Below are 100,750 nucleotides of genomic sequence, written 5' to 3'. Positions count from 1 at the left end.
TTTCACCCACAGGAGTGCGCCCATGCTGGGCGCACCACGAAAAAAAAGCTCGCCGAAGCGAGCTCTATTCCAATGTATTACCAATGCTTTAATCGTATCCCAGGCGCCCATGCTATCTGCGTGGTGCCCTGACGTGTAAATCGACTACCGTATCCGGAATTACAAATCCATGCTGTTGCGACCATCTACCTTTGCGACATTACACATATTGCGCGGCGGTGCAGGCTCTGGATAGTGCTTCGGTTCGTTTGAACCTCACCACTGAACGTAGTGTAGCACACGTTTGTGCGCTGCAGCAAACTTTATCGGACAAGTTGTCGCATTACCGCGCCGGCCGCGTCGTCATCGGAATCGGCTCCTTGTGCTGCTCGTTGCGTCCGGCCCGCTCGTATTCCGAAATCACCTGCGCGCCGAACAGCAGCAAGGTCGCGCCGATCTCCAGGCTGAACATGACCACGATGGCGGTCGTCATCGAGCCGTACACCATGTTCACCTGCGACAGGGTCGAAAAATACCAGACCAGCACATGGCGCGCGATTTCCCACAACAGCGCCGCGGTCACCCCGCCGATGAGCGCATGCGACAGCGACAGCCGTCCCACCGGCATGACCAGGTAGATGGAACTGAGCACCAGGATTTCCCCGCTCAGCCCCAGGCAGTACAGCAGCACGCCGGAGACGCCGCCGAGCGACCACTCGTAGCCGAGAAAGTGCACGCTCTCCTCGCCCATGACCTGCAGGGTGCCCGCCACCAGCGTGACGATCATGATGCCCGCGCCGAGCGCCAGGATGTAACAGTAAGGCAGGATCGCCGAGATCAAAAAGCGCCGCCGCCGGATCGCCACCCGGTGGTGGAAGATCACGCTCATCGCGTTTTCCAGCGCGGTAAAGGCGAGCGAGCTAAAAAACAGCATGCTGGCGAACAGCACCCACGTCACCAGGTCGCGGTCGTCCATGAAGTGCGCCAGCTCCCCGACGATGGCCTTGGACTGCCCCGGCACCAGCCACTCCAGATAGCGCGCCAGGGTCGAGAGCAACTCGGCCTGGTCGATGAAGTGCGACAGCGCCACCACCACCAGCATCAGGAACGGCACGATCGACAGCAGCGCGTAATACGCCACCGCCCCGGCCAGCAGCAATCCCTGGTTGGCCTTGAAACCCTTGAGCGTCTGCCACGCAAACTCCAGCGGATGCGCCAGCACGTAGGCGTTCGCGCGCCGGTTCAGGATACGCAGGCGCAGTCCCTTCGATACTTTCATCGCGCGAGCCGGATGCCGGTGAACTGCCAGCGCGCCCCGGCAGGGAAGAAATTGCGGTAGCTGGCGCGCGCATGCCCAGGCGGCGTGGCGCACGACGAGCCGCGCAGCACGTACTGGTTCAGCATGAACTTGCCGTTGTACTCGCCCAGCGCACCGGGCGCGCAGGCGTAGCCCGGATACGGCGCATAACTGCTGCTGGTCCACTGCCAGCACTCGCCGAACATCTGCTGCAGGCCGTCGCCGTGCGAGGCCGCCGGATGCAGCCCGCCCGCGGCCGTCTGGACGCCGGCGCTGGCGACTTCCCATTCCGCCTCGGTCGGCAGGCGCGCGTCCATCCAGTGCGCAAAGGCGTCGGCTTCATACAGCGACAGGTGCGTCGCCGGCCGCGCCGCGTCGAGCGGCTGCAAGCCGTGCAGGGTGAATTCGTGCCACAGTCCGTCTCCGTCGCGCTGCCAGTACAAGGGGTGCGCCAGTTTCAGCTCGCACACCCGGTCCCAGCCTTCGGACAGCCACAGCGCCGGGTCGCGGTAGCCGCCCGCCTCGATGAAGGCCAGGTACTCGCCGTTGGTGACCAGGCGCGAGGCCAGCGCGAACGGGGCCACGTACTGGCGGTGGCGCGGCAGTTCGTTATCGAAGCAAAAGCCGGCATCCGCGTGGCCGATATCGGCCAGGCCGCCGTCGAAAGCGATCCATGCCAGCGGAGCGGCCGCCTGGGCGCGCGCCAGCGCGCTATCCATGTAAGCGGGCCACATGGCGTTCTGCGCCAGCATGTGCTTGACATCGGTAAGTATCAGTTCCTGGTGCTGCTGCTCGTGCTGCAATCCGAGGGTCAGGAGGTGCAGCAGTTCCTCGCCTGGCTGCGCCGCCAGCAAACGCGCCACGCGCGCGTCGACATCGGCGCGGTAGGCGCGCACCTCGCGCATGGCGGGACGCGTCAGCAGGGAGCGCTGGGCGCGCGGGTGGCGCTCGCCGATGCCGTTGTAATAGGAGTTGAACAGGACCCGGAAGGCCGGATGAAACGGCGCGAAGCCTTCTTCGAAGCGCTCCAGGATAAAGGTCTCGAAAAACCAGGTGGTATGCGCCAGGTGCCACTTGACCGGGCTGGCGTCGGGCATCGACTGCGCGCCGCAGTCCTCGTCCGACAGCGGTTCGGCCAGCATCAGCGAACGTTTGCGCACGGCCTCGTAACGATCGCGCATCGTCATCGGGGCAGCGCGCGCGCGTAGACAACGGCAAACCACTGGTCCGGATCGGTCCAGACATGTACGCTGCGAAACCCGGACTGCTCCAGCAGACCGATGGCCGCGCTCTGGCGGTACTTGTAGCTGTTCTCGGTGTGAATCCGCTCGCCCGCCTTAAATGCGCGCTCGCCGCCCGGCCAGCGCACGGTCAGCGCTTCGCGCGCTTCCAGGTGCATTTCGACCCGGCTTTCGCCGGGATTGAAAAAGCCGCGATGGCGCCACTGCGCCACATCGAAGTCGGCGCCCATCAACTGGTTCACGTGGCGCAGGATATTCAGGTTAAAGGCCGCCGTCACGCCGATGGCGTCGTCGTAGGCCGCGTTCAGGGTGGCGGCGTCCTTCACCAGGTCGATCCCGATCAGCAGCGCGCCATCGTCGTCGCACTGCGCGCGCAGGCGGCCGAGAAAGGCGCGCGCCTGCTCGGGCGTGTAGTTGCCGATCGAGGAACCCGGATAGAAAAACAGGCGCTTCTCGGCGCGCACCACGCCCGGCAGCGCGAGCCGCTCCGAAAAATCGAGCCCCAGCCCGGTCATCTCGATGTGCGGAAAGCGCTGCTGCAGCCGTTCGATCGACTCGCGCAGAAAATCGTGGGAGATATCGATGGCCACATACTGGGCCGGATGCAGCAGCGGGAACAGGCGCGCCGCCTTGGCGCAATTGCCGGCGCCCAGGTCGATCAGGGTCGCGCCCGGACCGATCGCACGCGCGATGTCGGCCCCGTGGCGCACCGCGATGGCAGCCTCGGTGCGGGTCGGATAGTACTCGGGCAGTTCGCAAATCGCCTCGAACAGCCGGGAGCCCAGCGCGTCGTACAGGAATTTGGGCGAAATCGCCGCCTCCCGGCCGAGCAGGCCGGCACGCAGTTCGGAAGCGATGGCGCCGCTGGGGCGCTCGTCGCGCGCGTCGGGCAGGCTGGAGGTCGGCATGGTTTTATTGGTCAATCGAGATCGCTGCGTGGGTGTTTTTGTTATCATAGCTGAATATCCCGTATTTCACGGTTCGCCCGGCGTTCAAGCGTGCTCGCTAGCCGGCTCCCCCATCGACCTTCCCAGGACAGGCAAACCATGACCAAATTTTCCACCCGGCGCACCCTTAACACCATGCTGGCTGCATCCATCGGGGCCACTCTCCTGCTGAGCGGCGCCAGCGCCCTGGCCCAGGTCACCCCGGGCGTACTGCGCGTATCGGCCATTCCGGACGAAGCGCCGACCGAATTGCAGCGCAAGTTCAAGCCGCTGGGCGAGTACCTGGCCAAGGCCACCGGCCTGAAGGTCGAATTCACCCCCGTCACCGATTACCCGGCCGCCGTCGAAGGCCTGGTCAACAAGCGCCTCGACCTGGTCTGGTTCGGCGGCTTCACCTTCGTGCAGGCCAATGTGCGCAGCAAGGGCCAGGTCACGCCGCTGGTGCAGCGCCAGGAAGATACCGCCTTCCGCTCGGTGTTCGTCACCACCAAGGCCGACATCAACAAGCTCGACGACCTCAAGGGCAAGACCCTGAGCTTCGGTTCCGAATCGTCGACCTCGGGCCACCTGATGCCGCGCTCTTATATGCTGGCCGCCAAGATCGATCCGGACGCCGACCTGAAACGCGTCGCCTACTCCGGCGCCCACGACGCGACCGTGGCCGCTGTCGCCGGCGGCAAGGTCGATGCGGGCGCGCTGAATATCTCGGTCTGGGAAAAACTGGTCGCCGAGAAGAAGGTCGACCCGGCCGCCGTGCGCGTGTTCTACACCACCCCGGGCTACTTCGACTACAACTGGAGCGTGCGTTCGGACATGCCGGCCGCGATGAAGAAGAAGCTGAGCGACGCCTTCCTCGCCCTCGACAAGTCCACCCCGGAAGGCAAGGAAATCCTGGAACTGCAAAAGGCCAGCAAGTTCGTGCCGACCACGCCGGACAACTACAAGGCCATCGAAGCGGCCGCGCGCAGCGCCAAGCTGCTCAAGTAAGCGCGGCATGACCAGCTACCGGCTCGACAAACTCACCGTGCATCACCAGGCCGGCACGCGCGCGCCGGCCCTGCACGCGATCGACCTGGTGGTGGAACAAGGCGAGCAGCTGGCCGTGATCGGCCCGTCGGGCGCCGGCAAGACCACGCTGCTGCACACCCTGGCCTGCGCCCACGCGCCGTCCGGCGGCCTGTTCGAAGCGCTCGGGCAGCAGCCGTGGACCCTGAGCGGCAAGGCGCGCCACAAGCTGCGCGCCAGCCTGTTCCTGGCGCCGCAAACGCCGCCCCTGCCGCCGCGCCAGCGCGTGGTCAGCGCGGTGCTGGCCGCGCGCCTGCCCCGCTGGAGCCTGGCCCAGGCCCTGTCTTCCCTCTTCAAACCGGCCGATCCGGATGCCGCCTACGATGCGCTGGCCCGCTTCGGCCTGGGCGAAAAGCTGTATGCGCGGGTCGACCGCCTGTCGGGCGGCGAACGCCAGCGCTGCGGCCTGGCGCGCCTGCTGCTGTCCTCTTCCAAGGTATTCCTGGTCGACGAGCCGCTGTCCGCGCTCGACCCGGCCCTGTCGCAACTGACCCTCTCGGCGCTGCAGCAGGAAGCGGCCAGCCGCAACGCCACCCTGGTCTGCAGCCTGCACCAGGTCGACATGGCGCGCGCCAATTTTGCCCGCATCGTCGGGCTGCGCGACGGCCGCATCGTCTTCGACGCCGCGCGCGAGGATGTCAGCGACGAGATGATCGCCGCGCTGTACCAGAACGAATCGGTCGCGCCGGCGCCGCTCGTGCCGCACGAGACGCCCGAACGCCTGGCCGTCGGCGCCTGCTTCTAGCCCGCCCCAGACGCATGTCCGCTTTCCTCCAACGGCATCCCGACCCGGCATGGCGCAAGCGCCTCGCCATGGTCGCCTTCGGCCTGGCGCTGCTGTGGCCCGCCATGGTCTTCAGCGAATTCAAGCCGTGGATCCTGTTCGACCTGCAAAGCCTGTCCGCCGCCGGCGAGTTCCTGGCCGGCTTCCTCAGGCCCGCGCACGCGCCCGACTTCCTGTGGATGGTGCTGCGCGAAACCTGGCAAACGGTGGCCATCGCCACTGCCGGCCTCACCCTGGCGCTGCTCGGCGCCATCCCCGCCACCCTGATCGTCAGCGAGCGCCTGTCGGTCTCGCGCCTGGGCACCGGGCGCATGTACTGGGCCGCCAGCCTGCTGCGCCAGGCGGTGCGCTGGGTGCTGGTCCTGCTGCGCAGCGTGCCCGAACTGGTGTGGGCCATCCTGTTCGTGCGCGTGGTCGGCCTGGGCCCGACCGCCGGCGTGCTGGCCATCGCCCTCACCTACTGCGGCATGCTGGGCAAGGTCTACGCCGAAATCCTCGAGTCGTCCGACGCCCACGCCACCGACGCGCTGCTGGCCAACGGCAGTTCGCGCCTGGCCGCGCTGCTGTACGGCGCGTTGCCGGAGTCCGCCGCCGAACTGGTCTCGTACACCGTCTACCGCTGGGAGTGCGCGATACGCGGTTCGGCGGTGATCGGCTTTGTCGGCGCCGGCGGGCTCGGTCAGCGCATGGATGAATCGACCCGCATGATGGCCGGCGGCGAAGTGTGCACCATGCTGATCATGTTCGTGCTGCTGGTCGCGCTGGCCGACTGGGTCTCCAGACTGCTGCGCCGGAGGCTCGGATGACGCGCCGCCTGCCCGCCGCGCCGCCGCGCCGCTTCTCCACCTGGCTGCTCGGCGCGGCCCTGCTGGCGCTGGTGGCGGCCAGCTTCGCCTCGCTGCCGCTGCAATGGTCGGCCTTTTTCTCGCCCGACGCCGCCGCCGTGACCATGGAATTTTTGGCCGGCTTCGCCCCGCCCGAGAGCGCGCCGGCCTTCTTGCGCAAGACCGCGCTGGCCGCGCTGGAGACCTTGTCGATGTCGGCCATCGGCACCCTGCTGGCGGTGGCCGGCGGCATGGCGCTGTCGATGTCGGCCGCCGGGCGCTTCGGCCGCGTCCAGCGCGCCGCCGCGCGGGTGCTGCTTAACGTGCTGCGCTCGATTCCGGAACTGGTGTGGGCCTCGCTGCTGCTGGTCGCCGCCGGCCTGGGTCCCTTCGCCGGCACCCTGGCGCTGGCCGCGCACACCAGCGGCGTGCTGGGTCGCCTGTTCGCCGACGCGCTGGAAAACTGCGACCCGCACCCGGAACGTTCGCTGGTCGTCAACGGCGCCTCGCCCGGCGCCGCGTTCTGCTACGCCACCCTGCCGCAGACGCTGCCCCAGATGCTCTCGTACACCCTGTACCGCTGGGAGAACAATATCCGCGCCGCCGCCGTGCTGGGCGTGGTGGGCGCCGGCGGCCTTGGCCAGATGCTCAAATTTCACCTGTCGCTGTTCCAGATGCAAAGCGCGGCCACCGTCATCATCGCCATGCTGCTGCTGGTGGCGCTGGTCGACGCGGCCAGCTTCGCGCTGCGCCGCGCCCTGACCCGTTAATCGTCTTACCAGGCCCTCCACCCATGCTCGAACTGCGCGATCTCGCCAAAACCTACAACGGCCGTCCGGTCCTGAACCGCCTGTCGCACCACTTCAAGGCCGGCGAATTCGTCGCCATCATGGGCGAGTCGGGGGTCGGAAAATCGACCCTGCTCAACCTCATCGCCGGCCTCGATTCGCCCGACGGCGGCGAGATCGTGATCGACGGCCAGCCGATGTCGGCGCTCGACGACAATGCCGCCACCGGCCTGCGGCGCACGCGCATGGGCTTCATCTTCCAGGCCTTCCACGTGCTGCCGCACCTGACCCTGGAACAGAATGTCGCCCTGCCGCTGCTCCTGAACGGCCAGCGCCAGGAACGCGCAAGCGCCATGCTGGACGCAGTGGGCCTGGGCGGACGCAACGGCGATTTTCCGCGCCAGCTGTCCGGCGGCGAAATGCAGCGCGTGGCGATCGCGCGCGCGCTGGTGCACCGGCCGGCGCTGGTACTGGCCGACGAACCCACCGGCAACCTCGATCCGGAAACGGCCGATAGCATTTTGGCACTACTTCGCGCGGAAGTGAAAGCCAGCGGCGCTTCCGCCATCATGGTCACACATTCTCACGCGGCGGCCGCGCAAGCCGACAAAACACTGATTTTGACGCGCCAAGGATTGCAAATTGTGCAAGATGTGCGTTAAAAGCCGCATTTCCGTCGTTTAATTTATTAACTTTGCTGCGAGTATATTCTTTCAGTAGTATTATCGAACCAAACCCGCGATGCATGAAATATATCCGAATGTAACAAACGGGTTGAAGTTGACCAACAGTCGATCAGTCCCCCATCAATGAAAAAATAATCTTTGGAGGAGTACGATGAACGTACGGCAAAAGAAACTGGAAATGATCGAGGCGATGAACCGCGCTCGAGCGCTCGAACCGTCGAGCTTTGTGCCGAACAAACTGCTCGACACCTTGATCGAAAAGATGAACCTCAAGAACGATGCGGAGTTGTGCCGCGTGCTGGAAGTGCAGCCGCCAATCATCAGCAAGATCCGCCATCGGAAACTGGCCGTGGGCGCGACGATTTTGCTGCGCATGCACGAAAAGTCGGATATGAGCATCCGCGACTTGAAGGATTTGTCCAACGCGTCAATGCACTAGGCAGTACGCATGCTGCCTGGCGCCGGCAGCGCATTGTCCGGCGCCCGTTGTAACGGCACATAGCAAGGCATCAGGAAGCACGCGCTTCACCCACGCAGTCCATGCTGCATCCACACCGAAACCCCGTGCGGACGCCAGCTTCTACACCCCGTAATGCCGCGCATACCGGCTGTCCAGGTTCTCCAGCGGCAGCAGCAAAAACACATCCGCACTCTCGAAATCAGGATCCCAGGCCGGTTCCCCGCACAGCCATGCCCCCGAACGCACATAGCCCTTGACCAGCGCCGGCACCTGCGCCCTGGCCGCCGGCGCCAGGGCGCGGATCGGAAACGGCAAATGCGGCGTGACCCGGTATTCGGCCGGCGCGGCATGCTTGTAGATCAGCGACTGGTACACCGCGACCGCATTGTGGCCGCCGTCGGCCACGCTCATGCTGGCGCAGCCGGCCAGGAAGTCGCAGCGCTCGCGCCGCATGTAATCGGCCAGGCCGGCCCACAGCAGCATGATAACGCTGCCGCCACGGTACTTGGGATGGATGCAGGCGCGCCCGGCTTCGATGATGCGGTTGCGCAGATGGTTCAGGCGCCCGAGGTCGAATTCGTTTTCGGCGTACAGGCGGCCGATCTTGCGCGCCTTGGCCGGGTTGAGCACGCGATAAGTCCCCACCACCTTCAGGGTCGAGGCGTCGCGCACGATCAGGTGGTCGCAGTGCTCGTCGAATTCGTCGCGGTCGAGCCGCTCGGGGTTGACCAGCGCGGCCAGGCCCATCGCCTCGATGAAGACCTTGTAGCGCAGGCGCTGCACTTCGCGCACTTCGGCGGCAGTCGATGCCAGGCTGAGGATGAGCCGGGGCGCTGCCGATTTTGTCTCTGGGGAGGGATGGAGGTTTTGCATGCTTCGTCCTTTTCAGTGGCAACGAAGCACAGACTAACTGCCTAATCTGTCAAGACAGTGACAGCCGCGTGTCAGCTTGATGACACGCGGCGTTCCGGCTTATTCGCTTTTCGGGCGCCCGGTCTTGAGCTGCGGAAGGCTCGACAGCACTTTCTGCAGGGTCGCGATGTCGCAATCGCTGATCAGGGCCACGCCGATGCGCAGCAGCTCGCTCTTCTTGATCTCGAAGCCGGCTTTCAGGCAGGCTTTCTTGACCTGGCCGAGCACCGCGTACTCCTGCTCCGGCATGGTGAAGCTGTCGCGTACCAGCTTGGCCTTGCGCGCCTTGTCGCGCGAACCGGCTTCCACCTCGGCCGCAGGCGCGGGCGCGGCGCGCTTCGGCGCCGGCTTGGCCGCCGCAGGCTTGACGGCCGCCGGCTTGACCGCTGCAGGCTTGGCCGCCGCGGGTTTGGCTGCTGCCGGCTTGGCTGCCGCCGGCTTGGCCGCTGCCGGCTTGGCCGCCGCAGGTTTGGCCGCAGCCGGCTTGGCCGCAGCCTTGGCCGGCGTCTTTACAGCCGCCTTGACCGGCGCCTTGGCACTGGCTTTTACGGGCGCTTTGGCGGCCGGCTTGGCCGCCGCCCTGGCGGCGCGTGGCGCCGGAGCGGCCTCTTTCAGGTCGGCGATGGTGTGTCCGTTGGTTTTTGAGCTTGCTGTCTTGGTCATTGAGCGACTCCGTTTCATATCGATTTAAACAGTATATACGATTTACTCAATTGCCGACACGCAGCACTTTTTCTTGAGATCATGCAACATTACGGCAAGTCGCCGCGAGATGCCGCAGCGCTTGCCCTGCCCTTCCTCGAATATTGACGTGGATCACCTTCCACACAGAAATATTTGCAGATTTACGTCACTGCTTATGCCATGCCGACAAGGCCGGATAGCGCCGCAACACGTCGCGCACCTTGGCCTGCGCGCCCCACCCGCTCCAGGCCATCAGCGCGCGCCGCGCATAGGCCAGGGCGCCGGCGGTGTCGCCAAGCTCGTCGCGGCAGGCTGCCGCCAGTTCGCAGGCCAGCGCCGCGTTCTGCACGAAGCCGCCCTGCATGGCCGAGGCGATCGCCGCTTCGTAGCCTTCCATCGCCGCGACCGGATTGCCGTCGATGCGCGCCAGCTCGGCGCCCACCAGCAGGTAGCGGTTGGCGAAATTGACCGGGCACGAGGCCGCCCACCCGGCCAGCAGCGCGTGCTTGTCGCACACCGCTTCGAGCAGGCGCCGCCGGCGCGCCGGCGCGGCAGAGCGGTACAGCGCCGTCATCGCCAGCGCATGGTAGAAGTGATGGGTGGTTTCGTTGAGCGAGGCGAGGAAGAAGTGCAGGTTGGCCGCCGCCGCTTCCGACGCCGCCAGCGCTTCCTCGTAGCGGCCGAAGCTGAACGCCGCCACCTGCTGCATCAGGAGATAGCGCGCGCGCGCCGCGCCGAAGCTGCCCTGGCCGAAATCGGCGATGCTGCCGGCGGCATCGCCGGCGCCGATGAAGGTCTCGGCCAGCTGTTCGTAGCCGCGCAGGAGGCGCAGCAGCGCGTGGTTGGCATGGCGCCGCGCGAAGCCCTGGTAATGCGCGGCCATGCGGCGCACCTCGGCCAGCGGCAGGCCGGCCTCGAATGCGTTCCAGGTTGCGACATGGGCCGCGTAGCCTGCGTGCGGCAGGTCGCCGGCGCGCTCGCAGCTGGCAAACGCCTCGCGCAGCGGCTCGACGCTGGTGGCGATCGGGTCGCGCCACGAGTGGATGTAAGCCGCATGCACGAAGCGCAGGCGTCCGCTGCGCTTGGACGGCGGCGCGTTGAACTGCACCTGCTCGATGGCCAGCGCCGAAAACGCGAACGCGTCCTCGATCGCACCCAGCGACACCAGCAGGATCGCGTAGCGCGAATAGATCATGCAGGACGACTCCGTGCGTCCGTGCGTGAGCGTGTAATTGAGCGCCTTGGCGGCCAGCAGGAAGTACAGTTCCGGGCGCGCCGAAAACACCGGAGAACCGACGTCGGACAACAGTTCGGCCACGATGGCCACTTCCGGGTCGGTGCTGACCGGCAGCGCGCCCAGGCTGTCGATGCTGCGCCCGTCCATCCGCAGCGCGATCGCGGCGCGCTCGTCGCGCAGGGCCCAGTCGATCTCGGCGCGCACCGACGGGAACGTCACGCCGAACAGGGCCAGCGCGTCGAACGCCACCGCCACCGCCTGGTCGAAGCGGCCGCGCAGCTGGTACACGGCCACCCGCAGCAGTGCCACCCGGGCCAGGTCGCTGCGCGAACGCGCCTGCTCGACCAGCAGGTCGAACAGGCGTCCGGCGCGCTCCAGGTGGCCGCACAGGTATTCGCATTCGGCCAGCGCGGCGTACATGGCGTAGGTGCCGTCGACATCGTCCTTCCAGGCGCGCGACGGGGTCAGGCCGGCCGCCAGGCTGAAGTAGTTGCGCGCCGAATCGTAGGCGATCGCGTTGCGCGCCTTGATCCCGGCCAGCGCGTTCAGCTGCGCCAGTTCGCGCAGCTCGCGCTGGGCGCTCATGGCGGTGCGCGCCCGGTTCAGGTGATGCACGATGTCGAACACGTACTGGTCGAGCGCTTCCGGCACCACGTTCGCGCGCAGCAGGCGCCCGATGTGCAGGTGCCGTTCGGGCAGCGTCGAGGGCTCGATCATCGAGTACGCGCCTTCCTGCACGCGGTCGTGGGCGAAGCGGTAGTTGCCCGGCTCGCGCACGATCAGGCCCAGGCGCGCCGCCGGCCACAGGGTTTCGTCGGTCTCCAGCAGCGACATGCCCGACACCAGCGCGATGGTGTCGAGTCCCGCGTCCGGACCGAGGCAGGCCAGCAGCTTGACCAGGTCCAGCGTGCAGCCGGGCAGCTGGCCCAGGCGCGCGACCATCAGGTCGATCACGTTGTCGGAGAACGCGCGCGCCTGGATCGCCTGCGCATCCCACTCCCAGCGCGCGGCGGCGTCGTCGAAACGCAGCAGGCGGTTTTCGCCCAAGCGGGTCAGGAACTGCAGGGTGAAGAAGGGATTGCCGGCGGTCTTGGGGTACACCAGCGCCGCCAGCGGGGCCGCCTCGGCGATATCGCAATCGAGCGCCGCCGCCATCAGTTCGCAGGCTTGCGCGCGGTCCAGCGCCTCGAGCACGATGTCATGCACATCGGCCTGCACTGCGATGCCCATGGTGGCGCCGTTGGCCAGCATGGCGTCGCGCGCCAGCGCCATCGGATGCGCGCCGCCCTCCTCGCGCGTGCGCCACGCACAGATCGCCAGCACATGGTCCATGCCGGGGTGGGTGAGCAGGTGCGACAGCAGCTTGAGGCTGGCCGGGTCGATCCACTGCACGTCGTCGAGGCACAGCAGCAGCGCCGTGCCGGGGCGCCGGCAGGCCTGCAGGAAGCGCCGGAAGACGCCGTCGAAGCGGCTCTGCGCTTCCGGCGGCGCCAGCGGCGGCGGTCCCGGATGGGCGCCGATCACCAGCGCCAGCTCGGGAATCAGGTCGAGCATCAGGCGCGCGTTCGGCCCCAGCGCAGCGAGCAGCGCGGCGCGCCACGGCGCCAGCGCGGCCTCGCCCTCGCGCAGGCGTTCGCGCACCAGCGCCTGGAAGGCCTGCGCCAGGGTGGCGTAGGGGATGTCGCGCTGGCGCTGGTCGAATTTGCCGGCGATGACGGTGGCCCCGAGCGCCGCCTCGGAATGGCGCAGGGCCGCCACCAGCGCCGACTTGCCGGTGCCGGCACTGCCCGACACCAGCACCAGCTGCGGCGCGCAGCCGGCCGCCGCGCGGGCCAGGGCCGCCTCCAGCAGCGCCAGCTGCGGCGCGCGTCCGACCAGCACCGCCGGAATGCGCACCCGCAGCGCGCCGTCGTGGCAGCCCAGGACGAACGGTTCGACCCGGCCCTGCGCCTCGAGCATCGAACGGCAGTGCTGCAGGTCGGCGTACAGCCCGGCCGCGCTCTGGTAGCGCTGCGCCGGATCGGGCGCCAGCAGGCGCGCCACGATCGAGGAACAGATGCGGTCCACGCCCGGACGGCCGCGGTGCGGCGCCAGCGCCTCGGCGTCGCCGTCGGCGGCGGGCGCCGGCGCGCCGGCCAGCAGGTGATACAGGAGCTGCCCGAGGCGGTACAGATCGGCCTGCGGATCGTCGGGCCCGTCCAGCGCCGTGGCCAGGCCGAAGCCGGTCAGGCGCACGCTGGCCGTGGCCGGGTCGAACAGGATATGCGCCGCCTCCAGGTCGCGGTGCACCAGGCGACTGTGGTGCGCATGCGACAGCGCCAGCGTGATGGCGGCCGCCAGCGACAGGAAATCGGGCAGGTCGAGGGGGGTGGACGAGAGCGCGAGCGGCGCGCCGCCGCTGTCGGCCAGGACCAGGGTGGTGGTGGCGCCTGCCTTTTCGGCGTCATGCAGCAGCGCCAGCGGGGTCGCGGCCCAGGCGCTGTCGAGCAGGTCGCGCAAAGCGTATTCGTGTTCCATGCGGCCCGCATGGGGGTGCGTGGCCGCCTGCACTGCCAGCAATACCGGCAGGCGGTCGGCGTCGCGCAGCGCGCGCAGCAGGACAGGCTGCGGGTCCGCGCGCAAGGCATCAATCACGGTGTATCCGTCCGGGGCCTGGATCAAGGTCACCTCTTGTTTTTGTAGTACAAACGCCGTTCTCCGTTCAGGCGATGGCAATTATGCCATCAGCGGCGGCGTTTGATACAAAAATCCCCTGTCAGCTATCTGTTATGCCACGCTGCGCACGCTGAAATCGATCCCGACTTCGTCCCACCATTCCTGCTCTTTTTCGATCCAGTACGACACCGTCGGATGGCTGCCGACCCACTCGCGCCGGATCTCCAGGTCGATCCGGTTCTTCATGCGCAGCCGCAGTTCCCCGGCGTCGGCGTCGATCCGCGCGTGCATCAGCAGGATCGCCACGCGCAGCGCCAGCACCGCCTTGGCGAAGTCGGTATCGGACAGCGCCTCGGCCACCTTGCGCAGGTTGCCCTTCTGCGCCAGGATCATCTTGCTCATGACGCGCTGTTCGCGCGTGGTGAACCCGGGCAGGTCGGCGTTCTCGATCATGTAGGCCGCATGTTTATGGTAGCCGGTCTGCGACACCACCATGCCCATCTCGTGCAGCAGCGCGCTCCAGCGCAGCAGCTTGGCGCAGCCGTCGCCGGCCGGCTTGAGCTGCAGGTACATGTCGGAGGCCAGCTGCGCCACGCGGCTGGCGCGTTCGTCGTCGACATGGAATTTGCGCGCCAGCGCCACCACCGATTCCTCGCGCCGGTCGCGCTGCATCGAGCGCAGGTACAGGTCCCACATCACACCCATGCGCAGGCCCGCTTCGACCGGCTGCATGACCTCGATATCGAGCTCGCGCATCAGTGCGATCAGGATCGCCAGCCCGCCGATGATGGTGCCGGCGCGGTCCGGGCGCAAGCCCGGCATGTCGATCAGCGCCACCTGCCCGAAGCCGATGAAGCGCAGCTTGAGCGCATCGAGTCCGGCCGGACTGAGCTTGCCGTCGCCCAGGTTGTTCTTGGCGATGATGTCGGCGATCGCCCGGATCGTGCCGGACGAACCGTAGGCCTGCTTCCAGAACTGCGGATGATACGGCGGCGCGGCGTCCTCGAAATGGCTGCGCGCCGACAGGATCGCGGCTTCGAACGAGACCGCGTCGACGCGCCCGCCGACAAAGAACGACAGGCTCTGCTTGACCGTGCCGACGCTGAACGACTCGACCCGCTCGATCTCGGCGCCGCGCCCGAGGATGATCTCGGTCGAGCCGCCGCCGATATCGATCACCAGGCGCCGTTCGGAGGCATCGGCCAGGGCGCTGGCCACGCCCATGTAGATCAGGCGCCCTTCTTCCTCGCCCGAGATGATCTCGATCGGATGGCCGATGGCCTGCTCGGCGGCCGGCAGGAAGGCCGGGCCGTTGCGCGCCACGCGCAGGGTCGAGGTGGCGACCACGCGCACCGCGTCCAGGCGGTAGCCGGCGAGGACCGCCTGGAAATTGCGCAGGCAGGCCAGCGCCGACTGCATGGCCGCCTCGGTCAGGTTGCCCCTGGCATCGAGGCCGGCGGCCAGCCGGATCGGCTCGCGCACGCTTTTCAATACCCGGATCGCATCGCCATCGTGCTTGCCGATATGCAGACGAAAACTGTTGGAACCTAAATCTACGGCAGCGTACATCGAAGCCTCTTTCTGTATTGTTGTCATCAAGGCTCTCCCACTGCAAAACCTATTACAGTAACGGGCTATTATGACGCCGTCATGACCGGCGCCCTCGCATTCCTGCCAGTTACGCCGGCGTCGCGCCGGCCGCCGCCACCACCTTGTTGCGCCCGCCCTGCTTGGCCGCGCGCAGGGCCTCGTCGGCGCGCTTGAACAGGCTCACCGTGCTGTCGTCCGGACGGATCACGGTCACGCCGAAGCTGGCCGTCATCGAAATCATGGCGCGCTCGGTCTTGACCGGGCTGGCCTCGACCGCCGCCCGGATGCGCTCGGCCACCAGCAGCGCCTCGTCGATGCCGGTGCGCGGCAGCAGCAGCGCGAACTCCACGCCCACCAGGCGCCCCAGCTGGTCGCTGTCGCGCAACTGGCGCTTGCAGACATCGGCCACGCTGCGCAGCACCGTGTCGCCGGCCGGATGGCCGTAACTGTCGTTGACGCGCTTGAACTGGTCGAAGTCGAGCATCACCAGGGCGCTCGGCTGGCCGGGCCGGCGCGCCAGCGCCATCCACGGCGCCAGCGCCGCGAAAAAGCTGCGCCGGTTGGGCAGGTCGGTCAGCGCATCGACCAGCGCCAGGCGATCGAGTTCCACGCGCTGCTGCTCGCGCGCCAGCAGCAGGTAGCCGAAGCCGTTGAGCAGCATCAGCAGGTACAGCGCTGCCGAGGTCAGCACCTGCAGCAAGCCCTTGCTCAGCCATCCCCAGCCTTCGGGCATGGTCAGCACCAGGATACCGCGCGCCGCCACCAGCAGGGCCAGCAGCGCGATCGAGATGACCAGGAAGCGCTGCAGCATGCTGGCGCCGCGCCAGCCGCGCGCCAGGGCCGCCGCGCTGAACAGATGCAGGGCGCCCAGGATCAGCGCGCCGGCCACCACCCGCATGCCGCCCTCGTCGATCGCGTAGCAGGCCAAAAACACCGCCACCGACACGCCCATGACCGGATAGGCGATGCGGCGCCAGGCCAGGCGTCCCACCGATTCCCACAGCGCGCCCGCTTCCAGGCCGACGCCGACGAACAGCACGGCGTAACCGGCCGGGATCGAGACCGCGTCCGGCACCACGCCGCTGCCGTTAAAATACAACAGCAGCCAGGCCACGGCCTGGCACTGCTTGGCGATGGCCCAGGTCGACCAGCTCAGCGACTTGCCGCGCTCGTACTCATAAAAGAACAGCGCCGCGGCCAGGCTCAGGTTGCCCAGCGCGAGCGCAAACAACATCGTCGTGATGTCCATGGCCGCGCTGTGGGGCGTCAGACTTCGTGTTCGACGTTGGTGCTGCCGTCACCGATCTTGCTGGCCCAGGCATCGACGAAAAACTGCTTTTCCGCCTCGTTCGGCGCATCGCTCCAGAACACGATCAGGGTGCCCTTGTGGTCGTGGATCTGGGTGAACTTCTCGATGAAGCCCGTCACGCCGGCGAGGTCGGCCAGCGCCACCACGTAACCGTAGACCCGGGTCAGGCGCTCGATGCGGTCAGGCTCGGTGAAACTGTTGGTGGCGGTGATGGTGGGGTGGTCTAAAAACATAATCTCTCCGGGTTGGCCGCGCCGCTGGCGCACCGCTGATGCCGGCCACACACAGCCGGGGCAGGATCAGCTTATCAGAAACCGATGTGGCGCAACAGGGGCGCGTGGGGCGCCCGCACGCCGAACCGCTATACCGGGATACTGGGATACTGGGATACTGGCATACTGGCGCCAGCCCTTCCCGCAACCGACCACGATGCCGCCACCGACCGAGCCCCTGCCGCCGCCGATCCCCGCCCCGCCCCTGGTGCGCACGCAGGGCGACCGCCGCACGCTCGAATTCATGCCCGGCGACGTGCAGTCCGAAATGCGCCTCTCGCGCCCCGCCGCGCTGGTGCTGGCCTACTGCCGCGCCATCATGAGTTTCGCCCTGTTCGTGCCGCGCCCGCGCGCCATCGTCATGGTGGGGCTGGGCGGCGGCTCGCTGGCCAAATTCTGCTACCGCCATTTTCCGCAGGCGCGCATCACCGTGATCGAACTGCGCGCCGACGTCATCGCCCTGCGCGAACAGTTCTGCGTGCCGCCCGACGACGCGCGTTTCAGCGTGGTCCACGCCGACGCGGCCGAGTGGCTGGCCGCCGCCCCGGCCTGCGCCGACGTGCTCGTGGTCGACGGCTTCGACAGCGCCGGCCTGCCGCCGGCGCTGGGCACGGCGCGCTTCTACGGCGACTGCCGCGCCGCCCTGCGCGACGGCGGCGTGCTGGTGGCGAATATCTTCAGCTACGACCCGCGCTACGCCGGCATGCTGGCGCGCCTGCGCCTGATGTTCAACGACCGCGTCTGCTGGTTCGAGCGCGTGGCAGGCAACAACCACATCCTGTTCGCGGTCAAGGCCCCGGCCCGGCTCGACCCGTCGCGGCCGCTCCCGCGCGCGCTGCGCGTGCAGCGCTGGGTGGCGCGCCGGCGCGGCCTGGGCAGCATCGTGCTGAACCGCCTGTTCGCGCGCGCCGTCGTGGCATGGCTGCAACACCGCTTCGAACGTCGCAAATGACAAGGCGCGCGTGGCTTTTTAGTTGCTACACGTCAATCGACTTACCGATTTTCATCATTTTGTGACAAACTAACGACGCATCCGGCTCGCCTCGCGCCGCGCCGGCATGTTTTCGCCCTTGTTTCGCCTCTTTATCTAGGAATCAGGAAATGTTGCGTCGTCGCTTGCCGTTCTCGCTTTCCGTCGCGGCGGCGCTCACGCTCGGTGCCGGCCTGACCGCCGCCACCGCGCTGGCGGTGGCCGTGGCCCGGCTCGAAGACGACAAACTCGCGCTCGCCTTCCAGCAGCGCGCCAGCGTGCGCGTGGCCGCCATCCGCCAGGGGCTCGACGAAGCGGTCGAAGTCCTCACCGTCACCAACCAGCTGTTCGCCACCGTGCACCCGGTGACGCGCCGCCAGTTCCACGACTTCACCCAGCCGCTGCTGCGGCGCTACCCCTTCATCCAGGCATTTAACTACCACCGGCTGGTCGGCGCCGGCCAGCGCGCCCAGGCCGAAGCCGAGCTGCAGCAGATCGTGCCGGGCACCCGCATCACCGAAATGGGCCCGCAGGGGCGCCGCCTGGCGCCGCCGCGCGCGCAGTACAGCGTGGTCGACTACCTCGAACCGATGCAGGGCAACGAAGCCGCCTTCGGCCTGAACGTCGGCATCAACACCCAGGTCATGAACGCGCTCGAACAAGCGACCGTCAGCGGGCGCGCCGCCGCCACCGGCTTGCTCAGCCTGGCGCAGGACCAGCGCCCGCAAGGCGGCTTCGAAGTCATCATGCCGGTGTACCGGCCCGGCGCCGCGCTGGGCAGCGCGGCCGAACGGCGCGCGGCCCTGATCGGCGACACCGCCGCCATCATCCGCGCGCGCGAACTGGTCGCCAAGATCCTGCACGGCGCCGGCCTGGCCGACGACCAGGGCGTGCAGCTGGCGGTGTATGCCAGCGCCGGCCCCGACCCGGCGCAGCTGGCCTACGCCAGCGCCGGACTGGCCGCCGCCGAAAGCCGGCGCGCCGCCTTCAGCCCCCTGCGCAAGTGGACCACCTCGTTCCACCGCGAACGCCACAGCGCCGCGCTCGACGTGGCCGGCCAGCGCTGGCATGTGGCGGTCAGCGGCGCCCCCACGCCCTTCCTGCACAACCATCCCGGCTCGGTCTCGACCCTGGCCGGCGGTTTCCTGTTCACGCTCCTGGTCACCGCCTTCGTGCAAACGCTGGTGCAGCGCTCGCGCCGCGTCCAGCTGCTGGTCGAGGAACGCACGGCCGACCTGAAACTGTCGAACCAGCGCCTGACCGATGACGTGCTGGCGCGGCGCCGCACCGAAGCGGCCCTGCAGGAAAGCGAACAGCGCTTCCGCCAGCTGGTCAGCATGTCGTCCGACTGGTACTGGGAACAGGACGCCGAACTGCGCTTTGTCGACATCACCGGCGGGGTCGGCGAAAAAGGCGGGGTCGCGGCCGAACGCCTGATCGGCCGCACGCGCTGGGACACGGTGGCCGGCATGCAGGACAGCGACTGGGGCAAGGCCCACATGGCGCAACTGCTGGCGCGCGAACCGTTCGCCGACCTCGAATACGAAACCGTGGACGAACAGGGCGAAGCGCGCTGGTTCAGCATCAACGGCGAGCCGGTGTTCGACGCCGGCGGCGTATTCCGCGGCTATCGCGGCACCGGCACCGACATCACCGCCCGCAAACACACCGAACAGCGGATCCACCACATCGCCCAGCACGACGTGCTCACCGGCCTGCCCAACCGCAGCCTGCTGCAGGACCGCCTGGGTCAGGCCGTGGCCTACTCGCAGCGCTGCGAGCGTCCCGTGTGGGTGCTGCTGATCGACCTCGATCGCTTCAAGTTCGTCAACGACAGCATGGGCCACAAGGCCGGCGACGTGGTCCTGATGACGGTCGCGGCGCGCCTGCGCATGGCCCTGCGCGAGACCGACACCGTGGCGCGCCTGTCGGGCGACGAATTCGTCGTCATCCTCACCGAGCACGCCGAAGAACGGCTGCAGGCCGACGTGGTGCAGCGCCTGATGGACGCGGTGGCGCAGCCGGTGCCGCTGGGGAGCAAGGAGTTTTTCGTCACCTGCAGCATCGGCGTGGCCGTGTACCCGACCGACGGCACGCCCGCCGACAGCCTGATCGAGCACGCCGACATCGCCATGTACCGCGCCAAGAAACTGGGCCGCAACAACTTCCAGTTCTACACGCCCGCGATGAACGACGAAGCGCAGGAACGGGTGCGCATCGAAAGCGCCCTGCGCAGCGCGCTCGAACGCGACGAATTCGTGCTGCACTACCAGCCGCAGGTCAACCTCGCGAGCGGCCAGGTGGTCGGCATGGAAGCGCTGATCCGCTGGCAGCATCCCGAGCTGGGCGTGGTGGCGCCGGACCGTTTCATTTCGGTGGCCGAAGAGACCGGCCTGATCGTGCCGATCGGCGCCTGGGTCATGCGCACCGCCTGCGCCCAGGCCAAGGCATGGCAGGATGCCGGGCTGGGCATGCTGCGCATCGCCGTCAACCTGTCGGCGCGCCAGTTCGGATCGCCCACCCTGCTGGCCGACATCAGCGAGGTGCTGGCCCGCACCGGCCTGGCGCCCTCGCTGCTGGAGATCGAACTGACCGAAAGCCTGTTCATGAGCGATGTCACGCTGGCAGTCGAACTGCTGCACAACATGAAGTCGCTCGGCGTGAACCTGNGCAGTCGAACTGCTGCACAACATGAAGTCGCTCGGCGTGAACCTGTCGATCGACGACTTCGGGACCGGCTATTCGAGCCTGTCCTACCTGTCGCGCTTTCCGATCGACGTGCTCAAGATCGACCGTTCCTTCGTCTCCGACATCACGCGCGACGCCAACGATGCCGCGATCGTGGCCTCGATCATCGCGCTGGCGCACAACCTGAAGCTGTCGGTGATTGCCGAAGGGGTGGAGACGGCCGAGCAGCTCGACTACCTGCGCCGCCATGGCTGCGACGACATGCAGGGCTACTACTTCAGCCGGCCGCTGGCCGCCGGGGCGTTCGAAGAACTGCTACGCCAGCGCAAAAGCCTGCCGCTGGGGCTGGCGGCTGAGCAGAACGAGCGGGTGGAAGCGTGAAAAACGGCAGAATACGTAGTCAGATCGACATCTTTGTTCAAAAATAGACTATCATCGTCGACTGACAGCCATTTCGAGCCAAGCGACAGCAATGAGTGAAGAATTCCAGCGCCAGCGGGCCGATCCGCAAGGCGGCGAAACGCCGAGCCAGCGCACCGACTTCCGCACACGGGACGTGGTCAACCAGGCGATTGCGGCGATCCCGAGCGTGGGTGTGCAGCAGGCGGCGGAATTCCTGGCTTCAATGAACGTCCCCTCCGAAATCGCGATCCGCACCCTGATCTACAAAGGCACGCGCCGCGACGAGCTGTAGCGCCTGCTTCCCCTGCAAACCCCGCCACCGCCTACCCTCCCGGTAAAAACACCTACAACCGGGGTCAGAGCTTTAATTCGAAATATTGTTACATCCCTCCACCGATTTCTTGCACCAGCGCACACCGGGGCAGACCGCCGGCTCGAAACATTGTTAAGTGTTCCGCCACTTTTGTCGCACACAGCCGCATAAAATGCCAGGCGGGCTTCGCTATCCCTGTTTTGCCTTCGAGGTCTGTCCCTAATGGCGCTACGGTCCAGCAAGAATGTGAAATGTTGCGAATTAAAGCTCTGACCCTGGTTGATGGGGACGGTTAAGCAAGAATGTAAAATGTTGCGAATTAAAGCTCTGACCCCGGTTGGGGGGGAAGGAAACAAGCGGGGGGCTTATTTGTCCTGGGCGTCGATGTCGGCCAGCGATTCGCGGCCTTTGTCGGTGACGCTGTGGCCGCCCGCTTCGAGTGCGACGATGTGGGATTTTTTGCCGAGGAAGACCACGACGTCGGCGTCGACCACCGCCATCGGGTCGCCCGCCAGCGCGCGCAAACCGGCGATGCAGCGGCGCAGGAACAGGACTTGCTGCCCTTTTTCTGTCAGCGCAAGTTTGCCGTCCTTGCTGTACTGGATCATCTTCAGCCCCGCCAGACGCTTGGCGTTGCGCCCGACGCAGGCGTTGAAGCGGTCATGCTTCGCCCCGCCCAGGATATGCCCGAGCGCGTCGTATTCGTCTGTCGTTAATTTCTCGTTCTTCATTGCAGAGTTCCATGTGGCCAATTTTCGGCCCCCATGGTAACCGCGCAGGCTGCCAGGGGCAACCTGCATTCGCCGCCAATATCACTTTAATGTGCGGAACAGGTACCAGACAACGCCAATGCTGAGCATCGCACCGAGCACGAACGCCAGCTGGACCCCGCGCGAACGCAGCACCGAGCTGCGGCCAAGGTAGATCTTGTTGTGTAAGGAATTGCCCATCATGTTCTCCCGGAACAAAAAAATCGCTGGATGCGTTGATTATAGAAAGCGAACCACTTTGCGGGTGTGATGACGAGCACAAAATATAACAAATGTAGATGGATAGCAACACCCGCCGGCGTCGCTTGCGGCGTTCGCGCGACGGCGAACTGGCCTACTGCGCGCCAGCGAATTCCTTGCACTGTTAGCATCATTGCCAGAGCGCCGCGCCAGTGCGGCACTCCCACCGTCAAGGAGATTTCCATGCATGCCAGCCCCCCCTTCCCCGATCCGGCCCAGGCCAAGCCTCTCATCGACGAGGCCGACATCGGCAGCGGCGAAAAGCCCGCGTCCCAGGTTGAAACCGAGGAAATGATCCGCCAGATCCCCACCCTGCCGCCCTCCGAGGACAACGACAGCGAGGCCTCCGCGGCAGGACAGTTCGACGATGGCGAGATCCGCGAAAGACGCGAACACGACGCCTCGCTCGAACGCGACGAGCCGAGCGAGCAGCTCGATCGGCTCGATCCGGTGCCGCCCAAGGGCCAGTAAGCCTCCTCCCTCACCCGGCGCCCGGCGCTGCGCGCCAGCAGCTCGCGCGCAGCGGCCCCCACCCAGCGGCGCGGCCGGCGCATAACATGCCAGCATGCCAGCATGCCAGCCGTCATCGACAGCGCAGCCGGCACCCGTCAGGCGCGCCACCGGCCGGCAGACACTCCCTCAAGCCTTGATCGGCGGCACCGGCATCACCGGTTCCTCCACCGGCGCATTGACCGGTGGCGGTACGTCGTCCGGCACCGGGGACGGTTTCGGATCGGTCGGCGGCGCGCCATCCGGATCGGGGGTGGAATGCGCGCGCCGCGGCGCTGTCTGCGAATTGTCGTTGTGGGACATGGATTGCCTCTCCTCGTTATGAATCATGGTGTTTCGTACGGCGCACGGCTGGCGCGCGCGCGGCTTGTGCGCCTTTTGCGGTATCGTTCTTCCCTCCGGGTGCGCCCGGCCCCACGACAACCGGTAAAGGCCATCACGCATGTGCGGACGTCTCGATCAACACCATACCGCCATTGACTATGTCGCGGCGCTGCATTGGCGCGGCGGCGCGCCGCGCTACGCCAGCCAGGCCGCGCCCAGCTACAACGCGCCGCCGGGCACCTGGCGCCCGCTGATGCGCGTGGTCGACGACCAGCTCGTCGTCGAAGATGCCTTCTGGGGCTACCGCGCCTCCTGGGCCGCCGCCAGGCTGCCGATTTCCATCAACGCGCGCCTGGAAAAAATCGACAACAGTTACTGGTCCCGCCTGCTGAAAAACGGCCGCGCCATCGTGCCCGCCGACGGCTGGTACGAATGGACCGGCGACAAGGGCAGGAAGCAGCCCTGGCACATCCACCTCAAGACGCGCGAACCGCTGTTCATCGCGGCCATCGGCGCCTGCGGCAAGGAAGGCGAGCAGCCGGCCGAGTCGGGCTTCGCGATCGTCACCGCCGATGCCGAGGGCGGCATGGTCGATGTGCACGACCGCCGTCCCGTCGTCTTCAGCGCCGCCGACGCCGCCCTGTGGCTCGATCCGGGCCTGTCCGCGCAGCAAGCCGGGCAGCTGGCCCGCTCGGTCGCGCTCGGGCCCGATGCCTTCGAGTGGCATCCGGTCGACAAGCAGGTCGGCCGCGCCGGCAACGAGGGCGCCCATCTGGCCGCCCAGCTCGACCTGCTGGGCTGAGCCGGGTTCAGCCTGCCGCTGTCTGCGCCAGCGCCAGCAGGTTATCGATCTCGGTGCGCGCCACCTGCACGCCGGCCACGCAGGCGATCTCCGCCGTGGCGTGGCCGCCGGCGGTCTGGCTGCGCGTGATCGCCGGCGCCGGATCGGTATCCTGCCCGCCCTGCCCGGTCTTGGTGATGCGGTAGTCGAAGTCCCACAGGTCGCCCTTGTCCTTGACCGGCGTGACCACGATGGTAAAACCTTTGTATTCTTCCGTTGTCATTTGCATATCGTCCTCGCTGTTGTTCGCAGCCTAGCATGGATGACCCGAACCCTGCCCGGCGCGCCCCAATCGTGCGCGCGCCGGCCCGCCTGGCGGGCCCGGGCCGGACTCGGTATAGTGGCGCTTCTCTCCGCTTGCGCCTGCCCGCCATGAAAACTGCCCTGCCCGCCCTGCTGGTCCCCGCCCTGCTGGTGCCCGCCCTGCTCGCCCCAAGCGCCGCCGTGGCCGCGCCGATGACCCTGGCCGATTACCTGGCCTTGTCCGGACCGCCGCCGAGCGCGAAGATCGCCTACGGCAGCGCGCCGTCGCAATTCGCCGAACTGTTCCGCCCGGCCGGCCCAGGACCGTTCCCGGTCGTCGTGCTGGTGCACGGCGGGTGCTGGACGGTGGAGTACGGCGGAATCCGCCAGATGCACAACGTGGCCGGCGCCCTGGCCGCGCGCGGCATCGCCGTGTGGAATGTGGAATACCGCCGGGTCGACGAGGAAGGCGGCGGCTATCCGGGCACCTACCTGGACATGAATGCCGCGCTCGACAAGCTGGCGGCCGAAGCGCCGGCGCACCAGCTCGACACTACCCGCATCGTGGCGATGGGCCATTCGGCCGGCGGCCAGCTGGTGCAATGGATCGCCGGACGCAGCAAGATTGCGGCCAGCAGTCCGCTGTTCCAGCCGGCGCCCCTGCCGGTGCCGACCGTCATCAGCCTGGGCGGCCTGGCCGACCTGCGGCGCGAACAGGCGCTGATCAAATCCAGTTGCGAGCGCGACATGGTGCAGCTGGCCGGCACGCCCAGCGCCAGCCGCCCCGACATCTTCGCCGACACCAACGCCGCCGACCTGATGCCCAACGGCAGCCGCACGGTGCTGATCACGGGCGAGCGCGATACCATTTCGCCGCCGCGCGTGGCCCACGACTACGCGGCGCGCGCCGTGGCCGCCGGCGACCGGGCCGAAGTGCTGATCCTGCCGGGCGCCAGCCATTACGATGAAATCGCAGCCAGTTCGCCCGCCTGGAAACTGATCCTGCCCGTGATCGAAAACGCGCTCGGCATCGCCAGGTAGCCGGCTGCGCATGTGTGCACCTTGCGCCCTGTATCGGCGCGTCATAGCGCGCACAATTGACATTTCTGCTTGGCGCCACCCTGTGTGGCGCGCTGCCCGGTCATGCGCTGGCGCAGGCAGACCTGAACAGCTCGCTGGCCATCACGAACCTGGCCGCCGGCAAGCCGGCTTCGCAAATCTCGACCGGCTACGGCGGCATTGCCAGCCGCACGGTCGATGGCAATACCGACGCCTGATGCGCGCGCGCCGCCCGCGGCAAGGCTGAAGCGGGCCCGCACACGCAGCGCCCGTTCACGCGCCGGTGCGGCGCGCGGCGGGCGCCAGCAGCACCAGATCCGAGCGCGCCAGCGCCACGCAGGGCAGCACATCACCGGCGCGCTTTTCGTCCGCGCTCAGGCCGGGCCAGTCGATTCGATATGCCACCTCGCCCTGCAGCACCCGGCACAGGCAGGTACGGCAGGTGCCATTGCGGCACGAGCTGGGCAGCGCGATGCCGGCCGCCTCGGCCGCCGCCAGCAGCGACACCCCCGCCGCCACCTCGCAACGCCAGCCGCCCGGCTGCACGGTCATCCAATACGTGTTCATGCGCCCATTTTACCCGGTGCACGCTTCGCTCCATGAGTACGCTGCCGCACAGACTTTATGTCCGACCGGAACTAATCTGGGCTATCCGATTCCCGAGGGGCCTTAATTGAAACCAACTTCGCTTTGCCTGATCGCCGCCCTGTTCGGCGGCGCCGTCACCGTTCCCGCCATGGCCGCCAAGGCGCCGCCCGCCCTCACAGCCGAGGCGGTCAATAACGCCGGCAAGGGGCCCGAGGCCAGGCCCGCCAAACCAGCCAACGCGGCCAAAGCGGCCAAGCCGTCCGCCGCCGCCCTGCTGCGCGCCCAGGTCCTGCTCGACCGCGCGCACTTTTCGGCCGGCGAGATCGATGCGGCCTCCGGCTCGAACATGCGCCTGGCGCTGTCCGGCTTCCAGAAAAAAGCCGGCCTGGAACCGTCCGGCACGCTCGATGAAGCGACCTGGGCAGCCCTGAACGCCGACAGCGCCGACGCCGTCGTCGCCTACACCCTGCTCGATACCGATGTCGCAGGTCCTTTCGACAGCATTCCCGACAGCATGGCCGACAAGGCCAAGATGAGCTCGCTCGGCTACACCAGCGCGGCCGAAGCCCTGGGCGAGAAATTCCACGCCAGCCCGGCCCTGCTCGCGCGCCTCAATCCCGGCAAGGATTTCAGCCAGGCCGGCGACACCATCCTGGTGCCGAACGTGCTCGATACCGAACCGCTGCCCAAGGCCGCCAAGATCGTGGTGGACCGCTCCGACCGCTCGCTGACCCTGCTCGACGCGGCCGGCACGGTGCTGGCGCAGTTCCCCTCCTCGACCGGCAGCGAGCACGATCCGCTGCCGATCGGCGCCTGGAAAGTTAACGGCATCGCGCGCAACCCGGTGTACCACTACAACCCCAAGCTGTTCTGGGACGCCAGCCCCGGCGACAAGAAAGCCAAGCTGCCGGCCGGCCCCAACAATCCGGTGGGGGTGGCCTGGGTCGACCTGTCGAAGGACCATTACGGCATCCACGGCACGCCGCTGCCGGCCTCGATCGGCAAGACCCAGTCGCACGGCTGCATTCGCCTGACCAACTGGGATGTGGCTACCCTGACCGGCTCGGTCGGCTACGGTACCGAGGTGCTGCTGCAGGAATAAGAGCCCATCCTGCCGAGACAGGCTCTAAGAACCGACTCACCCTACAACAACAAAGGATCATCGTATGAAATGGCTACTGACTTTCCTGGCGGGCCTGGTGCTCGGCGCGGGCTCCCTGTTCGTCTACCTGCGCACGGTACCCAAGCCGGCCGAGGTCGTGCTGGCCCCCGCCGCGCCCGCCGTCGTCGCGGCCCCGGCCCCGGCCGCCACCGGCGTCCCCCTGCCCAGCACCGATCTGCCGGGTGCGCCGGTGGTGAGCACCGACCTGACCGAACTCGACCTGCCGCTGCGTCCCGGCATGGGCCAGGTCGCCCTGCCCGCCGTCAATGCGGCCGGCAGCGAGGCGCCAGGCGCGCACGGCGGCAAGCTGCTGCTGCCGGTGGAAGGCGTCAAGCTGGCCGACCTGCGCGACAATTTCGACCAGCCGCGCGGCGCCGACCGCCACCACGAAGCGCTCGACATCATGGCGCCCAAGGGCAGCAAGGTGCTGGCGGTGGCCGATGGCAAGCTGGTCAAGCTGTTCAACAGCAAACCCGGCGGCCTGACCGTGTACCAGTTCGATCCGACCGAAAAGTACGCCTATTACTATGCGCACCTGGACCGCTACGCCGAGGGTGTAAAAGAAGGCATGGACCTCAAGCGCGGCGACCTGGTCGGCTACGTGGGCGTGACCGGCAATTCGGATCCGAATGCACCGCACCTGCACTTCGCCGTGGTGGAACTGACGGCCGAGAAGAAATGGTGGAAAGGCACGCCGATCAACCCCTTCCCCCTGATCGGCGAATAATCAGGCGCGGCGGCGCGCGCGCAGGCGCCGTCCGCCGAGCAGCATCAGCCCGGCGCCCGCCAGCATCAGGGCCGGCGTGCCCGGTTCCGGCACCGCCACCGAGCCATCGTCCAGGGTCAGCAGGAAGCCGCTGCACGCGCCCAGCGTGTTGCAGCCGTGCGCGGTGATCTGCCCGAGGTCGTTGATGTCGGCCGCGTAGTTGAGGGTCCAGCCGAAGCCGGGCCCCACCAGCGCATTGAGGTCGAACATTTCGCCGTCCGAGTACAGGAAGGCGTGCGAGGCTTTGCCGCCGGCAATATCGGAACTGCCCACCGCCTGGCCGGCGTTATTGATCCCGTAGCTGTAGCTGTTGATGCCGCCAAGCGTGTCGAGGTCGGTCATGATCCCGTTGTCGAACACAAAGGCATGGGCGACGGCGTCGCCCGCCAGGTACGAGAAGCCGGCCACCGCGCCGCGGTCGTTGATCCGGTTGGCTTCGCTGTAATTGCCGCCCAGCGTACCGAGGTCGACCATGCCATTGCCATCGTCCAGGAAGGCATGGTAGTTGCCGCCTGCCAAGTTAGCCCTGCCCACCACCGTGCCGCTGGCGTTGATGTCGGTGCCCATGCTGCTGTCGCCGCCGAGCGCGCCGAGGTCGCGCATCTGCCCTCCCGCCGTGGTGCGGAAGGCGGCGTGGGTGCCGTCGGCGCGGTCGGCGCTGCCGACCACCTGGCCGGCATTATTGATGCCTTTGGCAAAGCTGTTGGCGCCGCCGAGCGTACCGAGCGACTCGATCTTGCCGCCATTGAAAATGACGGCGCGCGACTCCCCGTTTCCGTTGAGCACCTGCCCCGCCGCCACGCCGGCGTCGTTGATGCCGCTGGCGATGCTGCGCGTCGCCTTGTCGGGGCTCAGGCTTTGCATGACCCCGCCGCGCGAGACGTAGGCGCTGCTGATATTGTCGCTGTTGAGCGCATAGCCGACCACCGACCCGCTGTTGTTGATGGCACGCACGTCGCCGCTGGCGCCGCCGAGCGTACCGAGTTGTTTGACAGTATATAAAGGAGCAGCCTGGGCGGCAGCCGGAAACAGGCAGGTGGACAGGACAGTGCACAGCAAACTGAGCTGCAGCAGACGCGGCGTGACGGGCATGGGAACTCCAGGCAACAAAATGATCGACAGGCGCGCCGGAGCGCTCCGGCGTGCCCGTCGATTCTAAACCCGATTTTCCCACGCACATTATGTCGTTTGGAAAAATGGTTCCGCGCATACACACTTGCGGGTCAACCCTTGCCGCCGCACGCTGTGGCGCAATGCCATCACTCGTTGCGATCCGCGCCCACGTTCACCGCCGCGTAGGCGCGCTGCACGGCCACCGCTTCCCGGCTTTCCTTGCCATACAGTTCCTCGGCGGCGGCCAGCACCTTGGCGCGCGCCTCCTTGTAATCGGTGCTGGAGGTAAAGCGCGTGGTGGCGGCGTCGAACCAGATGCGCCAGGCCTTGTCGAGGCCGATGCCGCTCATCGCCCGTGGAGTGCCGGTGAGAAATGTACTGTGGGCATCGCTGGCCGGGTCGGCGCTCGACCCTTGCGCCAGGAAATAGAACATGCGGTTGTTGGGACCGCTGCTGTAGTGCACGTCCAGGCGCCGCAGCCGGGTCGACCAGGCATCCGGACTGCTGCGGTCCCTGCTCGGCCGGATCATGTAGCGCAGCGGCGTGCCGCTCTTGCTGATGTCCTTGCCGATCATCCAGTCGTTGCCTGCGGCCGGAACCAGCGCCCCGCCCTTGCCGGCGCGCGCATAGGCTTCCACCACTTCGCCGGTGATGTCGGACGAGGATTCGTTCAGCCCGCCCGATTCGCCCATATACACCAGGCGCGAGGTGGCGTCGGTCACGCCGTGGCCCATTTCGTGGCCGACCACGTCGAGCGCACCCAGGCTGTTGAAGGTGGAACCGTCGCCGATGAACATGCACTTGCAGGTATCGCTGTAGTAGGCGTTGTCGTAGGCGGTGTTGACGTGGGCGGCGATGTAGGTGGCGCTGTCCTGGCCGTCCATGCTGAGCCAGCCGAGCACGTTTTTCAGCATGTCGTAGGTGCTGGCCAGGCCCCACATGGCGTTCACCGCCGCGGTCTGTCCGTTGGCGTCGGTGGTGCTGCCGCCGGCCAGGTATTGCTTGCCGTCGCCCCAGGTGTTGCCGCTGTTGACGAACGGCTCGCCCGCCTTGGTGCCGTGGTCGGCGTTGGTCACCGCCAGCGCGCCGAACCGGCCGCCTTTGGCGCGCAGCGGATCGACCATGCGAAAGCCGGCGCCACTTTCGCTGGTGCTGAGCGGGACCTCGCCCTCGTACTGGCTCCTGCCCTTGCCGGCCGCGCTTTGCAGCATGCTCCACTGCGCCAGGATGCGTCCGCTGCGCGCGCTCACCACCGTGTCGTGGTAGACCGGCTGCGGCCCGGCGCGCAGGCGCGTGGCCACCAGCCAGGCCAGCTCGTAACCGGCCACCACGTCCGTCATGTCGAGCGCGTTGAGGGCGTCTTCGGACTTGCCGAGGGCGGCCGGCAGGCGCTCGCTCCAGACCAGGGGATAGATGATCAGTTCGGTCGTGGCCGGGGTCTCGGGCACGGCATCGGCGCGCACCGAACGCAGCGCCAGGGTGCTGGCGTGGGCCGACGACAGGGCCGGCAGCACGCCGAAGGCCGCCGTGGCCGCGCCCAGCCGGTTGGCGGCGCCGCGCCCCAGGTGCAGGCGCCGCTCCGAAACCGACTCGCGCACGGGCTTGCCGGCGGCGTCCAGCAGCAGCACCGATTCCGAGCCGAACACCCGCACGCCCTTGTAGGTATGGTGGGCGCGCACCACCGTGCTACCCTGTATCCCGGGATGGCGGCTGGCGACCAGGAAATGGTGGTCGGCGTCGAGGCCCTGGCGCTGGCGCTGGGCGGCCAGCTGGGCCAGCACGGCGGCGCCATCGGGCGCCGGCGGCGCGCAGGCGCCCGCCAAGTGGAAAGCGCCGAGTGCGGCAAACAGGATGGAACGAATTGTCATCAGGCATCTCCGTTAATCAACTGCCTACCCCGACAACGGTGCGGGCAACATCGATTCTCACAGCAGGTGTGCATGAAGAATTTGCTCAAACTCAAAGAGATGCGCGAATGTCTTGCCGGTTCCGTCATCGTACGGTCATGCAAGCTTGGTACGCTCTGCGTTTTTGCAGTGCTAACCCTCGTTCCACCTGAATCGGAGTCTGTTGCGATGTACCACCCGTCCCGTACCACCCTGTCCCTGATGTGCGCCGCCAGCGTTGCGGTCCTGCTATCCGCCTGCGGCGGCGACGATGCGCCCGACCTGCAGAATCCGGGCACCAGCTGGCCGCCGCAGCCGACCGTGACGGCCCACCGGGGCGCCTCGGCCCTGCGTCCGGAGCACACGCTTGCCGCGTACCAGAAAGCCATCGAAGACGGCGCCGACATCGTCGAGCCGGACCTGGTGGCGACCAAGGATGGGGTGCTGGTGGCGCGCCACGAAAACGAGATCTCGGGCACGACCAATGTCTCGACCCTGCCGCAATTCGCCGCCCGCAAGGCGACCAAGACCATCGACGGCATTCCCGTCACCGGCTGGTTCACGGAAGACTTCACCCTGGCCGAACTGAAGACCCTGCGCGCCAGGGAGCGCATTCCCGCCAACCGCCCGCTCAACGCGGCCTACGACGGCCAGTTCGAGGTGCCGACCCTGCAGGAAGTGATCGACCTGGTGAAGAAGGAAAGCGGCGCGCGCAACAAGACCATCGGCCTGTATCCCGAGACCAAGCACCCGACCTACTTCAAGAACATCGGCCTGCCGCTCGAAAAGCGCCTGGTCGATACGCTGGTGCGCAACGGCTACCACGGCAAGGAAGCGGCGGTCTACCTGCAATCGTTCGAAGTGGCCAACCTGAAGGAACTGCGCAAGCTGACCGACATGCGCATCGTGCAGCTGATCGACAATCCGGCCAATCCGCCGGCGCCGAACGGCGCGCCGCGCAATGCGCCCTACGACTTCGTGGCGGCCGGCAGCAAGAGCACCTACAAGGACCTGGTCACCCCGGCCGGCCTGAAGGAAATCGCCACCTACGCCGACGTGGTCTCGCCCTACAAGGAAGTGATCATCGGGCGCACCGGTGCCAATGAGCTGGCCGCGCCGAGCAGCTTCGTGGCCGACGCGCGCGCCGCCGGCCTGAAGGTGCACACCTGGACCCTGCGCCCGGAAAACCCGTTCCTGCCGCCGAGCATGCGCCGTGGCGACCCGGCCTCGCCAAGCCAGCGCGGCGACGCCGAAGCCGAGATCCTGGCCTACCTCAAGGCCGGCATCGACGGCTTCTTCACCGACGATCCGGCCGTGGGCCGCGCCGCCGTGACCCAGTTCAGGAAGTAAGCCCCAGGCCGCGCCGCCAACGGCGGCGCGGTGCTGCACCGGCTGTTTTTACCACGTCCGGTTCCAGCTCAGGGCCAGCGTGCGGCCGCGGCCCGCATAGGTCCCGGCCGCGTCCAGCGCCGCCGTCGACTGCGAGTAGTAGCCGACATACTGTTTGTCGAACAGGTTCTCCAGGCTCACCCCGAAGCGTCCGCAGGCGCTGTCGAAGGTCAGCGCCATGTCGGCCAGGGTGTAGCCCTTGAAGTGCTCTTCCAAGTTGCTGGTGCCGGCCTTGCGCCCGATGTTGATGTCGCGGTCGCGCAGGTGCGCGGCCTGCACGCGCAGCTGGGCCTTGGGCGCCCACTGCCAGTTGGCGCCGATCACGCCCTTGTCCGGCCCCTGCGCGCGCGCCGGCAGCGACAGGTCGAGCGGCGCGCCCTGGGTGGCCGCCGTCTTGCCGTCGGTGACGGCGTAGCTGCCGAACACCGACACCGTCTTCACGGGACGCCACTCGCCCGACACTTCCCAGCCCTTGACCACCGTCGGCACCCGTTCCACCGAGCCGATGCCGGCCGCGCTCACGCGCAGCACGCTGCCCAGCCTGGAACGCGAGTCGTAGCGCGAGATGCCCACCTGCCCTTGCGCGCCGCGCCAGTTGACGCCCACTTCCTTGTTGCGGGTGACGATCGGTTTCAGGTCGATCAGGGTGGCCACCGATTTGCCGCTGGTGTTCACGCCGCGCAGCACCAGGCCGACGTCGGGCAGGCCGAAGCCTTCGGAACTGGCGGCAAAGGCCGACCACTGCGGCGCGAAGCGCCACACCGCGCCGATGTTCCTGACCGACCTGGAAAACGCGGTCTCGCCGCCCTGCACCAGCCGGTTGCCGTAGGCCGCCAGGGTGGTGTAGGTGTCGACGGTGAGCCTGGCCCGCTCGTGGCGCACGCCGCCGCGCAGGGTGAGCGGGCCGATGTCGTATTCGAGCTGCGCGAACGGCGCGGTCGAGGCGAACTGCAGTTGCGGGACCCAGACGCGGTCGGTGCTGTCGAGGCGCTGCTGGGTGTTGTCGCGCAGGACATCGAGGCCGACCGTCATTTCCAGTCCCGCGACCAGCATGTCGGGGCGCACCCAGGTCATGCGCGCGCCGCGCTTGTCGGCCACGATCTGCGACTGGTCGTACAGGGTGCCGATGGGCGCCAGGCGCACGTCCTGGAAGGTCGACGCGGGGGTGGCGCCGTACAGCGCTTCGAAGTCGTGGCTGAACAGTTGCGCGCTGAAGGCGCCGCCGAACAGCTCGTCGTGGCGGTAATCGAGACTGGCGCTGCGCACCTTGTTCCTGGGCGGCTCGCCCGGCGCGCGGCCCGGCAGCGATGTCGTCGGCACCCCGGCCGCCAGCACGCCCGGCTCGTTCCTGTAGTCGCCGTCGCCGCGCAGCCCGAAGCGGTTCAGGCTCAGCTGGATGCGCTGGGCGCCGAAGCGCTGGCCGATCTTGAAGAACAGGTCGTCGCCACGGCTGTCGAGGGTGTCGCCCTGGACGTTGTCGATGCCCAGGCGGCGCCCATTGCCGTCGTAGCCCATCCCGCGCCGCTGCATGCCGACGTAGGCCAGCAGGTCGAAGCCGCCATCCTTGTGGGTGAGGTGGTAGCCGGTTTTCCAGTCCAGGTTATCGGAGCGCAGCTGGCCGGAGGCGCGCACGGAGAGGCCGTGCGTGGTGCCGTCGGCGCGCGCGGTCCTGGTGATGTAGTTGATGATGCCGCCGGTCGCGCCCATGCCCTGCATTGCGGAGGCGCCGTTGATCACTTCGATGCGCTCGATGATGGCGCTGTCGGCAAAGTAGCCTTCGCGCGAGCCGGCGCGCAGCGGGTTCGATTGCGGTATGCCGTCGAGCAGGATCAGCGGCTGGCGCCCGCGCAGCGATTCGCCGGCCGAGGTCATTTTCTGGCGGCTCGGCGAATAGCCCGGCACGTAGGTCGCCAGCGCCTGCGAGGGGTCGTCGGCGATCAGGTATTGCGAGGCCAGTTCCTGCTGGCCGATCACGGAAATCGCCCCCGGGATCTTGTCCACCGCCTTGGCCCCGCGCGTGGCGGTCACCACCACCGTGCTGGAAGGCGCAAGCACCTCCGCGGCCGTTTGCGCGTATGCGGTCGACATGGACAGGCAGGCCAGCGCAAGCGCGCGGGAAAGGGGCGACAGAATGCTCATACGGGGGGAATCCTTGATGGTGGGACAGAGATGTTGACATTCGCGGTACAATGTGAATGATAACGATTCCCATTCAATTATTCAAGAAGCATTAAAATGATCCGCCCCGCCCTCGATCGCGTCCCTGCATGAAACCGCTCATCCGCTTCATCCACCTGTGGGCCGGACTGATTTTCGGGACCATCCTGGTCGTGCTGGGGCTGACCGGCAGCGCGCTGGCGTGGATGCACGAACTCGACGTACTGCTCAATCCCGCCCTGCTGCAGGTGGCGCCGCCGCCCGGCCTGGCGCCTGGCGCGCCGATGCGGGTGGCGCCCGCCACCGTGCAGGCGGCCACCGAACGCCTGCTGGCCGATCCCCTGTACGGGCGCCCCAGCCAGCTGATGCTGCCCGAGCGCGCCGGCGACGTGTTCGTGGCCTGGTACCGCGACCACAAGCAGCCGGCCTCGGCCTGGCGGGTGGCGCTCTCGCGCCAGGTGATGCTGGACCCGGCCACCCTGGCCGTGACCGGCGAGCGCACCTGGGGCGGCTTCGGATTGTCGCGGCCGCAGTTGATGTCGACCCTGTTCCACATCCACCGCTACCTGGTGGCCGGCGACACCGGCAAGACCGTGATCGGGGTGACCGGCGTGGCCCTGCTGCTGCTCGCGCTGACCGGAATCGTGCTGTGGTGGCCGCGCATGACGGTGTCCGCCATCAAGGGCGCGCTGACGGTGCGCCATGGCGGCAACTGGCCGCGCTTTCATTTCCAGCTGCACCGCGCCGGCGGCTTTTTTGCCGCCCCGGTGCTGCTGGTGCTGGCGCTGTCCGGCGTGTACTTCAATATGCCGCAGTGGGTGCTGCCGATCGTCGCTTCGGTCGCCACGCTGGCGCCGAACGTCAAGGCGGCCAACCGCAGTGCGCCGGACGCCGCGCCGATCGCGCCACTTGACGCCATGGCGGCGGCCCAGGCGCAGTTCCCGCAGGCGCGCGTGTCGCGCGTGGGGCTGCCGGCCAAGCCCGGCCAGCCTTACGAAATCCGCCTGCGCCAGCCCGGCGAGGTGCGCGCCGGCGACGGCGCCACCCGCGTCTCGGTCGACGCCGGCGACGGCCGGGTCCTGCGCATTGTCGACCCGCTGCGCGCTCCGGCCGGCGACACTTTTCTTAGCTGGATGTTTCCGCTGCACACAGGCGAAGCCTTCGGCATCGCGGGACGCGCCTTCATCAGCCTGTTCGGCATCGTGCCGCTGCTGTTCTTCGTCACCGGGCTGTTCATCTGGATCAAGCTGCAGCGCCCGAAAAAGCGCAAGGCCAGGGCCGCCGCCGCCTGATCCGGCGGCGATCCATCATTATTTTTCCGGCAAACGGTTTATACGGTTTATCCCGCGCCGCACCAAATTTCCCCAATCCCCCTCGTTGTATTCCGATCACTCCTGCTGGCCTATCTGTCAATCTCGTAGACTTTTTCATGGTCTGCCTATAGATTAGATCGGCAATCGTCGCCCGGCAATACGCTGGACGACGGCTGCGAAGGTCGCATTTTTCATCCGCTTTCCCACCCCGGGGTCAGGCGCCAGCCTGGGCTTTTCTCGATCGAACTGCATTCGCACAGAGAGATTTTAATGAAGAAGACTTTTCCCATTGCAGTCATGCTGTTGTCCACCGGCGCTGCCGTAGCGCAAGAACCAGCGCCCCCTCCTGCTGCTCCCGATTCATCCGCGCCTGCAACGACGAAACCGGAAGAAATCCTGAAAGTCGTGATCGTCTCCACCGGCAGCCGCGGTTCGCAACGCACCGTGGTCGACGCCCCGGTGCCGGTCGACATCATCAACACCAAGGACCTGAACAAGACCGGCCAGATCTCGCTCGACAAGGCGCTCGGCATGCGCGTGCCCTCGTTTAATACGGTGCAAACGCCGGTCAACGACGCCACCTCCCTGCTCGACCCTTACGAGATCCGCAATATGGGGCCCAGCCGTTCGCTGATCTTGATTAACGGCAAGCGCAAGAATTCGAGCGCGCTGATCTACACCCAGACGTCGCCCGGGCGCGGCGAGAGCGGCTCCGATATTTCCGCCATCCCGCAAGACGCGATCAAGCGCATCGAGGTGCTGCGCGACGGCGCCTCGGCCCAGTACGGCTCGGATGCGATTTCGGGCGTGGTCAACATCATCCTGAAAGACAATCCGGAAGGCGGCTCGCTGACCGCGCGCGCCGGCGTGACGGGCGAAGGCGACGGCAAGATGGGCGCCCTCAGCCTGAACCACGGCATCCGCCTGTCGGACAAGGGCTTCGTCAACTACACCATCGACGTCTCCAAGGTCGGCCTGGCCGAACGCTCGGGCATCGTCGACGGCCGTGGCGACGCCGCCGACTTCGGCGCCGACCTGCAAAAGGATGTGTTGCCCTTCCTGGCCCAGTTCCCCACCGCGCGCAACGTCAACGGTTCGCCCAAGACCCGCGCCAACAAGTTCCTGGTCAACAGCCGCCTCGACATCACCGACGACATCAACGTCTACGGCAATGCGGCGTATGTGAAGAAGCAGGTCGACAGTATCGCCAACTACCGCACGCCCTACTGGCGTCCGACCGACTTCGGCCTGCTGCATGCGCCGGGCACGCCGTACGTCGGCTACGGCCCCGAGTTTATCGGCAAGCTGGACGACTACAACGCCACCCTGGGCACCAAATTCACCGTGGGCGACTGGAACGGCGACGTCAGCGTGACCATCGGCGGCAACAAGCAAGCCTACGAAGTCCACAACTCGGTCAACCGCGGCATCGAAAACGCGCGCCTGGACGCCATCGCCGCGGGCCAGACGCCCGGCCCGCGTTCGCCCACCAGTTTCGAGGCCGGCGGCACGCGCTTTCGCCACACGGTGGTCAATGCCGACGTCTCGCGCCAGCTCAGCGATGCCGTCAATGTGTACGCCGGTACCGAGCTGCGCCGGGAAAAGTATGACGTGATCGCCGGCGAATTCGCCTCCTACACCGCCGGCGGCGCCGATTCCTACGCCGGCAACCTGCCGGAAAACGCGCTCTCGGCCGACCGCAAGAACTATGGCGTCTACGGCGGCAGCATGTTCGACATCAGCAAGCAATGGCTGATCGACCTGACCGGGCGCTACGAAAAGTACAGCGACTTCGGCAACGCCACAGTCGGCAAGCTGAGCACGCGCTACAAGGTCAGCGACATGGTCACCTTGCGCGGTTCGGTCTCGAGCGGCTTCCGGGCGCCGTCGCTGCACCAGATCTACACCCAGAAGAAGCAGTATTCCTTCGTGGCCGGTTCGGGCATCCAGGTGTCGGGCCTGACCAACAACGAGTCGGCCGAAGCGCGCGCGCTGAAAGTGCCGCAGCTGAAAGCGGAAAAGTCGAAAAACCTGACCCTGGGCCTGGGCCTGACGCCGGACAGCAACACCAGCATCACGCTCGACTACTACCACATCGCCTTAAAGGACCGCATCATCCTGGGCAAGGAAATCGCGCCGACGGGCGACCCGACCCAGGAGCTGGACAAGATCCTGGCCGCCGGCGGCGTGGTGTCGCTGAGCTTCTTCGCCAATGCCCTCGACAGCCAGACCTCGGGCATCGACTATGTGGTCAGCCGCAAGAATATTCCTGCGCTGGACGGCAAGCTGGCGGTCAACCTGTCGGGCAACTACACGCTGAAGAACGAGCGTGACGGCGCCATCAACAACCCGCCGGCGATTGCGGCCGCGCGCCAGTCGGTGCTCGACGCCACCCAGGAAGCGCTGATGTTCACCTCGCGTCCGAAGCACAAGACCGTGCTCGGCCTCGACCTGGACTACAGCAAGTTCAACTTCTCGCTCAACAACACGGTGTACGGCCCGACCCAGTTCCGCAATGCGGGCCTTGACCAGAACCTGGAGGTCAAGTTCAAGACCCGCAACGTGACCGACTTCGCGCTGAACTACCAGCTGAACGACAGCACGACCTTGTCGTTCAACGTCAACAACCTGTTCGACGTGTTGCCGAAGTGGGAATTGAAGCCGGTCAACGACACCGCCAAGGGCAGCGAGATCCTGAGCAGCAACGTGCGCGATCCGAAGACCGGCATGACGCCGCGTGAAACCCAGGTCAACCTGATCACCTTCAATGGACGTTATCCGATCGTGACCTACGACGGCTCGCATTTCAGCCAGCTGGGACGGATGTTCAATATGTCCCTGAACGTGCGCTTCTGACGATGGAGTGAGTCCGCGCGGCGCGCGGCTTGCGGAGGCCGGAAAAACCACGCTTCGGCGTGCCGGCCTGCGCGCCGAGCAGCCGCTCGCCGCTCGCCGCTCGCCGCTCGCCGCTTCCGTTCAGGCTATCTTCAGGGCCTTGGCACGACGGCTCGCCAGGCCCACCACGCCCAGGCCGAATGCCAGCAGCGCATAGGTCTCGGGTTCCGGAACGGCGACGACGCTGACGGCGCCGGGCCCGCCAATGGTCGTGCTGTGCCGGCCATACTCGAAGCCTTCATAACCGGTAATCACCAGGACATACGAGGTGCCGGCGTCCAGGTTGGCCACGAAGCCCGATGTGGTGGTCCCAAGAAGATCGTCGTTGCCGATCAGGGCGTTCGTCAGCGCGGCGCCGGGATCGAAGCTCGGGCTGTAAAGGAATACCATGGAGTCGAAAGCCGCCGTCGTCAGGAAGGAGTACGCCCCCGGCGCGGACACCGTGAACCTGAACTGGTTGAAGCTGACATCCGTGCCGATTCCCGACAGGCCGGACAGGTCCTCGAGCGGTCGATTGAAAATGGCGGCACCCGTCGTGTCGCCGGTGATGGTGTGGATGGAATCGGCCTGGGCGGTCGATGCAAAGGCACAAAAGGCCAGGGCGAGCAGTGTCGATTTCAGAAGCATGGTCATTCCTTTTTGATGATTGCGAGGGGATTGGGTGGGAGGGAACAAGCGCGGACAAGGCCGCGCCTGGCTATCTGGTTTGCGCCGGCAGGATGGCAATGCGCCGGCCTCGCCCGTCGACCGACATGGTCGGCGCCGTGCTGTCGGGCGCGCCGGCACCGGCAGCCCGGCCGCCTTGCACGGAGAACGTGGAAATCCTGGAACGCCGTTTGCCGTCGAACTGGCCATCGACCTGCACCGCCAGATTGCTCGTGCCCGCTCCCGGCGTGTAATTGACAATCAGCGTCATCACCTGGCCGGCGGCGAACGTCGCGCCGATCACGGGTGACCTGGTGCCGATCACGGTCAGCCCATCGACGCCGTAGACCCGGACATTGACCTGCTGCGCAGCCGAATCGAAGGCGATCTTGAGCGTGGCTTGGCGCGCCTGCACCGTTCCCGCGATTTCCACTGGCGCATGCGGCTTGGCCTGGACGGACGCGGCAGTCAATGAGGCGATCAGTCCGGCGGCAAGCGCCGCCGCCAGCGTTGAAATTGTCACTTGCATGATGGTTTCCTTGGAGAGGCGGGGAACGCTTTAGCGCACCGCTTTGGTTTTTCGATTGACAATCGCGGCCTTGCCCGCGATATCGCCGCTTGCGATGCGCAACGACGCGGTGTACTGGCCGCTCGATTTGGTCACGAAGCCCTGGACCGTGAGGATGTACACCTTGTTCGCCTTGGCCAGGAAGGATAACTGCTCGGTTCCGCTGTAATCATTGTCGGCGACGGCGATCTTCTTGCCGTCTTCGAGCAGCGCGAGCCCGATGTCGCTGCTCGAGTTCGCGACGACCTGGATCGGACCCGCGGCAGGGCTGCTGAACCTGATGTAGCGGTTCGCTCCAAGCCGGTTGACGTTGTCCACGTCGGCCAGGAAGGTCAGGGTCTGGCTAGCGCCGTCCACCGTCATCTGCCGGAACACCGGCAGGTTCGCCGCATTGCTGCCGTTGTTGGTCTCGCCGGTCCCGAACGCATCCTGAATCGGGTCGATGCGCGAAGTCGAGGTCAGGCTGTCGATTGCCGCAAGGGTGGAGGCCGAGGTGCCGGGGACCGCTTTGAGGGCATTGGTGAACGAAAAAATGGACGTCACAGCCGAAGTACTCTTCTGCCCGCCCGTCATGATGTCGTAGATGGGTCCCAGTCCGAGCGCCACCTTGTCGAACGACTCATTGGCCGGGTCGAACAGGTCGTACAGCACGGATTGCACCGACGCTTCGGAGAACCAGCCCGGCGTCGGATCGTCGGCGTCGTTGGTTTCCATGTCGATGACGAGCGTCGTCCTGGCCTGGCCGACGCCTCCGGTATCCTTGTAATTGGCGTCGGGAAAAAGGATCATCGCGCTCAGCGCATTTCCCCACCCTTCGCCAAAGGCAAGCCGTGGATCGACGATGTCGCCGGAGCCGTGACTGCCACCGATGCTGTCCGAGCGGCCCAGCTTGTCTTCAAAGTAATGGCCCCATTCATGCACCATGACGTGGGCATCGTATTCGTCGGTATCCACATCCGCCTTGCCGAGGATGTAGATGCCGCCCGAACGGCTGTTGTAGTGGGACGTGTCGATCTGGCCCAAGGCGCTATCGCCGGGTTCCGGGCGGTTGTTGACGCTCCAGTTAATTGGCAGCAAAGGAAAATTCACCTGGGGCCGCACCGCCATGAAGGCGCGTGCCGTCCCGTACAGCGTGTCGAGGCTGGCAAACGGTGCGGCGGCGCGCGCGCCCGTGTAGGACGACCCTCCCCAGCCGCTGCCTGCGTTCAGGTCCTTGACGGTGAGCGCTGCGGTGGTGGTAATTGCAGCGGACTCCAGCGTGTACAAGGCGTTGCCGTTGGTGTTGTCCTGAACCCGCAAGGGCGGATTGGCCGTCTCGGCGAACGCCCGGACCCTGACCCGCGTGACCAGGTCGGGAACCGGCAAGCTGTAGCTGCCGTCTTCCCCCGAGACGGTGGCCGCGAGCTCCCTGTTCGTGCCGCCCTCCTTGCTGTATTCGACCAGCACCACCCGCACGTTGCGAATGGGCTTTTGCACAACCGCTCTGTAGTCGAGCCCGTCTTCCAGCGTCGACGGTACCCGGTCATAGGTCAGCTTTCCGTACAACACCTTACCCTTGGTGTCGGCGTTGGCGTCGCTCACCGCCAAACCCAGAACGCCGAACAGACAGAGTGCCCCCGCGCCAACGAGCCGGGCCAGTCGGCTCGTCTCACGATGGCAAAGGCCGTTTCCAGATGTGCCCCGAACGCGCATGAAGATGTCTCCTGTTGGTCAATCGCCAAAAAACCATGGCAACCCTGTTCCCATGGTCACGTTTCGTCGCGCGGGGCCCCTACCGCCCAGCGGTGGATCTGCCTGTTAAAAATATCATATTGTTGATAATTGTTTACATGTTTTTGGCGCTTCTTAAGCAAATTACGCTGACGTCGTTGACTTATTCGTTGGCTAAAAACCACAAGCGGCGAAGGATTCGCGCTCGCCTGGGTGACCGGCGATCGGCGTCCACCCGATGCGCTGGCCAGTTCCAGGGTCTTGCCTGGCTACGCCGCCAGCGCCTGTGCGTAGGATGCCTCGTTGGCGCAGGCGCCCGCGCGGATGCGCAGCCGGGGCGATGCGCACACCGCCACCGCTTGCTCCTCACCGAGCAAGGTCAGCATCGCCGGCACATCCATGCCGTTGATCGCGGCCTGGAAGCGCCGGATCAGCTCGCGGGAGAGTTTTTCTTCCGGCCGCGCTTGCGCCCCGGCCTGCCGCAGCCGCCGCCGCGCCCGTGCCAGGTGCTGGCGCGCGTTCACGGCGCTTGTCCCCAGCGCGGCCGCGATATCGGCATGGCCGCATTCGAATACCTCGTGCAGGACCAGGGCCAGGCGTTCGGACGGCGACAGACGCCCGAGCAGGCAGGCCAGCGCCTCGCCCAGTTCGGCGCGCCGCAGCAAGCCCTCCTCGGGCGGCGCCGGCGCCACGGCGGGCGCCAGTTCCGTGGCGCCGTGCGCGGCGATCGCATCGCGCGCGCGTTTGCGCAGGCGGTCGATCGACTGGTGCTGCACCACCGTGGTCAGCCATGCCGCCGGGGTCGCCAGGGCCGCCTGTTCGGCGCCGTGCCACTTGAGAAAACAGTCCTGCACGATGTCCTCGGCTTCCGCCTCGCTGCCCACGATGCGGCAACTGATGGCTTTCAGGCGCGGCCGCAGACGTTCGAACAGGGCGCCGGCGGGGTCAGGCGTGTGCGGCATCGAAACTCTCCTTGCTTGTGCTGGTGCCACATGACGCCCGGCATTGCCCGCATGTGACAGGCCGGCGATGTATTTTTTTGCTGTCACGCGGCGCATGCCGCAGGCGTCAGGCAGGCGCAAGCCACTCCTGGATTGCACTCTACCGCAAAAGGATATTCATGACGTCGATTACGCCGATGGGACTGGGCCTGGTGCCCACCGTCATAGAACAAACGGGACGCGGCGAACGCGCCTTCGACATTTACTCGCGCCTGCTGAAGGAACGCGTGATCTTTCTGGTGGGCGAAGTGAGCGAGCAATCGGCCAACCTGATCGTGGCCCAGTTGCTGTTCCTGGAATCGGACAATCCCGACAAGGATATTTCGCTCTACATCAATTCGCCGGGCGGCTCGGTGTATGCCGGCATGGCGGTGTACGACACGATGCAGTTCATCAAACCGGACGTCTCGACCCTGTGCACGGGCTTCGCCGCCAGCATGGGCTCCTTCCTGCTGGCGGCCGGCGCGATCGGCAAGCGCTACGCGCTGCCGAACGCCCGCATCATGATGCACCAGCCGCATGGCGGCTCGCAAGGCGTGGCCGCCGACATCGACATCCAGGCGCGCGAAGTGCTGTACCTGCGCCACCGGCTCAACGCCATCTACGCCGAGCGCACCGGGCAGACGCTGGCGCGGATCGAAAAGGACTCGGACCGCGACAATTACATGTCGGCCGACCAGGGCGCCGCATATGGGCTGATCGACCGGGTGCTGGCAAGGCGCGAAGACCAGCAAACAGGCTGAGCACCGATCCTCGCGCCTAAGCGGCGCTGCGCTGGTAAAACCCTTCCAGCTCGCTGCTGACCAGCGCCTGTCCATGCTCGATCACATAATCCTGGAAGGCCGCCGCCACCTTGGGAATCGGCTGGCCGGCCAGGTGCATCACCTGCCAGTCGGCGTCGACCGGGTTGCCCTTGAGCGGCAGCATGCGCAGCAGGCCCGATTTGAATTCGAGCGCGCATGCGTGCACCGACAGGAAGCCCACGCCCAGGCCGGCCGACACCATGCGCTTGATCGCCTCGTTGGACGACACCTCGGAACCGAAATTGAGCGCGTGCCCGCCCTCCTTGAACAGGCGCTCGACGGCGGTGCGCGTGCCCGAGCCGCGCTCGCGCACCAGCAGGCTGGCCCCCACCACGTCGGCCAGGGTCAGCTTGCGCTTGCTCATCAGCGGATGATCGGCGCTGGCCACGAAGCCCATCGGATGGCGCGCGAAACGCGCCGCGTTGGTGCGCAGTTCGCGCGGCGGCGTGCCCATGATGGCCACGTCGATCTCCTGGCGCGCCAGCATGTTGACGATTTCGACCCGGTTGCCCACCTGGAGCTTGAGGCGCACGTCGGGCCGCTCCAGCGTGAACGGCACCAGCAGCGGCGGCAGCAGATGCTCGGCCGTCGTCACCGCGCCGATGCGCAGGGTGCCGCTGGTGACGCCGTGCAGCGCCGCCAGCTCGTCGCCGGCGTGCTCCCACAGGCGCAGGATGCGCTCGGCGAAGTCCACCATCACCTCGCCGGCCGCCGTCAGCTGGATGCCGCGCCCGTCCTTGCGCGTCAGGGCGACGCCGGTGATGCTTTCCAGCGTGCGCAGTTGCAGCGACACCGCCGGCTGCGTCACATGCAGGGCCTCCGCCGCCTTCGACACGCTCTCGTGGCGGGCCACCAGGACCAGGGACTGGAGCTGGCGAAAGCTGGCGTGATACATAAGCGATTCCCTATCGATTGATAAACATGGGCGAGAAAACCTTTACCGCCCCGCCATGATAGACCAGTTGGCGCTAGCGGCGTCAGAACGCGTAATTGACCGTCACCGCCAGCATGGGCGCCGTCTTGCGCTTGGCGATCGGGCTGTCGGCGGCGTCGCCCAGCAGGCTGACCACGCCGGCCGTGCTGTTGACCGACCAGTGCTTGTTCAACTTGTGATTCCAGTTCACGCCCACGTTCACGCGCGAGATGCCGGCCTTGGTGTCGTAGCGCTTGTAGCCGGAGGCCAGGCTCTGGGCGGCGGTCACGCCGTAGAACGCCTGCATGTTCTTCTTGTCGCTGTAGGTGGCCGAGACGAACATGCCGACCTGGTTCGCTTCGCCCTTGAGCAAGGGCGCCTGGGCCCCGAATTCATAGCTGTTGCCGCGTTCGCGGTTGGACAAGGCCACCATCGCACGCATGCCGACGCCGATGCCGCCGTCGAATTCGTAACCGACGCCGAACACGCCGAGCGCCGAAGCCTTGATTTCGCCCATGCCCTTGAGCGCATCCGAACCTTTATACAGCCCGTGATCGCGGTCGCTGCGGCTGGGCGCCACGCCCAGTGCGGCGCTGAACGCCACCGGACCGACCTTGTTCTTGTACCCGATGCCGTTCACCGTGCTGGCGAAAAAGCCGCTGGCGTGCTGGTAATCGAGCACGATCACCGGCAGCGCGCGCACTTCGTCGCTGCCCAGGTATTCGGGAACGACGGCGGCGCCCAGGCCGACGGTCATGGTCGATTTGCCGGCCGGGGCATCGGCGACCAGCGCTTCGGCGTGAACGGCTGGCGCGATGGCGCTGATCAGGAGAATGGCGGCTGCGGATAAACGTGGCATGTGATGGTCCTTGAAAGTGAATGGAAGCGGCGTTTGCTGGGAAAGTTGAAACGACGGGCCGGAGTGTCGCAACGTTTCAGAAACAGCACCATCGAATCCTCCCGCGTACCGTGAACCGGTCTGAAACGTAGCGCCAAAAGAGACTTTCGGCCACGCCAGGCGATACCGGCGCCGCCGACGCTGATGCATATATATAAGTTGAACCTTATGAATATGGACGAATCTCTGATTTTTCTTTTGTGTCGCGACCATCTATATTGACACCTGGTCAACGCCCTTTCACATCGCGACACCTACAGGAGGAGACACCATGGACACCATCGTCATCGTCGGCGGCGGCGCCGGAGGACTGGAGCTGGCCACCCGGCTCGGCAACAGCGCAGGCAAGGCCGGACGCGCGCGCGTCGTGCTGGTCGACCGCTGGCCCACCCATTTCTGGAAACCCTTGCTGCATACGGTCGCCTCGGGCAAGCACGATCCGCAGGTGATGGCCATCGACTACGCCGCCCAGGCGGCCGAACATGGCTTCGAATTCGCACGCGGCGAAGTGCTGGGCGTGGACCGCGACGCCAGGCGCATTTCGCTGGCGCCGTGGATCGCCGACGACGGCGCCGAAGTGCTGCCGGCGCGCTCGCTCGGCTACGACAAGCTGGTACTGGCCCTGGGATCGGTGACCAACTACTTCGGCGTGCCCGGCGCCGAGCGGCACGTGCTCACGCTCGACGACGTGGCGCAGGCCGAGACGTTCCGCCAGCGCTTCGTGGCCGGCTGCATCCAGGCCAGCGCGCGCCAGGCGGCCGGCGCGCAAGACCCCGGCATCGACATCGTCATCGTCGGCGGCGGCGCCACCGGAGTCGAACTGGCGGCCGAATTGAGCCACAGCGCGCGCACCCTGGCCAAGTACAATGTGCACGCGCTCGACCCGGTGCGGCACGTCCGCATCCGCATCCTGGAGCGCGGCTCGCTGCTGCTGCCGCATCTGCATCCGCGCCTGTCCAAGCGCGCCGCGCGCCACCTGCGCGCGCTCGGCATCAAGGTCCTGACCGACACCGCCGTGGCTCGGGTCGACGCCGGCGCCGTGGTCGATACCGAAGGCTGCACCTATCCATCGGCGATCACCCTGTGGGCGGCCGGCGTGGAAGCGCCGCCGCTGTGCGCCACGCTGGGCTTGAGCACCAACCGCCTGCGCCAGATTGCGGTGGCGCCATCGCTGCAGGCGCTGGAAGATCCGGACGTGTATGCCATCGGCGACTGCGCCAATTTTGTCTGCCCGATCCTCGGCAAGGTGCCGCCGCGCGCGCAGGCGGCGCACCAGCAGGCGCTGTACCTGGCGCAGGCGCTGGGCCAGGTCTCGCCGCCGGCCGCGCCGTTCGCCTACCGCGACTACGGTTCGCTGGTCTCGCTCGGGCCCCTGGCGGCGGTGGGCGTGCTGACCCGCTCCTCCGGCCAGAAATACGCGGTCGGCGGCGCCGTGGCGCGGCTGCTGTATGCCCTCTTGTACCGCAAGCACCAGATGGCGCTGCACGGCGTGCTGCGCATGTCGGCGCAGACGGTGGCGGACTGGATACGCGACAAGCTGATGCCCTCGGTCAGGCTGCACTGAGCGCGCACCCCGGCCGCGTGCGTTTCCATCCACAGTGCCGCCACTTTTTTTGCCGTCTCCAGCTCGGCATAGCGTTGTCATGGTAGCATCGTTTCAGACGATAATTGCGGAGGCGATGATGACACACAGGTGGATCGGACCGGCGGCGGCGCTGCTGGCGGCGGCGCTCATGTCCGGATGCGACACGATGACTGCGGACCAGTGCCGCTCGGCCAACTGGAGCGACATCGGCATGCGCGACGGCCTGGCGGGAAAGCCCATGTCGACGCTGGACGAGCATGCCAAATCCTGCGCCAAGGCCGGCACACGGGTCGACTCCGCCTCCTACGTCGCCGGCCGCGAGCACGGCCTGCGCAGCTTTTGCCGGCTGGAGAACGCCGCGCCGCTCGGCCTGAACGGCGGCGCCTACGCCGGCGTCTGTCCGGCGCCGCTCGACTTCGAATTCCGCCGCCGCCACCAGGCCGGCTATGCCGTCTACACCCTGCGCAGCCAGATCGGCAGCATGGACAGCCGCAGCGAACGCCTGCAGCGCCGCCTGCGCGACGCCGACAAGGACGAATCGAAGCAGCTCGCCGCTACCGACAAGGACGACGAACGCAAACGCATCCGCAGGGAGTTCGACGAGCGCCGGCGCGACGTGCGCAAGGAGCTGCGCGATATCGACCGCGACATGCAAGGCACGCGCGACGCCTTGCGTTCGGCCGAATACACGCTCGATTCGATCCGCTGACGGCTGCCGGCGCGGGGCAGTCCTGCGCCGTGTCACCCTGCGCGGGTCGCCCTGCGCGGGCCGCCCTGCGCGGGCCGCTGCATTTCGCGCCGTCCCGCTGCATTTCGCGCCGTTTTCCGGCATGTCGTCGCATGCCTCCCCGTGCGGGAGGGCTTGTCGTTAAAGTCACGCCATCGCAACGACAACCCTACCGGAGAACACCATGCGCCGCCTGCTCGCCACCGCCTTCTGCGCCTGCACCGTCCTGAGCTCTTCCCTGGCCGGCGCCGCCGACCTCACCATCCGCATCGACGACGTGCGCAGCGCCGACGGCACCGTGCAAGTGGCGGTGTACGACTCGGCCGGCACCTTCCTTAAAAAAGCGGCCGGCGCGGCCGGCGAAAAAGCCGTCGAGGGCAGCACCACCGTCACCGTCAGGGACCTGGCGGCCGGCGACTATGCCTACGCCATCTTCCACGATGCAAACGGCAATGGCAAAATGGACGCCAACATGATGGGCATCCCGACCGAGGATTTCGCCTTCAGTAACAACGCCCTCGGTAAAATGGGCCCGCCCAGATTCGACGACGCCCGATTCACCCTGCCCGCGGCCGGCCTGAACGCCACCGTCAGCCTGAAGCACTAAGCCGGAGACCACGATGCAACGCCGCACCTTCCTCACCTGCGCCGCCAGCCTGACCGCCCTCGGCCTTGTTCCCGGCAGCGCCCTGGCCGATGCCGCCACCTACCGGCGCTTCCACGCGGCGCTCGAGCGCGACCCGACGCTGGCGGTGTACGCCGACACCGTGGGCCAGCAGTCCGGCGCCGCCGTTGTGACGGGCCGCATGCCGGCGGACCTGAACGGCGTCTTTTTCCGCAACGGGCCGGGACGCTTCGAACTGGGAGGCGAACGCCATCACCACTGGTTCGACGGCGACGGCTTCGCGCAGCGCTGGCAGATCGGCGGCGGCAAGGTCGGCCACATCGGCAAGTTCGTCGAGACCGAGCGCTTTGGCGAAGAAACGGCGGCCGGCCGCTTTCTGTATCCCTCCTTCGGCACCTTTGTCGACCGGCGCGGCGTCAGGACCAACGACACCATGAACGCCGCCAACACCAACCTGCTGCCCTTCAACGGCCGCGTGTACGCGCTGTGGGAAGGCGGCTCGGCCACCGAAGTCGACCCGCACACGCTCGCCACGGTCGGCATCAAGACCTGGAACGAGGACATGAAGTCGATGCCGTTTTCGGCCCATCCCAAGATCGATCCGGATAGCGGCATGTGGAACTTCGGCGCCCTCCCCGGCGGCGACCGGCTGGCCCTGTACCGCATCGGCGCCGACGGCCAGGTGCTGAAAACCGCCATGATCAAGGTGCCGCAACTGGCGATGGTGCACGACTTCGCGGTCAGCGCCAGGCACCTGATCTTCCTGATTCCCCCGTACGACATGGTGCGCGCCGACGACAGGAGCTTCGCCGACCAACATCGCTGGGCCGGCAGCGGCGCCGGCGCCCGTCCCCTGCGCGTGGTGGTGGTCTCCAAGGCGACGCTGGACGTGCGCCAGGTGTTCGAACTGCCGCCGCACATGGTCTTCCACTTCGGGAACGCCTTCGACGACGGCGCCACCACCCGCTTCGACGTGGTGCTGCACGAGGGCGACGCGCTGCACCAGGTCGGGCGCGTGATGAGCGGCGAGCGCGAAAAGAACCTGCCCGCGCGCGGCTTCGCGGCCCAGGTCACGCTCGATTACGCCACGGGCCGCGCCACGACCGCGCGCCTGTTCGGCGCCAGCGAATTCCCGCGCGTGATGCCACAGGTCGTGTCGCGCCGCCACCGCCAGCTGGCGCTATTGAGCAGCTCTTCGCGCAACGCCGAGATTGTGCTCGACACCGTCAACCTGGTCGGCACCGACACGGGCAAGGCCGACAGCTACCGCTTCGACGCCGGCTGGCAGGTGGAAGAACACGTGCTGGTCCCGCGCGCCAACGCCCGCTCCGAGACCGACGGCTACCTGGTCGGCGTGGCGCAGGACACCAGGCGCGGGCAGACCGTATTGAGCGTGTTCGATGCCGCCCGCGTCAAGGCTGGCCCGGTCGCGCTGGCGCGCCTGCCCTACCGCGCGCCGCACTGCTTCCACGGTAATTTTCTGGCGGCTTGATGGACGCGATCGAACGCCCCGCGCACACCTCGTCGCACCCGCTCGACGCAATTGCCCTGTTCCGGCGCTGGCCCTGTTCGCCGTGGCGGGACGTGCTTTATACCGGCATCTGGAACACCATGATCGCCCTGTTCCTGACGGCCGCGAACATGCTGTTCAGCGGCGAGCGCAGCGGCTTCTTCCACTTTTTCGGCCCGACGCTGGTGATCTCGAACGTGGTCGGCTACCTGATTCACGCCGTCTTGAGCGGCGCCGACCGCCTGCTGCGCGGCTGGCCCTCGCGCCTGACCGGCGTGCCGCGCGTGCTGTATTTTCTCATCACGGTCGGCCTGTGCGTCATCGCCGGAATCGTCATCGGCACCGGCATGCTCAGGGGCGTCAATCCGCTGCGCTACCTGACTGGCGGCGCGAACCTGGCGCCGCTGCTGCCCTTCGCCCTGTTCGCGGCGGCGATCATGGTCGTCGTGCTGGTCGGCGGCGAGCGCCGTATCGCCAGCGAGACGCTGGCCGCGCGCCAGGGAGAACAGATCGCCAGCGCCGCCCGGTTGCTGGCGGAAGCGCGCCTGCGCGCGCTGCAGGCCCAGATCGAACCTCACTTTTTGTACAATACCCTGGCCAACGTGGTCGGCCTGATCGACACCGATCCGGCCAAGGCGCGTCACATGCTGGAGCGCTTCATCGACTACCTGCGCGCCAGCCTGGCCGCCAGCCGCGCCGACCAGGCCACGCTGGGAGCGGAGCTCGACCTGGTGGCGGCCTACCTCGACGTGCTGGCGGTGCGCATGGGCGCGCGCCTGTCGTACCGGATCGAGGCCGACGGTTGCCGCGACATCCCGATGCCGCCCATGCTCTTGCAACCGGTGGTCGAAAACGCCGTCGCGCACGGGCTCGAACCGAAGGTCGACGGCGGCCGGATCGACATCCGCGCCAGCTGCCGCGATGGCTGCTTGTGCATCGAAGTGAGCGACACCGGCGCGGGGCTCGGCCATGCGCCGTCCAAGCCGGGCGGCGGGGTCGGCCTGTCCAACCTGCGCTCGCGCCTGCGCAGTGTGTACGGTCCTGGCGCTCAGGTACAATTGCTCGAACATGAACCGTGCGGGATCACCGCGCGCCTGCTGCTGCCACTGAAAGAAACGCTGCCATCGACCATCCACGCGCCCTGATCGCGGACGACGAACCGCACCTGCTCGACTACCTGCAAACGCAGCTGGCGGCGGCCTGGCCGCAGCTGCGCATCGTCGGCAAGGCCGGCAACGGCATCGAAGCGCTGCGCCTGATCGACGAACTGGCGCCCGACGTGGTGTTCCTCGACATCCAGATGCCCGGCCTGACTGGGCTCGACCTGGCGCAGCGCTTAACCAGCGACGGCAAGGCACCGCACATCGTTTTCGTGAGCGCCTATCACGAGTACGCGGTCGACGCCTTCGAACACGCGGCGCTCGACTACCTGCTCAAGCCGGCCACGGTGGAGCGCCTGGCCAAGACCGTCGCCAAGCTCAAACTGGCACTGCGCGCCCCGGCGCCTGCGGTCGAAGCCGATGCGCTGCGCGCGCTGTTGCGGCAACTGGCGGTGCCGGTGGCCGCCGTGCCGGCGCCGGCGGCTGCACCCCTGCAATGGATCCGCGCCGCGCATGGCGACGAAACGCGCCTGATCGCCATCGACGAAGTGATCTACTTCCAGAGCAACGACAAATACACCAGTGTATTCTTGCAGGAAGGCGAATGCCTGATCCGCACGCCGCTGAGCAAACTGCGCGAACAGCTCGACGAAGCGCGCTTCTGGCAGATTCACCGCAGCGTGATCGTGGCCGCCAAATCAGTGGCCGGCACGCACACCGACTTCCGCGGGCGCCTCGTGGTCAAGCTCAAGGAGCGGCGCGAGCAGCTCACCGTCAGCCGCAACTACGCCGAGCAGTTCAAGCAGATGTAGGCCACGCTGCTCTCGCTCGCCGACCGACGAGCCCGTGTCCACTTCGGTGCCAGGTCTGACATTCGGACACGGCCTCGTCCATTGTCCACATCACTCTGTCCACTTCGGTGCCAGGTCTGACATTCGGACACGGCCTCGTCCATTGTCCACATCACTCCGTCCTCGTACAGTACAGCTCGTGTCCGAATGTCAGACCTGGCACCGAAGTGGACATCGAAGTGCACAGGCAACTTACCGTCAGCGCAACGACGCCGAGCAGTTCAAGCAAATGTATGCCACGCTGCTCACGCTGTGTGAGAGACGAGGCCGTGTCCACTCCGGTGTCAGGTCTGACATTCGGACACGGCCTCTTCCATCATCCACAACATTCCGTCCGCGCACAGCCCAGTTCGTGTCCGAATGTCAGACCTGGCACCGAAGTAGACACTTCCATCATTCACAACATTCCGTCCACGCACAGCACAGTTCGTGTCCGAATGTCAGACCTGGCACCGAAGTGGACAGAATGTCAGACCTGGCACCGAAGGGGACAGGCACCGAAGTGGACATCGGCGGGGATGCCTAAATGTGTCGCTCGGCGAAAACCTCGCGCGCCGCAAACAGCCCATTGAGCGCCGCAGGAAAACCGGCGTACAAAGCCATCTGCATCATCACCTCGATCACTTCCTCGCGCGTGCAGCCGACATTCAGGGCGCCGTGGATGTGCACCCGCAGTTGCGGCGCCGCCGTCCCCAGCGCGCACAAGGCGGCCATGGTGGCGATCTCGCGCGAGCGCAGGTCGAGGCCCGGACGCGAATAAATGTCGCCAAAGCCGAATTCAATCAGCAGCCGCCCAAAATCGGGCGCGATGCCGGCCAGGCTGGCGATCACCCGTTCGCCCTGCTCGCCATCGATTTCCCGCAGCTTGTCCCAGCCGCGCGTGTAACGGTCGTTTTCCATCGTGTGCTCCTCGCCTTGAAGTGGTTGATGACGCCACTGTGAGGCAGCCCGCCGCGACGGTCCAATACCGTTTGTGTGATACCTTTTCGGTATCGGCCGGCGCGACATCGCCACGGACGCCGCCATTGGCCCGGCGCGCACTCAGCGGATCCGCCACCACGCCCGGTTCCGGCGCGGCGTTAAAAACCCAAATAGGCGTTGACGGTCGCCAGCATGCCGGTCAAGCGGTCGAGCAGCGGGTTATGCGCTGCCGAGACGATCCTGACGCTGCCCGTCATCGTGCGTCCAGGCGTACTCCGTTGCGGCTCGATGCTGACGTCGACCGCGTAAAACGCACCGTGCAAACGCTCGCCTGCGGGCGTCTGCACCGCCGGCAGCGGGCCGTGCGAAAGCGATGTCAGCGCCCGTTCGGCGGCCACGCTGCTGGCCGCAACGCCAACCGCGCGCACCCTGCCGCGCATGACCGTGAGCGGATCGCCATCAGGGAAGAAGCGCACCGGCGCGCCGCTTTGCACGCGCCGGTAGTCGGCCTCGCGCACGTACGCAACCGCCTGCAGCGATGCGCCATCGGCCGGCAGCAGGGTCGCGATCTTTTCGTTCATGCGCAGCCAGCGCCCCGCGACGATGTGCGCCGGCAGGTCGCGCACGACGGCATTGCGGGTCGCACGCACCGTCAGGCGCGCGATCTCGGCCTGCACGCTGTCGCGTTCGACCATGCGCTCGGCCAGCGTTTGCTGCAGCACCTCCGACTGGTCGAAGGTGCCGCTGTTGGTGGCCGCCTTGTCCAGGCGCGCCTGCGCTTCGCGGATGCGCGCTTCCAGCGTCACCAGCCGGTTGGCCAGTTCGGGCGATGCCAGTTCGAGCACGACCTCGCCGGCCTTGACCTGCTGTCCGTTCCGCACGTGCAGCGCACGCACCTGCGCGCTGGCCGGCACGAACAGGTTCTGGCGCGCCGCCACCGTCAGGTAGGCCGGCGCCTCGACCCGCGCCGACCAGGGCAGCACGGCCAACAGCAGCAGGCCGGCCAGCCCCACTGCGTACCAGCGGCGCCGCCGGCGCGTGATTTCGGCGCGGCGCGGCCACATGGCCGCTATCTCGGTAGCCACCGGCTTGACGATGAACCAGCCGATTTCCACCGCCGCCAGCGGCACGCCGATCAGCGGCGGAAAACTGATGAACACAAAGTAGGCAATCCCCAGGAACAGCACCAGCCGGTACAGCGCCGTGCCGAAACCGAAGCCGGCCAGCGCCCACACTGGCAGCCCGGCATGCGGCGCGGGCGGCTCGGCCAGTCCGATCCGACGCCGCAGCACCGAGCGCGCGGCGCCGAACGCGGCTTCCTGCAAATTCGGATAATCGAGCAAATCCGACAGCAGATAGTAGCCGTCGAAGCGCATGAAGGGATTGAGGTTGATCGCCAGCGACAGTACCCAGGCGGTACCGGCAATGATGAACATCGCGCTTTGCAGCGGCCCTTCGGGCAGCAGCAGCCAGCCCCAGGTCGCCAGCACGGCGAAAACCAGTTCGGTGGCAATGCCGGCCACGCTGACCTGCAGGCGCGCGCGCCAGTCGGACAGCTTCCAGATGTCGTTCACGTCGGTGTACAGCACGGGCCACAGCACCAGCAGCGCCACGCCGGTGCGCGTGACGCGCAAGCCCTGGCGCTTGGCCGCCACGCCGTGCCCCACTTCATGGGTCGACTTGAGCAGGGCCAGGGACAAGGCGATCCACAAGGCGCCTTCGATGCTGAAGGCGTAGCTGAAGGTGGCGAAAAACCGGTCCGGCTGCATCATCACCTGCCCCAGGCCGATCAGACCAAGCACTGCGATGACGATCCAGAAGCCGGGCCGGAACATGAATGCGAGGCGCGGGGCCAGCCAGCCGTAAAAGCGGTCGGGATTGGCCAGCGGGACGCGCAGGAACAGGTAGTTATGCAGCAGCCAGCTGCCCCAGCGCGTGGGCGGCGGCGCCAGCGTGGCCAGCGCCGCCGTGGCGGTGCGTTCGCGCCGCGCCAGCAGCTGGTGGCGGTGCAGGAACAGCAGCAGCGCCTCCAGGTTGGCCGCGTCGGGCGCCAGCGGCATGGCTTCCTGCAGGGCCGCCAGCGCGGCGGCACTGCTGCCCAGATGCCAGTGCGCCAGCATCTGGAATTCGGCCTCGCCGATCTGGAAGAAGCGGTTGCGCAGCGGGTCGTACAGGCGCCACGACGGTGTGCCGAGGGGCGACGGGCCGGCGGGGAAGATATCGATGTCGTCGCGCAGCGGCGGCAGGAATTCGGGCAGCGCCATTTCAGAAGCCGACCAGCCGGCGCAGGGCCGCCAGCGGCCGGCGCAGCATGTGGTAAGCCAGCGGCGCGCGTTCGCCGTATAGGCGCACCGTGCCCTTCATCCCGAGCTGGGGCGGCTGCGCCGCAAACCGGCCGCGCAGGCGATAGGCGCTGCCGCCTTCGGGCGCGGTCTCGGTCTCGTAGCTACTCTCGTCCAGGGTGGCCGGCACCGACGACAGTGGCGCCGTGTGCAGCGACAGGCTCATTTGCGCACCCGGCGCCAGCGCGATCGCTTCGGCCGGCGGCAGCCAGGCCTGCAGCGCCACGCGGAACGGATCGGCCAGGGTCATGATATGTTCGCCGGTGACGACCGGCTTGCCGACCAGGTCGAGCGGGTCGGAGAACACCACCACGCCGTCATGCGGCGCCTTGACCGTCAGGCGCTGGACCAGTTCGCCCAGGTAGGCCAGTTCGGCCTGTTTTTCCTCGATGCGCGCCGACAGCGCGGCCACGTCGGCGCGCGAGCCCTCGTCGCTGAAGCCCTTCTGGCTCGAACGCAGCCAGTCGGCGCGGGCGATGTCGAGCGACTTTGCGGCCACCGCGAGGCGGTTGCGCACGCCGGTGTCGTCCAGCGCGAACAGCGGCTGGCCGGCCTTGACCGCCTGGTTCGGGCGCACCAGCACCTCGCGGATCGGCGCGTCGGCCGGCGCGGCCAGCACCAGCGGCGCCAGCGCCACCACTTCGCCGCCGACCACCACCGACAGGCGCAAGGGCAGCAACAGCAGCAGCGACAAGGCCAGCACGCCGAGGCGCATGCGGCGGCTGCGCCAGCGCTTGCGCAGGCGCGCGCGCAGGTTGCGGTGTTCGCGCTGCCAGCCCCACAGGGCGTGTCCGTGGAAGATCGCCGCCTCCTGCAGCAGCGCCACTTCGTGCGCGTCGAACGGCGTGGCGCGCGCCAGGCACATGACACCCGGCCACGGCTCGCCCGGCGATGGCAGCGGAAGCCACAGCAGGTGCGCCGGCAGCCATTCGGCCCACTGGCTAGCCAGCCGCTCCGGAAAGTCGGCGGCGCTTAGCATCGCCGGCTGCGTTCGCGCTTCCGGTATCCGTTCGATGCGGTGCGCGGCCAGGGCGTTCATCCACAGGACGAACGGGCTGTCCGTTTCGATTTTGGCCAGGCCGGAGGCATGCGTGATCCTGCCGCCGCCGACGTCGGCCGGGCGCCACAGCAGCGCCAGGTGGTAAGGCAGCAGCTGGAAGGTCTGGTTGACGATCGCATACGCGGCCAGGTCTTCACTGCGGGCCTGGCTGACGTCGCGCGCCAGCGACAGCAGGCCGGCCAGCAGGTCGGCGCGCGCGTCCACGCTAGCGTTCATTGAATTGGGCCGTGCCGCTCATGCCGGCGATCAGTTCCGGGTGCTTGCCTTCGACCGCGCCGGTCAGTTCGACCGTGCGGCTGGCCGGGTCCACCCGGCCGTTAATCACGCGCACGCGCGCCGGGTAGCTTTTGCCGGTTTCGTCGACCATGATGGTGAACGCGGCGCCCTGCCCCAGCCAGCTAAGCCAGCGCGAAGGCACGTGCAGCTGGAAGCGGAAGGCGCTGTTGTCGATCAGGTCGAGCAGCGGCTGGCCGGCGGCCACGGTTTCGTGGGCGCGCGCGCGCAGGCGCACCAGGCGTCCGCCGAAGGGCGCGCTGATGCTGCAGTAACCCATCTGCGCCTTGACCACGTTGACCTGCGCCTGCGCCTTGTCGACCGCGCTGGCGGCCAGCCGCACATCGAGTTCGCTGGCGGAGCGGTAGCTTTTGAGTTCCTGCTTGCTGGCGTTGGTCTCGCGCGCCGAAGCCAGCTCCGACTCGCTCATCTTCAGGCGCGCGGCCTGCTCGGCGCAGTCGAAGCGCACCAGGATCTCGCCTTTGCGAATGCGGCTGCCCAGCGCCGCCGGCAGGGCCACGATGCGCGCCGCGATCTGGCTGGAGATGACCGCTTCGTTTTCGGGCACCAGCAGCACCCGGATCGGATCGCCCGCCTTGGGCGCCGCCGCTGCGGGTGCGGGCGCCTTGGTCTGGGCCAGGGCCAGCAGCGGAATCAACATCATGGCGCATGCCACAAGCATGCGCATCATGGCCGGGCGCTCTCCGGGGAGCGCAGTATCTGGTCGACGTTCCAGCGTTGCAGGCTGCGGTCCAGGCCCGCCGAAAAATCGGCCAGGCTGGACGCCTGCGCCGGAATCGCCAGGTCCACCCCCATCGAATTGAGCATGCGCGCGTGCGCGGCCTGCATCGCCGCCTGCGAATTGGCGCGCTGCAGGCTCGATAGCACGGCCCTGGCCTGGGCGCGGATCGCTTCGAGCTCGTTTTCGGCCGAACTCTTGACGGCGTTGCTCATCTGGGTGTTGATGCGCTGGTCGATGCCGTCGAGCCGGCGCGCCAGCTCGAATTCTTCGATGGACTGGCGATAGCGCTCGGCGGCGATGCGCACTTGCGCCATGACGGCCATGGTCAGGGCGGCGCGGCGGGTATCGTCGACCTTGACCTGGGCTTCGTGCTGGCGGCGCGCGGCCGGCAGCGAGAACGCCTTGAACAGGTTGAACGAGACGCGCAGGCCCGATTCGTACCAGCTGTTGTGGTACAGGTATTTGTTGGAGTCGTACTGGAAACCGGTATCGAACGACAGGCCGGGCAGGATGCTGAGCATGGTCTTGCGCATCTCCAGTGCGCTGTTGCGCAGGCGGTAGTCTTCTTCGCGCAGTTCGGCGCGATTGAGCAGCGCGTAGTCTTCCATGCGCGGCAGCGCGGCCATGTCCAGCATCGGCGGCATGGCCGGCTCGGCGCCGTTGTCCTTGAGGCGGAAGGCCACGCCGGGGCGCAGGTTCATCAGCGCCGCCAGTTCGATGCGCGCGCTTTCCAGTTCGTTGCGGCGGCTGCGCAGCTGCTGCACGATGTCGAGCAGGCCACGCTGATAGATCAACGCCTGCAGCGGCGGCATCAGGCGCTTCTCCTCGATCTTCTTCGAATCGGCCAGCGCCGTTTCGGCCACCGCTTGCAGGCGGTCGATTTCCGCCGTCCAGCGCTGCGCCGCCATGGCGCGCCAGTAGGCCGTGTAGACTTCCTGCGTGATGTTCTGCAGCGTCTTGCGGCGCCGTTCCTCGGCGATCAGCGCCTGGTTGGCGCTTTGCTGCGCGCGCACGTAGCTCAGGCCGAAATCGAGCGCGTTCCAGGAGAAGGTCAACTGGTCGGTGTTGCGGTTGCGTTCCTGCGCCACCGAGACGTCGGTCTGGATCACGCCGGTGCGCAGGTTCATCGCCGTGCCGCCAGGGTCGTTGTTGCGGGTGGTGTAGCCGGCGGCCGCGGTCAGGCGCGGCAGCATGTCGTAGAACCCCAGGTCGAGCTGACTTTTCAGCAGCGCGTTTTCCATCAGCTTGACGCGGTTCTCCAGGTTGTACTGGTAGGCGCGCGCCAGCACATCGGAAAAACCGAGCTCGCCGCCGACCGGCTCCTGGTCGCGGAACATGGCTTGCTGGTCGCCGCTCACGCGCGCCTGTCGTTCGGCCTCGGTGGAGACGACCGGGGCGACCGTGCATCCGGTCAGCATGGCGGCGGCGAGAGCGAGCGGCATCAGTTTGGTCAGCATGGATGGATTCCTGTGGTGGGATGGCTTCATGTCGGTGTCGGTTCTCCGGAGTCAGCGCTGGCGCGCGGCGAGTGCGAGCAACTGGTCGCGTCCCTGCGACTGCCTTGCCTGCGCATTGGCGATCTGGGCCACCAGACCGGTTTTTCCTGCTCGTGCGGGTTCGCCCGCGTCGGCGCTGCCGCCCGGGCGTGGCGGGGCCGCCTCCAGCGGCGCCTCGGGGCCCCGGTATTCCTTGGCGCCCTGCTGGACCTGTCCCGCTTCGGACTTGATGGTGAAGCGGATCGTGCGCTTGGCCTTGACGTCGCTGCCATCGGCGTCGCGCAGCTTCAGGCCCCGGATGACCTTTTCGTATTCGCTCACCGAGGCGCCGCCGGAGAGCACCATGGTGCCGGTGCCGGCGTCGAATACCGACGTGATATTCGGCGAGGAGACCGTCAGTGCCAGCCGGTCGCGTTCCGGCACCAGCCCATCGTCGATGCGCACCACCGCCGAGACCAGCCGCACCGTGTCCTTGTCGGCCGTGCTGCCGTCGGCCTGGCGCACGTTGATCGAAAAGCCGGCGCCGATATCGCTCGCGCCGAAGGTCTCGCCGAAGCGCGTGCTGCCGCTGGCGCTGGCGCCGGTTTCGATCTCGATGACGCTGGCGCGCACCGTGTCCTGGCCAGGCAGGCCGGTGGCAGGCAGTCCGGCCGCCAGCGCCGGAGCGGGAACGCCGGCGGCGACCAGCGGCACGCCGGGCGCCAGCACGCTGCTGTCGAGCGGCGCCGGTCCCTGCACGCCGGCCGGGGCGGCGTCCGGCGCCAGGGGAGCGGCAACGACGGGCGGGGCCACCGGCGCGGTGCTGCCGGCAGCGTTGGCGTCGGCGGCCAGCAGCGGTTCGGTGACGGGCAAGGTGTCCGGCGTGAAGACGATGCCGGCATCGTTCAAGGTCACGGCGCGCGTGCCGGCGCCGCCCACATTGCCGGCGGCATCGGTCAGGCGCGTGACGATGCTCCAGCCGGTGCTGTGCGCACCGCTATCGACCGCGTTCCATCCGGTGCCGCTGACGGCCGCCGGCACCCAGCTCGCGCCGCCATCGAAGCTCACCTCCAGCAGTTCGCCGCCGGCCAGCGGCGCCGAGATGGTGCCGCTCACGGTACGCCCTGCCCCGCCATCGGTGGTGACAAAGTCGCCGGCGGTATCGGTATCGCGCTCCATGCCGACGATGGCGACCGTTTGCCCGGGCGCGCTGGTGTCGACGCGCAGGCCGTAAGCGCCGGATGCGGCGCCGGCGCGCGACGTCGCGCTGTTTTCCACGCGCGCGGTGTAGCTATAGCTGGCGCCATCGGCCAGGCCGCTGTCGGTGTAGCTCCAGGCGGTGCCGCTCACGCTGGCGGTGCCGATGCGCACGCCGTCGCGGTACACCGCCACGACCTCGTTGGCGCCCAGCGCCGCCGACAGGGAGCCCGCCAGGCCAGGCGCGCTGTCGTTGGTGACGCCGCCGTTGGCTACCGTACCGGTCACCGGACCGACATCGTCGGCGATCGCGGTAATGATCACGCTTTGCGCCGGCGCGCCCAGGTCGATGCTGATGCTGTATGGGCCGGACGCCTCGCTGTTGATGCCGGTGACGCTGTTTTCCACGCGCGCCGTATAGCTATAGGTGATGCCGTCCGCCAGGCCGCTGTCGGCGTAGGTCCATCCGGTGCCGCTGACACTGGCGTTGCCGATGCGCGCGCCATTGCGGAAGACCGCGACCACCTCGTTGGGGCCCGGCGCCACGGCCAGCGTGCCGGCGACCAGCGGCGTGGTGTCGTTGCTGGTGCCGCCGCTGGCGACCGTGCCCGTCGACGGCGCCGCATCGTCGGTGATACTGGCAATGCCGACCGATTGCACGGGCGCTGCCTGCAGCTCGACCGCACGCGTCGCCGCGCCGCCGGTATTGCCGGCCGCGTCGACGATGCGGGTGGCGATGGTCCAGTTGGCGCTGTGGGCGGTCGCATCGACGGCCGACCAGCCGGTGCCGCTGACGCTCGCCCCAACCCAGCTTGCGCCGTTGTCGAAGCTGACCTGCAGCACCTCGCCGCCGCCCAGTGCGGACGACAGCGTGCCGCTGACGGTGCGTCCTGCCGCCCCATCGGCGGTAATGAAGTCGGCTGGCACGCCGGTGTCGCGCGTCATCGACACGATGGCCACGGCCTGCGCGGGTGCGCTGGCGTCCACGGTCAGCCCATAGGCGCCGGATGCGGCGCCGGCCAGGGTGGTGGCCAGGTTCTCGACCTGCGCCGTGTAGCTGTAGGTGGCGCCGTCAGCCAGGCCGGCGTCGGCGAAGCTCCAGGCGCCGCCGCTCACACTGGCGTTGCCGAGACGCGTACCGTTGCGGTAGACCGCCAGCACTTCGCTCGTGCCCAGCGGGGCCGAGATGGTGCCGCTCACGCCGGGCGCGCTGTCGTTGGTGATGCCGCCGTTGGCGACCGTGCCGGTATTCGCCGCGACATCGTCGGCGATGGCGGTAATGGCCACCGTCTGGGCCGGCGCACCGGCCAGCACCACCTCGCGGCTGACCACCGGGCCGACGTTGCCGGCGCTGTCGACGATGCGGGCCGAGATGGTCCAGTTGCCGCCGTGCGCCGTGCTGTCGGTGCCGGACCAGGCGCTGCCGGTCACGCTGGCGACGCTCCATGTGGCGCCGCCGTCATGGCTGATCTCAAGCACCTCGCCGGTGTCCAGCGGCGCTGTCAGCGTGCCGCTGACCACGCGCCCCGCCGCGCCATCGCTGGTGACGAAGTCGCCTTGCACGCCGGTGTCGCGCGTCATGGCGGCGATCGCGACGCCCTGCGCCGGCGCGGCGGTATCGACCGCGATGGCGTACGCGTTCGACGGCGTACCGGCCGACGGGGTGGCGGTGTTCTCGATGCGCGCCGTGTAGCTGTACGTCGTGCCGTTGGCCAGGCCGCTGTCGGCATAGCTCCAGGTGGTGCCGTTCACGCTGGCGTTGCCGACCTTGACGCCGTCGCGCAGCACAGCCACCACCTCGTTCGCGCCGAGGGAGGCTGACAAGGTGCCGGAAATCGCAGGCGCACTGTCATTGGTCACGCCACCGCTGGCGACCACGCCGGTCACACGCGCCACGTCGTCGGTCACCGCCGTGATGGCGACGGTCGTTGCGGCGCCTCCTTGCAGCACCACGTTCTGGCTGGCCGCGCCGCCGGCATTGCCGGCTGCGTCGACGATGCGGCTGCTGATGGTCCAGTTGGCGCCGTGGGCGATGCCGTCGATCGCCGTCCAGGCGCTGCCGTCGACAGTGGCGCTAACCCAGTTTGCACCGCCGTCGAAGCTCAACTCAAGTACCTCGCCGCCCGCAAGCGGACTGCCCAGGGTGCCGGCCACGGTGCGTCCCGCCGCCCCGTCGGTGGTGACGAAGTCGCCGGGAGTGCCGGTGTCGCGCGTCATCGAGACGATCGTCACGGCCTGCGCCGGCGCACCGGTGTCGACGACGATGGCGTACGCGCCCGATGCGGCGCCGGCCGTGCCGGCCACGGTATTTTCCACCTGCGCGGTGTAGCTGTAGCCGGCGCCGTCGAGCAGGCCGCTGTCGGCGTAGGTCCAACCGGTGCCGGTGACGGTGGCGTCGCCGAGGCGCACGCCATTGCGGTACACGCCGACGACGTCGTTCGCGCCCAGCGCAGCGGAAATGGTGCCGGCCAGCGCCGGCGCGCTGTCGTTGGTGGCGCCGCCGTTGGCGACCGTGCCGGTGCGCGGCGCGACGTCGTCGGTGACGGAGACGATCGCCACCGTCTGCGCCGGCGCCCCGGCCAGCACCACGGCGCGGTTGACCGCCTGGCCGGCATTGCCGGCGCTGTCGGTGATGCGCGCGGAAATGGTCCAGTTGGCGTTGTGCGCGCCGTTGTCGGTGCTGGTCCAGGCGGTATTGGTGACGCTGGCGGCGCTCCAGTTGGTGCCGCCATCGTGGCTGATCTCCAGCACTTCGCCGGCTGCCAGCGGTGCCGACAAGGTGCCGCTGACGACGCGCCCGGCAGCGCCGTCGCTGGTGATGAAGTCGCCCGCCACGCCGCTGTCGCGCGTCATGGAGACAATCGCCGGCGTCTGCGCCGGTGCACTGGTGTCGATCACGATGGCGTACGCGCCGGACGCCGTGCCGGCGGTGCCGGCCAGCGTGTTCTCGACCTGCGCAGTGTAGCTGTAGGTCACAGCGTCGGCCAGGCCGCTGTCGGCATAGGTCCAGCCGGTGCCGGTGACGGTAGCGTCGCCGAGGCGCACGCCATTGCGGTACACGCCGACGACGTCGTTCGCGCCCAGCGCAGCGGAGATGGTGCCGGCCAGCGCCGGCGCGTTGTCGTTGGTGGCGCCGCCGTTGGCGACCGCGCCGGTGCGCGGCGCGACGTCGTCGGTGACGGAGACGATCGCCACCGTCTGCGCCGGCGCGCCGGCCAGCACCACGGCGCGGTTGACCGCCTGGCCGGCATTGCCGGCGCTGTCGGTGATGCGCGCGGAAATGGTCCAGTTGGCGTTGTGCGCGCCGTTGTCGGTGCTGGTCCAGGCGGTATTGGTGACGCTGGCGGCGCTCCAGTTGGTGCCGCCGTCGTGGCTGATCTCCAGCACTTCGCCGGCTGCCAGCGGCGCCGACAAGGTGCCGCTGACGACGCGCCCGGCAGCGCCGTCGCTGGTGATGAAGTCGCCCGCCACGCCGCTGTCGCGCGTCATCGAGACAATCGCCGGCGTCTGCGCCGGTGCACTGGTGTCGATCACGATGGCGTACGCGCCGGACGCCGTGCCGGCGGTGCCGGCCAGCGTGTTCTCGACCTGCGCAGTGTAGCTGTAGGTCACAGCGTCGGCCAGGCCGCTGTCGGCATAGGTCCAGCCGGCGCCGTTCACGCTGGCGTTGCCTGCCTTGACGCCGTTGCGGTAGATGGCGACGACCTCGTTGGCGTTCAGGCCCGCCGAGAGGGTGCCGGCCAGCGCCGGCGCGCTGTCGTTGGTGGCGCCGCCGTTGGCGACCGTGCCGGTGAGCGGCGCCGCATCGTCGGTCACGGAGGTAATCGCCACCGTCTGACCGGGCACGTTGGCGTTGAGGCTGACGTTGACCGTGGCCGTGGCGCTGGCGGCGGCATTGCCGGCGTCGTCGCGCGCGCTGAAGGCAAACGTGCGTGCGCCTGCCGTCACGGCCACGGCATCGTTGCGGTAGACGACGTCGCGCGCCACCGCCTGCGCTTCGGCAGCGCTCATGGCGGCAAAATCGTAGCGCTGGAGCGAGAACACGCCTGCGGAATACGCGATGTTTACGCGCACGCCGCCCACCAGCACGTCGGTGCGGGTGACAACCGTGTCGCTGCCGTCGGCGGCAACGGCCGTGCTGCCGAAGACCAGCTTTTCGCCGGCGCCGTCGGCCAGCCCGCCCACGGTCAGCGTGACCCTGAGCACCCGGTCGCTCGCCTCGACCAGCGCCAGCGGGTCGGCGCCGTCGTCCAGGCTGACCGCGCCGCCGTTGGTGCTGGTGACGCTGCGGTCGAGCGTGGCGCCGTTCGATGGCGCCAGGTCGATCGCCGGCGCGATCAGGTCCTGCACGGTCAGTTCGTTGCTGCTGCTGTCGGTGAAGACGTTGCCGGCAATGTCGCGGATGGTCGCCACCACCTGGTACACGCCGTCGAAACCGGCGCCGGCGCTGGCCGGTGTGAGCGCGTCGGCATCGGGAATCTGGAGCGTCCAGGCGCCGCCAAGGACGCTCAGGCGGCCATCGCCGGCAAGGTAAGTTTTTCCGTTGACGCTGACGGCGAGCGTTTCGCCGGCGCCCAGCGTGACGCTGCCGGTAATCTGCGGCGTGCTGTCGGAGGTGACCTGCGGATGGACCACGCTCACGGCACCTGCCGGCGCCGCCGTGTCGATCACCACCGTCTGCGTGGCGATCGCGCCCACGCCGACCTGCGCGCTCAGGACGTAGCTGCCGTCGGCCAGCGTGCTGCCCTGGAAGTCGTAGCGCCAGGCGCCGCCGGCGTCGGCGGTGACGGTCAAGCCGTTGGCAAAGACGTTGCCGCCCGCGCCGGGACCGCTCATCGCCAGCTTGACCACGGCCCCCGGCGCCGCGCTGCCGTGGAACACCAGCGTATTGTCGGAGGTGATGAAGTCGCCCGCGATCGCGCTGTCGGTGCCGATGCTGTCGATGGTGGCGTTGGCGCCTGCGATGCTCTTGTCGTGCAGGACCGTGGCCACGGCCACGTACGGCGTGCCGCCGGCGTCGAGGTACGTGGCGGTGACGGTGACGGTGCCGTTGACCAGCCCGCGCAGGTTGGCCGGGGCGAGCTGCCATGCGTTGCCGTTGACGGTGGCGCTGTCGGCCAGCGTGGTCACGCCGTCGGTGATGGTGATCGACAGCGTGGCGCCATCGGGCACGCCGACGGTGGTGCCGCGCAGGATCACGCTGGTGTCTTCGCTGGCGACCAGGATGCCGTCCGGCGTATTGCTGCCGGTGTAATCGAGTTCGGTGGTAATCGCAATCACCGGCGCCGTCGTGTCGACCACCATGGCCTTGCTGCCGGTGGCGCTGTTGCCGGCCAGGTCGGTGCCGCTGGCGGTGACGGTCAGCGCGGCGCCGTTGGCGAACGATACCGGCCCGCCGCTGCCCGAGGGGATGGCCACGCCGGTGTCGACGCTCCAGGTGCCGTCCGCCGCCACGGTGGTGGCGTAGGTAAAGGTGCCGCCGCCGCTGACGGCCACCTCGACCGCGATCGCGCGCTCCGCTTCGATGTCGGTGGTGCCGCGCAGGACCGGCGTGGTATCGGCCGTCTTGTAGTTGGTGGTGATGCCGATGTCGGCGCGCGTATCGATCACGATCGCCTGGCTGACGGTACTGGTCACGCCCGACGCATCGGTGACGGCCGCGCGCAGGGTGTAGCTGCCGTCGGCCAGGCCCGCTTGCGCGCTACGGTCGACCGACCAGGCGCCGCCGGCGGCACTGGCCAGCTGGCGGAACACCTCGGCGCCGCTGCTGTCGGACAGGGTCACGGTCACCATGGTGCCGCTGGTGGCCGTGCCGTTGAAGACCAGCGTGCTGTCGTTGGTGAGGAAGTCGCCGCCAGCGCCCGTGTCGTTGGCGATGCCGCCAATGGCCAGCGCGCGGGCGTCGATCGCCACCACCTGGGTACTGAGCGCGCCGTTGCCGCCCACGGTGGTGGCGGCGGTCAGGGTGTAGCTGCCGTTGGCCAGCGTGGTGCCGCTGTAGTTGAAGGTCCACACGCCGGTCACGGGATCGGCCACCGGCGTGCCGATCACGGCGCCGTTCAGGCGCAAGGTGACGGTCGCTCCCAGCGCCGCGCTGCCGCTGAACGAGAGGTTGCGGTTGTTGGTGATGAAGTCCGCCGGCGTGCCGGTATCGGGGCTGATCGCCACGATCGACGTCGCCACCACGCTGGCGGCGTTGCCGGCCGGGTCGGCGGCAGTGGCGATGATGATGCTGTCGGCCGGGGTCGGAATCGCCGACTGCACGCGCCAGCTGCCGTCGGCCTGCACGGTGGTGGTGTAGGTCGCTTCCACCGCGCCGGTGCGGTCGCTGTCGATGGTCACGGTGACGGTGGAGCCGGCGCCAAGGCCGCTGCTGGTGCCGGTGATCAGCGGCAGGCTGCTGCCCACGCTGGCCCCGGCGGTGATGTTGAGCACCGGCGCCGTCTTGTCGTGGACGACGGTGGTGCTGGTGCTGGCGTTGTTGGCGGTGGCCGGATTGCGGTCCGGGTCGACCACCGCCGCCACCGTCAGGGTGCCGTCGTTCAGGGCCGACAGGTTCATGCCGGTGACGCTCCAGCTGCCGTCGTCGGCCACGGTGGCGGTGGCGCTCGGGTCGGCGGTGGCGTTGTCGCCGTCCGAGATGGTGACCGTCACCTGTCCGCCCACGCTGTTCACCGCGCGCCCCTTGATGACGACGCTGTCGTCTTCCGTGGCGTTGATCAGGCCATTCGCGTCGACCACCTCGGTGATCGAGATCGATGGCGTGCCGCTCACCAGCAACAGGGTCGGCTGGGTCACGTCGCTGACGGTGTAGAAGGTGCCGGCGCCGGCGCCGACGGTATCGGTCAGTTGCGCCCTGACGATCAGGGTGCCGTTGTTGAAGCTCTTGATCACCGCTTCGGTCAGCACGGCGCTCCAGGTGCCGTTGACGTTGCGGGTCAGGGTCACGCCGGCATCGAGATTGGTCTTGGTGTTTACGCCATCGGTGATCGACAGGGTCAGGCTGCCGCTGGCCGTGGTCTTGGTATTGGCAAACGTGCCGCCGATGGTCACGCCGCCGATGATGTCGCCGCTGCCAATCGTCGTGTCGCCGGCGCCGGTGCCGGTAATGCTCGTAATCGTGACCACCGGCGGATTGGTGTTGGGCGTCTGGTAGGCCACCGTCTGTTCGGCGTTGGCCACCTTGTTGCCGGCCGTGTCGGTGGCGCCGGAGGATGCGGTGACCTTCACCGTGCCGTTGCCGCTCAAGCCGAGCGTAGTCGTAAAGTCGCCATTGGCGTCCACGGTGGCGGTCAGCCCGCTCTGCGGATAGTCGGTGACCAGCGAGATGACCGTGCCGGCCGGCAGATTGGCGTTGCCGGTGACGACAGGGTTGCTGGTCTTGATGATCGATGGCGTGGTCAGGATGATCTGCGGCGCGATCTTGTCGTGGATGACGCTCTTGGTCGCGCTGGTGCCGAGCACCGTCGCGGTCACGGTCAGGCCCGCGCTGTTCAGTCCCTGCAGATTGAAGGCGTTGCCGTCGTTGGCCGTGCCGGCGCCGGACGAGGACAGGGTATAGCTGCCGTTGGCCGCCACCGTGGCGGTCTTGGTGTATTCGAGCGTGCCGTCCGATATCCTGATGACTACCTGGGTGCCCTGCGCCACGTTGGTGGTGGTGCCGCTGACGATCACCGAATCGTCTTCGGCGATGTTGAAGATGCCGTCGCCGAGGATGATGTTGGCCAGGCTGCCGCCGCTGGCAATCGTGGTTTCGATGCCGGTCAGGTCGTTCGCCGAGGTGCCGATGGTGATGCCCGGGATGACCACGCTCAGGTTTTGCGTGTTGCTGGCACTTTGCCCGCTGGCGTCGGGCGGCGTGCTGGCCGTCACCACCGCGCTGCCCGACAGGCCGGCCACCGGCATCGAACCGGCCACCGGTTGTGCGCTGCCGGCGGTATCGAGGCTCCAGTTGCCGCTGCCGTCGGTCGGCACCGAATAGGTGATGCGGTCGGCCGTGCCGTTGCCGGCCGGGTCGATGGTCAGGGTGATGAAGCCGTTCGGCACCGACGAGGTGCCGGTGAAGGCCGGCTTGGGCACGGTGACCGTGACGTTGTCGTCGTTGGGACCGTCGTTGTCGATGATGTCGATGCTCGGCCCGCCGATGATGACCAGTTCGGCGCTGGTGGTATCGGCCACGGTGGCGCCGCCGCGCGTGACTTGGGCCACGATCTGGTAGGTCTGGTCGGGCGCGAGCGCACCCAGCGTGCCGCCGCCGACCTTGATGGCGCTGGCCAGGTCGACGCTCCAGGTGTTCCCGGCCGGCGCCAGGTTGTAGGTGGCCAGCAGGGTCACGCCGTCGTTTTCATACAGCTTGACGGTGAGCGCGTCGCCCGCCACGTTGGTCCAGCTGCCGCCGATGGTTGGACTGGTCGAACCGGTGCTCTGGCTGGTGACGGTGGGCCGGTTCAGGGCCACCGCGCTGGCCAGGTTGCCGGCGGCGTCGGTGGCCGAAGCGGTGATCCTGGTGGTCGCAGTCAAGCCGCCCGGCGGCAGGCTGCCCGACGCCGGCGTGGCGGTCGCGGTGTTCAGGGTCCAGGCGCCGCCGGCCACCACCACCTGGTACAGCACATTGGCGGTGCCGGGGTTGTTGTCCGGGTCGAGCGTCAGGCTCACCACCGCGCCGTCGGGCAGGTCGGCCGTGCCGCCCAGGGTGGGCGTGCCGGCGGGAGTGGTGGCCAGCTGGTCGATGGAGACCAGCGGCGCGGTCTTATCGAGCAGCACGGTGGCCGTATCGGTCACGGTGCTGCCGTTTTCGGTGACCGAGGCATTCACGGTCAGCGTGCCTTCCGCCAGGCCGGCGAGGTTGACGTTGGCGACGCTCCAGGTATTGAGTCCGCCCGTGCCCGCGATCACGGTGGCGCTGGCGTTGGTCGACCCGGCGGCGCTGTCGGTGATGGTCAGGCTGACGGTGGCGCCCACGCCGGCCTTGGTGCTGCCCGACAGCGTGACCGCCGATGCTTCGGCGGACCCGGGCGCGCCGGCCAGCTTGCCGTCGCCGACCGGTTCGCCGATGGCGATCGAGAGCCCGTCCGGCACCGGATTGGCGGCCGACATGGGCGAGGTGAACGCGCCCAGCGCGGCGAAGGTGGCGTTCTTGTCGTAGGCGGCCCCTACCCCGTTCAAGTCGCCGTTAATGGGGCCGGTCTGGGTCTGGGTGAAGCTGATGTACTGCACCACCGTGTCCTTGCCGTAGTTGGCGATGCCGGACGGCCCGCGCGGGCCGGCCACGCCGCTGCGGTCGCTGAGGGAAGGCTTGGCCAGCACGGTGGCGATGTCGGCGATCGGCACGCGCCAGTTGATGAACACGTCGGTGCCGCCGGCGCCGCTCAGGTTGCTGTTGCTGCTGCCGGCTGCCGGCACAGCGGCCGGTCCCCAGTCCGGATCGTTCAGCGCCGATACCGCCACCACCGCGTAGTTCGATGGCGTAAAGGCGTACACGCCGTTGTTCGGCAGCCAGCCGGTCGGCAGGGCCGAGGTGGAGGTGGTGTTGGGCGAGACGTTGGCGCCGGTGCCCGGATCGAGCAGGCGCACCGCCTGGCCGTTGTTGCGGCCGTCGACCGAGAAGAACAGGTCGACCCGGCCATCGAGGTTGGCGTCCATGCCGACGATGGCCACGCCCGAAAAACTGGTGGCGCTGGTCGGATTGTCGATCCGCATGCGGAACACCAGGGTGTCGTCGCCGGTGCTGGCGGTGCCCTTGTCGTCGTAGGCGGTGTAGAGCGAGCCGTGGGCGGTGTCGCCGATGATGTCGGTGTCGGCCGCGCCGGCCTGGGTATCGTTGAAGGGGTCGCGCACCGGGCCTTTCATGATCGTCGTCCAGCCGGTGGAGCCGCTCAGGTTGATCGTGGCCAGGCGGTTGGCGTAGCTGGCCGGCTCGCCCACGCCGTCGCTGAACAGCGCGGGGGCGGCGATCGCGCCGCTGCTGTATTCGAGCGTCCAGTCGGCGCCGGCGCCTGTCGCATTGGTGGACGCGGCCACGTCGGCGCCGGTCAGCTGCGCCAGGCGCGCGGCCAGGGCCACGCCTTGTGCGCTGGCGGCGACATCGCAACCGTAGACGAGGATGTCGGCTTCGGCCGTCAAGGCCTGCGCCCAGGCGGCCACCTGGGCGGCGCGGGCGTCGAGCGTGGCGCCGCTCAAGGCTTGCCCGGGCAGGTCGATGAAGCCGTCGGCCCCGTGCGACACAAGGTGGATGGCGCCGATGTCGCTGCGGCCGGCGAGGATGTCGCTGATCTGGTCGATGCCGTCGCGTCCCGCCGCCAGTGCGATCACGTCGGCGCTGGCGCCGAAGGCCTGGCGGATCCGCGCCGGGTCGGCCACTTCGGGCGAGATGAAGACGATCTGGGCCGGCCCGGCCGGCGCCTCGACCCCGGCGGGCGGCGGCGCCGCCGTGGCCGCATCCCAGGACACCATCCCGGCGCCGTCGAACAGCATGCGTGGTTCGAGGGCGGACAGTTCAACATGGCGCTTCAGGCCGGAGCTGCGGTTCGTCGACATCGGATCTTCCGTTAGAAAATACCGGTCGTGCACGCGGGCAGACGGCCGGTCAAAAAATCTGGACACGGTTTGTTGGGTGTCAACGGAAGCAAATATAGCGCAGTTTTTGCGACGTGCAGGAGGGAGATTCGACGAAAAAGGCAATACTGTCGCGTACGCCACACGGTATTGCCAGATCGATAAAATAGCGCTGCATCGCAGCATGGGACGGCGCTTAATCGGTGCCGATCACGGCAATGCCCAGGTACTTCTGCAAGTCGGCCCGGCGGCGGCCCTCAGTCCAGCGGCACCTGCTGGCCATCGACCGACAGCAGCGGCGCGTCGCGGCTGCCGCCCAGGACGAGCGCGCGGTTGTTGCAGCCGATGTCGATCACGACCAGGAACTCGGCGCTCCTGGCCGGCGCCAGGGTCTGGAAAGCGCCGTGCACCTGCTTCGGCCCGGCCGCGACCGCCGGGGCGTCGAAGTGGGCAAAAGCGGCGGGCGTGAGCGAACGCAGGCACAGGCTCCGGTCCTGGTTGACGATCCTGACCATCCTGTCGCCGGTCAGGTCCATGTTCGAGACAGCATGCATATTCCATTCGAAGATACGCGCTACGGCCGAACTGAGCTTGTCGCGCACGACCACCACGTCCTTGCCGCGCAGGTACCAGACCCGGCGCACCGCCGACCCGATGGCGCTGCCGTAGGCTGCGGCGGCGCTGCCGCTCGCGCTGTCGAGCGTGGGGGTGGTGCGGAAGTCGGAAATGGCGCCGTTCCAGCCGAGCGACTGCGGATCGTCGTTCACGCCCAGCTTCTGGCCCAGGCCGCCATCGTAGGTGACGGCGTTGTGCGCGCGGGTCTGGCGATACCAGGCCGCCGCCTGCACCGACCCGAAGGTATCGCCTTTGCCGGCCTCGATCAGCAAGGGGCGCCCGCCGCTGTGGATCACCAGGCTGTTCTGGTCGGCGTGGCTGTGATTGTACGAGCCGTAGGGACTCGATTTGAAGTAGACCGAGGTGCGCCGGGCGGCCGGATCGGTGATCTTGCTGTGCATGGCGACCCAGCCGATGCTCGGGTAGTGGGCCGCGTCCGCCGGCGGCGTGGGCACGATGCTGCCCGGCGCCGTGAGCGGCGCCTGCAAGCCGGTCAGCGCATTGACGCGCTCGCCGAGGGTTTGCGCATACCATGCCGCCACCGGCGACGGCACCAGCTGGGCATACGACTTGAGCAGGTAGGGAACCGGCGCGATTTCATGCTCGTCGCCGAACACGTGGGTGGGCGCGCCGGCCGGATCGAAGTGCGCCATGAATTGCGCGAAATTGATCGACCACGGCTTGGCGAACAGGTTCACGCCGCTGGCGGCGGCGATCGGCAGCCAGGTCTGGGCATAGCCGGCGGCGCTGTATTCGCCATAGGCGGTGCCGTTGGCAAAACCGCCGTCGGCGCCGCCCCATGGCGAAATCGCGTTCGCGTAGCCGCGCAAGGCGTAGTCGAACCAGGTTTCGGCGGCCGGGATGCGGTCCAGCGCCAGGGTGGCGATGGCGCTCAGCATGCCGTAATTGGTGCTGCCGTGCGAATTGAAGGGATACTGGCCGGCCGTTGTTGCCGGAGATGCTGGCGTAGATGACGGCGCTGCGCCGCTCCACCGAGCCAAGCCAGCGCGCCCGGGTGGCGGCATCGAGATCGGCGCCGAGCAGGTCGACCGCCTTGACCAGGGTCAGCGCGATCAGGCGCGTGGCCTGGTCCTGGTTCACGTAACTGGTGGGGCCCTCGGGATCGAGGGCGGCCAGTTCGTTGCCGCGCTTGATCGCTTCGGCGCGGTTGGCTGCGGCCACGGACGCGCTGTCGGTGCTGCGCACGCGCCACAGCAGGGCCGCCGTTTCGAGCTGGCGCGCCAGCGCGTTGATCGCATGGCGGATCGCGGCGCTCTGGAGGTCGTACTCGGGCGTGCGCGGGTTGGAATAGCGGTGCGGCCAGTTGGCGTCGAGCGCGACGGGCAGCTTGCCGGTGTTGAACGTGACTTCATTCTGCAGGCTCGCGCGCAGCTTGATGCGCTCCGCCGGCAGCGCCAGGAAGGGGTTGGTGGCCAGCTCCCCCGGCAGCGAGCGCACCGGGGGACGCGCGCGGATGATTTTCTTCACGGCCGCTTCGTTCGGCACCACGAAGGGAAGCGCGGCGGCGGCGTCGATCCTGAACGCGCGCGGATCGGTCCATACCGTGTCTTCCCTGGCCCGCACGCGCCAGGTGTAGCTGTCCGGGGCGAAGGCGGCGTCGGGCAACAACCAGTTGCGCGCGACCTGGAAGCGGCGCGTACTGCCGCCCGCGCCCGTCACTTCCACCTCATACCCGGAGGCGGGTTTTCCGTTGATGAACTTTTGCGCCCAGGTAAATCCGGGTGGATTCTGGCCTTGCACCTGGTCGCCCTCGGGCGCCGGGCGCACCATGGCGAGCGAGGTGCCGATGGCCCAATCGGCATACGCGGGCGCGCTCATGACACCGGCGCACAAGAGCAGGGAACGACACTGGCGGGACGAAAGGAAGGACATGCAGGACTCCGTGGTAAAGGGTGAACTGAGGCGATGGTGCAAGCCAGTGTATTGCGGAAATACCCATATTGTCACCAAGTTAAGATCGCCTGGCAATCGTATTGCCTGTGAGTGTTTCTTCCTGAGCAAGTCGGGGTGACTGGGAGTAAAATCTGGCCCACCTCATGCCGCTCTCATCGATCATGCAACGTCTACTCGTGCTTCTGTTGGCTTCCCTGGCGCTGCTGACCTTGAGGATGGACAGCAGCGCCAGCCCGGTGCGCGCGCTCCATCCGGCGCTGGCCGCCCTGCCCGCCGAACTCGTGTGGGCATGGGAACGGCCGGAAGACCTGCGCTGGCTGCCGGCCGATGTGGGCGTGGCGTATGTGGGCGCGACCGTCCTGCTGCAGGGCGGGCAGGCCCAGGTCTACCGCCGCGCCGCCCCGCTGCTGCTGGCGCCCGGCGCGGCGCGCGTGCCGGTGCTGCATGTGGATGTGTCGTGGCGCAAGCCGCCCGTGCTGAGCGAGGCCCAGGGCCGGCGCATTGCCGACGAACTGCTGCGCCTGGCCGCCCAGGCCAACAGGCAGGTGGTGCAGCTCGATTTCGAAGTGCGCCGCTCGCAGCGCCCCTTCCTGGCGCGCACCATCGGCGACATCCGCGCCCGCCTCGATCCCTCGATCGCGCTGTCGGTCACGGCGCTGGCCTCGTGGTGCCTGGACGATTACTGGCTGCACGACATCGCCGCCGACGAAGTGGTGCCGATGGCCTTCCGCATGGGCCAGGCGCAGCATGCGCTGCGCGCGCGCCTGCTGCAACAGGGCGGCTTCACGCGCGCGCGCTGCGGCGCGGCGATCGGCTTTGCCACCGACGAAGCCATGATGGCCGTGCGCGAAGGCCGCCACTATTACTTTTCACCGCAAGCCTGGAGCGCCGCGCGCTGGCAGGCCTTGCGCGACACGCCCCGTTCAACCATTCCATCGAGACTGTAATCATGCGTCTATCCCGCACCTGCTCCCTGCTCGCTTCCGCCCTGCTGTGGCTATCCGCCGTGCCGGCCTCGGCCAGCGGTGACGACTTTTACCGGACCAGCCGCTTCGCGTCCGAATTCCAGCCCGCCAACGCCGAGCTGTTTGCAGCCGGTAAGCTGGGCGTCGTGCCCGGCAGCTACTGGCGCCTCTATCACTACCTGGCCTACCAGGCGGCGCGCGGACGGCCGCTGAACAAACAGCAGGTGGCGGCGCTCAAGATCGATACCTGGCATGTGGGCACGGCCAGCGAGTGGAACAATGCGACCGACGACAGTCCCGGCCCGTCCAGCTGGCTGGCCGCGCGCGCCCCGCTGGCGGCGCAACTGGGGCTGCCGTCCGTGGCGCAATTCGATGTGAACGCCGTCGCCACCCAGGGCGACCCGTACCTGAATTGCCATCCGGATGCGTTCAGGCAAGCCGGCCTCACCATGGCGGCGCGCGCCGCGCTCGCCCCCGCCGGCAAGCCGGACCCCTGGTTCAAGCTGTGGCTGCAAGGCCAGGATGCGGTGTTCGCCAACTGCGAGGAGCCGCGCCACGAGTGGGACAAGCCGGTGCCGAAACGGGTGGTCAAGCTGCCGCCGCCGCTGCCGGCCGACGCCCCCGCCTGGCTGCGCCAGGACCACGCCTACCAGAGCGCCGCCGCCCATTTCTACGCGCGCCACTTCGACCAGGCGCGCACGCAGTTCCTCGACATTGCGCGCGACGCGGCCTCGCCCTGGCACGCGCTCGCGCCCTACCTTGCCGCGCGCACGCTGATCCGCAAGGCCACGCTGGACTTCCCGCTGGGCGAGCAGCCACCGGCGCGCGCACGTCTCGATGCGCTGGCGCAGGCGAAAAAGGAACTCGATGCATTGGCGCAGACATCGGCGCCGGCCAGGCAGATGGCGACCCTGGCCGAGGCCCGCCTGGACCCTGCGGCGCGCCTGGCGAGCCTGGCGCGCGCGCTCGACAACGATCCTTTCGGACCCGACACGGCGCGCATGCTGAGCGACTACCTGGTGCTGATGGACAAACTGCCGCGCAGCGTGACCATGGCCGCGCAGGAACCGCTGACGGTGTGGATCGCCAGCATGCAAGCCGATGCGGTGCTGGAACAATGGGCGTCCGAACGCAGCCTGCTGTTGCAGGCCCAGCGCGTGGGCGCGCTCGAGACCCTGCGCAAAAGCTGGCTCAAGCAGGGCGACGCGCTCTGGCTGGCGCCGCTGCTCAGCCTGGCACGGGCGAACGAGCTGAGCACGGCCGAGCGCAGCGCCGCCGCCGCCGTGCCGGCCGGGCATCCGCTGTACCAGACTGTGCAGTACCACCTGGCGCGCCTGGCGCTGGCCGAGCAGCAAGGCGAGCGCGCCGACAAGGACCTCGACCGCCTGCTGGCGAGCCAGGGCAAGCAGATGTCGGTGGCCACCAGCAACCGCTTCCTGGCGCTCAAGATGATCTCGGCCGGCACGCTGGACGACTTCCTGCGGGCGGCGCCGCGCCGCATCGACCCGCTCGAGCGCGGCGAGGCAATCGACGCGCCCGCGGCCAGGACGGGCGAGAGCGCGACCGATGACGATTTCGAGGTCGCCGTGTGGCGCCATCTGCCGATGGCCAGGCTGAAGGTACTGCGCGCGCACCCGCTGCTGCCGCCGGCCTTTCAAGCCAGGCTGGAAGAAAGCATGCTGGCGCGCGCCCTGATCGCGGGCGACGAGGAAACGGCGCTGGGCTTGCTCGACGCCGTCGCCAGGCCGCGCAAGAGCACCGCGCATCTGTACCAGCGCTACCGCAAGGCGCAGAGCGGCGCCGAGCGCAAGCTGGCCGGCGCGCTGATCCTGGTCAACACGCCGGAACTGCACCCGGCGCTGTTCGACAAGGACGAGAAAAAACGCTACTGGGGTTGCCGCAAGGAGTGGGGCGATTCGGCCGGGATGGAGCGCCAGGGCGCGCCGGCCCCGCGCTTCCTGAGCGCGCAGCAGACGCTCGACGCGGTCAAGGAGCAGGATGCGCTGCTGCGCCTGCCCCTGCGCACGGAATTTCTCGCGCCCACCCTGCTGGCATGGGCGCGCACCAGGCCGGCCGATGAAGAAGCGCCGAAAGCGCTGCATTTCCTGGTGGCCTCGACGCGCATGGAGTGCCCCTACGGCACCGACGTGCCGGAAGCGCAGCAACTGCGCGCACGCTACTCGCGCGAGGCGTACGAAGTCGCGCACAAGTACTATCCGGCCAGCAAATGGACCAAGGCCACCAGGTACTACTATTGACCAGGCGCTTATGACGTGAAGTCGCCACCGGCGGTGGTGAAGTGGATGTTGGACTCGGTGATGAAACGCAGCAGTATCGATACGCCGATGCCCCAGAACACCGGACCGCCGCCGCCGGCCCAGTTGTTGGATCCATCGATGCCGCCGCCATGGTTGCCGGTCAGGGACAAGTTGTCGTAGTTGCGGATGCGGTTCGGCCCGTCCCAGATATGGGCCGCTTCGATGCGCGCGCCGGGGCTGGCGTTATACAGGACGAACACGCGGTCCAGGGTCACCCGCTTGTCGTCCGTGATCACCGGCGTGGGAATGGCGAAGTGAAACCAGTTGCTCTGGTTGGCCGCGCCACGGAAGATGGCGCCGGAGCCGACGCGCAACCCTGTCACATCGGTCCAGGGCACGCCATTGACCAGACGCAAACGCGTATTGCCGGGAATTTCGACCTGGGCCACGTAGCCCGGAACCCACATTGCTTGCTTTGCCATGTCATTCTCCTCATCGCCGTTTTAGGGGACAGGCAGGAACGCACGCAGCGTCACCTGGACCTGGCCCCAGCGTAAGGGACGCGATGAGGGCATTGTTTGGCCGGTGTCAGCGCGCCGCCTGCGCCCGCACAGCGCCGGCGTGGCGTGCCGCACGGCATTCAGGCGCCGCCTGCAAGCTCCTCGCGCAACTGCATCAGCAACTCGCCCAGGCGGTTCCGGCCCTTGCCGTTCGGGCCGATGCCCCAGTAACTGTCGTAAGGCGAGTCTTCGACCAGGCGTTTCTTGCCGGTGCCGAGCAGCAGCGCGCGCAGGGCGGGATCCTGGAACTTCTGGCGCAGGCCGCGCAGCATGATGCTTTCTTTCACCTCGTCCCAGTCGCGCCGGATCGGCGTGGCGCGGCTCTGGCCGAGGTCCTTGGCCTGCTTGGGCGAGCCGCAGCCGAGGATGCGCTGGAACTGCGCACTGCCCTCGAATTTCATGGCCTGGAAATAATGCTCCATCGTGCGCCAGGCGTGGCCGTCGAGCGAGAACGGACTGCCGGCAAAGTTGGACAAGGCCGCGTAGCGCCCCTCCCTGCCGAAAAAGTAAATATCCTTGGCCATCGCCCGGTCGAAAGAAATGTTATTGGATCGATATTATAATCGCTGGCCGCGCGATGCCCGATCGCGTGACGACCACAATACACAATACGAAGGAGTGATGCATGCCCTTGTTCGATTTGCCCAGTCTCGCCGGCGCGCTGCCGGCCGCGTGGCAATCCCATGTACTGGGCCAGGTTGGCCCGGCCCGCCTCAAGGTACTCAGGATGGACGAGATGACTTACGGGGAGGAAACGCACGACTATAACGAAGCGCTGCTGGTACTGTCCGGACAGATGCTGCTGGAGGTGCAAGGCGCGCCAGTGACGGTGGCGGCCGGCGCCATGTACCTGGTCGAAGCGGGCACGGGCCACGCAGTGCTGGCCGGCAGCCACGGCACGCTGATGATTGTCGATGTATAGCCGGCAGCCTGCCAGCAGCCTGCGGCCCTGGCGTGGTCGATGCGCGCATGCGCTGCGCAGGCATAGCGTTTACTGTTTGCTCGGTAATGCCCCGGTATCGCGCGCCAGGTCCTCCACCCGTTGCAGGTTCATTTTCGCCACGCAAGTGAGCCGCCTCGAATCGCGCGCATTGCCGGCGCCGCCGCCGACCAGCGCCATGTCGAGTTCGCACTGGGCCTGGCGGTAAGCGCTGAAGGCGGCGTTCGATGCCTGCAACTTTGTCCGTGCGACCTTGATGTAGCGGTCCCATTCATCCCATCGCCCGATGGCGGCGGCGGCCTCGGCCTCCGCTTTTTTCAGCGCCAGCGCGCTCTTGGCGACCACCTTGACCAGGCATTCGTGCTTGCCGGCCATCGAATACTGCTCGCAGTCGTCGAGCGGGTCGACTGGCGGCGCCGTCTCGGCCGCGCCGGCTTGCAAGGCCAGTAGCGGCGCGGCAAGCAACACCAGCAGCACCAGCAGCAGCGTGGCGGCGCCACGACGGATCGCGACGGGATGACCGGTGTGGGTTTTCTCAAGATGCATGCAGCGGCTTTCTCAACGGGTTCAGGCGTCCGATGTCGACGCGCCGGCAAGGATATCACTTGGGATGATCATCATGCTCACATTTCAAATATTGCCTGAACTGCAAACGAGATCCCGCGCCTGACCCCTTTTTTCCTCGCGCTCCGTTTAAGCTGGCAAGGACGCCGTCACGGTCCCGGCCCGGCAGTATCCCCTGCCGCCCTTTTCTCTCGATCAAGCAAGGAAACCATGATGGACCTGACACCCGCGGCGCGCCTCGCCTGCTGCATTACCCTGCTCGCCCTGATGGCGGCATGCTCCAAAAAAGAAGAATCACGCCTGCAGGAAAGCGCGGCCGCCGCCCCGATGGCGGACAACGTGGCCGCGCCGGCGCCCGCGGCCGCGATGCGCAGCGCCGCCAGCGACGACAAGCCGGCAGTCGCGGCGAGGACCGTCACCACGGCCGGCATGGCCCAGCAACTGGCCGGCGGCAGCCCCGTCTACAGCGACAGCGAGCGCAAGTTCATCCGCACCGCCAGTGCGAACTTCCGCGTCAAGGATGTGTACGTCGCCGCGCTCGGCATCGAAGACACGGTCGCCAGCCATGGCGGCTTCGTGGTCAAGAACGAGATCGGTAGCGGCAGCCTGCGCACCGAGCGCCAGCCCATCGGCAACGGCAAACTGATCGAGCTCAACGAATACACGGTGCAGGGGCAACTGCTGGTGCGCGTGCCCAGCGCCAGGACACAGGAATTCCTGCGCGCCATTGCCGGCCATGTTGTGTTTCTGGACGAACGCAAATACGCCGCGCACGATGCGCAGTTCGACCTGCTGCGCCAGCAACTGGAGGCGCAGCGCAGCCAGGAAACCCAGGCCGAACTGGGCGACGCGATCAGGGAAGGCGGCAAGCTGGCGCAGCGAACCGATGCGATCGCCATGCGCGGCGACGCCAGGGGGGCGCGCGATGCCGCCCTTCTGGCAAAGAAAGAGTTCGAGGACCAGGTCGCCTTCAGCACCATCGCGCTGAGCTTGCGCCAGCCCTCGCGCGTGCTGCAAAGCGAGCTGGTGGACGTGGACAGCGCATTGCGCCAGTTGCGCCCGGGCTTTGCCAGCCAGCTGAAACAGCGCTTGCGCGGCGGCTGGGAAGGCACGCTCGACGTGTTGCTGGCGCTGGCGGGCTTGTGGCCGCTGTGGCTGGTAGCCGCCCTGGGCGCCGCACCGGTCTGGCGAGCCTTGCGCCGCAGCAAGAAAGACATCGCGCAAGCCTGACCTCCGCACGGTGATGGGGTGGAAATCGATGAAGAAAGTTGAATCCGATCGGCAAGCCGGCGCGTATCTGGTGATGCGCTCCCGCGATCCGGGTGATTTTTTCATAAGAAACGAGGCCACCATGCACACTGTTCCCTTCACCAAGCTCCTGCTCGCTTCCGCCATCGCCATGACCCTGGCCGCCTGCGGCGGCGACGACGACGCCCCTGCCCCGCTGCCGCCGGTGGTGCAGCCCGTGGTGGAAGCGGGCGACACGGTCATGCTGACCGCAAGCGGCCGCATCGTCTCGCTCAACGCCGACAATACCGTGCGGACCAATGTGGCGCTGTCGGGCCTGCAAGCGTCCGAGACTCTGGTCGGCATCGATTTCCGTCCGCTGGACGGCCAGTTGTACGGCGTGGGCAGCAGCGGGCGCATCTACACGATCGACGCCAGCACGGGCGCGGCCACGATGCGCTCGACCATCGCGGCCGATGCCGCCGACAGCAGCGCGCCGTTCACGGCCCTGGCCGGCAGCGACTTCGCGGTCGACTTCAACCCGGCCGCCGACCGCCTGCGCGTGGTCGGCGACAGCGGCCAGAACCTGCGCATCAACGTCGATTCGGGCGCGGCCACCACCGACGGCAACATCAACGGCGGCCCGGCATCGGCCAGAATCACCTCGGGCGCGTACACCAACGCCTTCGCCGGCACCAGCGCCACCACCCTGTTCGTGATCGACGCCGCCGGCAGCACGCTGTACACCCAGAACCCGCCCAACAACGGTACCCTGAGCGTCCCGGTCGCGCTGGGCGTGACGGCCAGCGCGGTCGGCGGCTTCGACATCGACGCGCGCACCAATCGCGGCCTGGCCGTGCTGACCGTGGGCGGCAAGGCTGGCCTGTACGCGATCAACCTGGCGGCCACGGCCAACCCGGCCACGCTGGTCGCCGCGCTCGACCTGGCCGACGCCGTCAAGGGCCTGGCCGTGCGCACGCCGGCAGCGCCGGTGGTGCTGGGGCTGACCGACAGCGCGCGCCTGGTGTCCTTCAAGCCGCAAACGCCAGGCAAATTCGATACCGATGTCGCCATCACCGGCATGAACAGCGGCGAAAAACTGCTCGGCTTCGATATCCGGCCGAAGGATGGCTTGCTATACGGAATTACCTCCGCCGCCCGCATCGTCACCATCGATACCAGGACCGGCGTGGCGACGCTCAAGACCACCCTGGCCGCCGACGTGGCCGATACGACGCTGCCGTTCAGCGCGATCGCCGGCAGCGAGTTCGTTGTCGATTTCAACCCGCTGGCCGACCGCCTGCGCGTGATCGGTAACAGCGGCCAGAGCCTGCGCATCAATGTGGACACGGGCGCGACCACGACCGACGGCACCATCAACCGCGCCGGCGCTTCTCCGGTGGTAGCGGCCGGCGCCTACACCAACAGCTTTGCGGGCACCACGGCGACCATGCTGTTCGTGCTCGACAGCGCCAGCGACCAGCTGGCGCTGGTCAATCCGCCCAACGACGGCACGCTGAGCAATGTCGGTGCGGTCGGAATCGATGTGGTGGGTGACGGCAGCATGGATATCGCGGGCGGCGCCAACGGCCTGGTGCTGGCGGCCTTGCGCGGCGCGGCGACGGGGCCGGCCTCGCTGTACCGGGTCGACCTTGCCACCGGCGCGGCAGTGCCGTTCAATGGCGCGGCAATGCCGGCGAATTCGGTGATCGGCGCGGGCGGCGTGGCCGTGCTCGATATTGCGGTGTCGCTGAAGTAATGGACGGTGCCGGGGGCGCGGCGAAAGCGCCCCCGGCATGCCGCGTGGGCAGCTTAGCGTGCGCGCTGCGGCAGGCGCCAATCCTTGCGGATGAAGTGGCAGGTGTAGCCGCCCGGATTGCGTTCCAGGTAATCCTGGTGTTCCGGCTCGGCATTCCAGAAGGGACCGGCCGGCGCGACTTCGGTCACCACCTTGCCGGGCCACATGCCGGAGGCGTCGACATCGGCGATGGTGTCGAGCGCGGTCGCCTTCTGCTCGTCGCTGGTGTAGTAGATGGCCGAACGGTAGCTCATGCCGGTATCGTTGCCCTGGCGATTCGGCGTCGACGGATCATGGATCTGGAAGAAAAATTCCAGCAACTGGCGGTAGCTCATTACCTCGGGATCGAAGGTGATGTCGATGGCTTCCGCATGGGTGCCATGGTTGCGGTAGCTTGCGTTGGGCACGTCGCCGCCCGAATAACCGACACGCGTCGCCTTTACGCCGGGCATTTTGCGGATCAGGTCCTGCATGCCCCAAAAACATCCGCCGGCCAGGATTGCTTGTTCTGTTTTCATGTGTGCGTCCTTGTTCAAGTGATTGTTGCAACCAGGCATCCATCACAGCGTGCCCGTACCGCCCATAGATGGGACGCTGGAGGGATATTGCAATAGCCGATGCATCGTCACGCCGGACCGGCTGCATCGTTCCACAGGCGTTCCCGGGAGTGGAAAACGGTAGCATCGCCTTGCCAGATCCTGTACCTTGCCATCATGCGCCCGATATGCGCGCATCGACAAACGACGATGAAAGCGAGCGACGATGTCTGCTGGCAGATCGACAGCGTCGCCTGGCGGCGAAAGCCAGGCGCTGGGTCCCTTGATCGCCACCTATGGCAAAAGCCGCTCGTTTCTGCTGGTCGGCTGGTGCATGGCGGCGCTGTTCGCCGGGGCCGGCGCTGTCGTGCTGTGGCTGAGCACACGGATCGGCCCGCATTTGCGTTTCAGCGGCGATGTCTCGCTGCTCCCTATGGTCGGATCCGGCGCCCTGGCGCTGGGCGCCGCGATCGCGTTTTTTATCTGGCGCCTGGCGGCATCGCAACCGGCCTTTCACCTATACGAGAACGGTATCCGCGCCAGCGGTCCCGATGGGGAGCATGTCACCCTGTACCGCGACCTGGAAGACCTGTACAGCTTCCATGGCGGCGGCATCGGCTATCGCGCTTCGCCGGGTGCGCCTTGGACGTTTATCGGCAGCCGCATTCGGCGCTTTGCCGAATTGAGCGAGCGCTTGCGCAGCATGCAGATCAAGCACCGGGGAGAGGCCTTGCAGCAGCAGCTACAATCAGGAAATGCGGTGGTTTTCCGTTATGTCGAGGACCGCGTGGCGCAATCGAAAAGCATGGTCGCTTCGCGGAATTTGGACTTCCCGACTTGCGCTATCAGGCTCACTGCGAGCCAGTTGCACATCGGGCAGAAGAGCATCGACATCGCGCGCATCGCCGCTATCCGGACCAATTCGTGGACGGAGAAGTCGCACATTGTCGATGTCGATGGCGAGGTGTTTCACAAAATTCATCCAAGTGCGGTGCTGTCCTTCGACCTGCTGCAGGCGCTGATCGCGCGGCGCCAGCAATCGGCCTGACAGATCAGCGCACGCAGCTGCCTTTGCTGTCGACCAGGACATACGGCATTGCGTGTCCCGCTTTCGGCTTTCCAGTCAAATGCTGTAAGACCGCATCTTTTTCGCACTGGCGCAGGCCACTGGCGGAAGGCGCCGGCGGCGCAACGTCCGCTGCTTCGGGCACGCTCGCGGGCGGCGCCCCCATCAGCACCGTCAGCGGCGGTTCGGGGATGATTGTGGCGGTCGCCGCCGCCGGTATGGGCTGGACTTCCCCTGTGGAACAGCCGGCGGCGGACAGGGCCAGCACGGCGGCGCCTGCCATGCCGGGCAAGCCGCGCCACGGCAGGCGTGCCGTCGTGCGCGCGCTGTCGCCGGCATCGCTGAAGACGACGCTGCCGTCATGGCGTGTGTCCATCCGCACACACAGATCGCCATCGACATTGCCTGCGATCAGCGCCGCGCCTTCCACGGCCGGCATGGCGGAGAGATTGACGACGTTCTTGTTGCAACCCTCGCAATGCCGGACACGGTGATCGCCCCGCATGTCGTCCCACGAGGCGCTGCAGGGAACGGGAATGTCGATGCGGAGCAGTTCGATCGGCTGGTGCTGCGGGCTTGCTGGTTTCATGGTGGAATCCGTTTCATCGAATAGGTCGGAGGCAAGGATGGACATGGCCACCTTGCTACAGATTGAAACGGACACATCCGGCAAGCGGGGTTACACTTTTCAAAAAAAATGTAGACCGCTCGACTCAACTGCCAAGCAGCCGCGACATTTCGATCGGCTTCAGGTCGGGATCGCGCACGTATACCGACAGGATCTTACGACAGTATCTTACGACGGGGTCTTACGACAGGATTTTACGACAGTATCTTACCGGTGGCGCCGCTGCGCTCGACCGGGCCTTCGATGATCGGCCAATCGCAGCGCGAGATGGGCGACGCGCTCCCCGCTCAGCAGCCCTGGCTGCGGCAGTCCGCATAGCCGCGCAAGGTCCTGGTGCGCTCCTCGGTCATCAGCGATTGGCAAGCGGTTTCCATGAGCGGATAGGCAGTCCGCCCTGCATGGGCGCGCTCCTGATAGGCGCAGCTTGCATCGCGAAAGGCGATCCACGCCTGCTGGGCGCGATCGAGTTTTTCGCGCTCCTTTGCATCCGGCAGGCGCTGTTGCGCACGCGCTAACTGCTCCTCCATGCGGATTTCGTTCGCGCGCAGGTACACGGTGGAACATCCGATCATCTCGTCCACGACACGCTCGCAACGATCTGCGCCGATGCGCCGCCTGACCTCGGCGGGTGTGGTTCCCATCTTGGTCGCCACCGCGCGTATCATCGACTCGCTCATTGGCGGTTCCGCACGCGCGGCTGCACCGGCGAACAGGGCGATCGACAGAAGGAGATATTTCATGGCAGGGACATTCATGACGGTGGTCGGGAAAGGGATTGTAACGCGCCGTCGTCCGGCAATCGGCGGACGAAAAAAAAGCTCCCGTGGGGGAGCTCTTTTCCTGATACTGGCGGAGAGGGTGGGATTCGAACCCACGGATGGGTCGCCCCATCGCTTGATTTCGAGTCAAGTACATTCGACCACTCTGCCACCTCTCCTGCTACTGCAAAAAAAATCCCCTGGCAGTAGGGGATTTTTCCTTCATCCTGGCGGAGAGGGTGGGATTCGAACCCACGGATGGGTCGCCCCATCGCTTGATTTCGAGTCAAGTACATTCGACCACTCTGCCACCTCTCCTGCTACTGCAAAAAAAATCCCCTGGCAGTAGGGGATTTTTCCTTCATCCTGGCGGAGAGGGTGGGATTCGAACCCACGGATGGGTCGCCCCATCGCTTGATTTCGAGTCAAGTACATTCGACCACTCTGCCACCTCTCCTTTCTCACATTGCTGCGAGAAGGCAAAATTATAGCACCCTGAGAAAAAAAGGGAAGTCCTATTTTCAGGGCTTCAGCACGCTCAGGCCGCCCATGTAGGGGCGCAGCACCTCCGGAATCGTCACGCTGCCGTCGGCCTGCTGGTAATTTTCCAGCACCGCCACCAGGGTGCGTCCCACCGCCAGGCCCGAACCGTTGAGCGTGTGCAGCAGTTCCGGCTTGCCGGCCGCGTTGCGGAAACGTGCCTGCATGCGGCGCGCCTGGAAGGCTTCGCAGTTCGACAGCGAGGAAATTTCGCGGTAGGTGTTCTGCGCCGGCAGCCACACTTCCAGGTCGTAGGTCTTGGTCGCGCCGAAACCCATGTCGCCGGTGCACAGCGACATCACGCGGTACGGCAGGCCCAGCCCTTTGAGGATGGCTTCGGCGTGGCCGACCATCTCTTCCAGCACGTCGTACGAGGTGTCCGGATGCACCACCTGCACCATTTCCACCTTGTCGAACTGGTGCTGGCGGATCATGCCGCGCGTGTCGCGCCCGTAGCTGCCCGCTTCCGAACGGAAGCATGGCGTGTGGGCCGTCATTTTGATCGGCAACTGGTCGAGTGCCACGATCTCGTCGCGCACGATATTGGTCAGCGACACTTCCGAGGTGGGAATCAGGTAGAAGGTCTCGCCCTCGCCTTCCGCGCCGCCCTTCTTCACCGAGAACAGGTCGGCTTCGAACTTGGGCAGCTGGCCGGTGCCGCGCAGGGAATCGGCGTTGACCATGTACGGCGTATAGCATTCGGTATAGCCATGCTCGCCGGTATGCGTGTTGAGCATGTACTGGGCCAGCGCGCGGTGCAGGCGCGCGATGCCGCCCTTCATCACCGAGAAGCGCGAGCCGGTCAGCTTGGTGGCGACGTCGAAGTCGAGCCCCAGCGCGCTACCCACGTCGACGTGGTCGCGCACCTCGAAGTCGAAGCTTGGCGGCGTGCCGACCTTGCGCACTTCGACGTTGCCGCTTTCATCCGTTCCGACCGGCACCGAGGCGTGCGGCAGGTTCGGCACCGCTTCCATGAAGGTCGCCAGCTTGGCCTGCACCTCGCCGAGCGCGGTTTCGTTGGCCTTGAGCTCGTCGCCCAGGCCCGCCACTTCCGCCATCACGGCCGACGTGTCTTCGCCCTTGCCCTTGAGCATGCCGATCTGCTTCGACAGCGAGTTGCGCTTGCTTTGCAGGTCTTCGGTACGCGTTTGAATCGCCTTGCGTTCGGCTTCGAGGGCGTTGAAGCCGGCCACGTCGAGCGGGAATTTGCGCGTCGCCAGGCGGGCGGCGACGTTGTCGATATCTTTACGGAGCAGTTGAATGTCTATCATTGTCGGAAGTGCCGGTATGTGGAGGGCGGGAAGGACCCGTCGCCGGAATCGCTGCGCCCTGAGAACCGCGCGTGCGGATCGTTCCGCGCGCGGTTCAAGCAAAATAAAAGCTTCGTCGGGAAGCCGGTTTCACAACGCCCGAACCAAGGCGATGCACTTGATGAGGCAGCCAGGCGGCAGGCCCGGGCCTGCACAACGCGCACTGGCTAGTTGTTCATCGTGCAGTTTAACCGATTCCCCGCACAATGGCACCTGTCGGGACGGGGTCGACCTTACTTGCCTCTCCCGCTTTTATTTGCCGGTGACCGTGGCGTTCAGCTTGCGCTGCGCCGCCGCCACCTTGTCGTTGCTGGCGTTCAGGTCCTTCATGAGCGCATTCATTTCATCCAGCACTTTTTGATCGTCGACCTCGGCCACGGCGCCGTTGAAGCGGATCTGGCCCTGATGGGCGCCCAGGAAGGCCGTCAGCTTTTCCGCGCTGTCGATCATGCCTTCCATGGCGGTCAGCATGTCGACGATGCTGGTGGCCGGATCGGTCACGGTACGGGCATAGGCCTTGTCGTACACGGCTTTGAGGTCGTCGGGCTGCTTGAGCGCGACGCGTCTGGCGCCGGCCGCAGCCAGTTCGGTATCGATCAGCTTGCGCAGCGCCACGCTGGTCTTGCGCATGTCGATCATGTCGCTGCGCCAGGCCGGCAGGTCGGCCATGGTGCGCGGCATGCGCTTGCCCGCCATGTCGCGCAAGGGCTGCTGCAGCTTGGCATCCATGGTCTTGTTGTAGTCGCCGATCACGGCGACATGCTTGCTGTAGTCGCCGAACGACTTTTCTTCTTCCGCAGTCAGCGTGGGCACATGCACGCCCGGCTTGTCGACGATGCGCGTTTGCAGGAAGCTGATGAACGCCGCGCGCTCCTTCGGCTCGGAACCGCAGCCGGCAACGCCGAGGGCAAGGATGGCGCCCAGGAAGCACAACAGGATACGTTGTGAAAAATTCATTACTGTTGGCATGAATGACTCCTATGATAAGACTTTTATCATAGTGCAAAAATGCAAACATGGCATCAACAAGCTGACGCCGCGCGCGCTCGCTCGCGCGTGCTTGCGCAGGCTTACTGTTGCGCGGCTTTTTCGGCGGCCGTGAGGCGCTTGGCGCTGACCACCACGACCGTCATGTCGCTGTCGGCGACAGCCGCGGCGCGGGCCGGCGCGGCACTTGCGCGCACCGGTACGTCGGCGGTGGCGTAGGCGGCAAAGCTGACCATGACGGTGGCGGCAAGGAAAACGGCTTCGAGGTTTTTGCGGACTTTCATGATCTTCTCCGGTGGGTGAGGCGGGTTGGTATGGTGTGACTTTACCCACTCGCTCCCTGCCCTTCCAGCGGCTTGCGACGAAGCGCAGGAAATCCCGGACAGGACGCACAAAATCGCGACGGCCTGTGATCGGCAGGCAAGCCGGCCCGCCGTTGCAGGCCGCCTGCGCCGGCGCCGGGCCTTACTGGCCGGCGTCGGCGTCCAGCCCGCGCAGCCAGGCCAGTTTTTCGGCGATCTTGGCTTCGATCCCGCGCGGCACCGGCTCGTACCAGCGCGGCTCGGCCATGCCGTCGGGCAGATAGGTTTCGCCGGCCGCATAGGCATGCGGTTCGTCGTGCGCGTAGCGGTACTCGTGGCCGTAGCCGAGCTCTTTCATCAGCTTGGTAGGCGCGTTGCGCAGGTGCACCGGCACCTCGCGCGACTTGTCCTTCTTGACGAAGGCCACGGCGCGGTTGTAGGCGTTGTAGCCGGCATTGCTCTTGGCCGCGATGGCCAGGTAGACGACCGCCTGGCCCAGCGCCAGCTCGCCTTCCGGCGAGCCCAGCCGCTCGTAGGTGGCGGCCGCATCGTTGGCGATCTGGATCGCGCGCGGGTCGGCAATGCCGATATCTTCCCACGCCATGCGCACGATGCGGCGCAGCAGGTATTGCGGATCGGCGCCGCCGTCGAGCATGCGGCACAGCCAGTACAGCGCCGCGTCCGGATGCGAGCCGCGCACCGATTTGTGCAGCGCCGAAATCTGGTCGTAGAAATTGTCGCCGCCCTTGTCGAAGCGGCGCGAATTGAGGGTCAGCGCGTTGTCGACGAATTCGCCGGTGATGTGGGTCAGGCCCGAGGTCTCGGCCGAGGTCTTGGTCTGTTCGAGCAGGTTGAGGAAGCGGCGCGCGTCGCCGTCGGCGTAACCGATCAGGGTGGCGATGGCGACCTCGTCGAACGTCAGCCGGTTCAGCACCTTTTCTTGCGCGCGCTTGAGCAGCTGCAGCAGTTCGGCGTCGCTCAGGGCCTTGAGCACATAGACCTGCGAGCGCGACAGCAGCGCCGAATTGACCTCGAACGAGGGGTTTTCGGTGGTGGCGCCGATCAGGGTCACCAGGCCGGACTCGACGAACGGCAGCAAGGCGTCCTGCTGCGATTTGTTGAAGCGGTGGATCTCGTCGATGAACAGGATCGTGTGCTTGCCGGTCGCCAGGTGATGCTCGGCCTGTTCGATGGCGGCGCGGATATCCTTGACGCCCGACAGCACGGCCGACAGGGCGATGAATTCGCAGCCGAAGGCGTTGGCCGTCAGGCGCGCCAGGGTGGTCTTGCCGACCCCGGGCGGGCCCCACAGGATCATCGAATGCGGCTTGCCGGACTTGAATACGAGGCGCAGGGGCTTGCCCTCGCCCAGCAGATGGCTCTGGCCGATGACCTCGTCTATCGTTGCCGGACGCAGCGCTTCAGCGAGGGGCGCGGCGGGTTCGGTCTTGAACAAATCGTCCATGCGAAGTCTTCATGTATTGGAAGCGCGTAGTCTAGCGCATGGCGCGAATCGGCGTTCAAGATAAGACCCGCGCGCCGCGCGCCAGTTCCCGGACGCGCGAGCTTTATTTTGACGCCTGCGCGGCGGCGCTATCGATGCGCAAGCCGGTTTTCCCCAGCATGATCGCCAGTGCCGGCGGAAACACCAGCCAGAAGCCCGAGTCCGGCATCAGCACCACGCCCAGCACGGCCATGCCGGACAAGCCCCAGCCGAGCGACTTGGGCAGCGCCATGCCAGCCTTTTCCAGCGCATGCAGCGGCAGCGCCAGCAGCACCAGCAGCACGCCGAACAGGAAGAACCAGGCGGTCACGCCGGCCGTCGTGTCGGTCTTGACCGAATTGAACAGGCCGTCCCCCAGCATCTTCAGCATGAAGGGGCCGAGCACGACAAAAGCGAACAGCGTATGAAGAAATGCAACGCCAAGCAACCAGCGGCTAATCCAGTGTTTCATGAACGTCTCCCGATGACCCGGCCACGGATGGGACCGGCAGGCGATCATATACCGGAGAAATCAATATTGCCAGATATGCATGCCCGATTATTTGCCGCCGGCGTGTGGCGCCAGCAACACCCGTCCGAACAGCGCATCGGTCTTCGGTCCGGGCGCGTTGGCCGCCACGAAGCGGCAGCTGTGCACGTACTGCCGGATCTGCTCGGCCAGCTCGTTGTCGGTGACCCGGCCTTCGAGCCGGATGTTGAAGGGTTCGCCGCGTCCATTGGTCAGGAAGCGCACCAGCACGCCATCGGCGGCGGTGGGCGTGCGGTCGAGCGGGATAAAGCCGGGAAACTGCGCGGAGGCGGCGCAGCTGTCGGGGCGCAGCTGGGGCCGCGCCGACGGCCCGCCGGCCGTGGCCCAGACGATGTCGACCGAGCGCACGGCGCTGTCGCGTGGCTGCGCGGTATCGGTTTTCAGCTTGCAGGCTTGCAGGCCGCGCACGGCGGCGGCATCGAGAATCGGCCAGCCGCTGGCCTTGCGCACCTTCACATCGGCGATGCGCCAGTCCTTGATCCGGTAGTCGAGCACGGTAGTGCCCTCCAGGTCGTAGCGCCTGGCTTCGGGCGGCCAGTCGGCCCGGGTGCAGGCCGAGGGCAGGCGCTCGGCCTCGGGCGCCGGCGCGCGCGTCTGCGCCAGCGCGTCCGCCATCGTGGTGCCAGAAATCAACGTCACAGCCAGTACGGTAGCGATTGTTCGACAGTTCAAGTGAGCTCCGCGAGGGCAAATGGATCAGTTATTGACGACGTCGGCGCCTTTTGGAATGACGAATTTGAACTGGGTCGCTGTCAAGGGCGGATTTTTCTCGAACTTCTTGAAGGCCAGCACCGAGGTCTGGCCGAAGGCGTCGCGCAACTCCATCGCTTCGGGCGTGCCGTTGCGCAATCCGATGCTGATCTGTTCGAACTGCGAATCCTTGCCCTTGGGCGCGGCGTTAAGCCACTCGAGGCCGTCGCGCGTGCCGGCTTCGCTCAGGGTGAAGTTCTTTTCCAGGTCGTTGCTGCCAAATAAGATCGCAGCCGGCGAGGAACCGAGCGCATCGCCCAGCTTCCTGGTGGTGACCTGGTTCAGGTCCTTGTCGTAGATATACAGCTGCTCTCCGTCGGCCTGCAACAGTTGCTCGTAGGGCTTGACGTAGGTCCAGATGAACTTGCCCGGACGGGCGAACACGAAGGTGCCGGACGAGGGCGCCGCCACCTTGCCGGCGTCGGCCTTCTTCACCTGGCGCTGGGTGAACTCGCCGCGCGCGGCCTTGGTGCCGGAGACGAAGGTCTTGAATTGCTCCAGTGCGGTGGCGTGGGCCATGCCGGCGCACGCCAGGCTCAGGGCCAGCACGGCCGTCGTTTTATTCGGTAAAAATCGCATAGTGTCCTTGTCAATGAGGCCGCGTGGGCAAAGCAGTGCCGGGAGCCGGATCATCCTGTAACGGACGAGCGGGCCTCCCGGTGCACAGGCGGCGGTTTATTCTGCGCTGGCAGCCGGGACCAGGATGTCGCGGTTGCCGTTCGATTGCATCGGCGATACAACGCCGCTGTTTTCCATCTGTTCCAGCAGGCGCGCCGCGCGATTGTAGCCAATGCGCAAGTGACGCTGCACCAGCGAAATGGACGCGCGCCGGTTCTTGAGCACCACCTGCACCGCCTGGTCGTACATCGGATCGGCCTCGCCGCTGCCCTCGCCCGCCGCGCCGCCTTCCGCGCCGCCGCCCTCGCCGTCGAGCGTGCCGCCTTCGAGGATGCCCTCAATATAGTTCGGTTCGCCCGACAGCTTGAGGTGGGCCACCACCCGGTGCACTTCCTCGTCGGAGACAAAGGCGCCGTGCACCCGCACCGGCAAACCGGTTCCCGGCGGCATGTACAACATATCGCCCATGCCCAGCAGCGCTTCCGCGCCCATCTGGTCGAGAATGGTGCGCGAATCGATCTTGGACGAGACCTGGAAGGCGATCCGGGTCGGGATGTTCGCCTTGATCAGGCCGGTAATCACATCGACCGACGGGCGCTGCGTCGCCAGGATCAGGTGCAGGCCGGCCGCGCGCGCCTTCTGCGCGATACGGGCGATCAATTCCTCGACCTTTTTGCCGACCACCATCATCAGGTCGGCCAGCTCGTCGATGATGATGACGATGGTCGGCAGTTTTTCCAGCGGTTCCGGCGAATCGGGCGTGATGCTGAACGGATTCGGAATATGTTCCTCGCGCTTGGCCGCCTCGGCGATCTTGGCGTTGTAGCCGGCCAGGTTGCGCACGCCCAGCTTGCTCATCAGCTTGTAGCGGCGCTCCATCTCGTTGACCGCCCAGTTCAGCGCATGGCCGGCCTGGCGCATGTCGGTCACCACCGGCGCCAGCAGGTGCGGGATGCCTTCGTAGACCGACATTTCCAGCATCTTCGGATCGATCAGGATCATGCGCACGTCGGCCGGGTCGGATTTGTACAGCAGCGACAGGATGGTGGCGTTGATGCCCACCGATTTACCCGAACCGGTGGTGCCGGCCACCAGCAGGTGCGGCATCTTGGCCAGGTCGGCGATGACGGCCTTGCCGGCGATATCCTTGCCCAGCGCCACGGTCAGCTGCGAGGCGCTGTCGTTGTAGATCTTGGAGCCGACGATTTCGGTCAGGCGCACGATCTGGCGCTTGGGGTTAGGCAACTCCAGCGCCATGTAATTCTTGCCGGGAATCGTTTCGACCACGCGGATCGAGGTCAGCGACAGCGAACGCGCCAGGTCGCGCGCCAGGCCGACGATCTGGCTGCCCTTGACGCCCGTGGCCGGCTCGATTTCGTAGCGCGTCACCACCGGCCCCGGATAGGCCGCCACCACCTTGGCATCGACGCCGAAGTCCGAGAGTTTCTTTTCGATCAGGCGGCTGGTGAATTCCAGGGTGTCGATCGACACCGTTTCCTGCACTTGCGGCGCGTCGTCGAGCAGCGACAGCGGCGGCAGCGAGGAGTCGCCCGGCAAGTCGCGGAACAGCGGCGCCTGCCGTTCGGGCTGCTTCTCGATCTTAATCTTGAGTTCGCTTTCGGCCGGCCGCGGCGCCGGCGCGTCCAGCGGCCTGTCGAACGGTTTGTCGAACGGCTTGTCGAGCAGCTTTTCCTTCAGCGCGCGTTCCGACAGGGCCACTTCCATGACCTGCGGTTCGATCCGGACCGGCGGCGCCGCCACATGCTTTTCCACATGCTTGGCGCGCTCGTGCACCACCACCTCGTCGCGCTTGACCGCCGCCGCCTCGCCCTGCTTGCGGTCTTCGCGGTCCTGGTAGCGCAGGCGGAACCAGTCGATCGCGTTTTCGATGGCGCCGCCGATGCGCTCGGCCACACCCAGCCACGAGACATGGAAGAACAGGCTGAAGCCCAGCCCGAACAGCAACAGCAGCAGCAGGGTGGCGCCGGTGAAGCCGAAGGCCGCATGGGCGGCGTGGCCGATCAGCTGGCCCAGCACCCCGCCCGGCGCGCGCGGCAGTTGCACCGCAAGCGACCACATGCGCAGGAATTCCAGCCCGAGGCTGCCGACGAACAACACCGCGAAGCCGAGCCAGCGGATGACGGCTTCCTGTTGATGCTCCGGATCATCTTCTGTTGCCGGTTCCAGTTTTTGATTCAGCGAGCGATAGCCCTTCCAGAGAATGCGCAGGAAACAGATGCACCACCACCAGGCCGAAAAGCCGAAGATGAACAGCAGCAGATCGGCCAGGTAGGCGCCCGCGCGCCCGCCCAGGTTGCTCACCTGGGACACCTGCACCTCGTGCGACCAGCCCGGGTCGCCCTTGTTATAGCTGAGCAGGATCATGACGAAGTACAGGAACACCACGGCCAGCGCGATCCAGCGCGCCTCGGAGAGCAGGCGCACCACGCGGTTAGGCAGGGGCTGCCGCACGACCGGCTTTCGGGTGTAACTGGCGTTGGAGGATTGGCTTGTCTTTGTCATTCTTGTTGCTTACAGTGCTGCAGCCTGTTGGCGATGCGTGCATTACGATGTTGGCGATGCGCCCATTCTAAGCGATCCGGAGGGCGGCGGGCCCATGATTCATGCCAGCTCGCATCATGGACTATAATCGAGGGTGCGCAATTGAATTTTTGCGCCCCTTGATCCGTCCACAATCGACCCCAGTTTCTCTCCATACACATTTCGATTAAAGTCCGCCCCATGACCACTACCAAACACGCCAAAGTTCTGATTCTCGGCTCCGGCCCAGCCGGCTACAGCGCGGCCGTTTACGCAGCGCGCGCCAACCTGCAGCCGATGCTCGTCACCGGCGTGGAGCAAGGCGGCCAGCTGATGACCACCACCGACGTCGAAAACTGGCCCGGCGACCCGATGGGCGTGCAAGGTCCGGACCTGATGCAGCGCCTGTTGCAGCACGCCGAGCGCTTTAATACCGAAATCGTGTTCGACCACATTCACACCACAAAGTTGAATGAAAAACCGATGCGTTTGATCGGCGACAGCCACGAGTACACCTGCGACGCCCTGATCATCGCCACCGGCGCCTCGGCCCAGTACCTGGGCCTGGAATCGGAAACCGCGTTCATGGGCAAGGGCGTGTCGGCCTGCGCCACCTGCGACGGTTTCTTCTACCGCAACCAGGAAGTGGCGGTCGTGGGCGGCGGCAACACCGCGGTCGAGGAAGCGCTGTACCTGTCGAACATCGCCAACAAGGTCACGATCATCCACCGCCGCGACAAGTTCCGCGCCGAACCGATCCTGATCGACCGCCTCAACGCCAAGGCGGCCGAAGGCAAGATCGTGATCAAGTACAACCACACGCTGGAAGAAGTGCTCGGCAACGACAGCGGCGTGACCGGCGTGAACATCAAGTCGACCGTCGACGGCGCCATCACGCCCCTGTCGGTGCACGGCCTGTTCGTGGCGATCGGCCACAAGCCGAACACCAGCATCTTCGAAGGCCAGCTCGACATGCACAACGGCTACATCAAGACCCGCACCGGGCTCGAAGGCATGGCCACCGCCACCAACATCCCGGGCGTGTTTGCCGCCGGCGACGTGCAGGATCACATCTACCGCCAGGCGATCACCAGTTCCGGCACCGGTTGCATGGCCGCGCTCGACGCCCAGCGCTACCTGGAAAGCCTGAACGACTAATATAAGCAGAGTACAGCGATGCCGATGAAAGACTTTTCCGACCTGAAATCCTTGCGCGAACAGCTCAAGGGCCAGGATGAAGCGCGCGCGCGCGAGAAAGCCGAGCGCGAAGAACGCGAGCGGGTGGCCATCCAGGAGGCCAGCCTGTTCAAGAGCGCCATCGGCGGCGTCAAGAAGATGCCCGAATCGAACCGTTTCGTGCCCAACGCCCCGCCCGGCATCAACCTCAAGGTCAAGCCGGCCAAGGTGTTCCGCACCCAGGCCGAGGACGACGCGGCGGTGCTGCGCGAGTCGCTGTCGGACCAGTTCGAAGTCGATCACCTGCTCGAAGACGATCCCAGCCTGAGTTTTTCGCGCGCCGGGATCGGTTCGGACGTGGTGCGCAAGCTGCGCAAAGGCTACTGGCCGGTGCAGGACGAGCTCGATCTGCACGGCTTGCGCCGCGATGGCGCGCGCGAGGCCATCGGCGACTTCCTGCACAAGGCCGGCAAGCGCAAGCTGCGCTGCGTGTGCGTCATCCATGGCAAGGGCCTCGGCTCGGCCGGCGGCGAGCCGGTGCTGCGTTCGATGGTGCACAGCTGGCTGGAGCAGAAGGAGGAAGTCATCGCCTTCTGCGCCGCCAATGTGGACGGACGCAGCCATGGCGCCCTGATCGTCCTGCTCAAATCGGCCATCGGCACCTAGCCCGTTCCGCACATTCGCGCCCGGCATTTCCGCGGGCGCAACGCTTGCACTGTCCATCATGCCGAGCGCATGTTAGGCTAGCAATATTCGCCACAGTACAGTGCACCGCATGACCCTCATTACGCTCATCGAAATCATGGCGATCCTGGTCGGCGCTTTCTCCGGCTTCATCGAAGCGCGGCGCAAGCGCATGGATCTGGTCGGCGTATTCACCGTGGCCTTCATCACCGCGTTCGGCGGCGGCACCCTGCGCGACATCCTGCTGGACCGGCGCCCGCTGTTCTGGGTGACGCACCAGGAATACGCGATTCTCATCTTCGTGCTGGCGCTGATGGCCGCGCCGCTGATCCGCACCCTGCGCCAGATCGTCTCGGAACGGCTGATCGTAGTGGCCGACGCGGTGGGGCTGGGACTGTTCTCGATTGCCGGGGTCGCCTCGGCGCTGGAAGCGCACATGCCGATCTTCATCGCCTCGATGATGGGCGTGATTACCGGGATTTTCGGTGGCGTGCTGCGCGATATCGTGTGTAACGAAGTACCGATGGTGTTCCGCGACGGAAAACCTTACGCGATCTGCGCGTTTATCGGCAGCTGGATGTACCTGTTGATGCGCAAATTCGGCGCCGATCCCGACCTGGCGCTGTGGACCAGCGCCACGACGATCAGCGCGCTGCGCCTGCTGACCTGGAAATTCGACATGCGCATGGGGCGTTCCTGACGCGTCCGGACCGGCGCGCAGCCCTGCGGCTGCCCAGCCGGGGCCTGACCCCGGCCAGGAAATGAGTTGTCGTGCAGACTTAAACTGCTTCCGGACCCGTCTCGCCGGTGCGGATGCGAATCACCTGCTCCACGTCCTGCACGAAAATCTTGCCGTCGCCGATCTTGCCGGTGCGGGCGGCCTTGATGATGGCGTCCACCACCTGGTCCGCCATGCCGTCGTCCACCACCACTTCGATCTTGACCTTCGGCAGGAAATCGACCACGTACTCGGCGCCACGGTACAGCTCGGTATGGCCCTTCTGGCGGCCGAAACCCTTCACTTCGGTGACCGTCAGCCCGGTCACGTTCACGTCGGCCAGCGCTTCGCGCACCTCGTCCAGCTTGAACGGTTTGATCACACAAGTAATTTGTTTCATGGCTACTCCTAAATGGTTGCTCGTCACGCGATGGAATTGCTGTTGCCGCTATTCTAAACGACCGGCCGCGCCACAGGCAGCGCTATTTCCCGGCTTGATCCGGAATGCGCGCCAGGTCGGCCTGCCACACGACCGCCTCGGCGTCGCTCGGCGCGCGCCAGTCGCCGCGCGGCGAGAGCGAGCCGCCATTGCCGACCTTCGGCCCGTTCGGCACGCACGAGCGCTTGAACTGGCTGATCTTGAAGAAGCGGTACACGAAGGTGCCCAGGTGTTTCTTGATGTCGGCCAGCGCATACTGGTTGCGGCTGGCGTGCAGGGCATCCGGCCAGGCGCCCTGCTCGCGGTCCTTCCAGGCCGACCACGCCAGGAACGCCACCTTCGACGGCGCGAAGCCGTAGCGCAGGATGTAGTACAGGTTGAAGTCCTGCAGCTCGTACGGCCCGATCGAATTTTCGGTGCTTTGCGCCGGCTTGTCCTGGCCCGCCTTGCCAGGCACCAGTTCCGGGCTGATGTCGGTCGCCAGCACCTGCAGCAGCACGTCCGAACCGCTGCCGCCGATCACGCCCGATTCGGCCACCCAGCGCACCAGGTGGCTGATCAAGGTCTTCGGCACGCTGGCGTTGACGTTATAGTGCGACATATGGTCGCCCACGCCGTAGGTGCACCAGCCCAGCGCCAGCTCGCTCAGGTCGCCCGTGCCGATCACGATCCCGTTATGGAAGTTCGCCAGCCGGAACAGATGGCTGGTGCGCTCGCCCGCCTGCACGTTCTCGAAGGTGATGTCGTAGGTCTCCTGCCCTTCGGCATAGGGATGGCCCAGGTCCTTGAGCATCTGGATGCAGCTCGGACGGATATCGATTTCGTGCGCTTCGCAGCCGACCGCCTCCATCAGCGCGCGCGCCTGGCGCAGGGTGCGCTCGCTGGTCGCAAATCCGGGCATGGTGTAGGCCAAAATGTTCGTGCGCGGCAGCTTCAGGCGGTCCATCGCCTTGGCGCAGACCAGCAGCGCGTGGGTCGAATCGAGCCCGCCCGAGACGCCGATGACCACCTTCTTCATGCCGCTCTGCGACAGGCGCTGCACCAGCGCCTGCACCTGGATGTGAACCACCTCGGTGCAGCGCTCGTCGCGCCGGGCCGGGTCGGACGGCACGTACGGGAAGCGCTCGAGCGCGCGGTTCAGGGCCAGTGTCTTGCCCCCGCCCGGCGCGCCCGGCAGCGCAAAACGCAGCACGCGGAACGCCGCCACCTGCTGCGCATGGTGCCGCACCTGCTGCGCGAAGGTGGTCGTGTGCATGCGCTCGCGCGACAGGCGCTCCAGGTCGACGTCGCCGTAAATGATGTGCGAGTCGTCCTGGAAGCGCTCGGCCTCGGCCAGCAGCTCGCCTTTTTCGTAGATCAGGGTCTGCCCGTCCCACCCCATGTCGGTCGACGATTCGCCGTTCCCGGCCGAGGTGTACAGGTACGCCGCCAGGCAGCGCGCCGACTGCTGCGACACCAGCTGGTGCCGGTAGCCGCTCTTGCCCACCAGGACGTTCGACGCCGACAGGTTGACCAGCACCGTGGCCCCGGCCAGCGCCGCGAACGACGATGGCGGAATCGGCACCCACACGTCTTCGCAGATCTCCACATGAAAGCGCAGCAGCGCGATGCCCTCGACCTCGAACAGCAGGCCCGCGCCGAACGGCACGCTCTGGCCCAGCAGCGCAATCTGGCCGCAAGGCGCGCTGTCGGCGGGGCTGAACTGGCGCGCCTCGTAAAATTCGCCGTAGTTCGGCAGATAGCTTTTGGGGACCACGCCCTGGATCTTCCCGCCCGCGAGCACCACGCCGCAGTTGAACAGCTGGTGCCCGACCCGCAGCGGCATCCCGACCACCAGCGCCAGCGGCAGCTGCGCCGTCGCCTCCATCACCGTGCGCAGGCTCGCCTCGCAGGCCTCCAGCAGCGCGGACTGGTGAAACAGATCGTCGCAGCTGTAGGCCGACAAGCCCAGCTCGGGAAACGCCACCAGCGCCGCGCCCTGCCCGGCGGCCGCTTCGGCCAGCGCGATGGTCTGGGCCGCGTTGAAGACGGGATCGGCGATCCTGCAGCGCGGCGTGGCCACCGCGACCCGGGCGAAGCCGTGCGAATAGAGGTTGAAGAAGTCGCGGTTGAAGAAGTCGTTCTGCATGCAGTGTCTTTCGTAGGGTGGCGGCGCGGCGTCCGAACGCCTTGCGTCTTTTTGCGTAGAATGCAATGACCGACCCGGACACAGCCGGCGTCGCCCGCCAAAATAATGGAATAGCCGATTCGACAAGAATGAATTATCGCACGCATATCGTATCTTCTCTTTCCGAGATCGGCCAAGCCGCCTGGGACGCGCTGGCGTCCTCGCAGCCGGCGGCCAATCCGTTTCTGTCGTTCGCCTTCCTCGACGCCCTGCACGAATCGGGCAGCGCCTGCGTCGATACCGGCTGGCAGCCGCAGTTCCTGGTCCTGTACGAGGGCGAGGCCCTGGTCGCCGCCATGCCGCTGTACGTCAAGATGCATTCCTACGGCGAGTACGTGTTCGACTGGGCCTGGGCCGACGCCTACCAGCGCAACGGCGTCGATTATTATCCCAAGCTGCTGTCGGCGATTCCGTTCACGCCGGTGAGCGGCCCGCGCCTGCTGGCGCGCGACGCCGACGCCAGGGGCGCGCTGCTGGGGGCGCTGGTATCGACCCAGAAGGCGTCCGACGTCTCCTCGACCCACATCCTGTATCCGCCGGAAGACCAGGTCGAGCTGCTGGAAAAAGCCGGCTTCATGCTGCGCAGCGGCGTGCAGTTCCACTGGCTGAACGCCGGCTACCGCGATTTCGACGACTTCCTCGCCACCCTGGAGCAAAAGAAGCGCAAGAACATCCGCGCCGAGCGGCGCAAGGTGCGCGAGGCCGGCGTGACGATGCGGCGCGTGCGCGGCGCCGATGCGACGGACGCCGACTGGCGCCTGTTCAACCGCTGCTACCAGCGCACCTACCAGGCGCACCGCTCATCGCCCTACCTGAACCTGGATTTTTTCCAGCGCATCGGACGCGCCATGCCGGACAATATCCTGCTGGTGATCGCCGAACGCGAAGGCCGGCCGATCGCCGCCTCGCTCGTGATCCACAGCGCCGATACCCTGTTCGGCCGCTACTGGGGCGAGCTCGAACACGTGCCCTGCCTGCACTTCGAAACAGCCTACTACCAGCCGCTCGAATTCTGCATCGAGCAAAAGATCGGCGTGTTCGAAGGCGGCGCCCAGGGCGAGCACAAGATGGCGCGCGGCTTCCTGCCGACCCGCACCTGGTCGGCGCACTGGCTGGCGCACCCCGCCTTCTCGGACGCCATCGAGCACTTCCTGGAGCGCGAGAAAGGCGGCATCGACGAGTACATCGATGAACTGAACGACCGTAACCCCTTCAAGGACCCCGCATGATCTCCCACGTATTCATTGGCGTCGCCGACTTTGCGCGCGCGCTCGACTTCTACTCGGCCCTGATGCCGCAGCTGGGCCTGGCGCTCAAGTTCAGCGATCCCTCGCGGCCATGGGCCGGCTGGATGCAGCCGGCCCACCCTCGCCCGCTGTTCCTGATCGGCGCCCCGTTCGACGGCGCGCACGCCGCCGGCAACGGCCAGATGACGGCCCTGCTGGCGCCCTCGCGCGCCGCGGTCGACAGCGCCCACGGCGCGGCCCTGGCCCACGGCGGCGTGTGCGAAGGCGCGCCCGGCCTGCGGCCGGAATATCACGCCGGCTACTACGGCGCCTACTTCCGCGATCCGGATGGCAACAAGCTGTGCGTCTGCTGCCACGAGTAAATCAATTTCTGACTGTCACAGCAACCTGCCCCGGAGTTGAGGCAGGTCGGTTTTTACACTGACGCAGGCGGAACCCCGGCGCGCCATCCCGGACCATGATGAACCTCCACCTTCATCACCGGGAGATATCATGACGCAAGCTACCGCCAATGCCGAGGAACTGTTCCGTTTCGCCAGCACCAGGGCACCCGAGCCGACGCAGGCGCAAGCGGGACTTCTCGAACTGCCGGACCAAACCAGGGTCGCCGCGTGGATCGCTTCCGCCGCCGAGCTGGACTTTACCGCCGAGCTGGACATCCTTGCCGCGCACTGGGCCGCGCTGGTCAAGCGCACGCCGGACGCCATCGCGGCCGACCTGGAAGCGGCGCGCCAGGGCCAGCTGACCCTGGCCGCCGAGACCCTGTTTCCGATCGCCCAGAACGTGGTGGGCGACGTTCCCGCCTTGCACATGGCGCTGTGGCAGTACTACCTGCAAGGCATCGCCTCCGGCAAGGCCACCAGCGCCCAGCTGCAGCGCACCCGGCAGTTGCTGGGCCAGGTCACCCTGCTGCAAAAGCTGATCGCCGGCGACCCGGATGCGCTGTCGCCCGAATCGGTGCAGGCCGCGCTCAATCCCACGCTCCAGCTGCCTGCCGCGTTCGAAGAACAGATGCGCCTGCGCCGCGAACAGCAAAGCGCCGCCCAGGGCGACAATGGCGGACAGGACTTCGACGCGGTCCTGGCCGACCTGCTCAAGCAGATCGATACCCTGGTCCAGCTGGAACGGCGCCTGGCGGCGGCGCTCGACCAGCTGAGCGCCGGCGGCCCCCACGCACCGGGCACGCCCGGCAGCGGCGGCCCCTCCGACCTGCAAAAAGTGTTCCGCACCCAGCCCGCCGCCGACATCGACGAGCAGTTCCGCGCCGATCACGCCAAGCTGATGCAGGAACTGGCCGACGCCCACGTCCCCACCGCCACCCAGAGCACCTTCGAGCTGCTCGACGAACTGCGGCGCCGCATCGCCAGCGGCGTCGCCACGGCCGCCGCCATGCCGGCCGGTCCGGCCTCGGCCGCCGTGCTGGCCGCGGTGCCGGAACTGGGCGCGCTGATTCCCGCAGCGCCGCTGTTCAGGCCGGGCACCATCTCGACCATGAAGTTCGGCATCCGTCCGGTCGGCGTGGCCGACCTGCGCGTGGTGCGCCAGGTCCT

Annotated in this window: 83 protein-coding genes, 3 tRNA genes and 1 pseudogene (1 of these 87 running past the window's edge); 38 read left to right on the top strand and 49 right to left on the bottom strand. The window is 67.0% G+C overall.

Going from position 1 to position 100,750, the window contains the following annotated elements; all coding sequences use genetic code 11:
• Positions 1-322 precede the first annotated feature (322 nt).
• From EJB06_RS23825 to egtD, 3 genes are read right to left on the bottom strand one after another with little or no spacing between them, the layout of a single operon-like run.
• Positions 323-1,258, bottom strand: a complete 936-nt coding sequence (locus EJB06_RS23825; protein ID WP_126076511.1) for a YihY/virulence factor BrkB family protein — start codon at positions 1,256-1,258, stop codon at positions 323-325.
• Positions 1,255-2,463 (bottom strand): ergothioneine biosynthesis protein EgtB, encoded by a 1,209-nt coding sequence (gene egtB, locus EJB06_RS23820; RefSeq protein WP_126076510.1) that lies wholly within the window; start codon positions 2,461-2,463, stop codon positions 1,255-1,257. The genes EJB06_RS23825 and egtB overlap by 4 nt, the downstream gene beginning before the upstream one ends.
• Positions 2,460-3,425, bottom strand: a complete 966-nt coding sequence (gene egtD, locus EJB06_RS23815; RefSeq protein WP_126076522.1) for an L-histidine N(alpha)-methyltransferase — start codon at positions 3,423-3,425, stop codon at positions 2,460-2,462. The genes egtB and egtD overlap by 4 nt, the downstream gene beginning before the upstream one ends.
• A 138-nt stretch (positions 3,426-3,563) precedes the next feature.
• On the opposite strand from egtD, the gene EJB06_RS23810 reads away from it, so the two are divergent.
• From EJB06_RS23810 to EJB06_RS23785, 6 genes are all read left to right on the top strand, one after another.
• A complete protein-coding gene (locus tag EJB06_RS23810; protein WP_126076509.1) occupies positions 3,564-4,451 on the top strand; it encodes a putative selenate ABC transporter substrate-binding protein in 888 nt (295 codons plus the stop codon).
• 7 nt (positions 4,452-4,458) lie between these two features.
• Positions 4,459-5,274, top strand: a complete 816-nt coding sequence (locus EJB06_RS23805) for a phosphonate ABC transporter ATP-binding protein (protein WP_126076508.1) — start codon at positions 4,459-4,461, stop codon at positions 5,272-5,274.
• 14 nt (positions 5,275-5,288) lie between these two features.
• Positions 5,289-6,119, top strand: coding sequence for a PhnE/PtxC family ABC transporter permease (locus EJB06_RS23800; protein WP_126076507.1), 831 nt, complete (start codon positions 5,289-5,291; stop codon positions 6,117-6,119).
• Entirely contained in the window at positions 6,116-6,907 is a 792-nt protein-coding gene (gene phnE / locus EJB06_RS23795; protein ID WP_126076506.1) for a phosphonate ABC transporter, permease protein PhnE, read from the top strand. The genes EJB06_RS23800 and phnE overlap by 4 nt, the downstream gene beginning before the upstream one ends.
• A gap of 23 nt (positions 6,908-6,930) precedes the next feature.
• Entirely contained in the window at positions 6,931-7,587 is a 657-nt protein-coding gene (locus tag EJB06_RS23790; protein ID WP_126076505.1) for an ABC transporter ATP-binding protein, read from the top strand.
• A 175-nt stretch (positions 7,588-7,762) separates the two neighbouring features.
• Positions 7,763-8,050, top strand: a complete 288-nt coding sequence (locus tag EJB06_RS23785; protein ID WP_054263205.1) for a hypothetical protein — start codon at positions 7,763-7,765, stop codon at positions 8,048-8,050.
• 141 nt (positions 8,051-8,191) lie between these two features.
• Here the strand turns inward: EJB06_RS23785 and EJB06_RS23780 are convergent, their stop codons facing one another.
• From EJB06_RS23780 to EJB06_RS23755, 6 genes are all read right to left on the bottom strand, one after another.
• Entirely contained in the window at positions 8,192-8,944 is a 753-nt protein-coding gene (locus EJB06_RS23780; protein ID WP_126076504.1) for a GNAT family N-acetyltransferase, read from the bottom strand.
• 99 nt (positions 8,945-9,043) lie between these two features.
• Positions 9,044-9,646, bottom strand: a complete 603-nt coding sequence (locus EJB06_RS23775) for a hypothetical protein (RefSeq protein WP_229427246.1) — start codon at positions 9,644-9,646, stop codon at positions 9,044-9,046.
• A 187-nt stretch (positions 9,647-9,833) separates the two neighbouring features.
• A complete protein-coding gene (locus EJB06_RS23770; protein ID WP_126076503.1) occupies positions 9,834-13,538 on the bottom strand; it encodes an ATP-binding protein in 3,705 nt (1,234 codons plus the stop codon).
• 132 nt (positions 13,539-13,670) lie between these two features.
• On the bottom strand, positions 13,671-15,128 hold the full coding sequence (locus tag EJB06_RS23765) for a Ppx/GppA phosphatase family protein (RefSeq protein WP_126076502.1): 1,458 nt from the start codon (positions 15,126-15,128) through the stop codon (positions 13,671-13,673).
• 109 nt (positions 15,129-15,237) lie between these two features.
• Positions 15,238-16,398, bottom strand: coding sequence for a GGDEF domain-containing protein (locus EJB06_RS23760; protein WP_126076501.1), 1,161 nt, complete (start codon positions 16,396-16,398; stop codon positions 15,238-15,240).
• Positions 16,399-16,415: 17 nt separating this feature from the next.
• The gene (locus EJB06_RS23755) at positions 16,416-16,691 is read right to left on the bottom strand and encodes a hypothetical protein (RefSeq protein WP_126076500.1); all 276 of its coding nucleotides are present in this window, start codon (positions 16,689-16,691) and stop codon (positions 16,416-16,418) included.
• A 196-nt stretch (positions 16,692-16,887) separates the two neighbouring features.
• Here EJB06_RS23755 and EJB06_RS23750 point away from each other — a divergent pair, with 196 nt between their 5' ends.
• From EJB06_RS23750 to EJB06_RS23740, 4 genes and pseudogenes are all read left to right on the top strand, one after another.
• Positions 16,888-17,682, top strand: coding sequence for a fused MFS/spermidine synthase (locus EJB06_RS23750; RefSeq protein ID WP_126076499.1), 795 nt, complete (start codon positions 16,888-16,890; stop codon positions 17,680-17,682).
• 149 nt (positions 17,683-17,831) lie between these two features.
• Positions 17,832-20,309: pseudogene (locus EJB06_RS23745) on the top strand (bifunctional diguanylate cyclase/phosphodiesterase); the annotation flags it as partial.
• An 82-nt stretch (positions 20,310-20,391) separates the two neighbouring features.
• Positions 20,392-20,769, top strand: a complete 378-nt coding sequence (locus EJB06_RS33000; protein WP_307720472.1) for an EAL domain-containing protein — start codon at positions 20,392-20,394, stop codon at positions 20,767-20,769.
• Positions 20,770-20,860: 91 nt separating this feature from the next.
• Positions 20,861-21,082, top strand: coding sequence for a hypothetical protein (locus EJB06_RS23740; protein WP_126076498.1), 222 nt, complete (start codon positions 20,861-20,863; stop codon positions 21,080-21,082).
• Between the two features lie 386 nt (positions 21,083-21,468).
• On the opposite strand, the gene EJB06_RS23735 is transcribed toward EJB06_RS23740, so the two are convergent.
• Together EJB06_RS23735 and EJB06_RS32020 are read right to left on the bottom strand one after the other, a co-directional pair.
• Positions 21,469-21,834: a hypothetical protein gene (locus tag EJB06_RS23735; protein ID WP_126076497.1), complete on the bottom strand. Its 366-nt coding sequence runs from the start codon at positions 21,832-21,834 to the stop codon at positions 21,469-21,471.
• An 81-nt stretch (positions 21,835-21,915) separates the two neighbouring features.
• The gene (locus tag EJB06_RS32020; RefSeq protein WP_164558021.1) at positions 21,916-22,053 is read right to left on the bottom strand and encodes a hypothetical protein; all 138 of its coding nucleotides are present in this window, start codon (positions 22,051-22,053) and stop codon (positions 21,916-21,918) included.
• Between the two features lie 243 nt (positions 22,054-22,296).
• On the opposite strand from EJB06_RS32020, the gene EJB06_RS23730 reads away from it, so the two are divergent.
• Complete coding sequence (locus EJB06_RS23730) at positions 22,297-22,584, top strand: hypothetical protein (protein ID WP_126076496.1); 288 nt, start codon at positions 22,297-22,299, stop codon at positions 22,582-22,584.
• Between the two features lie 168 nt (positions 22,585-22,752).
• Here EJB06_RS23730 and EJB06_RS32015 read toward each other — a convergent pair whose 3' ends face one another.
• Complete coding sequence (locus tag EJB06_RS32015) at positions 22,753-22,926, bottom strand: hypothetical protein (RefSeq protein WP_164558020.1); 174 nt, start codon at positions 22,924-22,926, stop codon at positions 22,753-22,755.
• 139 nt (positions 22,927-23,065) lie between these two features.
• Here EJB06_RS32015 and EJB06_RS23725 point away from each other — a divergent pair, with 139 nt between their 5' ends.
• Positions 23,066-23,749, top strand: coding sequence for an SOS response-associated peptidase (locus EJB06_RS23725; protein WP_126076495.1), 684 nt, complete (start codon positions 23,066-23,068; stop codon positions 23,747-23,749).
• 7 nt (positions 23,750-23,756) lie between these two features.
• Here the strand turns inward: EJB06_RS23725 and EJB06_RS23720 are convergent, their stop codons facing one another.
• Positions 23,757-24,017, bottom strand: coding sequence for a hypothetical protein (locus EJB06_RS23720; protein WP_126076494.1), 261 nt, complete (start codon positions 24,015-24,017; stop codon positions 23,757-23,759).
• A 143-nt stretch (positions 24,018-24,160) separates the two neighbouring features.
• Here EJB06_RS23720 and EJB06_RS23715 point away from each other — a divergent pair, with 143 nt between their 5' ends.
• Entirely contained in the window at positions 24,161-25,072 is a 912-nt protein-coding gene (locus EJB06_RS23715; RefSeq protein ID WP_229427245.1) for an alpha/beta hydrolase, read from the top strand.
• 56 nt (positions 25,073-25,128) lie between these two features.
• Positions 25,129-25,308 carry a hypothetical protein gene (locus EJB06_RS23710; RefSeq protein WP_126076493.1) on the top strand — a complete coding sequence of 60 codons (180 nt, stop codon included), beginning with the start codon at positions 25,129-25,131 and terminating at the stop codon, positions 25,306-25,308.
• Positions 25,309-25,363: 55 nt separating this feature from the next.
• Here the strand turns inward: EJB06_RS23710 and EJB06_RS23705 are convergent, their stop codons facing one another.
• Complete coding sequence (locus EJB06_RS23705; RefSeq protein ID WP_126076492.1) at positions 25,364-25,657, bottom strand: 2Fe-2S iron-sulfur cluster-binding protein; 294 nt, start codon at positions 25,655-25,657, stop codon at positions 25,364-25,366.
• Positions 25,658-25,763: 106 nt separating this feature from the next.
• On the opposite strand from EJB06_RS23705, the gene EJB06_RS23700 reads away from it, so the two are divergent.
• Both EJB06_RS23700 and EJB06_RS23695 read left to right on the top strand, forming a co-directional pair.
• Positions 25,764-26,780 (top strand): L,D-transpeptidase family protein, encoded by a 1,017-nt coding sequence (locus EJB06_RS23700; RefSeq protein ID WP_229427244.1) that lies wholly within the window; start codon positions 25,764-25,766, stop codon positions 26,778-26,780.
• Positions 26,781-26,844: 64 nt separating this feature from the next.
• On the top strand, positions 26,845-27,567 hold the full coding sequence (locus tag EJB06_RS23695) for a M23 family metallopeptidase (protein WP_126076491.1): 723 nt from the start codon (positions 26,845-26,847) through the stop codon (positions 27,565-27,567).
• Here EJB06_RS23695 and EJB06_RS23690 read toward each other — a convergent pair whose 3' ends face one another.
• Positions 27,568-28,698 carry an HAF repeat-containing PEP-CTERM protein gene (locus tag EJB06_RS23690; protein ID WP_126076490.1) on the bottom strand — a complete coding sequence of 377 codons (1,131 nt, stop codon included), beginning with the start codon at positions 28,696-28,698 and terminating at the stop codon, positions 27,568-27,570.
• A 167-nt stretch (positions 28,699-28,865) separates the two neighbouring features.
• A complete protein-coding gene (locus EJB06_RS23685) occupies positions 28,866-30,587 on the bottom strand; it encodes a M4 family metallopeptidase (RefSeq protein WP_126076489.1) in 1,722 nt (573 codons plus the stop codon).
• 207 nt (positions 30,588-30,794) lie between these two features.
• Here EJB06_RS23685 and EJB06_RS23680 point away from each other — a divergent pair, with 207 nt between their 5' ends.
• Positions 30,795-31,955 (top strand): glycerophosphodiester phosphodiesterase, encoded by a 1,161-nt coding sequence (locus EJB06_RS23680; protein WP_126076488.1) that lies wholly within the window; start codon positions 30,795-30,797, stop codon positions 31,953-31,955.
• A gap of 48 nt (positions 31,956-32,003) precedes the next feature.
• Here EJB06_RS23680 and EJB06_RS23675 read toward each other — a convergent pair whose 3' ends face one another.
• The gene (locus tag EJB06_RS23675) at positions 32,004-34,133 is read right to left on the bottom strand and encodes a TonB-dependent receptor (RefSeq protein WP_229427243.1); all 2,130 of its coding nucleotides are present in this window, start codon (positions 34,131-34,133) and stop codon (positions 32,004-32,006) included.
• Between the two features lie 128 nt (positions 34,134-34,261).
• On the opposite strand from EJB06_RS23675, the gene EJB06_RS23670 reads away from it, so the two are divergent.
• Positions 34,262-35,443 carry a PepSY-associated TM helix domain-containing protein gene (locus EJB06_RS23670; RefSeq protein ID WP_126076487.1) on the top strand — a complete coding sequence of 394 codons (1,182 nt, stop codon included), beginning with the start codon at positions 34,262-34,264 and terminating at the stop codon, positions 35,441-35,443.
• A 426-nt stretch (positions 35,444-35,869) separates the two neighbouring features.
• Entirely contained in the window at positions 35,870-38,320 is a 2,451-nt protein-coding gene (locus EJB06_RS23665) for a TonB-dependent receptor plug domain-containing protein (protein ID WP_229427242.1), read from the top strand.
• Positions 38,321-38,440: 120 nt separating this feature from the next.
• On the opposite strand, the gene EJB06_RS32010 is transcribed toward EJB06_RS23665, so the two are convergent.
• The 4 genes from EJB06_RS32010 to EJB06_RS23640 all read right to left on the bottom strand — a co-directional run bounded on the left by EJB06_RS32010 (position 38,441) and on the right by EJB06_RS23640 (position 42,244).
• Positions 38,441-38,986: a PEP-CTERM sorting domain-containing protein gene (locus EJB06_RS32010; RefSeq protein ID WP_229427241.1), complete on the bottom strand. Its 546-nt coding sequence runs from the start codon at positions 38,984-38,986 to the stop codon at positions 38,441-38,443.
• A 70-nt stretch (positions 38,987-39,056) separates the two neighbouring features.
• Positions 39,057-39,533: a hypothetical protein gene (locus tag EJB06_RS23650; protein WP_126076483.1), complete on the bottom strand. Its 477-nt coding sequence runs from the start codon at positions 39,531-39,533 to the stop codon at positions 39,057-39,059.
• Between the two features lie 30 nt (positions 39,534-39,563).
• Positions 39,564-41,153: a hypothetical protein gene (locus EJB06_RS23645; RefSeq protein WP_126076482.1), complete on the bottom strand. Its 1,590-nt coding sequence runs from the start codon at positions 41,151-41,153 to the stop codon at positions 39,564-39,566.
• A gap of 398 nt (positions 41,154-41,551) precedes the next feature.
• Positions 41,552-42,244 (bottom strand): sigma-70 family RNA polymerase sigma factor, encoded by a 693-nt coding sequence (locus tag EJB06_RS23640; protein ID WP_164558018.1) that lies wholly within the window; start codon positions 42,242-42,244, stop codon positions 41,552-41,554.
• 158 nt (positions 42,245-42,402) lie between these two features.
• Here EJB06_RS23640 and clpP point away from each other — a divergent pair, with 158 nt between their 5' ends.
• Entirely contained in the window at positions 42,403-43,026 is a 624-nt protein-coding gene (clpP, locus tag EJB06_RS23635) for an ATP-dependent Clp endopeptidase proteolytic subunit ClpP (protein WP_126076480.1), read from the top strand.
• A 16-nt stretch (positions 43,027-43,042) separates the two neighbouring features.
• On the opposite strand, the gene EJB06_RS23630 is transcribed toward clpP, so the two are convergent.
• Together EJB06_RS23630 and EJB06_RS23625 are read right to left on the bottom strand one after the other, a co-directional pair.
• Complete coding sequence (locus tag EJB06_RS23630; protein WP_126076479.1) at positions 43,043-43,981, bottom strand: LysR family transcriptional regulator; 939 nt, start codon at positions 43,979-43,981, stop codon at positions 43,043-43,045.
• 82 nt (positions 43,982-44,063) lie between these two features.
• Positions 44,064-44,858 carry a MipA/OmpV family protein gene (locus tag EJB06_RS23625; RefSeq protein ID WP_164558017.1) on the bottom strand — a complete coding sequence of 265 codons (795 nt, stop codon included), beginning with the start codon at positions 44,856-44,858 and terminating at the stop codon, positions 44,064-44,066.
• A gap of 310 nt (positions 44,859-45,168) precedes the next feature.
• Here EJB06_RS23625 and EJB06_RS23620 point away from each other — a divergent pair, with 310 nt between their 5' ends.
• The 6 genes from EJB06_RS23620 (at position 45,169) to EJB06_RS23595 (ending at position 51,256) form a co-directional block, all read left to right on the top strand.
• Positions 45,169-46,461, top strand: coding sequence for an NAD(P)/FAD-dependent oxidoreductase (locus EJB06_RS23620; protein ID WP_126076477.1), 1,293 nt, complete (start codon positions 45,169-45,171; stop codon positions 46,459-46,461).
• 115 nt (positions 46,462-46,576) lie between these two features.
• Positions 46,577-47,191, top strand: coding sequence for a DUF2799 domain-containing protein (locus EJB06_RS23615; protein ID WP_164558016.1), 615 nt, complete (start codon positions 46,577-46,579; stop codon positions 47,189-47,191).
• A gap of 202 nt (positions 47,192-47,393) precedes the next feature.
• Positions 47,394-47,816, top strand: coding sequence for a DUF2141 domain-containing protein (locus EJB06_RS23610; protein WP_126076475.1), 423 nt, complete (start codon positions 47,394-47,396; stop codon positions 47,814-47,816).
• Between the two features lie 13 nt (positions 47,817-47,829).
• Entirely contained in the window at positions 47,830-49,326 is a 1,497-nt protein-coding gene (locus EJB06_RS23605; protein WP_126076474.1) for a carotenoid oxygenase family protein, read from the top strand.
• Positions 49,326-50,489 (top strand): sensor histidine kinase, encoded by a 1,164-nt coding sequence (locus tag EJB06_RS23600; RefSeq protein ID WP_126076473.1) that lies wholly within the window; start codon positions 49,326-49,328, stop codon positions 50,487-50,489. The genes EJB06_RS23605 and EJB06_RS23600 overlap by 1 nt, the downstream gene beginning before the upstream one ends.
• Before the next feature lie 20 nt (positions 50,490-50,509).
• Complete coding sequence (locus tag EJB06_RS23595) at positions 50,510-51,256, top strand: LytR/AlgR family response regulator transcription factor (RefSeq protein WP_229427248.1); 747 nt, start codon at positions 50,510-50,512, stop codon at positions 51,254-51,256.
• A gap of 561 nt (positions 51,257-51,817) precedes the next feature.
• Here EJB06_RS23595 and EJB06_RS23590 read toward each other — a convergent pair.
• The 7 genes from EJB06_RS23590 to EJB06_RS23560 form a co-directional block, all read right to left on the bottom strand.
• Positions 51,818-52,195 carry a carboxymuconolactone decarboxylase family protein gene (locus EJB06_RS23590; RefSeq protein WP_126076472.1) on the bottom strand — a complete coding sequence of 126 codons (378 nt, stop codon included), beginning with the start codon at positions 52,193-52,195 and terminating at the stop codon, positions 51,818-51,820.
• A gap of 179 nt (positions 52,196-52,374) precedes the next feature.
• Entirely contained in the window at positions 52,375-54,480 is a 2,106-nt protein-coding gene (locus EJB06_RS23585) for a site-2 protease family protein (RefSeq protein WP_126076471.1), read from the bottom strand.
• A 1-nt stretch (position 54,481) separates the two neighbouring features.
• Positions 54,482-55,834: an HlyD family efflux transporter periplasmic adaptor subunit gene (locus EJB06_RS23580; protein WP_126076470.1), complete on the bottom strand. Its 1,353-nt coding sequence runs from the start codon at positions 55,832-55,834 to the stop codon at positions 54,482-54,484.
• The gene (locus tag EJB06_RS23575) at positions 55,824-56,582 is read right to left on the bottom strand and encodes an efflux RND transporter periplasmic adaptor subunit (RefSeq protein ID WP_126076469.1); all 759 of its coding nucleotides are present in this window, start codon (positions 56,580-56,582) and stop codon (positions 55,824-55,826) included. The genes EJB06_RS23580 and EJB06_RS23575 overlap by 11 nt, the downstream gene beginning before the upstream one ends.
• Positions 56,579-58,090: a TolC family protein gene (locus EJB06_RS23570; RefSeq protein WP_164558015.1), complete on the bottom strand. Its 1,512-nt coding sequence runs from the start codon at positions 58,088-58,090 to the stop codon at positions 56,579-56,581. The genes EJB06_RS23575 and EJB06_RS23570 overlap by 4 nt, the downstream gene beginning before the upstream one ends.
• A gap of 51 nt (positions 58,091-58,141) precedes the next feature.
• On the bottom strand, positions 58,142-69,841 hold the full coding sequence (locus EJB06_RS23565) for an Ig-like domain-containing protein (protein WP_164558014.1): 11,700 nt from the start codon (positions 69,839-69,841) through the stop codon (positions 58,142-58,144).
• A gap of 275 nt (positions 69,842-70,116) precedes the next feature.
• Positions 70,117-71,475 carry a heparinase II/III domain-containing protein gene (locus EJB06_RS23560; protein WP_164558013.1) on the bottom strand — a complete coding sequence of 453 codons (1,359 nt, stop codon included), beginning with the start codon at positions 71,473-71,475 and terminating at the stop codon, positions 70,117-70,119.
• Positions 71,476-72,549: 1,074 nt separating this feature from the next.
• On the opposite strand from EJB06_RS23560, the gene EJB06_RS23555 reads away from it, so the two are divergent.
• Positions 72,550-73,335 carry a hypothetical protein gene (locus tag EJB06_RS23555; RefSeq protein ID WP_126076465.1) on the top strand — a complete coding sequence of 262 codons (786 nt, stop codon included), beginning with the start codon at positions 72,550-72,552 and terminating at the stop codon, positions 73,333-73,335.
• A 2-nt stretch (positions 73,336-73,337) separates the two neighbouring features.
• On the top strand, positions 73,338-75,611 hold the full coding sequence (locus tag EJB06_RS23550) for a hypothetical protein (protein WP_126076464.1): 2,274 nt from the start codon (positions 73,338-73,340) through the stop codon (positions 75,609-75,611).
• An 8-nt stretch (positions 75,612-75,619) separates the two neighbouring features.
• Here the strand turns inward: EJB06_RS23550 and EJB06_RS23545 are convergent, their stop codons facing one another.
• Together EJB06_RS23545 and ybiA are read right to left on the bottom strand one after the other, a co-directional pair.
• Positions 75,620-76,093, bottom strand: a complete 474-nt coding sequence (locus EJB06_RS23545) for a DUF6623 family protein (protein ID WP_126076463.1) — start codon at positions 76,091-76,093, stop codon at positions 75,620-75,622.
• A 158-nt stretch (positions 76,094-76,251) separates the two neighbouring features.
• Positions 76,252-76,695, bottom strand: coding sequence for a riboflavin biosynthesis intermediates N-glycosidase (gene ybiA, locus EJB06_RS23540; RefSeq protein WP_126076462.1), 444 nt, complete (start codon positions 76,693-76,695; stop codon positions 76,252-76,254).
• A 101-nt stretch (positions 76,696-76,796) separates the two neighbouring features.
• Here ybiA and EJB06_RS23535 point away from each other — a divergent pair, with 101 nt between their 5' ends.
• Positions 76,797-77,093: a cupin domain-containing protein gene (locus EJB06_RS23535; protein ID WP_126076461.1), complete on the top strand. Its 297-nt coding sequence runs from the start codon at positions 76,797-76,799 to the stop codon at positions 77,091-77,093.
• Between the two features lie 69 nt (positions 77,094-77,162).
• Here the strand turns inward: EJB06_RS23535 and EJB06_RS23530 are convergent, their stop codons facing one another.
• The gene (locus EJB06_RS23530) at positions 77,163-77,657 is read right to left on the bottom strand and encodes a lysozyme inhibitor LprI family protein (protein ID WP_126076460.1); all 495 of its coding nucleotides are present in this window, start codon (positions 77,655-77,657) and stop codon (positions 77,163-77,165) included.
• Positions 77,658-77,888: 231 nt separating this feature from the next.
• Between EJB06_RS23530 and EJB06_RS23525 the strand changes: the two genes are divergently transcribed.
• A complete protein-coding gene (locus tag EJB06_RS23525) occupies positions 77,889-78,905 on the top strand; it encodes a DUF4349 domain-containing protein (protein WP_164558012.1) in 1,017 nt (338 codons plus the stop codon).
• Positions 78,906-79,026: 121 nt separating this feature from the next.
• A complete protein-coding gene (locus tag EJB06_RS23520; RefSeq protein ID WP_126076458.1) occupies positions 79,027-80,661 on the top strand; it encodes a DUF4394 domain-containing protein in 1,635 nt (544 codons plus the stop codon).
• Between the two features lie 53 nt (positions 80,662-80,714).
• Here EJB06_RS23520 and msrA read toward each other — a convergent pair whose 3' ends face one another.
• Positions 80,715-81,218: a peptide-methionine (S)-S-oxide reductase MsrA gene (msrA, locus tag EJB06_RS23515; RefSeq protein ID WP_126076457.1), complete on the bottom strand. Its 504-nt coding sequence runs from the start codon at positions 81,216-81,218 to the stop codon at positions 80,715-80,717.
• A 301-nt stretch (positions 81,219-81,519) separates the two neighbouring features.
• Between msrA and EJB06_RS23510 the strand changes: the two genes are divergently transcribed.
• Positions 81,520-82,284, top strand: coding sequence for a hypothetical protein (locus EJB06_RS23510; RefSeq protein ID WP_126076456.1), 765 nt, complete (start codon positions 81,520-81,522; stop codon positions 82,282-82,284).
• Positions 82,285-82,288: 4 nt separating this feature from the next.
• On the opposite strand, the gene EJB06_RS23505 is transcribed toward EJB06_RS23510, so the two are convergent.
• The 13 genes from EJB06_RS23505 to EJB06_RS23445 form a co-directional block, all read right to left on the bottom strand.
• Positions 82,289-82,936, bottom strand: coding sequence for a hypothetical protein (locus EJB06_RS23505; RefSeq protein ID WP_126076455.1), 648 nt, complete (start codon positions 82,934-82,936; stop codon positions 82,289-82,291).
• A 281-nt stretch (positions 82,937-83,217) separates the two neighbouring features.
• A complete protein-coding gene (locus EJB06_RS23500) occupies positions 83,218-83,670 on the bottom strand; it encodes a lysozyme inhibitor LprI family protein (RefSeq protein ID WP_164558011.1) in 453 nt (150 codons plus the stop codon).
• 107 nt (positions 83,671-83,777) lie between these two features.
• Positions 83,778-83,867: transfer RNA gene (locus EJB06_RS23495), tRNA-Ser, on the bottom strand.
• Between the two features lie 49 nt (positions 83,868-83,916).
• Positions 83,917-84,006, bottom strand: a tRNA-Ser gene (locus EJB06_RS23490).
• A 49-nt stretch (positions 84,007-84,055) separates the two neighbouring features.
• Positions 84,056-84,145, bottom strand: a tRNA-Ser gene (locus EJB06_RS23485).
• Between the two features lie 64 nt (positions 84,146-84,209).
• Complete coding sequence (gene serS, locus EJB06_RS23480) at positions 84,210-85,499, bottom strand: serine--tRNA ligase (RefSeq protein ID WP_126076453.1); 1,290 nt, start codon at positions 85,497-85,499, stop codon at positions 84,210-84,212.
• A gap of 291 nt (positions 85,500-85,790) precedes the next feature.
• Positions 85,791-86,507: a DUF3053 family protein gene (locus EJB06_RS23475; protein ID WP_126076452.1), complete on the bottom strand. Its 717-nt coding sequence runs from the start codon at positions 86,505-86,507 to the stop codon at positions 85,791-85,793.
• Positions 86,508-86,608: 101 nt separating this feature from the next.
• The gene (locus EJB06_RS23470; protein ID WP_126076451.1) at positions 86,609-86,809 is read right to left on the bottom strand and encodes a hypothetical protein; all 201 of its coding nucleotides are present in this window, start codon (positions 86,807-86,809) and stop codon (positions 86,609-86,611) included.
• Positions 86,810-86,990: 181 nt separating this feature from the next.
• Positions 86,991-88,292 carry a replication-associated recombination protein A gene (locus EJB06_RS23465; protein WP_126076450.1) on the bottom strand — a complete coding sequence of 434 codons (1,302 nt, stop codon included), beginning with the start codon at positions 88,290-88,292 and terminating at the stop codon, positions 86,991-86,993.
• 103 nt (positions 88,293-88,395) lie between these two features.
• Complete coding sequence (locus EJB06_RS23460) at positions 88,396-88,782, bottom strand: DUF6463 family protein (RefSeq protein ID WP_126076449.1); 387 nt, start codon at positions 88,780-88,782, stop codon at positions 88,396-88,398.
• 87 nt (positions 88,783-88,869) lie between these two features.
• Positions 88,870-89,499, bottom strand: coding sequence for an energy transducer TonB (locus EJB06_RS23455; protein ID WP_126076448.1), 630 nt, complete (start codon positions 89,497-89,499; stop codon positions 88,870-88,872).
• Positions 89,500-89,556: 57 nt separating this feature from the next.
• On the bottom strand, positions 89,557-90,189 hold the full coding sequence (gene lolA / locus EJB06_RS23450; RefSeq protein WP_198420903.1) for an outer membrane lipoprotein chaperone LolA: 633 nt from the start codon (positions 90,187-90,189) through the stop codon (positions 89,557-89,559).
• 96 nt (positions 90,190-90,285) lie between these two features.
• Positions 90,286-92,751, bottom strand: coding sequence for a DNA translocase FtsK (locus EJB06_RS23445; protein WP_126076446.1), 2,466 nt, complete (start codon positions 92,749-92,751; stop codon positions 90,286-90,288).
• 219 nt (positions 92,752-92,970) lie between these two features.
• Here EJB06_RS23445 and trxB point away from each other — a divergent pair, with 219 nt between their 5' ends.
• From trxB to EJB06_RS23430, 3 genes are all read left to right on the top strand, one after another.
• The gene (trxB, locus tag EJB06_RS23440) at positions 92,971-93,927 is read left to right on the top strand and encodes a thioredoxin-disulfide reductase (protein ID WP_126076445.1); all 957 of its coding nucleotides are present in this window, start codon (positions 92,971-92,973) and stop codon (positions 93,925-93,927) included.
• 18 nt (positions 93,928-93,945) lie between these two features.
• Entirely contained in the window at positions 93,946-94,611 is a 666-nt protein-coding gene (locus tag EJB06_RS23435) for a Smr/MutS family protein (RefSeq protein WP_126076444.1), read from the top strand.
• A 109-nt stretch (positions 94,612-94,720) separates the two neighbouring features.
• A complete protein-coding gene (locus EJB06_RS23430) occupies positions 94,721-95,329 on the top strand; it encodes a trimeric intracellular cation channel family protein (protein ID WP_126076443.1) in 609 nt (202 codons plus the stop codon).
• 79 nt (positions 95,330-95,408) lie between these two features.
• Here EJB06_RS23430 and EJB06_RS23425 read toward each other — a convergent pair whose 3' ends face one another.
• Together EJB06_RS23425 and EJB06_RS23420 are read right to left on the bottom strand one after the other, a co-directional pair.
• Positions 95,409-95,747 (bottom strand): P-II family nitrogen regulator, encoded by a 339-nt coding sequence (locus EJB06_RS23425; protein WP_126076442.1) that lies wholly within the window; start codon positions 95,745-95,747, stop codon positions 95,409-95,411.
• 82 nt (positions 95,748-95,829) lie between these two features.
• A complete protein-coding gene (locus EJB06_RS23420) occupies positions 95,830-97,914 on the bottom strand; it encodes an NAD(+) synthase (protein WP_126076441.1) in 2,085 nt (694 codons plus the stop codon).
• 128 nt (positions 97,915-98,042) lie between these two features.
• Between EJB06_RS23420 and EJB06_RS23415 the strand changes: the two genes are divergently transcribed.
• The 3 genes from EJB06_RS23415 to EJB06_RS23405 form a co-directional block, all read left to right on the top strand.
• A complete protein-coding gene (locus EJB06_RS23415) occupies positions 98,043-99,182 on the top strand; it encodes a GNAT family N-acetyltransferase (RefSeq protein WP_126076440.1) in 1,140 nt (379 codons plus the stop codon).
• Positions 99,179-99,562 (top strand): VOC family protein, encoded by a 384-nt coding sequence (locus EJB06_RS23410; RefSeq protein WP_126076439.1) that lies wholly within the window; start codon positions 99,179-99,181, stop codon positions 99,560-99,562. Before EJB06_RS23415 ends, EJB06_RS23410 begins: the two co-directional genes overlap by 4 nt.
• Positions 99,563-99,692: 130 nt before the next feature.
• Positions 99,693-100,750, top strand: partial view of a hypothetical protein gene (locus EJB06_RS23405; protein WP_126076438.1) — the 5' portion only. Its footprint extends 1,798 nt past the window's final position; the window shows 1,058 of its 2,856 coding nt (coding positions 1-1,058); it begins with the start codon at positions 99,693-99,695; its stop codon lies beyond the right edge, outside the window.

The sequence above is a fragment of the Massilia atriviolacea genome, assembly GCF_003953935.1.
In the GTDB taxonomy this organism is placed as follows: domain Bacteria; phylum Pseudomonadota; class Gammaproteobacteria; order Burkholderiales; family Burkholderiaceae_D; genus Telluria_A; species Telluria_A atriviolacea.
This window is presented reverse-complemented; position numbering and strand designations above follow the sequence as displayed.

Coding starts and splice junctions, on each gene's coding strand:
- lolA (WP_198420903.1), bottom strand. CDS start 90,189: ATGCGATTTTTACCGAATAAAACGACGGCCGTGCTGGCCCTGAGCCTG.
- EJB06_RS32020 (WP_164558021.1), bottom strand. CDS start 22,053: ATGGGCAATTCCTTACACAACAAGATCTACCTTGGCCGCAGCTCGGTG.
- EJB06_RS23735 (WP_126076497.1), bottom strand. CDS start 21,834: ATGAAGAACGAGAAATTAACGACAGACGAATACGACGCGCTCGGGCAT.
- EJB06_RS23575 (WP_126076469.1), bottom strand. CDS start 56,582: ATGATGCGCATGCTTGTGGCATGCGCCATGATGTTGATTCCGCTGCTG.
- EJB06_RS23785 (WP_054263205.1), top strand. CDS start 7,763: ATGAACGTACGGCAAAAGAAACTGGAAATGATCGAGGCGATGAACCGC.
- EJB06_RS23740 (WP_126076498.1), top strand. CDS start 20,861: ATGAGTGAAGAATTCCAGCGCCAGCGGGCCGATCCGCAAGGCGGCGAA.
- EJB06_RS23430 (WP_126076443.1), top strand. CDS start 94,721: ATGACCCTCATTACGCTCATCGAAATCATGGCGATCCTGGTCGGCGCT.
- EJB06_RS23415 (WP_126076440.1), top strand. CDS start 98,043: ATGAATTATCGCACGCATATCGTATCTTCTCTTTCCGAGATCGGCCAA.
- EJB06_RS23725 (WP_126076495.1), top strand. CDS start 23,066: ATGTGCGGACGTCTCGATCAACACCATACCGCCATTGACTATGTCGCG.
- EJB06_RS23470 (WP_126076451.1), bottom strand. CDS start 86,809: ATGAAAGTCCGCAAAAACCTCGAAGCCGTTTTCCTTGCCGCCACCGTC.
- EJB06_RS23535 (WP_126076461.1), top strand. CDS start 76,797: ATGCCCTTGTTCGATTTGCCCAGTCTCGCCGGCGCGCTGCCGGCCGCG.
- EJB06_RS23520 (WP_126076458.1), top strand. CDS start 79,027: ATGCACACTGTTCCCTTCACCAAGCTCCTGCTCGCTTCCGCCATCGCC.
- EJB06_RS23465 (WP_126076450.1), bottom strand. CDS start 88,292: ATGGACGATTTGTTCAAGACCGAACCCGCCGCGCCCCTCGCTGAAGCG.
- EJB06_RS23590 (WP_126076472.1), bottom strand. CDS start 52,195: ATGGAAAACGACCGTTACACGCGCGGCTGGGACAAGCTGCGGGAAATC.
- EJB06_RS23570 (WP_164558015.1), bottom strand. CDS start 58,090: ATGCTGACCAAACTGATGCCGCTCGCTCTCGCCGCCGCCATGCTGACC.
- EJB06_RS23500 (WP_164558011.1), bottom strand. CDS start 83,670: ATGAAATATCTCCTTCTGTCGATCGCCCTGTTCGCCGGTGCAGCCGCG.
- EJB06_RS23680 (WP_126076488.1), top strand. CDS start 30,795: ATGTACCACCCGTCCCGTACCACCCTGTCCCTGATGTGCGCCGCCAGC.
- EJB06_RS23765 (WP_126076502.1), bottom strand. CDS start 15,128: ATGTACGCTGCCGTAGATTTAGGTTCCAACAGTTTTCGTCTGCATATC.
- EJB06_RS23425 (WP_126076442.1), bottom strand. CDS start 95,747: ATGAAACAAATTACTTGTGTGATCAAACCGTTCAAGCTGGACGAGGTG.
- EJB06_RS23475 (WP_126076452.1), bottom strand. CDS start 86,507: ATGCCAACAGTAATGAATTTTTCACAACGTATCCTGTTGTGCTTCCTG.
- EJB06_RS23445 (WP_126076446.1), bottom strand. CDS start 92,751: ATGACAAAGACAAGCCAATCCTCCAACGCCAGTTACACCCGAAAGCCG.
- EJB06_RS23675 (WP_229427243.1), bottom strand. CDS start 34,133: ATGAGCATTCTGTCGCCCCTTTCCCGCGCGCTTGCGCTGGCCTGCCTG.
- EJB06_RS23605 (WP_126076474.1), top strand. CDS start 47,830: ATGCAACGCCGCACCTTCCTCACCTGCGCCGCCAGCCTGACCGCCCTC.
- phnE (WP_126076506.1), top strand. CDS start 6,116: ATGACGCGCCGCCTGCCCGCCGCGCCGCCGCGCCGCTTCTCCACCTGG.
- EJB06_RS23715 (WP_229427245.1), top strand. CDS start 24,161: ATGAAAACTGCCCTGCCCGCCCTGCTGGTCCCCGCCCTGCTGGTGCCC.
- EJB06_RS23810 (WP_126076509.1), top strand. CDS start 3,564: ATGACCAAATTTTCCACCCGGCGCACCCTTAACACCATGCTGGCTGCA.
- EJB06_RS23525 (WP_164558012.1), top strand. CDS start 77,889: ATGGACCTGACACCCGCGGCGCGCCTCGCCTGCTGCATTACCCTGCTC.
- EJB06_RS23435 (WP_126076444.1), top strand. CDS start 93,946: ATGCCGATGAAAGACTTTTCCGACCTGAAATCCTTGCGCGAACAGCTC.
- EJB06_RS23550 (WP_126076464.1), top strand. CDS start 73,338: ATGCGTCTATCCCGCACCTGCTCCCTGCTCGCTTCCGCCCTGCTGTGG.
- EJB06_RS23565 (WP_164558014.1), bottom strand. CDS start 69,841: ATGTCGACGAACCGCAGCTCCGGCCTGAAGCGCCATGTTGAACTGTCC.
- EJB06_RS23625 (WP_164558017.1), bottom strand. CDS start 44,858: ATGCCACGTTTATCCGCAGCCGCCATTCTCCTGATCAGCGCCATCGCG.
- EJB06_RS32010 (WP_229427241.1), bottom strand. CDS start 38,986: ATGCTTCTGAAATCGACACTGCTCGCCCTGGCCTTTTGTGCCTTTGCA.
- EJB06_RS23530 (WP_126076460.1), bottom strand. CDS start 77,657: ATGCATCTTGAGAAAACCCACACCGGTCATCCCGTCGCGATCCGTCGT.
- EJB06_RS23670 (WP_126076487.1), top strand. CDS start 34,262: ATGAAACCGCTCATCCGCTTCATCCACCTGTGGGCCGGACTGATTTTC.
- egtD (WP_126076522.1), bottom strand. CDS start 3,425: ATGCCGACCTCCAGCCTGCCCGACGCGCGCGACGAGCGCCCCAGCGGC.
- EJB06_RS23730 (WP_126076496.1), top strand. CDS start 22,297: ATGCATGCCAGCCCCCCCTTCCCCGATCCGGCCCAGGCCAAGCCTCTC.
- EJB06_RS23690 (WP_126076490.1), bottom strand. CDS start 28,698: ATGCCCGTCACGCCGCGTCTGCTGCAGCTCAGTTTGCTGTGCACTGTC.
- EJB06_RS23800 (WP_126076507.1), top strand. CDS start 5,289: ATGTCCGCTTTCCTCCAACGGCATCCCGACCCGGCATGGCGCAAGCGC.
- EJB06_RS23610 (WP_126076475.1), top strand. CDS start 47,394: ATGCGCCGCCTGCTCGCCACCGCCTTCTGCGCCTGCACCGTCCTGAGC.
- EJB06_RS23695 (WP_126076491.1), top strand. CDS start 26,845: ATGAAATGGCTACTGACTTTCCTGGCGGGCCTGGTGCTCGGCGCGGGC.
- EJB06_RS23720 (WP_126076494.1), bottom strand. CDS start 24,017: ATGCAAATGACAACGGAAGAATACAAAGGTTTTACCATCGTGGTCACG.
- EJB06_RS23790 (WP_126076505.1), top strand. CDS start 6,931: ATGCTCGAACTGCGCGATCTCGCCAAAACCTACAACGGCCGTCCGGTC.
- EJB06_RS23755 (WP_126076500.1), bottom strand. CDS start 16,691: ATGTTTTTAGACCACCCCACCATCACCGCCACCAACAGTTTCACCGAG.
- egtB (WP_126076510.1), bottom strand. CDS start 2,463: ATGACGATGCGCGATCGTTACGAGGCCGTGCGCAAACGTTCGCTGATG.
- EJB06_RS23505 (WP_126076455.1), bottom strand. CDS start 82,936: ATGTCCATCCTTGCCTCCGACCTATTCGATGAAACGGATTCCACCATG.
- EJB06_RS23630 (WP_126076479.1), bottom strand. CDS start 43,981: ATGTATCACGCCAGCTTTCGCCAGCTCCAGTCCCTGGTCCTGGTGGCC.
- trxB (WP_126076445.1), top strand. CDS start 92,971: ATGACCACTACCAAACACGCCAAAGTTCTGATTCTCGGCTCCGGCCCA.
- ybiA (WP_126076462.1), bottom strand. CDS start 76,695: ATGGCCAAGGATATTTACTTTTTCGGCAGGGAGGGGCGCTACGCGGCC.
- EJB06_RS23555 (WP_126076465.1), top strand. CDS start 72,550: ATGCAACGTCTACTCGTGCTTCTGTTGGCTTCCCTGGCGCTGCTGACC.
- EJB06_RS23705 (WP_126076492.1), bottom strand. CDS start 25,657: ATGAACACGTATTGGATGACCGTGCAGCCGGGCGGCTGGCGTTGCGAG.
- serS (WP_126076453.1), bottom strand. CDS start 85,499: ATGATAGACATTCAACTGCTCCGTAAAGATATCGACAACGTCGCCGCC.
- EJB06_RS23825 (WP_126076511.1), bottom strand. CDS start 1,258: ATGAAAGTATCGAAGGGACTGCGCCTGCGTATCCTGAACCGGCGCGCG.
- EJB06_RS23410 (WP_126076439.1), top strand. CDS start 99,179: ATGATCTCCCACGTATTCATTGGCGTCGCCGACTTTGCGCGCGCGCTC.
- EJB06_RS23585 (WP_126076471.1), bottom strand. CDS start 54,480: ATGGCGCTGCCCGAATTCCTGCCGCCGCTGCGCGACGACATCGATATC.
- EJB06_RS23750 (WP_126076499.1), top strand. CDS start 16,888: ATGCCGCCACCGACCGAGCCCCTGCCGCCGCCGATCCCCGCCCCGCCC.
- EJB06_RS33000 (WP_307720472.1), top strand. CDS start 20,392: ATGAAGTCGCTCGGCGTGAACCTGTCGATCGACGACTTCGGGACCGGC.
- EJB06_RS23760 (WP_126076501.1), bottom strand. CDS start 16,398: ATGGACATCACGACGATGTTGTTTGCGCTCGCGCTGGGCAACCTGAGC.
- clpP (WP_126076480.1), top strand. CDS start 42,403: ATGACGTCGATTACGCCGATGGGACTGGGCCTGGTGCCCACCGTCATA.
- EJB06_RS23775 (WP_229427246.1), bottom strand. CDS start 9,646: ATGACCAAGACAGCAAGCTCAAAAACCAACGGACACACCATCGCCGAC.
- EJB06_RS32015 (WP_164558020.1), bottom strand. CDS start 22,926: ATGTCCCACAACGACAATTCGCAGACAGCGCCGCGGCGCGCGCATTCC.
- EJB06_RS23620 (WP_126076477.1), top strand. CDS start 45,169: ATGGACACCATCGTCATCGTCGGCGGCGGCGCCGGAGGACTGGAGCTG.
- EJB06_RS23580 (WP_126076470.1), bottom strand. CDS start 55,834: ATGAACGCTAGCGTGGACGCGCGCGCCGACCTGCTGGCCGGCCTGCTG.
- EJB06_RS23460 (WP_126076449.1), bottom strand. CDS start 88,782: ATGAAACACTGGATTAGCCGCTGGTTGCTTGGCGTTGCATTTCTTCAT.
- EJB06_RS23420 (WP_126076441.1), bottom strand. CDS start 97,914: ATGCAGAACGACTTCTTCAACCGCGACTTCTTCAACCTCTATTCGCAC.
- EJB06_RS23600 (WP_126076473.1), top strand. CDS start 49,326: ATGGACGCGATCGAACGCCCCGCGCACACCTCGTCGCACCCGCTCGAC.
- EJB06_RS23650 (WP_126076483.1), bottom strand. CDS start 39,533: ATGCAAGTGACAATTTCAACGCTGGCGGCGGCGCTTGCCGCCGGACTG.
- EJB06_RS23685 (WP_126076489.1), bottom strand. CDS start 30,587: ATGACAATTCGTTCCATCCTGTTTGCCGCACTCGGCGCTTTCCACTTG.
- msrA (WP_126076457.1), bottom strand. CDS start 81,218: ATGAAAACAGAACAAGCAATCCTGGCCGGCGGATGTTTTTGGGGCATG.
- EJB06_RS23780 (WP_126076504.1), bottom strand. CDS start 8,944: ATGCAAAACCTCCATCCCTCCCCAGAGACAAAATCGGCAGCGCCCCGG.
- EJB06_RS23615 (WP_164558016.1), top strand. CDS start 46,577: ATGATGACACACAGGTGGATCGGACCGGCGGCGGCGCTGCTGGCGGCG.
- EJB06_RS23805 (WP_126076508.1), top strand. CDS start 4,459: ATGACCAGCTACCGGCTCGACAAACTCACCGTGCATCACCAGGCCGGC.
- EJB06_RS23640 (WP_164558018.1), bottom strand. CDS start 42,244: ATGCCGCACACGCCTGACCCCGCCGGCGCCCTGTTCGAACGTCTGCGG.
- EJB06_RS23545 (WP_126076463.1), bottom strand. CDS start 76,093: ATGGCAAAGCAAGCAATGTGGGTTCCGGGCTACGTGGCCCAGGTCGAA.